105 protein-coding genes, 2 tRNA genes, 3 rRNA genes and 5 pseudogenes (2 of these 115 running past the window's edge) are annotated in these 112,510 nt (G+C 59.5%); 59 read left to right on the top strand and 56 right to left on the bottom strand.

The window, feature by feature from the left end; genetic code table 11:
• Nucleotides 1-417, bottom strand: the 5' end (the start) of a protein-coding gene (locus tag ACEN8E_RS08085; protein WP_495592139.1) for a glycosyltransferase. The gene continues 1,164 nt to the left of window position 1, outside the view; the window shows 417 of its 1,581 coding nt (coding positions 1-417); its start codon is at nucleotides 415-417; its stop codon lies beyond the left edge, outside the window.
• A gap of 423 nt (nucleotides 418-840) precedes the next feature.
• Between ACEN8E_RS08085 and ACEN8E_RS08080 the strand changes: the two genes are divergently transcribed.
• The 9 genes from ACEN8E_RS08080 to ACEN8E_RS08040 all read left to right on the top strand — a co-directional run bounded on the left by ACEN8E_RS08080 (nucleotide 841) and on the right by ACEN8E_RS08040 (nucleotide 10,858).
• On the top strand, nucleotides 841-1,755 hold the full coding sequence (locus ACEN8E_RS08080; protein WP_495593290.1) for a GDP-mannose 4,6-dehydratase: 915 nt from the start codon (nucleotides 841-843) through the stop codon (nucleotides 1,753-1,755).
• Nucleotides 1,752-2,723, top strand: coding sequence for a GDP-mannose 4,6-dehydratase (gene gmd, locus ACEN8E_RS08075; RefSeq protein WP_495592138.1), 972 nt, complete (start codon nucleotides 1,752-1,754; stop codon nucleotides 2,721-2,723). The genes ACEN8E_RS08080 and gmd overlap by 4 nt, the downstream gene beginning before the upstream one ends.
• 3 nt (nucleotides 2,724-2,726) lie before the next feature.
• A complete protein-coding gene (locus ACEN8E_RS08070; protein WP_495592137.1) occupies nucleotides 2,727-4,169 on the top strand; it encodes a mannose-1-phosphate guanylyltransferase/mannose-6-phosphate isomerase in 1,443 nt (480 codons plus the stop codon).
• Complete coding sequence (locus ACEN8E_RS08065) at nucleotides 4,170-4,967, top strand: ABC transporter permease (RefSeq protein ID WP_495592136.1); 798 nt, start codon at nucleotides 4,170-4,172, stop codon at nucleotides 4,965-4,967. It begins immediately after the preceding gene.
• Nucleotides 4,967-6,226: an ABC transporter ATP-binding protein gene (locus ACEN8E_RS08060; protein ID WP_495592135.1), complete on the top strand. Its 1,260-nt coding sequence runs from the start codon at nucleotides 4,967-4,969 to the stop codon at nucleotides 6,224-6,226. The genes ACEN8E_RS08065 and ACEN8E_RS08060 overlap by 1 nt, the downstream gene beginning before the upstream one ends.
• Nucleotides 6,223-7,599, top strand: a complete 1,377-nt coding sequence (locus tag ACEN8E_RS08055) for a glycosyltransferase family 4 protein (protein ID WP_495592134.1) — start codon at nucleotides 6,223-6,225, stop codon at nucleotides 7,597-7,599. Before ACEN8E_RS08060 ends, ACEN8E_RS08055 begins: the two co-directional genes overlap by 4 nt.
• Entirely contained in the window at nucleotides 7,583-8,713 is a 1,131-nt protein-coding gene (locus ACEN8E_RS08050; RefSeq protein WP_495592133.1) for a glycosyltransferase family 4 protein, read from the top strand. Before ACEN8E_RS08055 ends, ACEN8E_RS08050 begins: the two co-directional genes overlap by 17 nt.
• Before the next feature lies 1 nt (nucleotide 8,714).
• On the top strand, nucleotides 8,715-9,845 hold the full coding sequence (locus ACEN8E_RS08045) for a glycosyltransferase family 4 protein (protein WP_495592132.1): 1,131 nt from the start codon (nucleotides 8,715-8,717) through the stop codon (nucleotides 9,843-9,845).
• Between the two features lie 95 nt (nucleotides 9,846-9,940).
• Entirely contained in the window at nucleotides 9,941-10,858 is a 918-nt protein-coding gene (locus ACEN8E_RS08040; RefSeq protein WP_057397602.1) for a LysR family transcriptional regulator, read from the top strand.
• On the opposite strand, the gene ACEN8E_RS08035 is transcribed toward ACEN8E_RS08040, so the two are convergent.
• From ACEN8E_RS08035 to ACEN8E_RS08010, 6 genes are all read right to left on the bottom strand, one after another.
• Complete coding sequence (locus ACEN8E_RS08035; protein WP_495592131.1) at nucleotides 10,855-11,466, bottom strand: RraA family protein; 612 nt, start codon at nucleotides 11,464-11,466, stop codon at nucleotides 10,855-10,857. The two genes, ACEN8E_RS08040 and ACEN8E_RS08035, sit on opposite strands and share 4 nt — an antisense overlap.
• The gene (locus tag ACEN8E_RS08030; RefSeq protein WP_495592130.1) at nucleotides 11,459-11,851 is read right to left on the bottom strand and encodes a RidA family protein; all 393 of its coding nucleotides are present in this window, start codon (nucleotides 11,849-11,851) and stop codon (nucleotides 11,459-11,461) included. Before ACEN8E_RS08030 ends, ACEN8E_RS08035 begins: the two co-directional genes overlap by 8 nt.
• A gap of 18 nt (nucleotides 11,852-11,869) precedes the next feature.
• On the bottom strand, nucleotides 11,870-13,249 hold the full coding sequence (locus tag ACEN8E_RS08025) for an MFS transporter (protein ID WP_495592129.1): 1,380 nt from the start codon (nucleotides 13,247-13,249) through the stop codon (nucleotides 11,870-11,872).
• Between the two features lie 205 nt (nucleotides 13,250-13,454).
• Nucleotides 13,455-14,396 carry a 2-hydroxyacid dehydrogenase gene (locus ACEN8E_RS08020; protein WP_495592128.1) on the bottom strand — a complete coding sequence of 314 codons (942 nt, stop codon included), beginning with the start codon at nucleotides 14,394-14,396 and terminating at the stop codon, nucleotides 13,455-13,457.
• Entirely contained in the window at nucleotides 14,393-15,148 is a 756-nt protein-coding gene (locus ACEN8E_RS08015; protein ID WP_495592127.1) for a class II aldolase/adducin family protein, read from the bottom strand. The genes ACEN8E_RS08020 and ACEN8E_RS08015 overlap by 4 nt, the downstream gene beginning before the upstream one ends.
• A complete protein-coding gene (locus ACEN8E_RS08010; RefSeq protein WP_495592126.1) occupies nucleotides 15,145-16,446 on the bottom strand; it encodes an MFS transporter in 1,302 nt (433 codons plus the stop codon). The genes ACEN8E_RS08015 and ACEN8E_RS08010 overlap by 4 nt, the downstream gene beginning before the upstream one ends.
• A gap of 154 nt (nucleotides 16,447-16,600) precedes the next feature.
• On the opposite strand from ACEN8E_RS08010, the gene ACEN8E_RS08005 reads away from it, so the two are divergent.
• Nucleotides 16,601-17,560, top strand: a complete 960-nt coding sequence (locus ACEN8E_RS08005; protein ID WP_495592125.1) for a LysR family transcriptional regulator — start codon at nucleotides 16,601-16,603, stop codon at nucleotides 17,558-17,560.
• 12 nt (nucleotides 17,561-17,572) lie between these two features.
• On the opposite strand, the gene mrdA is transcribed toward ACEN8E_RS08005, so the two are convergent.
• The 6 genes from mrdA to ACEN8E_RS07975 form a co-directional block, all read right to left on the bottom strand.
• The gene (gene mrdA / locus ACEN8E_RS08000; RefSeq protein WP_495592124.1) at nucleotides 17,573-19,465 is read right to left on the bottom strand and encodes a penicillin-binding protein 2; all 1,893 of its coding nucleotides are present in this window, start codon (nucleotides 19,463-19,465) and stop codon (nucleotides 17,573-17,575) included.
• Between the two features lie 279 nt (nucleotides 19,466-19,744).
• Nucleotides 19,745-19,860, bottom strand: a 5S ribosomal RNA gene (gene rrf / locus ACEN8E_RS07995).
• A gap of 158 nt (nucleotides 19,861-20,018) precedes the next feature.
• A 23S ribosomal RNA gene (locus ACEN8E_RS07990) occupies nucleotides 20,019-22,910 on the bottom strand.
• Between the two features lie 245 nt (nucleotides 22,911-23,155).
• Nucleotides 23,156-23,231 (bottom strand) — tRNA-Ala (locus ACEN8E_RS07985).
• A 30-nt stretch (nucleotides 23,232-23,261) separates the two neighbouring features.
• Nucleotides 23,262-23,338: transfer RNA gene (locus tag ACEN8E_RS07980), tRNA-Ile, on the bottom strand.
• 81 nt (nucleotides 23,339-23,419) lie between these two features.
• Nucleotides 23,420-24,956: ribosomal RNA gene (locus tag ACEN8E_RS07975) — 16S ribosomal RNA — on the bottom strand.
• Together the 16S, 23S and 5S rRNA genes with 2 tRNA genes alongside form the textbook arrangement of a ribosomal RNA operon.
• Before the next feature lie 613 nt (nucleotides 24,957-25,569).
• Here ACEN8E_RS07975 and rhtA point away from each other — a divergent pair.
• Together rhtA and ACEN8E_RS07965 are read left to right on the top strand one after the other, a co-directional pair.
• Complete coding sequence (gene rhtA, locus ACEN8E_RS07970) at nucleotides 25,570-26,457, top strand: threonine/homoserine exporter RhtA (RefSeq protein WP_495592123.1); 888 nt, start codon at nucleotides 25,570-25,572, stop codon at nucleotides 26,455-26,457.
• 169 nt (nucleotides 26,458-26,626) lie between these two features.
• On the top strand, nucleotides 26,627-26,908 hold the full coding sequence (locus ACEN8E_RS07965; protein ID WP_007990112.1) for a hypothetical protein: 282 nt from the start codon (nucleotides 26,627-26,629) through the stop codon (nucleotides 26,906-26,908).
• 14 nt (nucleotides 26,909-26,922) lie between these two features.
• On the opposite strand, the gene ACEN8E_RS07960 is transcribed toward ACEN8E_RS07965, so the two are convergent.
• A complete protein-coding gene (locus tag ACEN8E_RS07960) occupies nucleotides 26,923-27,483 on the bottom strand; it encodes a TetR/AcrR family transcriptional regulator (protein ID WP_495592122.1) in 561 nt (186 codons plus the stop codon).
• A 93-nt stretch (nucleotides 27,484-27,576) separates the two neighbouring features.
• On the opposite strand from ACEN8E_RS07960, the gene ACEN8E_RS07955 reads away from it, so the two are divergent.
• The gene (locus ACEN8E_RS07955; RefSeq protein WP_462004639.1) at nucleotides 27,577-28,305 is read left to right on the top strand and encodes an SDR family oxidoreductase; all 729 of its coding nucleotides are present in this window, start codon (nucleotides 27,577-27,579) and stop codon (nucleotides 28,303-28,305) included.
• Nucleotides 28,306-28,341: 36 nt separating this feature from the next.
• Nucleotides 28,342-28,932, top strand: coding sequence for a 2-hydroxychromene-2-carboxylate isomerase (locus ACEN8E_RS07950; protein ID WP_495592121.1), 591 nt, complete (start codon nucleotides 28,342-28,344; stop codon nucleotides 28,930-28,932).
• Here the strand turns inward: ACEN8E_RS07950 and ACEN8E_RS07945 are convergent.
• Entirely contained in the window at nucleotides 28,929-29,927 is a 999-nt protein-coding gene (locus ACEN8E_RS07945) for a zinc-dependent alcohol dehydrogenase family protein (RefSeq protein WP_495592120.1), read from the bottom strand. The two genes, ACEN8E_RS07950 and ACEN8E_RS07945, sit on opposite strands and share 4 nt — an antisense overlap.
• A 104-nt stretch (nucleotides 29,928-30,031) precedes the next feature.
• Between ACEN8E_RS07945 and ACEN8E_RS07940 the strand changes: the two genes are divergently transcribed.
• Nucleotides 30,032-30,949 carry a LysR family transcriptional regulator gene (locus ACEN8E_RS07940; RefSeq protein ID WP_495592119.1) on the top strand — a complete coding sequence of 306 codons (918 nt, stop codon included), beginning with the start codon at nucleotides 30,032-30,034 and terminating at the stop codon, nucleotides 30,947-30,949.
• Here the strand turns inward: ACEN8E_RS07940 and ACEN8E_RS07935 are convergent.
• The 4 genes from ACEN8E_RS07935 to ACEN8E_RS07920 form a co-directional block, all read right to left on the bottom strand.
• The gene (locus tag ACEN8E_RS07935; RefSeq protein WP_495592118.1) at nucleotides 30,942-32,750 is read right to left on the bottom strand and encodes an aminopeptidase P family protein; all 1,809 of its coding nucleotides are present in this window, start codon (nucleotides 32,748-32,750) and stop codon (nucleotides 30,942-30,944) included. The genes ACEN8E_RS07940 and ACEN8E_RS07935 overlap by 8 nt on opposite strands.
• Nucleotides 32,751-32,815: 65 nt before the next feature.
• On the bottom strand, nucleotides 32,816-33,973 hold the full coding sequence (locus ACEN8E_RS07930; RefSeq protein WP_495592117.1) for a cysteine desulfurase family protein: 1,158 nt from the start codon (nucleotides 33,971-33,973) through the stop codon (nucleotides 32,816-32,818).
• A gap of 206 nt (nucleotides 33,974-34,179) precedes the next feature.
• On the bottom strand, nucleotides 34,180-34,794 hold the full coding sequence (locus ACEN8E_RS07925; protein ID WP_495592116.1) for a LysE family translocator: 615 nt from the start codon (nucleotides 34,792-34,794) through the stop codon (nucleotides 34,180-34,182).
• Nucleotides 34,795-34,896: 102 nt separating this feature from the next.
• Entirely contained in the window at nucleotides 34,897-35,166 is a 270-nt protein-coding gene (locus tag ACEN8E_RS07920) for a hypothetical protein (RefSeq protein ID WP_495592115.1), read from the bottom strand.
• Nucleotides 35,167-35,491: 325 nt separating this feature from the next.
• Between ACEN8E_RS07920 and ACEN8E_RS07915 the strand changes: the two genes are divergently transcribed.
• The 3 genes and pseudogenes from ACEN8E_RS07915 to ACEN8E_RS07905 form a co-directional block, all read left to right on the top strand.
• Nucleotides 35,492-35,950: a VOC family protein gene (locus ACEN8E_RS07915; protein ID WP_495592114.1), complete on the top strand. Its 459-nt coding sequence runs from the start codon at nucleotides 35,492-35,494 to the stop codon at nucleotides 35,948-35,950.
• A gap of 391 nt (nucleotides 35,951-36,341) precedes the next feature.
• A pseudogene (locus tag ACEN8E_RS07910) lies at nucleotides 36,342-37,178 on the top strand (PepSY-associated TM helix domain-containing protein); the annotation flags it as partial.
• Nucleotides 37,179-37,351: 173 nt separating this feature from the next.
• Nucleotides 37,352-37,474, top strand: a pseudogene (locus ACEN8E_RS07905) (ATP-binding cassette domain-containing protein); the annotation flags it as partial.
• Here the strand turns inward: ACEN8E_RS07905 and ACEN8E_RS07900 are convergent.
• From ACEN8E_RS07900 to ACEN8E_RS07890, 3 genes and pseudogenes are all read right to left on the bottom strand, one after another.
• A pseudogene (locus ACEN8E_RS07900) lies at nucleotides 37,438-37,579 on the bottom strand (hypothetical protein); the annotation flags it as partial. The pseudogenes ACEN8E_RS07905 and ACEN8E_RS07900 overlap by 37 nt on opposite strands.
• Before the next feature lie 166 nt (nucleotides 37,580-37,745).
• Nucleotides 37,746-39,071, bottom strand: coding sequence for an ATP-binding protein (locus tag ACEN8E_RS07895; RefSeq protein WP_495592113.1), 1,326 nt, complete (start codon nucleotides 39,069-39,071; stop codon nucleotides 37,746-37,748).
• Nucleotides 39,068-39,748 (bottom strand): response regulator, encoded by a 681-nt coding sequence (locus tag ACEN8E_RS07890; protein ID WP_495592112.1) that lies wholly within the window; start codon nucleotides 39,746-39,748, stop codon nucleotides 39,068-39,070. The genes ACEN8E_RS07895 and ACEN8E_RS07890 overlap by 4 nt, the downstream gene beginning before the upstream one ends.
• Before the next feature lie 154 nt (nucleotides 39,749-39,902).
• Between ACEN8E_RS07890 and dsbD the strand changes: the two genes are divergently transcribed.
• From dsbD to dsbG, 3 genes are read left to right on the top strand one after another with little or no spacing between them, the layout of a single operon-like run.
• Complete coding sequence (gene dsbD / locus ACEN8E_RS07885; protein WP_495592111.1) at nucleotides 39,903-41,639, top strand: protein-disulfide reductase DsbD; 1,737 nt, start codon at nucleotides 39,903-39,905, stop codon at nucleotides 41,637-41,639.
• Complete coding sequence (locus tag ACEN8E_RS07880) at nucleotides 41,639-42,493, top strand: TlpA family protein disulfide reductase (RefSeq protein WP_495592110.1); 855 nt, start codon at nucleotides 41,639-41,641, stop codon at nucleotides 42,491-42,493. The genes dsbD and ACEN8E_RS07880 overlap by 1 nt, the downstream gene beginning before the upstream one ends.
• Nucleotides 42,469-43,236 (top strand): thiol:disulfide interchange protein DsbG, encoded by a 768-nt coding sequence (gene dsbG / locus ACEN8E_RS07875; protein ID WP_495592109.1) that lies wholly within the window; start codon nucleotides 42,469-42,471, stop codon nucleotides 43,234-43,236. The genes ACEN8E_RS07880 and dsbG overlap by 25 nt, the downstream gene beginning before the upstream one ends.
• Nucleotides 43,237-43,359: 123 nt before the next feature.
• On the opposite strand, the pseudogene ACEN8E_RS07870 reads toward dsbG, so the two are convergent.
• The 3 genes and pseudogenes from ACEN8E_RS07870 to ACEN8E_RS07860 all read right to left on the bottom strand — a co-directional run.
• A pseudogene (locus ACEN8E_RS07870) lies at nucleotides 43,360-43,521 on the bottom strand (GNAT family N-acetyltransferase); the annotation flags it as partial.
• Nucleotides 43,515-44,333: a substrate-binding periplasmic protein gene (locus ACEN8E_RS07865; protein WP_495592108.1), complete on the bottom strand. Its 819-nt coding sequence runs from the start codon at nucleotides 44,331-44,333 to the stop codon at nucleotides 43,515-43,517. The gene ACEN8E_RS07865 and the pseudogene ACEN8E_RS07870, both read right to left, overlap by 7 nt.
• A 96-nt stretch (nucleotides 44,334-44,429) precedes the next feature.
• A complete protein-coding gene (locus tag ACEN8E_RS07860; protein ID WP_495592107.1) occupies nucleotides 44,430-45,053 on the bottom strand; it encodes a TetR/AcrR family transcriptional regulator in 624 nt (207 codons plus the stop codon).
• A 176-nt stretch (nucleotides 45,054-45,229) separates the two neighbouring features.
• Between ACEN8E_RS07860 and ACEN8E_RS07855 the strand changes: the two genes are divergently transcribed.
• The 8 genes from ACEN8E_RS07855 (at nucleotide 45,230) to ppnP (ending at nucleotide 54,557) form a co-directional block, all read left to right on the top strand.
• On the top strand, nucleotides 45,230-47,032 hold the full coding sequence (locus tag ACEN8E_RS07855; protein ID WP_495592106.1) for an acyclic terpene utilization AtuA family protein: 1,803 nt from the start codon (nucleotides 45,230-45,232) through the stop codon (nucleotides 47,030-47,032).
• A gap of 12 nt (nucleotides 47,033-47,044) precedes the next feature.
• Nucleotides 47,045-47,914 carry an SDR family oxidoreductase gene (locus tag ACEN8E_RS07850; RefSeq protein WP_495592105.1) on the top strand — a complete coding sequence of 290 codons (870 nt, stop codon included), beginning with the start codon at nucleotides 47,045-47,047 and terminating at the stop codon, nucleotides 47,912-47,914.
• A gap of 3 nt (nucleotides 47,915-47,917) precedes the next feature.
• Nucleotides 47,918-49,534: a geranyl-CoA carboxylase subunit beta gene (atuC, locus tag ACEN8E_RS07845; protein WP_495592104.1), complete on the top strand. Its 1,617-nt coding sequence runs from the start codon at nucleotides 47,918-47,920 to the stop codon at nucleotides 49,532-49,534.
• Between the two features lie 26 nt (nucleotides 49,535-49,560).
• Nucleotides 49,561-50,718, top strand: coding sequence for a citronellyl-CoA dehydrogenase (gene atuD / locus ACEN8E_RS07840; protein WP_495592103.1), 1,158 nt, complete (start codon nucleotides 49,561-49,563; stop codon nucleotides 50,716-50,718).
• Nucleotides 50,715-51,512 (top strand): enoyl-CoA hydratase/isomerase family protein, encoded by a 798-nt coding sequence (locus ACEN8E_RS07835; protein WP_495592102.1) that lies wholly within the window; start codon nucleotides 50,715-50,717, stop codon nucleotides 51,510-51,512. The genes atuD and ACEN8E_RS07835 overlap by 4 nt, the downstream gene beginning before the upstream one ends.
• A 117-nt stretch (nucleotides 51,513-51,629) precedes the next feature.
• Nucleotides 51,630-53,591 carry an acetyl/propionyl/methylcrotonyl-CoA carboxylase subunit alpha gene (locus ACEN8E_RS07830; RefSeq protein ID WP_495592101.1) on the top strand — a complete coding sequence of 654 codons (1,962 nt, stop codon included), beginning with the start codon at nucleotides 51,630-51,632 and terminating at the stop codon, nucleotides 53,589-53,591.
• Between the two features lie 71 nt (nucleotides 53,592-53,662).
• Nucleotides 53,663-54,211, top strand: a complete 549-nt coding sequence (locus ACEN8E_RS07825) for a 3'-5' exonuclease (RefSeq protein ID WP_495592100.1) — start codon at nucleotides 53,663-53,665, stop codon at nucleotides 54,209-54,211.
• A 61-nt stretch (nucleotides 54,212-54,272) separates the two neighbouring features.
• Complete coding sequence (gene ppnP / locus ACEN8E_RS07820) at nucleotides 54,273-54,557, top strand: pyrimidine/purine nucleoside phosphorylase (protein WP_007940055.1); 285 nt, start codon at nucleotides 54,273-54,275, stop codon at nucleotides 54,555-54,557.
• Nucleotides 54,558-54,627: 70 nt separating this feature from the next.
• On the opposite strand, the gene ACEN8E_RS07815 is transcribed toward ppnP, so the two are convergent.
• Together ACEN8E_RS07815 and ACEN8E_RS07810 are read right to left on the bottom strand one after the other, a co-directional pair.
• Nucleotides 54,628-55,434, bottom strand: a complete 807-nt coding sequence (locus ACEN8E_RS07815; protein WP_495592099.1) for an MOSC domain-containing protein — start codon at nucleotides 55,432-55,434, stop codon at nucleotides 54,628-54,630.
• A 187-nt stretch (nucleotides 55,435-55,621) separates the two neighbouring features.
• Entirely contained in the window at nucleotides 55,622-56,557 is a 936-nt protein-coding gene (locus tag ACEN8E_RS07810; protein ID WP_495592098.1) for a chemotaxis protein CheV, read from the bottom strand.
• A gap of 463 nt (nucleotides 56,558-57,020) precedes the next feature.
• Between ACEN8E_RS07810 and ACEN8E_RS07805 the strand changes: the two genes are divergently transcribed.
• The 3 genes from ACEN8E_RS07805 to ACEN8E_RS07795 all read left to right on the top strand — a co-directional run bounded on the left by ACEN8E_RS07805 (nucleotide 57,021) and on the right by ACEN8E_RS07795 (nucleotide 59,545).
• A complete protein-coding gene (locus tag ACEN8E_RS07805) occupies nucleotides 57,021-57,491 on the top strand; it encodes a hypothetical protein (protein WP_495592097.1) in 471 nt (156 codons plus the stop codon).
• Nucleotides 57,492-57,995: 504 nt separating this feature from the next.
• The gene (locus ACEN8E_RS07800) at nucleotides 57,996-58,889 is read left to right on the top strand and encodes a sensor histidine kinase (RefSeq protein ID WP_495593288.1); all 894 of its coding nucleotides are present in this window, start codon (nucleotides 57,996-57,998) and stop codon (nucleotides 58,887-58,889) included.
• Nucleotides 58,886-59,545, top strand: a complete 660-nt coding sequence (locus ACEN8E_RS07795; protein ID WP_495592096.1) for a response regulator transcription factor — start codon at nucleotides 58,886-58,888, stop codon at nucleotides 59,543-59,545. The genes ACEN8E_RS07800 and ACEN8E_RS07795 overlap by 4 nt, the downstream gene beginning before the upstream one ends.
• On the opposite strand, the pseudogene ACEN8E_RS07790 reads toward ACEN8E_RS07795, so the two are convergent.
• A pseudogene (locus tag ACEN8E_RS07790) lies at nucleotides 59,529-59,681 on the bottom strand (lipid kinase YegS); the annotation flags it as partial. The gene ACEN8E_RS07795 and the pseudogene ACEN8E_RS07790 sit on opposite strands and share 17 nt — an antisense overlap.
• A 296-nt stretch (nucleotides 59,682-59,977) precedes the next feature.
• Between ACEN8E_RS07790 and ACEN8E_RS07785 the strand changes: the two are divergent.
• Nucleotides 59,978-60,268, top strand: coding sequence for a hypothetical protein (locus tag ACEN8E_RS07785; protein WP_495592095.1), 291 nt, complete (start codon nucleotides 59,978-59,980; stop codon nucleotides 60,266-60,268).
• Nucleotides 60,269-60,332: 64 nt separating this feature from the next.
• On the opposite strand, the gene ACEN8E_RS07780 is transcribed toward ACEN8E_RS07785, so the two are convergent.
• Nucleotides 60,333-61,559, bottom strand: a complete 1,227-nt coding sequence (locus tag ACEN8E_RS07780) for a molybdopterin molybdotransferase MoeA (protein WP_495592094.1) — start codon at nucleotides 61,557-61,559, stop codon at nucleotides 60,333-60,335.
• The gene (gene moaB / locus ACEN8E_RS07775; RefSeq protein WP_008020368.1) at nucleotides 61,543-62,082 is read right to left on the bottom strand and encodes a molybdenum cofactor biosynthesis protein B; all 540 of its coding nucleotides are present in this window, start codon (nucleotides 62,080-62,082) and stop codon (nucleotides 61,543-61,545) included. The genes ACEN8E_RS07780 and moaB overlap by 17 nt, the downstream gene beginning before the upstream one ends.
• Before the next feature lie 81 nt (nucleotides 62,083-62,163).
• On the opposite strand from moaB, the gene mobA reads away from it, so the two are divergent.
• Together mobA and ACEN8E_RS07765 are read left to right on the top strand one after the other, a co-directional pair.
• Nucleotides 62,164-62,766 (top strand): molybdenum cofactor guanylyltransferase MobA, encoded by a 603-nt coding sequence (gene mobA, locus ACEN8E_RS07770; RefSeq protein WP_495592093.1) that lies wholly within the window; start codon nucleotides 62,164-62,166, stop codon nucleotides 62,764-62,766.
• A 76-nt stretch (nucleotides 62,767-62,842) separates the two neighbouring features.
• A complete protein-coding gene (locus tag ACEN8E_RS07765) occupies nucleotides 62,843-63,064 on the top strand; it encodes a YgdI/YgdR family lipoprotein (RefSeq protein WP_495592092.1) in 222 nt (73 codons plus the stop codon).
• A gap of 84 nt (nucleotides 63,065-63,148) precedes the next feature.
• Here ACEN8E_RS07765 and ACEN8E_RS07760 read toward each other — a convergent pair whose 3' ends face one another.
• The 4 genes from ACEN8E_RS07760 to ACEN8E_RS07745 form a co-directional block, all read right to left on the bottom strand.
• Nucleotides 63,149-64,039: a pseudouridine synthase gene (locus ACEN8E_RS07760; protein ID WP_495592091.1), complete on the bottom strand. Its 891-nt coding sequence runs from the start codon at nucleotides 64,037-64,039 to the stop codon at nucleotides 63,149-63,151.
• A 71-nt stretch (nucleotides 64,040-64,110) separates the two neighbouring features.
• On the bottom strand, nucleotides 64,111-64,428 hold the full coding sequence (locus tag ACEN8E_RS07755; protein ID WP_008020364.1) for a hypothetical protein: 318 nt from the start codon (nucleotides 64,426-64,428) through the stop codon (nucleotides 64,111-64,113).
• 171 nt (nucleotides 64,429-64,599) lie between these two features.
• On the bottom strand, nucleotides 64,600-64,836 hold the full coding sequence (locus ACEN8E_RS07750; RefSeq protein ID WP_085715299.1) for a glutaredoxin family protein: 237 nt from the start codon (nucleotides 64,834-64,836) through the stop codon (nucleotides 64,600-64,602).
• 105 nt (nucleotides 64,837-64,941) lie between these two features.
• Nucleotides 64,942-66,150 carry an ammonium transporter gene (locus tag ACEN8E_RS07745; RefSeq protein WP_495592090.1) on the bottom strand — a complete coding sequence of 403 codons (1,209 nt, stop codon included), beginning with the start codon at nucleotides 66,148-66,150 and terminating at the stop codon, nucleotides 64,942-64,944.
• Between the two features lie 329 nt (nucleotides 66,151-66,479).
• Here ACEN8E_RS07745 and ACEN8E_RS07740 point away from each other — a divergent pair, with 329 nt between their 5' ends.
• From ACEN8E_RS07740 to ACEN8E_RS07705, 8 genes are all read left to right on the top strand, one after another.
• On the top strand, nucleotides 66,480-66,794 hold the full coding sequence (locus ACEN8E_RS07740) for an ElaB/YgaM/YqjD family protein (protein WP_046040614.1): 315 nt from the start codon (nucleotides 66,480-66,482) through the stop codon (nucleotides 66,792-66,794).
• Nucleotide 66,795: 1 nt separating this feature from the next.
• Entirely contained in the window at nucleotides 66,796-67,185 is a 390-nt protein-coding gene (locus tag ACEN8E_RS07735; protein ID WP_495592089.1) for a phage holin family protein, read from the top strand.
• A complete protein-coding gene (locus tag ACEN8E_RS07730) occupies nucleotides 67,182-67,526 on the top strand; it encodes a hypothetical protein (RefSeq protein WP_495592088.1) in 345 nt (114 codons plus the stop codon). Before ACEN8E_RS07735 ends, ACEN8E_RS07730 begins: the two co-directional genes overlap by 4 nt.
• A gap of 178 nt (nucleotides 67,527-67,704) precedes the next feature.
• Complete coding sequence (locus ACEN8E_RS07725) at nucleotides 67,705-69,033, top strand: deoxyguanosinetriphosphate triphosphohydrolase (RefSeq protein WP_495592087.1); 1,329 nt, start codon at nucleotides 67,705-67,707, stop codon at nucleotides 69,031-69,033.
• Nucleotides 69,034-69,209: 176 nt separating this feature from the next.
• On the top strand, nucleotides 69,210-69,602 hold the full coding sequence (locus ACEN8E_RS07720; protein WP_495592086.1) for a response regulator: 393 nt from the start codon (nucleotides 69,210-69,212) through the stop codon (nucleotides 69,600-69,602).
• Between the two features lie 246 nt (nucleotides 69,603-69,848).
• Complete coding sequence (locus tag ACEN8E_RS07715) at nucleotides 69,849-70,475, top strand: response regulator (protein WP_495592085.1); 627 nt, start codon at nucleotides 69,849-69,851, stop codon at nucleotides 70,473-70,475.
• An 8-nt stretch (nucleotides 70,476-70,483) separates the two neighbouring features.
• The gene (locus tag ACEN8E_RS07710; protein ID WP_495592084.1) at nucleotides 70,484-74,125 is read left to right on the top strand and encodes a transporter substrate-binding domain-containing protein; all 3,642 of its coding nucleotides are present in this window, start codon (nucleotides 70,484-70,486) and stop codon (nucleotides 74,123-74,125) included.
• A 49-nt stretch (nucleotides 74,126-74,174) separates the two neighbouring features.
• Complete coding sequence (locus ACEN8E_RS07705; protein WP_495592083.1) at nucleotides 74,175-77,120, top strand: HD domain-containing phosphohydrolase; 2,946 nt, start codon at nucleotides 74,175-74,177, stop codon at nucleotides 77,118-77,120.
• Here the strand turns inward: ACEN8E_RS07705 and ACEN8E_RS07700 are convergent, their stop codons facing one another.
• Nucleotides 77,121-77,603, bottom strand: coding sequence for a GAF domain-containing protein (locus tag ACEN8E_RS07700; protein ID WP_008002666.1), 483 nt, complete (start codon nucleotides 77,601-77,603; stop codon nucleotides 77,121-77,123).
• Nucleotides 77,600-78,490 carry an ATP-binding protein gene (locus ACEN8E_RS07695; protein WP_429370880.1) on the bottom strand — a complete coding sequence of 297 codons (891 nt, stop codon included), beginning with the start codon at nucleotides 78,488-78,490 and terminating at the stop codon, nucleotides 77,600-77,602. Before ACEN8E_RS07695 ends, ACEN8E_RS07700 begins: the two co-directional genes overlap by 4 nt.
• A 122-nt stretch (nucleotides 78,491-78,612) precedes the next feature.
• Here ACEN8E_RS07695 and ACEN8E_RS07690 point away from each other — a divergent pair, with 122 nt between their 5' ends.
• Complete coding sequence (locus tag ACEN8E_RS07690; protein ID WP_495592082.1) at nucleotides 78,613-80,976, top strand: hybrid sensor histidine kinase/response regulator; 2,364 nt, start codon at nucleotides 78,613-78,615, stop codon at nucleotides 80,974-80,976.
• Here ACEN8E_RS07690 and ACEN8E_RS07685 read toward each other — a convergent pair.
• From ACEN8E_RS07685 to msrB, 3 genes are all read right to left on the bottom strand, one after another.
• Complete coding sequence (locus tag ACEN8E_RS07685) at nucleotides 80,960-81,421, bottom strand: MarR family winged helix-turn-helix transcriptional regulator (protein WP_495592081.1); 462 nt, start codon at nucleotides 81,419-81,421, stop codon at nucleotides 80,960-80,962. The genes ACEN8E_RS07690 and ACEN8E_RS07685 overlap by 17 nt on opposite strands.
• A complete protein-coding gene (locus ACEN8E_RS07680) occupies nucleotides 81,418-81,903 on the bottom strand; it encodes a glutathione peroxidase (RefSeq protein ID WP_103397834.1) in 486 nt (161 codons plus the stop codon). Before ACEN8E_RS07680 ends, ACEN8E_RS07685 begins: the two co-directional genes overlap by 4 nt.
• A 194-nt stretch (nucleotides 81,904-82,097) precedes the next feature.
• Complete coding sequence (gene msrB, locus ACEN8E_RS07675) at nucleotides 82,098-82,493, bottom strand: peptide-methionine (R)-S-oxide reductase MsrB (protein ID WP_495592080.1); 396 nt, start codon at nucleotides 82,491-82,493, stop codon at nucleotides 82,098-82,100.
• A gap of 226 nt (nucleotides 82,494-82,719) precedes the next feature.
• Here msrB and ACEN8E_RS07670 point away from each other — a divergent pair, with 226 nt between their 5' ends.
• Together ACEN8E_RS07670 and htpX are read left to right on the top strand one after the other, a co-directional pair.
• Entirely contained in the window at nucleotides 82,720-83,931 is a 1,212-nt protein-coding gene (locus tag ACEN8E_RS07670) for a pyridoxal phosphate-dependent aminotransferase (RefSeq protein WP_495592079.1), read from the top strand.
• Between the two features lie 315 nt (nucleotides 83,932-84,246).
• Nucleotides 84,247-85,137, top strand: coding sequence for a protease HtpX (htpX, locus tag ACEN8E_RS07665; protein WP_007973520.1), 891 nt, complete (start codon nucleotides 84,247-84,249; stop codon nucleotides 85,135-85,137).
• A 181-nt stretch (nucleotides 85,138-85,318) separates the two neighbouring features.
• Here the strand turns inward: htpX and ACEN8E_RS07660 are convergent, their stop codons facing one another.
• A complete protein-coding gene (locus tag ACEN8E_RS07660; protein WP_495593287.1) occupies nucleotides 85,319-85,975 on the bottom strand; it encodes a thiopurine S-methyltransferase in 657 nt (218 codons plus the stop codon).
• Nucleotides 85,976-86,077: 102 nt separating this feature from the next.
• On the opposite strand from ACEN8E_RS07660, the gene ACEN8E_RS07655 reads away from it, so the two are divergent.
• Nucleotides 86,078-86,845: a DODA-type extradiol aromatic ring-opening family dioxygenase gene (locus ACEN8E_RS07655; protein ID WP_495592078.1), complete on the top strand. Its 768-nt coding sequence runs from the start codon at nucleotides 86,078-86,080 to the stop codon at nucleotides 86,843-86,845.
• Nucleotides 86,846-87,014: 169 nt separating this feature from the next.
• On the opposite strand, the gene ACEN8E_RS07650 is transcribed toward ACEN8E_RS07655, so the two are convergent.
• Nucleotides 87,015-88,688 (bottom strand): DEAD/DEAH box helicase, encoded by a 1,674-nt coding sequence (locus ACEN8E_RS07650; protein ID WP_495592077.1) that lies wholly within the window; start codon nucleotides 88,686-88,688, stop codon nucleotides 87,015-87,017.
• 424 nt (nucleotides 88,689-89,112) lie between these two features.
• Here ACEN8E_RS07650 and ACEN8E_RS07645 point away from each other — a divergent pair, with 424 nt between their 5' ends.
• Complete coding sequence (locus ACEN8E_RS07645; RefSeq protein ID WP_495592076.1) at nucleotides 89,113-89,904, top strand: crotonase/enoyl-CoA hydratase family protein; 792 nt, start codon at nucleotides 89,113-89,115, stop codon at nucleotides 89,902-89,904.
• A gap of 67 nt (nucleotides 89,905-89,971) precedes the next feature.
• Here the strand turns inward: ACEN8E_RS07645 and ACEN8E_RS07640 are convergent, their stop codons facing one another.
• Entirely contained in the window at nucleotides 89,972-90,727 is a 756-nt protein-coding gene (locus tag ACEN8E_RS07640) for a spermidine synthase (protein ID WP_495592075.1), read from the bottom strand.
• 150 nt (nucleotides 90,728-90,877) lie between these two features.
• Here ACEN8E_RS07640 and ACEN8E_RS07635 point away from each other — a divergent pair, with 150 nt between their 5' ends.
• Entirely contained in the window at nucleotides 90,878-92,224 is a 1,347-nt protein-coding gene (locus ACEN8E_RS07635; protein ID WP_495592074.1) for a class II 3-deoxy-7-phosphoheptulonate synthase, read from the top strand.
• Between the two features lie 89 nt (nucleotides 92,225-92,313).
• Here the strand turns inward: ACEN8E_RS07635 and ACEN8E_RS07630 are convergent, their stop codons facing one another.
• Both ACEN8E_RS07630 and ACEN8E_RS07625 read right to left on the bottom strand, forming a co-directional pair.
• On the bottom strand, nucleotides 92,314-93,543 hold the full coding sequence (locus ACEN8E_RS07630; RefSeq protein WP_495592073.1) for a winged helix-turn-helix domain-containing protein: 1,230 nt from the start codon (nucleotides 93,541-93,543) through the stop codon (nucleotides 92,314-92,316).
• Between the two features lie 80 nt (nucleotides 93,544-93,623).
• The gene (locus ACEN8E_RS07625) at nucleotides 93,624-93,839 is read right to left on the bottom strand and encodes a DUF1127 domain-containing protein (protein WP_429370902.1); all 216 of its coding nucleotides are present in this window, start codon (nucleotides 93,837-93,839) and stop codon (nucleotides 93,624-93,626) included.
• Nucleotides 93,840-93,934: 95 nt separating this feature from the next.
• On the opposite strand from ACEN8E_RS07625, the gene ACEN8E_RS07620 reads away from it, so the two are divergent.
• On the top strand, nucleotides 93,935-94,789 hold the full coding sequence (locus tag ACEN8E_RS07620; protein WP_008017199.1) for a LysR substrate-binding domain-containing protein: 855 nt from the start codon (nucleotides 93,935-93,937) through the stop codon (nucleotides 94,787-94,789).
• Here ACEN8E_RS07620 and ACEN8E_RS07615 read toward each other — a convergent pair.
• A complete protein-coding gene (locus ACEN8E_RS07615) occupies nucleotides 94,779-95,528 on the bottom strand; it encodes a sulfite exporter TauE/SafE family protein (RefSeq protein WP_495592072.1) in 750 nt (249 codons plus the stop codon). The genes ACEN8E_RS07620 and ACEN8E_RS07615 overlap by 11 nt on opposite strands.
• Nucleotides 95,529-95,638: 110 nt before the next feature.
• Between ACEN8E_RS07615 and ACEN8E_RS07610 the strand changes: the two genes are divergently transcribed.
• From ACEN8E_RS07610 to ACEN8E_RS07595, 4 genes are all read left to right on the top strand, one after another.
• Nucleotides 95,639-96,595 (top strand): LysR family transcriptional regulator, encoded by a 957-nt coding sequence (locus tag ACEN8E_RS07610; protein WP_495592071.1) that lies wholly within the window; start codon nucleotides 95,639-95,641, stop codon nucleotides 96,593-96,595.
• Between the two features lie 67 nt (nucleotides 96,596-96,662).
• Nucleotides 96,663-97,124, top strand: a complete 462-nt coding sequence (locus ACEN8E_RS07605; protein ID WP_495592070.1) for a MarR family winged helix-turn-helix transcriptional regulator — start codon at nucleotides 96,663-96,665, stop codon at nucleotides 97,122-97,124.
• A gap of 356 nt (nucleotides 97,125-97,480) precedes the next feature.
• Entirely contained in the window at nucleotides 97,481-97,900 is a 420-nt protein-coding gene (locus ACEN8E_RS07600; protein WP_056727109.1) for an organic hydroperoxide resistance protein, read from the top strand.
• 34 nt (nucleotides 97,901-97,934) lie between these two features.
• The gene (locus ACEN8E_RS07595; RefSeq protein WP_495592069.1) at nucleotides 97,935-98,951 is read left to right on the top strand and encodes an alpha/beta hydrolase; all 1,017 of its coding nucleotides are present in this window, start codon (nucleotides 97,935-97,937) and stop codon (nucleotides 98,949-98,951) included.
• Between the two features lie 190 nt (nucleotides 98,952-99,141).
• Here ACEN8E_RS07595 and ACEN8E_RS07590 read toward each other — a convergent pair whose 3' ends face one another.
• Nucleotides 99,142-99,711 carry an elongation factor P gene (locus ACEN8E_RS07590; protein WP_007983530.1) on the bottom strand — a complete coding sequence of 190 codons (570 nt, stop codon included), beginning with the start codon at nucleotides 99,709-99,711 and terminating at the stop codon, nucleotides 99,142-99,144.
• 48 nt (nucleotides 99,712-99,759) lie between these two features.
• On the bottom strand, nucleotides 99,760-100,902 hold the full coding sequence (gene earP, locus ACEN8E_RS07585; RefSeq protein WP_495592068.1) for an elongation factor P maturation arginine rhamnosyltransferase EarP: 1,143 nt from the start codon (nucleotides 100,900-100,902) through the stop codon (nucleotides 99,760-99,762).
• Nucleotides 100,903-101,026: 124 nt separating this feature from the next.
• On the opposite strand from earP, the gene ACEN8E_RS07580 reads away from it, so the two are divergent.
• Both ACEN8E_RS07580 and ACEN8E_RS07575 read left to right on the top strand, forming a co-directional pair.
• Nucleotides 101,027-101,437 (top strand): hypothetical protein, encoded by a 411-nt coding sequence (locus ACEN8E_RS07580; RefSeq protein WP_495592067.1) that lies wholly within the window; start codon nucleotides 101,027-101,029, stop codon nucleotides 101,435-101,437.
• Nucleotides 101,438-101,439: 2 nt separating this feature from the next.
• Complete coding sequence (locus tag ACEN8E_RS07575) at nucleotides 101,440-101,922, top strand: GreA/GreB family elongation factor (protein ID WP_085715325.1); 483 nt, start codon at nucleotides 101,440-101,442, stop codon at nucleotides 101,920-101,922.
• A gap of 9 nt (nucleotides 101,923-101,931) precedes the next feature.
• On the opposite strand, the gene cysB is transcribed toward ACEN8E_RS07575, so the two are convergent.
• The 5 genes from cysB to ACEN8E_RS07550 all read right to left on the bottom strand — a co-directional run bounded on the left by cysB (nucleotide 101,932) and on the right by ACEN8E_RS07550 (nucleotide 105,886).
• Nucleotides 101,932-102,906 carry an HTH-type transcriptional regulator CysB gene (gene cysB / locus ACEN8E_RS07570; RefSeq protein ID WP_008023282.1) on the bottom strand — a complete coding sequence of 325 codons (975 nt, stop codon included), beginning with the start codon at nucleotides 102,904-102,906 and terminating at the stop codon, nucleotides 101,932-101,934.
• 113 nt (nucleotides 102,907-103,019) lie between these two features.
• The gene (locus ACEN8E_RS07565; protein ID WP_008023285.1) at nucleotides 103,020-103,523 is read right to left on the bottom strand and encodes a universal stress protein; all 504 of its coding nucleotides are present in this window, start codon (nucleotides 103,521-103,523) and stop codon (nucleotides 103,020-103,022) included.
• 95 nt (nucleotides 103,524-103,618) lie between these two features.
• Entirely contained in the window at nucleotides 103,619-104,524 is a 906-nt protein-coding gene (locus ACEN8E_RS07560; protein WP_495592066.1) for a 5'-nucleotidase, read from the bottom strand.
• Between the two features lie 25 nt (nucleotides 104,525-104,549).
• The gene (locus ACEN8E_RS07555; protein WP_495592065.1) at nucleotides 104,550-105,503 is read right to left on the bottom strand and encodes a putative 2-dehydropantoate 2-reductase; all 954 of its coding nucleotides are present in this window, start codon (nucleotides 105,501-105,503) and stop codon (nucleotides 104,550-104,552) included.
• On the bottom strand, nucleotides 105,500-105,886 hold the full coding sequence (locus tag ACEN8E_RS07550) for a thioredoxin family protein (RefSeq protein ID WP_495592064.1): 387 nt from the start codon (nucleotides 105,884-105,886) through the stop codon (nucleotides 105,500-105,502). Before ACEN8E_RS07550 ends, ACEN8E_RS07555 begins: the two co-directional genes overlap by 4 nt.
• Here ACEN8E_RS07550 and ACEN8E_RS07545 point away from each other — a divergent pair.
• Nucleotides 105,885-106,328 carry a PilZ domain-containing protein gene (locus tag ACEN8E_RS07545; RefSeq protein ID WP_495592063.1) on the top strand — a complete coding sequence of 148 codons (444 nt, stop codon included), beginning with the start codon at nucleotides 105,885-105,887 and terminating at the stop codon, nucleotides 106,326-106,328. The two genes, ACEN8E_RS07550 and ACEN8E_RS07545, sit on opposite strands and share 2 nt — an antisense overlap.
• A 188-nt stretch (nucleotides 106,329-106,516) precedes the next feature.
• Entirely contained in the window at nucleotides 106,517-107,593 is a 1,077-nt protein-coding gene (locus ACEN8E_RS07540; protein ID WP_495592062.1) for a 3-deoxy-7-phosphoheptulonate synthase, read from the top strand.
• Nucleotides 107,594-107,678: 85 nt separating this feature from the next.
• Here ACEN8E_RS07540 and ACEN8E_RS07535 read toward each other — a convergent pair whose 3' ends face one another.
• Nucleotides 107,679-107,966, bottom strand: coding sequence for a GNAT family N-acetyltransferase (locus ACEN8E_RS07535; RefSeq protein WP_057397257.1), 288 nt, complete (start codon nucleotides 107,964-107,966; stop codon nucleotides 107,679-107,681).
• A 639-nt stretch (nucleotides 107,967-108,605) separates the two neighbouring features.
• Here ACEN8E_RS07535 and oprI point away from each other — a divergent pair.
• Nucleotides 108,606-108,857, top strand: coding sequence for an outer membrane lipoprotei OprI (gene oprI / locus ACEN8E_RS07530; RefSeq protein WP_003199355.1), 252 nt, complete (start codon nucleotides 108,606-108,608; stop codon nucleotides 108,855-108,857).
• A 123-nt stretch (nucleotides 108,858-108,980) separates the two neighbouring features.
• Here the strand turns inward: oprI and ACEN8E_RS07525 are convergent, their stop codons facing one another.
• The 3 genes from ACEN8E_RS07525 to ccmI all read right to left on the bottom strand — a co-directional run.
• Nucleotides 108,981-109,955, bottom strand: a complete 975-nt coding sequence (locus ACEN8E_RS07525) for a L,D-transpeptidase family protein (protein WP_008023297.1) — start codon at nucleotides 109,953-109,955, stop codon at nucleotides 108,981-108,983.
• 1,028 nt (nucleotides 109,956-110,983) lie between these two features.
• On the bottom strand, nucleotides 110,984-111,391 hold the full coding sequence (locus tag ACEN8E_RS07520) for a hypothetical protein (protein WP_495592061.1): 408 nt from the start codon (nucleotides 111,389-111,391) through the stop codon (nucleotides 110,984-110,986).
• A gap of 15 nt (nucleotides 111,392-111,406) precedes the next feature.
• Nucleotides 111,407-112,510, bottom strand: the 3' portion of a protein-coding gene (gene ccmI / locus ACEN8E_RS07515; RefSeq protein ID WP_495592060.1) for a c-type cytochrome biogenesis protein CcmI. Its footprint extends 99 nt past the window's final position; 1,104 of the gene's 1,203 nt are visible here — the last part of the coding sequence; its start codon lies off the right edge, out of view; it ends in the stop codon at nucleotides 111,407-111,409.

The raw sequence follows: 112,510 nt of genomic DNA, 5'->3' as shown, positions 1-112,510 counted from the left end.
CACCGGGAAGTCATCACCCAGGGTCCGGCGGATCGCTTCAGCGGTGTGGGTGGACAAGGTGATCACTCGCCCCAGACGTGCCAGTGTCTGGCTCCAGTCCTGACGCGGATCGTTGTCCCAGTGCTCGGCGGGAATGGTGTCGAACTCCCAGGCAACCACGCACACCATCGGGCATTGCAAGTCGGTGGGCGTCTTGTGCGGTGGCGCGAACGAAATGAACAGGCAGTCCTGACCGGCCTGCAGCAACTGCCGATACAGCGGATCGACCTCGGCGGCCGATGACACCACATGCACCTGCCCGAGGCTTTCAAAGAGTGGTCGATACGCCTTGAGTACGAAGTAGTAACTGTACTCGGGACGGCCGAGACTCTGGCTGATGGAGCTGTCGTTGACGTCGGAGTAAAGAATAAAATTCATGGCATCCCACGGTGACGCCACCATCCCGGCAGCCTCACGCTATGACGGAGAGGACAGGGTTCGAGTCAGTGTTCGCTGGCGCTCGTCCATTGTCTTGCGGCCCGTCTTCGTTCTTGTTTTAGTGGTCAGTTTCTCGCAGTTTCGAAGTGACGCTGCCGAACTCTGGATCATCATGACGAGGGGCATTCTAAACACATCCATCGAGGGTTCGTGAACCGCCTGGCGAGAATAAATCGGGCCACGCTGACGAGAACTTGTCAGTCACGATTGGACTTGTTGAAATTGCCGAACAAATGGCACAAATTGGCTGGCAAACAACTACAACAAACATTTCATCTGTCTTTGCGAGCGACCCTGTTGGTTCGTGAGACCCTTCCATCAAAGCTGTAGGAATGGATGAAATGCATGACCTGGGGGTCGCTGTTGAAAAAACGTCTGTTTGTCACGGGTCTGACTGGATTCGTCGGACAACACATCCAAACGCGCTTGCAGGCCGATGCCTCGGAATGGGAACTTCTGCCTGTTCCTTGCCGCTACGATCTCGCTGCACCGGACAGTCTCGAAGGACTGTGGCCGCAAATGCCCGATGCGGTGATTCACCTGGCCGGCCAGACTTTCGTCCCGCAAGCCTTTCGTGATCCGGCAGGCACCCTGAATGTCAACCTGCTGGGCACCCTGAACCTGCTGCAAGCCCTCAAGGCGCGCGGATTCAGCGGCACGTTTCTGTACGTCAGCTCCGGTGATGTCTATGGCCAGGTCGCTGAAGCCGATCTGCCCATCACTGAATTGCAGCCACCCTGCCCACGCAACCCCTATGCCGTCAGCAAACTGTCGGCAGAGTTCCTGAGTTTGCAATGGGGCCTGAGCGAAGGCTGGCCCGTACTGGTCGCCCGCCCGTTCAACCACATCGGCAGCGGGCAGAAAGACAGCTTCGTCATCGCCAGCGCCGCCCGTCAGATCTGCCGGATCAGACAAGGCCTGCAAGCGCCACAACTGGAAGTCGGGGACATCGACGTAACGCGTGATTTCCTCGATGTCGGTGACGTGGTTTCGGCCTACCTGGCCTTGCTGGAAAAAGGTACGCCTGGGCAGGTCTACAACATTTGCTCGGGGCGCGAGCAGAGCATTCGCAGTTTGATCGAGCAACTGGCAGAACTTGCCGGGATCGACCTGCAACTCGTCCAGGATCCTGCACGACTTCGCCGCGCAGATCAGCGTCGGGTGTGTGGCAGCCCTGCCAGGCTGAGCCAGATCACCGGATGGAAGCCTGAAATCACAACACAACAATCCCTGCGGACGATCCTGTCCGACTGGGAGAAGCGAGTACGACAAGAATGACTAAAAGTGCATTGATCACAGGTATCACCGGCCAGGATGGCGCGTATCTGGCCAAACTGCTGCTCGACAAGGGTTACAAAGTCCACGGTCTGGTCGCGCGTCGCAGCAGCGACTCGCGCTGGCGTCTGCGCGAGATGGGGGTCGAAGCGGACATCGTCTACCTGGACGGCGACATGGCCGATGCCTGTTCAGTGCAGCGCGCGGTGATCAAGTCGGCGCCGGACGAGGTCTACAACCTCGCCGCGCAAAGTTTTGTCGCGGCCTCCTGGGACCAGCCGGTGACCACCGGCATCGTCGACGGCCTGGGCGTTACCCACTTGCTCGAAGCGATCCGCCAGTTCAGTCCGCACACGCGTTTCTACCAGGCGTCCACCAGCGAAATGTTCGGTCTGATCCAGGCCGAGCAGCAGGACGAGAACACACCGTTCTATCCGCGCAGCCCTTATGGCGTGGCCAAGTTGTATGGCCACTGGATCACCGTGAACTACCGCGAAAGCTTCAACCTGCACGCCAGCAGCGGGATTCTGTTCAACCATGAATCACCGCTGCGCGGCATCGAGTTCGTGACGCGCAAAGTCACCGACGCCGCCGCCCGGATCAAGCAGGGCAAACAGCAGGAGCTGCGCCTGGGCAACATCGACGCCAAGCGCGATTGGGGCTTTGCCGGGGACTACGTCGAAGCCATGTGGCTGATGCTGCAACAGGACAAACCCGATGACTTCGTGGTGGCCACCGGCGTGACCACCACCGTGCGCGAGATGTGCCGGATCGCCTTCGATCATGTGGGCCTGAACTACCGTGATTACGTGAAGATCGACCCGGCGTTCTTGCGCCCGGCCGAAGTGGAAGTGTTGCTCGGCAATCCGGCCAAGGCCCTGCGTGTGCTGGGCTGGAAGCCAAAAACCGACCTGGATGCCTTGATCCGCATGATGATGGATGCGGACATGAAGCGCGTTGCCAAGGAGTAGGCCATGCTGATTCCCGTGATTCTCTCCGGCGGTGCCGGGACAAGGTTGTGGCCGGTGTCGCGTGAAGGCCATCCCAAACCGTTCATGGCATTGCCTGACGGCCAGTCGCTGCTGGGCAAGACCTATCGGCGCGCCGCGGACCTGCTCGACGGCTGGGGCGATATCGTCACGGTGACCAACCGCGAGTACTACTTCCAGAGCAAGGATCACTTTCGGGACGCGCACCTTGGCCGCCATCGCGGGCACTTCCTGCTGGAGCCGACGGGGCGCAATACGGCGCCGGCCATTGCCGCCGCCGCCCTCTCGCTCCAGGCCCTGCATGGCGACGATGCGATCATGCTGGTCATGCCTGCCGACCATCTGATCGTCAATGTCGACGCACTGAAAGACGCGGTCGAGCATGCCGTGACATTGGCCAGGCGCGGTCACCTGGTGACCTTCGGTGTGGTGCCGACCGCTCCGCAAACCGGGTTTGGCTACATTGAAGCCGGCATACCACTGGACGACAAGGGCGCTGCCAGCGTGCGGCGTTTCGTCGAAAAACCCGACCTGCAAACCGCGACTCATTATGTGGAAAGCGGCAACTTCCTGTGGAACTCCGGGATGTTCTGCTTCTCGGTCGCCACCCTGCTGGCCGAACTGCAAATCCATGCGCCCGCTTTGCTGGAGCAGACGCAAACCTGCATGGCCGCCAGCACCCCCGTGGAGAACGCCGGGAGCGTGCAACAGGAACTGTCACCGGTCCTGTTTGGCGAAATCATGGACATTTCCATCGACTACGCGTTGATGGAGCGCTCCGACAAGGTGGTGGTCGTGCCCGCGCGTTTCGACTGGAGCGACATCGGCTCCTGGGGTGCGGTGGCCGCGCTGGTGCCGGCGGATGCACAGAACAATCGCGCCGTCGGCGAGTCGGTTTTCATCGACAGCCACAACAATTTCGTCCAGAGCGATAACCGCCTGGTCGCGACCGTGGGTGTGGATAACCTGATCATCGTCGACACCGCCGACGCGGTGCTGGTGGCCCACGCCGACCGCGCCCAGGATGTGCGCCGGGTGGCCAGGCAGCTCAAGGACAAAGAGCACGAAGCCTATCGCCTGCACCGCACGGTCAGCCGGCCATGGGGCACCTATACCGTGCTTGAGGAAGGTCCACGCTTCAAGATCAAGCGCATCGTGGTCAAGCCCGGTGCCAAGTTGTCGCTGCAGATGCACCACCATCGCAATGAACACTGGGTGGTGGTCGAAGGCATGGCCAAGGTCACCAACAATGGCACCGGCACGCACCTGGTGGCCAAGAACGAATCGACCTTCATTGCCGCCGGTCACAAGCATCGCCTGGAGAATCCCGGCGTGATCGACCTGGTGATCATCGAAGTGCAAAGTGGCGAATACCTGGGAGAGGACGACATCGTCCGCTTCGAAGATCAATACGGCAGGACGGTTTGAATGCTGCGTAATCTTTACCAATCGCTGTGGAGTTACCGGGGCTTCATCCTCGGCAGTGTCAAACGGGAGTTTCAGGCGCGTTATCGCAACTCGCTGTTCGGTGCCTTGTGGACCGTGCTCAATCCGCTGTCGATGATCCTGGTCTACACGGTGATCTTCTCCACTATCATGCGCGCCCGCTTGCCGGGCGTGGACGACGGGTTGGCCTATAGCGTCTACCTGTGCGCCGGCCTGCTGACCTGGGGACTGTTCGCCGAGATCACGACGCGCAGCCAGAGCATGTTCCTGGAAAACGCCAACCTGCTGAAGAAAATCAGCTTCCCGCGCATCTGCCTGCCGGTCATCGTGCTGCTCAATGCCGGGATCAATTTCGCGATCATCCTGGGGTTGTTCCTCGGTTTCCTGCTGATCAGCGGGCGACTGCCCGGCATGGCGTTGCTGGCGCTGTTGCCGTTGCTGGCCCTGCAAGTGATCTTCGCCGCAGGGCTGGGGATGATTCTGGGCGTGCTCAACGTGTTCTTTCGCGACGTCGGGCAGTTTTTCGGCATCTGCCTGCAATTCTGGTTCTGGCTGACGCCCATCGTTTATCCGCTGTCGATCCTGCCGCCGGGCATCCAGCGCTTTATCGGGCTGAACCCGATGACGGCGCTGATGAACAGCTACCAGAACCTGTTTCTCTACAACCAATGGCCAGACTGGAGCTCGCTGGTCCCGTTGCTGGTGATCGGCCTTTTGTTCTGTGGGATGGCGCTGCGGCTGTTCCGCCAGCGTGTCGGTGAAATGGTGGACGAGCTCTGATGGGACATATACGTGTCAATGGCCTGGGCAAGGCCTACAAGCAGTACCCGAATCGCTGGAGCCGGCTGTTCGAATGGCTGGTGCCGTTTTCCCGCACCCGGCATCAACTGCACTGGGTCCTGCAAGGGGTCGATTTCGAGATTCAGCCGGGCGAAGCCGTGGGCATCGTCGGGGTCAACGGTGCGGGCAAAAGCACGCTGTTGAAGATGATCACCGGCACCACCCAGCCCACCTGCGGCGACATCCACTTGCAAGGTCGCGTGGCGGCGCTGCTGGAGCTGGGCATGGGTTTCCATCCGGACTTCACCGGTCGGCAGAACACCTTCATGGCGGGCCAGTTGCTCGGCATGCAGGTCGAAGAAATCGAAGCGCTTATGCCGGAAATCGAGAGCTTCGCCGAAATCGGCGAGGCCATTGACCATCCGGTTCGTACCTATTCCAGTGGCATGCAGATGCGCCTGGCGTTCAGCGTGGCCACTGCGCGGCGCCCGGACATCCTGATCGTCGATGAAGCGCTGTCCGTGGGTGATGCCTACTTCCAGCACAAAAGCTTTGATCGCATCCGCAACTTCCGCAAGGCCGGCACCACGTTGCTGATCGTGTCCCACGACCGCTCGGCGATCCAGTCGATCTGCGACACCGCGATCCTCCTGGAAAACGGGCGCATGGCCATGCGCGGCAAGCCCGAAGAAGTGATGGACTACTACAACGCCATGCTCGCCCAACGCGAGGGCCAGACGGTGCGCCAGGAAATGCTCGCCAACGGGCAGGTACAAACCATCTCCGGAACAGGCGAAGCGGGCATTCTCAGCGTTCGCCTGCTTGACCCGAAGGGCCGCTCGGTGGAAGTAGCGGAAGTCGGTCAGGCAATGGTCCTGGAAGTGCAGGTCGAGGTGCGCCAGGACATCGAGCGGCTGATTCTCGGTTTCATGATCAAGGATCGCCTCGGCCAGCCCATGTACGGCATCAATACCCACCGGGTCGACAAAGCCCTCACCGACCTGAGTGCCGGCGAACGCGTCACCTACCGTTTTGCCTTCGACATGCGCCTGGGCAAAGGCAATTATTCGGTGGCCCTGAGCCTGTCGCGGCTGGATTCGCACCTGGATCGCAATTTCGAATGGCGTGACTACGGGCTGGTCTTCCACGTGATCAACAATCGCCAGGAGGACTTCGTAGGATGCTCCTGGCTCGAAGCGCAGACCAGCGTGACCCGTTCCAGTGAGAGTCGGGTGCAATCCATTGGGGAAACACGATGACCAGACTGTTGGTGGAATGTACCTATGTCTTCGAACACCCGGATGCCAACTCGGGCATTCAACGGGTCGTTCGCAATGTAATTCAGCAACTGCCGGCCGCAGACACCCAGCGTGAATGCATACCGGTGGTGATGCTCAATGGCGCGTTGTTCGAGGTTAAAAGCCTGGCGCCCCTGCCCACCGTCAAAGTGGACCTGAAGAGCCTGCGGGTGAAGCTCGAACAGTTCGCCAATCAGTTCTGGCTGCGCCACCGCACGCTGGAACGACGCCGCCCGTTCAGTACATCGAAGTTCGCCCGCCTGGTGCTTTACGTCGGTTGCCGTCTGACCGCGTTCGCCTGCCTGAGCCTGCCGATACGCCTGCTCGACCGGGCGCTCAAGGGTAAACCGGTGCCCCAGCGCTGCGTGCCGTTGCAGCATCGCGCCGGCGATCAACTGGTGCTGCTGGATTCGTCCTGGCACGCCAACTTCTTCCCCCTGGCCGAGCAACTCAAGCGTGACGGGGTCGGCATCATTTCGGTGATCTACGACCTGATTCCCCTGACCCATCCGCAGTTCTGCGATGCCGGACTGGTGAAGGTGTTCAACGAATGGTTCGACTGGATCGCCCGCACCGCCGATGGCTACGTGGCGATCTCGACCACCATCCGTGACCAGGTTCGCCAGGAGATGACCCGCAGGATCGGTGCCGCGCAGGTTCAGCGGCGCTGGTTCGACTACTTTCACCTCGGCTCCGAACTCGACCTGAGCGATGCCCGTTCAGCCGTCGACCCGGGGCTGCTGCAGATGTTCAAGTCAAAAGACCCGGTATTCCTGATGGTCAGCACCATCGAACCGCGCAAGAACCATGCGTATCTGCTGGACGCATTCGAGCGCGCCTGGGCCGCCGGGTCCAAGGCCCGGTTGTGCATCGTCGGCAAGATTGGCTGGAAGTGCGAGGCGCTGATCGAGCGTATCCGCCAACATCCGCAGTTGAACCAGCGCCTGTTCATGTTCAACACGCTCTCGGACAAGAGCCTGGAGCACGCCTATACCCACGCGACCTCGCTGGTGTTCCCGTCCTACGTCGAAGGCTTCGGTTTGCCGCTGGTGGAAGCCATGCAGCGAGGCCTGCCGGCGATGGCCAGCGATATCCCGGTGTTCCGCGAAATCGGTGGCGAGTACATGGCGTATTTCGACCTCGGCGACCCGCAGAACCTCGCCGACATGGTCATCGACATGGAGCGTGGCGGCGCATTTCCCGCGCCCCTCGACCTGGATAACTGGCGTTGGCTGAACTGGCGCGAGGCTAGCGCGCAACTGGTCGAACGCATCCAGCACAACCTGCACAGCGATGCGCAGGTGCCTGAGAGTCAGCATGCGAATTGCCCTTAACGCCCGCATCCTCCAGGCCCCGCGCACAGGCATCGGCCACTACGTCGCCGAACTGGCGACGGCCCTGGCCCGGGAACCGGACGTCGAGTTGTCGTTGTTCCATGGCTGGGGCTGGAGTTCGACCCTGCCTGAGGCGGCAATGCCCGGTTACTCGCGTCTGACGCCGTTGCTGCGACAGATCCCGGGGGCCTATCAGGCGCGGCGCTGGCTGGAGCAGAAGCGTTTCGACCAGCGCCCCTCCCAGGCCATCGATCTGTATCACGAGCCGAGTCTGTGGCCTCTGTCGTTCAATGGCCCGACCATCATCACGCTGCATGACCTTACGCACCTGCACTATCCCGAAACCCAACCACCGGCACGCCTGCGCGAAATCGAGCGGCGCCTGGCCGACGGCGTACAACGGGCGCGGCTGATTTTGACCGACTCGCAGCACATCGCCGATGAAGCGCAGGCCTGGTTCGCTCTGCCGGCCGAACGCTTCGTGGTGGCACCGCTGGGTGTGGCCGCACGGTTCCACCCGCGTGAACCCGAGGCCATCGACCGGGTCCTCAAGGCCCATGGCGTCGAGGCGCGGGAGTATTTTCTCTGCGTCGGCACCCTGGAGCCGCGCAAGAACCTGACCCAAGCCCTGCGCGCCCATGCGCTACTGCCGGAAACCGTGCGCCAGCGTTTCCCCTTGCTGATCGCCGGCATGGCCGGCTGGCAGCGCCAGCAGTTCAACGACGAATTGGGTTCGGCCCTCGCCTCAGGTCATGTGTGCCTGCTGGGGTACCTGCCCGATGAGGATCTGGCGCAGTTGCTGGCCGGTGCCCGGGCGCTGGTCTTCCCTTCGTTGTACGAGGGCTTCGGTCTGCCGGTGCTGGAAGCCATGGCCAGTGGCACCCCGGTGATTCTGACGGGTATATCGGCGATGCCGGAGGTGGCTGGCGATGCCGGCAACTACATCGAGGGGCACGACCCAGGCACCTTGCGCGATGCCATGCAGCGGTTGATCGACGACCCGGTGCACTGGCAGGCCTGTCGCGAAGCTGGTTTGCAGCGGGCGAAGCTTTTTTCCTGGGAGCGTTGTGCGACGGTGACCGCCCGCGCCTACCGCCAGGCTATGGAGTACTGATATGCGCGTTCTGCACTTTTACAAAACCTACTTGCCCGACTCCATGGGTGGCGTCGCGCAAGTCATTTTCCAGATGAGCGAAATTGGCGTGCGCCATGGTGTCGACAGCACGGTACTGACCCTGAGCAATAACCCGGCGCCGGGCGCATTGCAGATCCGCGAGCACCAGGTGCATCAGGCCAGGATGGATTTTCAACTCGCCTCCACCGGTTTTTCCTACAGCGTGTTCAAGCAATTTCGTGAGCTCGCGGCTGAGGCCGACGTGGTCAACTACCACTTCCCCTGGCCCTTCATGGACCTGGTGCATTTTGCAAGCTCCACCAAAAAGCCCAGCGTGGTCAGTTATCACTCCGACATCATCCGCCAGCGTCTTCTGCTCAAGCTGTACCGTCCGCTGATGCGCCGGTTCCTGGACAGCGCCGATCGAATCACCGTGGCGTCCCCCAACTACTTTCACACCAGCGATGTGCTCAAGGACTACCGGGACAAGACCCGGGTCATCACCTATGGCCTGGACAAGTCGGGTTATCCGAAGCACGACGCGGCCCGCACCGAGCGCTGGCGCCAGAAGCTGGGGGACAAGTTCTTCCTGTTCGTCGGTGTGATGCGCTACTACAAAGGGCTGCACATCCTGCTTGAAGCGATGCAGGGGCTGAACTATCCCGTGGTGATCGTCGGCGCCGGCCCGCTGGAAGCGGAACTGCATGCCCAGGCCAGGGCGCTGGGCCTGCAGAACCTGTACTTCCTCGGCTTCCTCGACGATGAGGACAAGGTCGCCTTGCTCGAGTTAAGTTATGCGGTGGTGTTCCCGTCGCACCTGCGCTCCGAAGCCTTTGGCATTTCGCTGCTGGAAGGCGCGATGTTTGGCAAACCGATGATCTCCAGTGAAATCGGCACGGGCACCAGTTACATCAACATCCATAACGAAACCGGGTTGGTAGTGCCACCGAACAATCCATTGGCGTTTCGTGAGGCGATGCGTACGCTGTGGGAAAACCCGCTGCTGGCCGCACAAATGGGCGAGAAGGCGCAGGCCCGTTATCAAAACCTGTTCACGGCGGACGAAATGGGTCGCAAATGGGCGGCCTTGTATGAGGAACTGCTGGAAGAAAAATCCCTCGCCTACGCATGACGCCGATCCCGCGATGTAGAATTTCCATGGCCTGCACACGACGTGTGCAGGCCGTCGACTTTCTCTATCAACCTTTTCCTGACTGTTGAACGCCTATGCAACGCCTGCTCAATGACCGCCTGGACTGGAACCTGCTGCGCACCTTTCGGGTGATTGGCCAGGAGCTGAGCATCAGCCGCGCGGCCGCCCGCCTGCACCTGACACAACCGGCAGTGAGCCAGGCCCTCAAGCGCCTGGAAGAACAACTGGGCCGCCAACTGATTGCCCGTCGCGGGCCACGCTTTGCCCTGACCGAAGTCGGCGAGCAGATCTTCGCCCTGGCCGGGGAAATCTACGGGCAAATGTCCCAGGTCAGCAGCGTGCTGGAACAACCGGCCGACGAAGTGATCGGCAAAGTGCGGTTGCTGATCATCAGCCGGATCTTCTCCGAGCGCTTTGATGACTTCCTCGCCGACTTCCATCGCCAATACCCGCGTGTGGATCTGGAAGTCGATGTGATGCGCAGTTCCGACATCGTCAGCGCACTCCAGGAAAAAACCGCGACCCTGGGCCTGAGCCTCAATCGGCGCCCGCAGCCACGCCTGGAGCAGCGCCTGTTCCTGCGTCAGCGCTATGCGTTTTTCTGCGGCAAGCATCACGCCATGTTCGGCCAACAGGACGTCGCCGAAGGGGATTTGCAGCGGGAGAATTTCGTCAGTTTCACCAGTGACCAGATCGGCGGCATGCTCTCGCCACTGACGATTTTTCGCGACCAGCAGGGTTTCAGCGGCCGCATCGTTGCGTCCTCACCAAGCCTGGAAGAAGTGCGGCGACTGGTGATCGCCGGCTTCGGTATCGGCTGTTTGCCCGAACATGTGGTGGCGGCCGACGTCGACGCCGGATTGCTCTGGCGCCTGCCGCCCCACGAGGGAATTGCCGATGTGGACATTCATTTGCTGTGGAACCGCGAACAGCGCATGAGCCGGGCCGAGACGATCTTTCTCGAAAGCCTGCAGCAACGGCTGACGGACTAAACGCGCAGGACTTGCGCCACCGGCTCACCAGCGCGCAAGCGTTCGAGCAAGCGCGGTTCGGCACGATCCGAGGCCAGCGCCTGTTCAATCACGGCCGCCACAGTTTCCGTGTCGAGAAACAACACGCCGTTGTCGTCCGCCAGTACCCAATCCCCCGGTTGCACCAACACGCCGGCGCAGTGGATGGGCTGGTTGATGGCGCTGTCGCCGCGACCGTGCAACTTGGTGGTCAACAGGCTGGTGCCGCGGGCGAACACCGGCAAGCCGGCTTCGCGCAACTCCAGCAGATCGGTCACTGCACCGTCCACCACAATACCCACGGCCCCGGCACAGCGTGCCGCGCAACTGGTCACCGCACCGACCGGAGCGTGCCGATGGTCGCCACCGGTATCGATCACCAGCACGTCACCCGGTCTGATTTGCGCCAGGGCCCGGTTGACGGCAATGGCATCGGCGCCCACCAGTTTCAGGGTCAGCGCACGGCCAACGACTTTCACATTGGGCACCATGGCCCGCAGTTGCGGGTCGGCAAAACCCTCTTCGAGAAAATGCCCAAGGGTCGGAAAGCTCACGGCCTTGAGCTGTTCGATCAGTAGCGACTCATCCATGTTGCGGCTCTCCGGCAATCAGTTCGGCGACACAGTCGATTTCCAGCGACACACCCCACAGCGTCACGCACACCGTGGTGCGCGCCGGTGGCGCATGGCCGAGGAACTCGCGGTACACGGCATTGAACGGCTCCAGCTGTGCGGGATCGGTCAGGTAGGCATTGACCTTGATCACGTGGCTGAAACCGGACCCGGCTGCAATCAGGATCGCTTCCAGGTTGCGCAAGGTTTGCCGCACCTGCTCCGGGAAATCAGCGGGCTGTTCGTCGAGGCTGTTGCGGGCCGGAATCTGCCCGGCGGTAAACACCAGGTGGCCGCTGACCACGGCCTGGGAGTAAGGGCCGACCGGGCCGATGTAGCCCGGGGCCGATTGAATTCTGCGCATGGGGTTGAACTCCAGGATTCAGGCCGTAGCCGATTTGAAAGGTTTGTCTGGGACCGGGCCGTCTGTCGGGACCAGGTGCGGGATTTCGCTGATGTCTTTCTTGAAGGTCTCGGTCAGGAGCAACAGCGCCACCAGCGAAATCAACGCTGCGCCGATCATGTACCAGGCCACCGAAGAGCCTTTGCCCGTCGCGGCCAGCAAGGCCGTGGTGACAATCGGTGTTGCCGCGCTACCGAGCAGGCCGGACAACATGTAGCTGATGGACAACCCGGAATAACGCACCCGGGTGCCGAACAGTTCGGCGAGGAAGGTCGCAATCGGCCCGTAGTTGGCGGCGAACGCCGTCATCAGCAACAGATAACCGAAGACCACCATCGACAGCTCTTTGGTGTCCATCAGCCAGAACATCGGGAACGCCACCAGCGCTTCGGCAATGATGCCGCCGACAATGATCGGCTTGCGTCCGACACGGTCCGAGAGCGCACCGAATACCGGCAGCATGACGATGCACCAGGCGCAGGACAGCAGCACCACACCGAGCATCACGCTGCGGCTGAAACCGAGATTCTGTGTGCCGTAGGTCAAACCGAACGCCACGATAATGTTGAACGAAGCGCCCGTGGACATGGTGGCAATGCCACCCAGCACCACTTGCTTCCAGTACTTGCGGAACACCTCCGCCAGCGGCATCTTCACTTGCACCTCGGCCTCCTTGACCTTGTTGAAGGCCGGGGTTTCCGAGATGTTCAGACGGATGTACAAGCCGACGGCGATCAGCAATACGCTGGCCAGGAACGGAATTCGCCAGCCCCAGGCCAACAGGTCCTCAGGGGACAGCCACGCCGCGATCAACAGGAATGCCAGGTTGGCAATCATGGTCCCGGCCGGCACGCCGATCTGCACCCAGGAACCGTACAAGCCACGCTTGTTGGCCGGTGCATGCTCCACCGCCATCAACACCGCCCCGCCCCATTCACCACCCAAGGCCAGGCCTTGCACGACCCTGAGCAGCAACAACAGGATCGGCGCCCAGATACCGATGGTTGCAAAGTCAGGCAACAGGCCGATGGCGAAGGTCGCCGCGCCCATGGTCAACAGCGAAATCAACAGCATCGACTTGCGCCCCAGGCGATCACCGAAGTGCCCGAACAATGCCGCGCCGACAATCCGCGCCAGATATGCCGAAGCGAACGTGCCGAAAGCCAGCAGCGTTCCGATCAGCGGCACGAAATCCGGAAAGAACACTTTGTTGAACACCAGCGCCGAGGCGGTGGCAAACACGAACAAGTCGTACCATTCCACGGTGGTGCCAATCACACTGGCCACTGCGACTTTTTTCATGCTGATTGCAACTTCCGGTGGTGCGCCGGATTTTTCTGCGGACGATAGATCGCTCATCACTGACTCCAGGAATTTATTTAATTGTTTTGACTGGCAGTAAAACGGTTGAGGCGAAGGTTGTTGTTATGGCTTACGGGAAGCGGGTTCCTGTAGGAGCGAGCCTGCTCGCGATGAACTCAAGAACACCGCGTTTAACCGGCAAACACGCGAAATCGTTAACGACCATCGCGAGCGGGCTCGCTCCTGCAGGAGGTGTGTCAGTTCAATATCCCAATACTCGGTCGGCACAGTTGAGTAACGGCTCGCCAGCATTCAGGCGACGGAGGTTTTCCGCGACCTGTTCGGCGATGCAGTCATGGGAAGCCGCCGAGGCCATGTGCGGGGTGATGGTGACACCGGGCATGGCCCAGAGCCGGTGATCGACCGGCAGCGGTTCCTGTTCGAAGACATCCAGCAAGGCACCGCGCAAGCGCCCTTTCGCCAAGGCCTGTTCGAGGTCGTCGATGTTCAAATGACCGCCCCGGCCACAGTTGACCAGTGCCGCGCCGCTGGCGAGACGCTCGAAAGTGGCTCGTCCGAGAATCCCGCGGGTTTCGCTGGTGAGTGGCAACAGGTTGATCAGCAATTCGACGCCATCGAGAAACGAGGTCAACGCATCGGCTCCGGCGAATGTGCGCACACCCGGCAAGTCCTTGCTGCGCCGCGCCCAGCCGCGCACGTCATAACCTGCGGCGGCCAGATCCAGAGCAATCGCGCTGCCCAGCGAGCCGAGCCCCATCACACCGACCTTGAACTGTCCTGCTGCCCGTTGCAGCGGCCGTTCCCAGCGTTGCTCCCGTTGTTGCGACAACACCTGATCGAAACCGCGGTGATAGTGGATCACCGCCCAGCGCACGTACTCGGTCATGCCCTGGCGGTGACCCGGGTCGACCACGCGGCAGATCGGCAGATCCGGGCATGACGGATCGTGATCGAGGTGATCGATACCGGCGGCCACCGAATGAATCACCTGCAGGTTCGGCAAGGCGCCAAGACTGCCCGGCAAGGGAAACCAGCACGCCGCCATCTGTGCATTGGCTGCCCGCGAATCATCGGCCAGCACGGCGGTAAGCTGCGGCGCACTGCGGGCAAACGCCGCCTGCAATTGCTTGAGCAGCAAGGTGTCGCGGGACAGCAGAACCACGGTGTTGATGTCAGCGTTCATGACAAATAGGACTCGCGCTGGGATTCGATCAGGGTCAGGGCGGCCTCCCAGGCCAGGTCGATGATGTTGTCCTGCTCATCACGGTCAAACTGCTCGGCGGTGTGCGCGCAGACTTCCGGCGATGGGTAATGCAGTGCCGACCCACCGGCCAGCGCCTGTACCTGGGCCTGACAGGCACGCTCCAGAAAATGGATCTCCTGGAACGCCTGGGCCACGCCCGAGCCACCCACCAGCAAACCGTGGTTGCGCAGAATCATCGCCCGGTGCGGGCCGAGGTCGGCAATCAACCGCTCGCGCTCATCCAGCGACAGCGCGATGCCTTCATAGGTGTGATAGGCCAGCTTGCCGTAGAACTTCAACGCGTGCTGACTGATCGGCAGCAAGCCTTGCTTCTGTGCCGCGACGGCCATGCCCGCCGCCGTGTGGGTGTGGATCACACAGTTCAGGTCGGGCCGCGCCATGTGGATCGCCGAGTGAATCACGAAGCCGGCGGCGTTGACCCGATGGCCTGCGTACTGCGGATCGACCACCCGCCCTTCCTGATCGATGCGCACCAGGTCCGAGGCGCGCATGCGGTCGAAGATCACCCCGTAGCGGTTGATCAGGAAATGGTGCTCCGGCCCCGGAATCCGCAGGGTGATGTGGGTGTCGATCAGGTCGGTCATGCGAAAGTGCGCGACCAGTCGATACAGCGCAGCCAGTTCGCAACGGGCTTGCCATTCAACCGGGTCGATGTGTGCAGGTTTACTCACGAATACACCTCTTTGGCAGTGTGGGAGACGACCGGGTTGGCGCGCAGGCGGGCCAGGCCGCAAACACCGATCAGGGACAGGGCCGAGAGCAAGGTGAAGAACACCGCCAGCGGCAACCATTGTCCGGAAAACTTGCTGGCCAGCAGGGTGCCGATCAGCGGCGTGGTGCCGCCGGCCACGGCGCAAGCCAATTGGTAGGCGATGGAAATGCCCGAGTAGCGCAGGTGCACCGGGAAGGCCTGGGTCATGTAGCCGGCGATCACCGCGTACAGCGCCGAAAGAATCACCACGGCCAACGCGATACCGAGCGTCATCAACAGAATGTTCTGCGTGCCCACCAGCAGGAACATCGGGTACGGCGTGACCATGCACAGCAGCGCGACCCATTTGAGAAATCGCCCTTCGCCGATACGTTCGGCCAGCAACGCCGAGACCGGTTGCGAGAGCAACTGGATGATGGTCACCAGAAACAGGCAATCGAGAATCGTCGAACGGGCAATGCCCTGGTATTGGGTGACGTAGGTGATCATGAAGGTGTTGGTGAAGAAGAACCCGGCCGAGCCGATGGTCACTGCCGCAGCAGCGAACAGGATCTGCCGCCAGCAGGTGCGGATTACGTCCATCACCGGGTATCTGGCGGTCTCGTTGTTGTCCTGGACCTTGGCGAACTCCGGCGACTCGTGAACCCCGGAACGGATCAACAGGCCGACCATCATCAACACGCCGCTGGCAAGAAATGGCAGGCGCCAACCCCAGGCGAGGAACTCCTCCGGCTCAAGGGACGTCACCAGGCGAAAAGCGATCAGTGCCAGCAACAAGCCAGCCGGGCTGCCGAGTTGGGCGAACGACGCGTAGAACGTCTTGCGCCTGGCCGGTGCGTGTTCGCTTGCCATCAACACCGCCCCACCCCACTCGCCACCGACTGAAATGCCCTGGATCAAACGCAGGACGATGAGACCGATTGGCGCCCAGATGCCGACACTGGCATAGCTCGGCAACAGGCCAATGCCCGCGGTGGCGATGCCCATCAAGGCCATGGTCACCAACAGTATTTTCTTGCGCCCGAGACGATCGCCCAAATGCCCGAACACCATCCCGGCCATGGGCCGCGCAATGAAGCCGACAGCGAAACTGCCGAATGCCGCGAGGGTACTCATGACCGGGTCGCTGCTGGGGAAGAACACCTGCCCGAGGACCAGCGCCGCCGCAGTGGCGTAGATGTAAAAGTCGTAGAACTCGATGGTCGTGCCAATGAAGGCAGCGGCCGCGGCTCGGCGCGGTTGGGGAGTAGTGTGCATGCAAGGACCCTGTGTACTTATAGTTTTGGGCAGGTGTTAAGGCTGGTGACGGTTGCGCTCTATGGCGCTTGTGGGCTTTATCGCTTCCATGCCAGGATTAGTCAATTTTCATATTCTTATCTTTACTATTAGCACCGCTACTGAATGAGGTTTTATGCCCTCCACTACCAACCCATGGGTCGGCCGACGCTTTCTCAATGACCGCCTCGACTGGAACCTGCTGCGTACCTATCTGGTCATTGGCCAGGAGGGCAGCATGAGCCGCGCTGCCGCGCGCTTGCACATCACCCAGTCGGCGGTCAGCCAGGCCTTGAAACGGCTGGAGGAACAACTGGAATGCGTGCTGATTGCCCGCAGCGGACGGCGCTTTGACTTGACGGAAACCGGGGAAGAAGTCCTGCGCATAGCGGCGGATATCTACGGCGATATTTCACGCCTGGGAACCGTGGTGGAGAGCCGTCACGACGATGTGGTGGGCAAGATCCGCATCCTTACCGTCAGCGGTGTGCAGGCGCGGCATTACGATGATTTCCTCGCTGACTTCCATGAAACTCACCCGAAAATCGAGTTGGAAGTCGAGGTGATGGGCAGTTCGAACATCATCAGTTCGCTGCTGCAGAAGACCGCGACCATCGGCGTCGGCCTGTGCCGTTTGCCACAGCCGCGGCTGGAACAGCGGGTGCTGTTTCGCGAGACCTACGCTTACTTTTGTGGCCCGCGTCACCGATTGTTCGGTCAAGAGAACCTGACCCTGGAACAACTGGCGGCGGAAAATTTCGTCAGCTTCACCAGCGATCAATTGGGTGGCAATCTTTCACCCCTGACGCTGTTCCGCGATCAGCAAGGCTTCACCGGCAAGATCGTCGCCTCATCCACCAGTTTCGAAGAAATTCATCGCCTGATCTGCGCAGGCTACGGCATCGGCGCCTTGCCCACGCATCTGGTGCGCCGGGATGTCGAGCAAGGTCTGCTCTGGCGCTTGCCGCCGGAAGACGGCGTGGTGGATTTCGATATCCAGTTGTTGTGGAATCGCGAACAGAAGATGAGCCAGGCCGAAACGGTGTTCCTCGAGAGTTTCCAGCACATGCTCAGCATCCGTGAGCCTGTGCTGTGACGCCAGGATGACTCAGACGTGAGGATCGCCCGGCGCCTTGCTCGGCGCCGCGTACTGCGGCTTCAGGTGCCCGTCCTGATCAAGTAGCCAGGCATCCATGATCTCCCGTACGACCGGTCCGGCGACTCGACCACCGGCCTCGCCGTTTTCGATCATCACCGAGATCACGATCTTCGGGTGCTCGGCCGGTGCAAAACCGACGAACAGGGCATTGTCGCGGTTGCGCTCACGGGTCTTCTCCCGGTTGTAACGCTCGCCCTGCTTGATCGCCACCACTTGCGCGGTACCACTCTTGCCGGCTATACGGTACTGCGCGCCCGCGGCTGCGGCCCGGGCAATCCCGCGGGCGTCGTGCATCACCATCTGCATGCCATGGTTGACCTGCTCCCAGTCGCGTGGATCCTTGAGCAGAATGTTCGGCATCGGATGCTCGTCCACCGGCGCGATGCCGTCCACGGTCTTGGCCAGGTGCGGGCGATTCCATACGCCTTTGTTGGCAATCAGCGCCGTGGCCTGGGCCAATTGCAGCGGCGTGACCTGCATGTAGCCTTGGCCGATACCGAGAATCACTGTCTCGCCAGGAAACCAGGCCTGACGACGCGTTGCGCGCTTCCAGGCTTGGGATGGCATCAGGCCGGGGGATTCTTCATTCATGTCCAGGGAGACTTTCTCACCCAGTCCGAACATCGCCATGTAGTCGTGCAGGCGATCGATGCCAAGCTTGTGTGCGAGGTCATAGAAATAGGTGTCGTTGGAACGCATGATCGCCGCGTCCATATCCACCCAGCCATCGCCGCTGTGGTTCCAGTTGCGGTACTTGTGATCGAAATCCGGCAGTTGATAATAACCGGGGTCGAATACACGGGTCTGTGGCGTGACGACACCCGCATCAAGGCCGGCGATGGCCACTTCCGGCTTGATGGTCGAACCCGGTGCGTAGAGTCCGCGCAGCACACGGTTGAACAGCGGTCGGTCGACGGAGTCACGTAGCGTGGAGTATTCCCTGGAGCTGATACCGGTGACGAACAGGTTGGGATCGAAACTCGGGTTGCTGACCATGGCCAACACTTCACCGGTCGACGGATCGAGCGCGACCACAGAGCCACGACGATCGCCCAAGGCTTGCTCGGCGGCTTCCTGAAGCTTGACGTCGAGGCTCAGGACAATGTTTTCGCCGGGCACCGGGTCAGTGTGCTTGAGCACTCGCAGCACACGGCCCTGGGCATTGGTTTCGACTTCCTCGTAACCGACATGGCCGTGCAGTTGCGCCTCGTAGAATTTTTCGATCCCGGTCTTGCCGATGGATTGGGTGCCTCGGTACTCGACCGTATCCAGCGCCTTTGACTCTTTCTCGTTGATACGTCCGACGTAGCCGACAGAATGAGCGAAGTGTTCTCCCAACGGATAGTGTCGAACGAATTGCGGCTCGACATCGAGGCCCGGCAAGCGGAATTCGTTAACGGCGAGCACGGCGATCTGTTCTTCGCTCAGTTCGTAGAACAGCGTCACGGGCACGAAGGGGTGACGTGCCTGCTTCATCGCCTTGTCGAACTGCGAGCGGTCTTCAGCGGGCAGGTGCAGGAGATTGACCACTTCGTCCAGTTCGGCGTTCACATCGGTGGCGCGCTCGCGGGTGATGGTCAGGTTGAAGCTGGGACGGTTGTCAGCAAGGAGAACGCCGTTGCGGTCATAGATCAATCCACGGGTAGGCGTAATCGGCAGGACATGTACACGATTGTTTTCGGAGATGGTCGAGTGATAGTCGAACTCGACCACCTGCAGGACATACAGACGTACCACCAGAGCACAGGTAATGGCGGCAACGAACAAGGCGCAGGCCATGAGTCGCTTGTTGACCAGGCGTGTTTCTTTTTCGTGGTCCTTGATGGGAATCGGTTCAGGCATTTCTACAGCAACTCTTTGAAAAGAATGCCGATCCGTGGGCGCAAACTCAGTCCATTAAAAATGAGCTGCACCTTAGCAAAACCGTGGAGTCAGGTTTGTGTGATTTTTTTTACATTTGACTTTGTAGGAGCGAGCTGGCTCGCGATGGACGTTAACGATGGCGCGGGAAACCTGATGCCCCGCGGCGCGCTCGGGTTTTTCGCGAGCTAGCTCGCTCCTACAGGGGCGCCAAAAACAAAACCCCTACCTGCATACGCAGATAGGGGTTTCGGAATTTAATCTTGACGATGACCTACTCTCACATGGGGAAACCCCACACTACCATCGGCGATGCATCGTTTCACTGCTGAGTTCGGGATGGGATCAGGTGGTTCCAACGCTCTATGGTCGTCAAGAAATTCGGGTACCGAGTCGTGGCCGGCTGGCCGCGCTTCAGCAAATTGGGTATGTGATGGAAATCGGTGTTTTGTGAGCGTCGAACTTTCGGTTCTTGCGTCTTCACACACCGCAATCTGATGCTTCTTTCGAAGTAGTCAAATTGCTTGGGTGTTATATGGTCAAGCCTCACGGGCAATTAGTATTGGTTAGCTCAACGCCTCACAGCGCTTACACACCCAACCTATCAACGTCGTAGTCTTCGACGGCCCTTCAGGGGACTCAAGGTCCCAGTGAGATCTCATCTTGAGGCAAGTTTCCCGCTTAGATGCTTTCAGCGGTTATCTTTTCCGAACATAGCTACCCGGCAATGCCACTGGCGTGACAACCGGAACACCAGAGGTTCGTCCACTCCGGTCCTCTCGTACTAGGAGCAGCCCCTCTCAAATCTCAAACGTCCACGGCAGATAGGGACCGAACTGTCTCACGACGTTCTAAACCCAGCTCGCGTACCACTTTAAATGGCGAACAGCCATACCCTTGGGACCGGCTTCAGCCCCAGGATGTGATGAGCCGACATCGAGGTGCCAAACACCGCCGTCGATATGAACTCTTGGGCGGTATCAGCCTGTTATCCCCGGAGTACCTTTTATCCGTTGAGCGATGGCCCTTCCATACAGAACCACCGGATCACTAAGACCTACTTTCGTACCTGCTCGACGTGTCTGTCTCGCAGTCAAGCGCGCTTTTGCCTTTATACTCTACGACCGATTTCCGACCGGTCTGAGCGCACCTTCGTACTCCTCCGTTACTCTTTAGGAGGAGACCGCCCCAGTCAAACTACCCACCATACACTGTCCTCGATCCGGATAACGGACCTGAGTTAGAACCTCAAAGTTGCCAGGGTGGTATTTCAAGGATGGCTCCACGCGAACTGGCGTCCACGCTTCAAAGCCTCCCACCTATCCTACACAAGCAAATTCAAAGTCCAGTGCAAAGCTATAGTAAAGGTTCACGGGGTCTTTCCGTCTAGCCGCGGATACACTGCATCTTCACAGCGATTTCAATTTCACTGAGTCTCGGGTGGAGACAGCGCCGCCATCGTTACGCCATTCGTGCAGGTCGGAACTTACCCGACAAGGAATTTCGCTACCTTAGGACCGTTATAGTTACGGCCGCCGTTTACCGGGGCTTCGATCAAGAGCTTCGCGTTAGCTAACCCCATCAATTAACCTTCCGGCACCGGGCAGGCGTCACACCCTATACGTCCACTTTCGTGTTTGCAGAGTGCTGTGTTTTTAATAAACAGTCGCAGCGGCCTGGTATCTTCGACCGGCGTGGGCTTACGCAGTAAATGCTTCACCCTCACCGGCGCACCTTCTCCCGAAGTTACGGTGCCATTTTGCCTAGTTCCTTCACCCGAGTTCTCTCAAGCGCCTTGGTATTCTCTACCCAACCACCTGTGTCGGTTTGGGGTACGGTTCCTGGTTACCTGAAGCTTAGAAGCTTTTCTTGGAAGCATGGCATCAACCACTTCGTCACCCAAAGGGTAACTCGTCATCAGCTCTCGGCCTTAAGATCCCGGATTTACCTAAGATCTCAGCCTACCACCTTAAACTTGGACAACCAACGCCAAGCTGGCCTAGCCTTCTCCGTCCCTCCATCGCAATAACCAGAAGTACAGGAATATTAACCTGTTTTCCATCGACTACGCTTTTCAGCCTCGCCTTAGGGACCGACTAACCCTGCGTCGATTAACGTTGCGCAGGAAACCTTGGTCTTTCGGCGTGGGTGTTTTTCACACCCATTGTCGTTACTCATGTCAGCATTCGCACTTCTGATACCTCCAGCAAGCTTCTCAACTCACCTTCACAGGCTTACAGAACGCTCCTCTACCGCATCACTTACGTGATACCCGTAGCTTCGGTGTATGGTTTGAGCCCCGTTACATCTTCCGCGCAGGCCGACTCGACTAGTGAGCTATTACGCTTTCTTTAAAGGGTGGCTGCTTCTAAGCCAACCTCCTAGCTGTCTAAGCCTTCCCACATCGTTTCCCACTTAACCATAACTTTGGGACCTTAGCTGACGGTCTGGGTTGTTTCCCTTTTCACGACGGACGTTAGCACCCGCCGTGTGTCTCCCATGCTCGGCACTTGTAGGTATTCGGAGTTTGCATCGGTTTGGTAAGTCGGGATGACCCCCTAGCCGAAACAGTGCTCTACCCCCTACAGTGATACATGAGGCGCTACCTAAATAGCTTTCGAGGAGAACCAGCTATCTCCGAGCTTGATTAGCCTTTCACTCCGATCCACAGGTCATCCGCTAACTTTTCAACGGTAGTCGGTTCGGTCCTCCAGTCAGTGTTACCTAACCTTCAACCTGCCCATGGATAGATCGCCCGGTTTCGGGTCTATTCCCAGCGACTAGACGCCCTATTAAGACTCGCTTTCGCTACGCCTCCCCTATTCGGTTAAGCTCGCCACTGAAAATAAGTCGCTGACCCATTATACAAAAGGTACGCAGTCACCCAACAAAGTGGGCTCCCACTGCTTGTACGCATACGGTTTCAGGATCTATTTCACTCCCCTCTCCGGGGTTCTTTTCGCCTTTCCCTCACGGTACTAGTTCACTATCGGTCAGTCAGTAGTATTTAGCCTTGGAGGATGGTCCCCCCATATTCAGACAAAGTTTCTCGTGCTCCGTCCTACTCGATTTCATGACTAAGAGATTTTCGCGTACAGGGCTATCACCCACTATGGCCGCACTTTCCAGAGCGTTCCGCTAATCTCAAAGCCACTTAAGGGCTAGTCCCCGTTCGCTCGCCACTACTAAGGGAATCTCGGTTGATTTCTTTTCCTCAGGGTACTTAGATGTTTCAGTTCCCCTGGTTCGCCTCTTGCACCTATGTATTCAGTACAAGATAACCATCTTATGATGGCTGGGTTCCCCCATTCAGACATCTCCGGATCAAAGTCTGTTTGCCGACTCCCCGAAGCTTTTCGCAGGCTACCACGTCTTTCATCGCCTCTGACTGCCAAGGCATCCACCGTATGCGCTTCTTCACTTGACCATATAACCCCAAGCAATCTGGTTATACTATGAAGACGACATTCGCCGAAAATTCGAATTTCTCAATTAAGAGAACTCACAAATTTTACCTTAGCCTGATCCGTTACCAGTGAAAGTAACGTTCAGTCTATCTTTCTATCACATACCCAAATTTTTAAAGAACGAACTAGTCAAAGACTAGAAATCAACATTCACCATCATCGATGGAATGCTCATTTCTAAGCTTTACACAATCAGAAGCAGTAGTGGTGGAGCCAAACGGGATCGAACCGTTGACCTCCTGCGTGCAAGGCAGGCGCTCTCCCAGCTGAGCTATGGCCCCGTATTTCTACAGGCGTTTCCCACACAAAATTGGTGGGTCTGGGCAGATTCGAACTGCCGACCTCACCCTTATCAGGGGTGCGCTCTAACCAACTGAGCTACAGACCCAATTTCGGGCTGCTTCTTATCGTCTTCTTCAATGAATCAAGCAATTCGTGTGGGAACTTATGGAGCCGCTGAGTCGTCGATTAAGGAGGTGATCCAGCCGCAGGTTCCCCTACGGCTACCTTGTTACGACTTCACCCCAGTCATGAATCACACCGTGGTAACCGTCCCCCCGAAGGTTAGACTAGCTACTTCTGGTGCAACCCACTCCCATGGTGTGACGGGCGGTGTGTACAAGGCCCGGGAACGTATTCACCGCGACATTCTGATTCGCGATTACTAGCGATTCCGACTTCACGCAGTCGAGTTGCAGACTGCGATCCGGACTACGATCGGTTTTGTGGGATTAGCTCCACCTCGCGGCTTGGCAACCCTCTGTACCGACCATTGTAGCACGTGTGTAGCCCAGGCCGTAAGGGCCATGATGACTTGACGTCATCCCCACCTTCCTCCGGTTTGTCACCGGCAGTCTCCTTAGAGTGCCCACCATGACGTGCTGGTAACTAAGGACAAGGGTTGCGCTCGTTACGGGACTTAACCCAACATCTCACGACACGAGCTGACGACAGCCATGCAGCACCTGTCTCAATGTTCCCGAAGGCACCGATCCATCTCTGGAAAGTTCATTGGATGTCAAGGCCTGGTAAGGTTCTTCGCGTTGCTTCGAATTAAACCACATGCTCCACCGCTTGTGCGGGCCCCCGTCAATTCATTTGAGTTTTAACCTTGCGGCCGTACTCCCCAGGCGGTCAACTTAATGCGTTAGCTGCGCCACTAAGAGCTCAAGGCTCCCAACGGCTAGTTGACATCGTTTACGGCGTGGACTACCAGGGTATCTAATCCTGTTTGCTCCCCACGCTTTCGCACCTCAGTGTCAGTATCAGTCCAGGTGGTCGCCTTCGCCACTGGTGTTCCTTCCTATATCTACGCATTTCACCGCTACACAGGAAATTCCACCACCCTCTACCATACTCTAGCTTGTCAGTTTTGAATGCAGTTCCCAGGTTGAGCCCGGGGCTTTCACATCCAACTTAACAAACCACCTACGCGCGCTTTACGCCCAGTAATTCCGATTAACGCTTGCACCCTCTGTATTACCGCGGCTGCTGGCACAGAGTTAGCCGGTGCTTATTCTGTCGGTAACGTCAAAACACTAACGTATTAGGTTAATGCCCTTCCTCCCAACTTAAAGTGCTTTACAATCCGAAGACCTTCTTCACACACGCGGCATGGCTGGATCAGGCTTTCGCCCATTGTCCAATATTCCCCACTGCTGCCTCCCGTAGGAGTCTGGACCGTGTCTCAGTTCCAGTGTGACTGATCATCCTCTCAGACCAGTTACGGATCGTCGCCTTGGTGAGCCATTACCTCACCAACTAGCTAATCCGACCTAGGCTCATCTGATAGCGCAAGGCCCGAAGGTCCCCTGCTTTCTCCCGTAGGACGTATGCGGTATTAGCGTCCCTTTCGAGACGTTGTCCCCCACTACCAGGCAGATTCCTAGGCATTACTCACCCGTCCGCCGCTGAATCAAGGAGCAAGCTCCCGCCATCCGCTCGACTTGCATGTGTTAGGCCTGCCGCCAGCGTTCAATCTGAGCCATGATCAAACTCTTCAGTTCAAACATCTTTGGGTTTTGAGAAAACCCTAAACTTGGCTCAGCAATCGTTGGTTACATCTTTGATTTCTCGCGGAGTAACTTGTGATGCTGATAATCTGTTGACTAGCAGTCTGACTCCACAAGCACCCACACGAATTGCTTGATTCAGTTGTTAAAGAGCGGTTGGTTAAGAGCTTTCATCTCAACCGAGGCGCGCATTCTACAGCAGCCTCATTTGCTGTCAAGTGATTTTTTTCAGAAGTTTTCAAGGAATCCTTAACAACTTCAACCACTTGCGCTTCAGATCTCTCGTCAGCGGGAGGCGAATTCTACAGCGTTACACGCTGCTGTCAACACCTCTTTTTCAACTTCCTTTGTGCTCCGATGACCTGAAGCAACTTGCTGCCGAAAACTGCATAACTCATTGTTTTACAAGGAGTTTTCCGTTTCGACTGCGCCGGAAGTGGGGCGAATTATAGGCTTCCAGAATCTGCCGTCAAGCACTGATTATGGTTTTCTACCGACAGGCGCAAAAACACTGCTTATATATAGACGCGCCAGCCTGGAATGCGCAGTATATTGCCCAATAGCTGGAGAAATGCCCTTATTTCCTCTTTTCGGACGATGCCCCGCAATGAATGATCAGCCCCGCAGCCTGGCCTCAACTCTGTTCTCGGTTGGGCTACTGCTCATAGCCATGGCGTCGATCCAGTCCGGAGCTTCCCTGGCCAAAAGCATGTTCTCTGTTATCGGCCCTCAAGGGACGACAACATTGCGCCTGATTTTTGCAAGCGTGATCATGATGCTGATACTGCGTCCATGGCGGGCAAGACTCACCGCAAGATCCCTGCGCACCGTCATCATCTATGGAATGGCGCTGGGCGGCATGAACTTCCTCTTCTATATGTCATTGCAAACCGTTCCGCTGGGCATCGCGGTGGCGCTTGAGTTCACCGGCCCATTGGCCGTGGCGATCTACGCCTCGCGTCGCGCGATCGACTTTTTGTGGATCGCACTGGCTGCCGTCGGCTTGCTGCTACTGATACCGACAGGAGAGGCGACCGCCGGCATCGATCTGGTAGGTGCCGGTTATGCCTTGGGTGCCGGGGTGTGCTGGGCGCTGTACATTTTGTTCGGCCAAAAAGCGGGGGCCGATAATGGTGTGCAGACCGCCGCGCTGGGGGTAATGATCGCTGCGCTCTTCGTAGCGCCTATCGGTATTGTCCATGCCGGTTCCGCTTTGCTGACCCCTTCATTGATCCCTGTGGCTCTCGGCGTCGCCGTTTTGTCCACGGCCCTCCCCTACACCCTGGAGATGGTCGCTCTGACCCGCATGCCTGCCAGAACCTTCGGCACGCTGATGAGCATTGAGCCCGCCTTCGGCGCGTTATCGGGCCTGTTGTTCCTTCACGAATACCTCTCGCTGTCGCAATGGATGGCAATCCTGTGCATCATTCTTGCGTCCGTCGGCGCAACCATGACAATGAGCTCTGCCGCCAGACCCGCGGTCGCGGCAGATTGAAAGCAGATATGACACGGCTCTGGTATTTGCCGCTCAATTAGGCCATGTTTAGCCCCGCAACCCAGAGCCATACCATGGACAATTTCAGATAGGTATATCGAAAGGCGTCAATCGAAAGCGAATGCAGTCAGACCCGGGCACAAGATCCGGGGACGCTATAAGGACAGTAATGAAACGAATTTTGATACTGATCGCCGTACTTGCAATTGCGGGCTGCGCAGCGACATCAAAAACACAGATCAAGCACGGCAAGAAAGGGTTGCACATAAACTGTTCCGGGCTGTCTTCATCCTGGGACAAGTGCTACGCCAGCGCCGCCAACTCCTGCGCGCCCAAGGGGTACAAGGTTATTGCCAAGTCGGGAGATGCCGTGGAAGAGCCCGGCGATTATCCGTTTGGCCTCAATCCTGCGGGTTATACCAGCCGCAGCATGATTGTCATCTGCAAATAGGCAGGGCCGTCGCGTCAGGTTCTCGGACTTGCGATCTGACGGCCAATTTCCTCGTAGCTGGACTTCAGCACTGTGCGTTGGATATCCGGGCTAGCCAGCATGCGCGCTAAAACCAGTGCGCCAATACACTGCGACAGAATCGCCCACGCCAGGCTGTCGCTTTGCAGAACACCCGCCCAACTTTCCTGAAGCCGACAAATCCAGTGCTCTGCCTGCTGGCGGACAGTCACGTCGGAACGGGCAATTTCCGCCCCCAATGCCGGTAATGCACAACCGGTTTCCGGATTCTCGACGTGAGACATGCTCAGGTACAGTTTCAAGCAGCGCTCAAGCTTGTCACGGTCCTGCCCTTCCCCCAGGCGCGCCAGGCTTTGGCCCAGCTCACGTTCGACAATGGTTGCGAACAACTCGTCTTTCGACGAGAAGTGGCTGTAGAAGGCACCGCCACTCAAGCCAATCGCTTTCATCAGGCCGTCCACGCCCACCGTTGAAAATCCGGACTTCTTGGCCGATACAGCGCTGCTTTCCAGCAGCCGTTGCCTGGTTTCCAGCTTGTGACTGGCCGAATAACGCATTGCCCTTCTCCTGAAATTGCTCACCTTGACGCCTGTCGAATCGTAGCATAACGTTCGTTTAGTTAACGATCGTTTACCAAAAGGGATCTACCCATGAATAACAAGAAGGTCGTACTGGTCGTCGGTGCTGGTGATGCCACGGGCGGCGCCATTGCCAAGCGTTTTGCCCAAGAGGGTTTTGTCGCCTGCGTCACCCGCCGCAGTGCGGACAAACTCCAGCCACTGGTCGATGCCATCAAGGCTGATGGTGGCGAGGCCCACGGGTTTGCCTGCGATGCACGCAAAGAGGAAGACGTGATCGCGCTGGTCGAGCAGATCGAGAGCCAGATCGGCCCCATCGAAGCATTTGTCTTCAACATCGGCGCCAACGTGCCGTGCAGCATTCTCGAAGAGACCGCCCGCAAGTATTTCAAGATCTGGGAAATGGCCTGTTTTTCCGGTTTTCTCAACGCGCGGGAAGTTGCCAAGCGCATGGCCAAGCGTCAGCGGGGCACGATCCTGTTCACCGGCGCCACCGCAGGCATGCGCGGCGCTGCCGGGTTCGCTGCATTTGCAGGAGCCAAGCACGGCATTCGTGCACTGGCGCAAAGCATGGCCCGAGAGCTCGGGCCGATGAATATTCACGTTGCCCATGTCGTCGTCGACGGCGCCATCGATACCGACTTCATTCGCGAAAGCTTCCCCGAAAAATACGCCACCAAGGATCAGGACGGCATCCTCAATCCCGAGCATATCGCCGAAAACTACTGGTACCTGCACAGCCAGCCCCGGGATGCCTGGACTTTCGAGCTGGACCTTCGCCCCTGGAGCGAACGCTGGTAACTTCTGCGACACAACAATAAGACGAGTGCCTTGAACATGAGCAAAATCGTAGAGTTCTACTTCGACCTCGGCAGCCCCGCCACTTATCTGGCCTACACCCAGCTACCGAAAATCTGCGCACAGACCGACACCCGGTTGGTCTACATTCCGTTCTTGCTGGGTGGAGTGTTCAAAGCCACTGGCAACGCCTCTCCGGCGACGGTACCGGCCAAGGGCCGCTATATGTTTCAGGATCTGGACCGCTACGCCAAACGCTATGGCGTGCCTCTGAAGTTCAATCCCCACTTCCCGATCAACACCTTGATGCTGATGCGTGCCGTAACAGGCATGCAGCTGCGCCACCCTGAACGTTTTGCCGCCTTCATCGATTGCCTGTTCAAGGCAATCTGGGTCGACGGTCGCAGCCTGGATGAACCGGCAACCGTTGCGGCAGTGCTCAGCGAAAACGGGTTCGATCCACAGGAAGTACTGGCCCTGACCGCCGATGAGGAAGTCAAAGCCCTGCTCAAGGACAACACCGAAAAAGCCGTAGCGCGAGGCGTATTCGGAGCCCCAAGCATGTTTGTCGACAACCAGTTGTACTTCGGCCAGGATCGACTCGACTTCGTACTTGAAGCCTTGAGTTAAATCTCGACCACCAACCGCCCCTTTGCCGCTCCCGACAAGAGCAGCACATGGGCGGCTTCTGCGTTTTGCAAAGTGAACGGGTGCGGGTCAAGCAAAGGTACGAGCTTACCCGCCTCTATCAACCGTGCCGCCTCGTGCAGAATCTCGCCGTGATGCTCGCGCCCCCGGCCCGTCAGGAGCGGCAGCAATGTGAAGACACCGGAATAAGTCGCCCCGCGAAAGGAAAGTGGTGCCAGGCTGTGCTGCCCCCAGCCCAGGCAGCTGAGCACATGACCGTGGTACATCCGGGCAGCCTTGAATGACGCATCCAGGGTTTCGCCTCCCACTGTGTCATAGACAATGTCGAAGCCCTCACCGGCCGTATGTTGCGCCACATAGTCTTCGACCGAAGACTTGCGATAGTCGATAAATGTTGCACCGAACCCTTCGATGATCGATTGCTGCCCGGCCGAGCCTGTGGCAAAAACCTCAGCGCCGAAAGCGCGGGCGATTTGCACGGCGACATGTCCGACGCCACCGGCACCGCCATGAATCAAGACCTTCTGCCCGGGTCGAACGCGAGCCCGGTCCACCAGACCTTCCCAAGCGGTGATCAGCACCAGCGGCAATCCGGCAGCCTCACGCATGCTCAGGTTGTGCGGCTTACGTGCCAACAGTCGCGCATCGACCGCCGCGTATTCGGCCAATGAACCTTGAATTCCACCGATACCGGTGGCCATGGCGTACACCTCATCTCCCGCTAGCCAGCCACTGACGCCCTCTCCCAGCGCCTCTACGGTCCCGGCCAGATCCATCCCGACTATCGCCGGCAATGGCTGACCTGCATGGGCTGCTTGCCCGGAGCGGATTTTGCCATCCAGCGGATTGACACCGCTGGCCTTGATTCTGACCAATACCTGCCCCGCCTGCGGCACCGGACGGGCAATGGAAACCAAACGTAACGGCGCATTGGCCAAGTCGACCATCATCGCGCTCATTTTCAGTGTGTCAGTCATTTCGCCACGTCCCATCAGAAGTGAATACAGGATCAATCTTGCCCCGCCCAATTCATGCCGATAAGACGCCATATCGCTATAGTGACCATGCCGATACGGCATCAATGAGGAATCCCGTGGACAAGCTCAACGCTATGGCGATTTTCGTGCGAGTGGTCGAACGGGGCAGTTTTTCTGCCGTTGCCCGGGAGATGCAAACCAGCCAGCCGACCATCAGCAAAGTGCTGCAGGCGCTGGAAACCCGATTGGGGGGAAAGCTGATTGCGCGCAGTACCCGCAAGTTATCCCTGACGGATGAAGGTCTGCGCTATTACAACGAATGCCGGATCATCCTTGCCGTAGTGGACGCGGCAGAACATAGCTTCCAGTCCGGTCGCGAAAAGGTCGCCGGGCCATTGAAAATCGGCTCGTCGGTGAGTTTCGGCCGCTTGCAGATCGCCCCTCGGTTACCGGACTTTCTCAAACGCTACCCTGAGGTTCAGATAGACCTGCAGCTGAGCGATCAAAACCAGGACCTGGTCAGCGAAGGGCTGGACGTCACATTCCGGATCGGTGCCCTGAACGACAGTGGTCTGATCGCTCGCCTTGTTGGCACGACCCATCGGGTGACCGTCGCATCACCTGACTACCTCAGGCAATACGGCCAACCGCAAACACCGCAGGAACTGAGCAGGCACAATTGCCTGATGTTCAACCTGCTGAGCAGCCAGAACCTGTGGGAGTACACAAAAGACGCCGAACACCACGAAGTGCGGATCAAGGGCAATGCACAGAGCAACAACTCCGAGGCGATCCGTGAACTGGTGCTGGGGGGATTGGGAATTGCGCTGTCACCGGTGTGGCTATTCAGCGAAGACCTGAGCGCTGGTCGGGTGATCGCGATTTTGCAGGATTACAGCACGCTGTCGCTGCCGATACATGCCGTATCCCCGGCGAATCGTCGCCAATCCGCCAGGGTCAAAGCCTTTGTCGACTATATGGCTCAGGCGCTGGAAAAAGCGCCTGAGCTTCACATCAGATAGCCGCAGTGCGGGTATTCAGCCACTCCAGCGCGGCACCCTCGACCAACGGGCTCAAGCGTTCGCGCACTTCGGCGTGGTAAGCGTTGAACCACTGTTTTTCCTCTTCGGACAACAGCGAAGTTTCCAGGCAACGCGTGTCGATCGGGCACAGGGTCAGCGTTTCGAACTTCAGGAACTCGCCGAATTCGTTTTTGCCCGCCTCACGGTTCATCGCCAGGTTTTCAATGCGCACCCCCCAACGACCCGGACGATAGGTGCCCGGCTCAATGGACGTGATCATGCCGGGTTGCATCGCGGTTTGCGGTGCAGGTGCAGCCTGATAGGCGATGACTTGCGGACCTTCGTGGACGTTCAGGAAATAACCGACGCCATGACCGGTGCCGTGACCATAGTCGACACTTTCCGCCCAGATGGGCGCGCGGGCGATGGCATCGAGCAGCGGCGACAGAATGCCTTTGGGGAACTGCGCACGGGACAAGGCAATCACGCCCTTGAGCACGCGAGTGCAATCGCGTTTTTGCTCGTCGGTCGGCGTGCCCACCGCAACCATCCGCGTGATGTCGGTGGTGCCGCCCAGGTACTGACCACCGGAGTCGATCAACAGCAGACCATCCCCTTCGATTACCGCATGTTCTTCTTCGGTAGCGTGGTAGTGCGGCATCGCGCCATTGGCGTTGAACGCGGCGATGGTGTTGAAACTCAGCGACACATAATCCGGGCGGCGCTCACGGGCGGCGGTGAGTTTTTCGTCGATGGTCAGTTCGGTGATGCGCTCGCGGCCCAGCGCCGAGTCCAGCCAGGCGAAGAATTCGCACAGTGCTGCACCGTCCTGTTCCATCGCCTGACGGATGTGCTCGGCATCGGCCAGGCTTTTTTGCGATTTGGCCAGGGTCGTCGGGTTGAGGCCTTCGATCAGTTTCACCCCGCTGTCGAGGTTGTCCAGCAAGCCCGCCGTGACCCGCGCCGGGTCGACTTGCAGGCTCGCACCGCTCGGCACGGCGCGCAGTGCGGCAGCGACTTCGCTGTAATCACGCAGGGTCACCCCATCCTGTTCGAGGATTGCGCGCAACTCGGCGCTGACTTTGCTCAAGGCGACAAACAGCGTGGCCTGTTGCTGATTGATCAGGGCGAAGGAAACAAACACCGGGTTGAACGACACATCGCCGCCACGCAGGTTGAACAACCAGGCGATGTCATCGAGGGTGGCGATGAAATGCCAGTCGGCACCCTTTGCCTTGAGGGTTTCACGCAGCTTGGCGAGTTTTTCGCCACGGCTGACGGTCGCCTGTGGTGGCAAGTGCTGATAGATCGGTTCGTCCGGCAGGCTTGGGCGGTCGCCCCAGACTCCGTTCAACAGGTCGATGTCGGTGCGCAGACGGGCACCACGCTCTTCAAGTTTACCGCCCAGGGTCCGTGCCGAAGCCACGGCCATGACCGCGCCATCGACCGCGACCACGCCACCTTCGGGAGTTTGCTCGGCCAGCCATTCCAGTGGCCCGGGTTGACCCGGTTGCAGCTTGACCAGATCAATGCCGCTGCCCTTGAGCTCCTTGGTCGCCTGCTCCCAATAACGGCTGTCGGCCCAGACACCGGCAAAATCCGGGGTCACGATCAAGGTGCCGACCGAGCCGTGGAAACCCGACAACCACTGGCGTCCCTGCCAGTAACCCGGCAGGTATTCGGACAGGTGCGGGTCGGCCGACGGCACCAGCAGGGCGTGAATACCCTCCCGGCTCATCAGTTCGCGGGTTTGCGCCAGGCGCTGGGGCACCGATCCATTGATCGAAAGCTGCGTATTCATCGTGTCTCCTGCTAACCACTTCATCATTATTGTTGAGTGCCGATCAATGTCGGCGCTTCGTCGCCTTATTGCCAGAATGCCGGAGCACTGGCGCAGGCTGCCTTGATCAGTTGAACCGCCTGGTCGATGTCCTGCTCGGTGGTGAAACGCCCGAGGCTCAAGCGGATGGTGCGACTGGCCGAACGGGCGTCATGTCCCAGGGCCAGCAGTACATGGGATGGGGTATTGCTCGCGGAATTGCAGGCCGAGGTCGCGGAAAACGCGATCGAAGCCAGCAACGCTGCCGGATTGAACTCGCCTTCACTGAAGGTCAGGCTCAGGGTATGGGGAATGCGCCGGGTCGGGCTGCCGTTGAGACGCACGCCGGGAACGCTGTGCAATTGCTCGAGCAAACGTTCACGCAAATGCTCGATGACGGCTTTCTCTTCATCGAAAGACGCTGCCGCCAGGGCGAATGCCGCCCCCATGGCCGCGATCTGATGGGTCGCCAGGGTGCCGGAACGCAAACCGCCCTCATGCCCGCCGCCATGGATCTGTGCCTGCAATCGTTGTTGCGCGCGCGGACCGACATACAGCGCACCGATGCCTTTGGGGCCATAGAGCTTGTGCGCGGAAAACGACATCAGGTCCACCGGCCACTGCGCGAGGTCGATCGCAACTTTGCCCGCGCCCTGTGCGGCGTCGACATGGAACAACGCCCCGCGGTCACGCACCACCTGGCCGATGGCGGGAATATCGTTGAGCGTACCCAGTTCGTTGTTGACCAGCATCAGCGACACCAGGAAGGTGTCCTCGCGCATGGCTTCGCTGACGGCTTGCGCGGTGATCAGCCCTTCGGCGTCCGGCGCCAGATAGGTCACGGCTACGCCGGCATCCTGCAGTTGCCTGGCGGTATCGAGAATGGCCTTGTGTTCGATCTGACTGGTGATGATATGGCCGCCGCCAGCACCGCGGGCCTGGGTCACACCCTTGAGCGCGAGGTTGTTGGATTCGGTGGCGCCCGAGGTCCAGACGATCTGTTCGGGCGTCGCGCCGACCAGTTCGGCGACCTGGCGTCGCGCCTGCTCCACCGATTGCCGGGCCTGCTGGCCAAAGACGTGGGAGCTTGAGGCCGGATTGCCGAAGTTGCCGGTAAAGCCCAGACACTCGACCATCACCTTGATGACCCGCTCATCCACCGGTGTGGTGGCGGCGTAATCGAAATACAATGGACGTTTATTCATAAAAGACTCGCAGAGCGTGTTCCGGGATCAGGAAGCTCGTGACTGTAAACGGCAAAGCGCAGCCTTGTGAGCTGCGCGCTGTTTTCAGAACGTTACCAATACCTGATCGGATGCCGTTAAAGAAGGACTGCTTCATTTAATAGTGCGTAGGAACGCTCCTGAAAAGTCAGCTTAACAGGCATCGGGCAACCGGTTGAAGCAATGCGTCAGCTAAAGCTTTCGAGCATCAGCGGATACAGCGAACCCACAAGCAGCGCGGCCATGCCCCAATTGAACAGGCGCAGCCAGCGGCGATCCTTCAGAACATTGCGCAACAGCGTGCCGCAAGCGGCCCACACGCCGACGCTCGGCAGGTTGATGATGGCAAAAACGGCCGCAATCACGATCACATTGGTGAAGTAGCCCTGCATCGGCGTATAGGTGCTGATGGCGCCAATGGCCATGATCCAGGCCTTGGGATTGACCCACTGGAACGCGGCGGCGCCCAAATAGCTGATTGGTTTCGCCTCGCTCTGCTGACTTTCCGACATTGGCCCGGAATGGGCGATTTTCCACGCCAAGTAGAGCAAATACGCCGCCCCCACATAGCGCAGCACGGTGTAGAGCAAAGGGTAAGTCTGGAACACCGCGCCCAGGCCGAAACCGACTGCCACCACCAGGACAAAGAAGCCACAAGTGATGCCGAGCATGTGCGGAATCGTGCGGCTGAAGCCGAAGTTCACCCCGGATGCCAGCAACATGGTGTTGTTCGGGCCGGGTGTGATCGAGGTGACGAGGGCGAACAGGGCGAAGCCCAGCAGCAGGTCGAGTGAGAGCGTCATGGGTGGTAGTCCGTCAAGGGCGGTTCAGGTATTGACCCTATCGCACGCCTTGGACGAAACCCATGGACAGTTGCGCGAAACTTGGACCGGTACAGTTTCGCCTCAGCTTGGACGACCGTGAAGCTGTACAGATCGCCCGGCGTTCATTTCACCCTGATTGTCGAATCCGAACGACTTTTTCGGCTGGCCGAGCAGTTCGGCTTTTTTCGCGTGGTACTCGTCGAAGGACAATCCGCGGCGGTTCAGCTCTTCCAGCGCCAGTTCCTTGCTTTCTTCAGCCGTGTAAGGGCGAAGCTCCGGGGAAACATGGCTGGCACATCCGGCGAGTACGGAGACGGCGGCCATCAGCAAAGTGGCGATCATCGGTTTCATTTTTGGCGTCCTGGCGACTGGGTTCGAGGCAATGAACACAGGCTACCCGCGCCTCCCGGGCAGCAGAAATCAACGCTTTCAATAGTGGCTATCAGCAAATGGCGAACATTGTCCTGATCAGCACTGGCCCACCAGACTGCAATGCAGGCGATGTGCCGGGAGAACGCGGGCCGGGAGCGCATTGGCTGGAGCCTGTCTGATGGCACTTATATGGCATTGCTGCTCGTCGGGCACTCGGTGAGGTGAAAGTGGCTGGCCTATATTTATTCGGCCATGTATCGGCACAGGTACTTACATTCACACGACAAGAACAGGGAGATCCATCATGAGCGTCAAACCCATTCCAGAGGGGTATCACAGCATCACCCCCTATCTGGGCATCAGCAAGGCCGCCGACGCCATCGCCTTCTACAAGAAAGCCTTCGGCGCCATTGAAGTCATGCGCCTGAACATGCCCGATGGCGGTGTCGGTCATGCCGAACTGCGCATCGGCGATTGCCCGATCATGCTCGGCACGCCGTGCGATCAAGGGCCACTGAGCAATCCGGACAAATCAGCGTCCGTGGGTCTGCATTTGTACGTGACAGATGTCGACAAATCCTACAAACAGGCCATCGCTGCCGGCGCAACCGTGGTTTCCGAGGTCAAGGATCAATTCTACGGTGACCGCTCAGGCACCTTGAAGGATCCCTACGGGCATTTGTGGTTCCTGGCCACGCGCAAGGAAGACTTGACCCAGCAACAGATCGAGCAGCGGGCGAAGGAGATGTTCAGTCAGGGTTGAGGCCTTCGTTAACCTCTCGGCCCTCATCGCGAGCAGGCTCGCTCCTACTCCTACGCTGGACCTATGGCCACTCAAGGCCCCTGTGGGAGCGGGCTTGCCCGCGATGAGGCCGGCAGATCCAATAGATCTGTTGACTGACACTGTGTCTTCGCGAGCAAGCCCGCTCCCACCGTTTGATCTCCAGTGAATGTAAATCCTGCGCAGGTTGCCCCGTTTCACTGCCTCTCGAGAAACATTTTCTTTCATTTCCCCTTTTGGGATTTCCTCTGCTCATCCGTCCTACCTGGATGCAGTCCTTTCGCGTCGGCAAAAGCCACGATCGGACCTTCAGGGCGCTCGTCCCTGCGAAGCCCGCAGCCAAGCTGCCTCTCATCCAGGCAAGACCTCCAACATGTCAAAGAAGTCCCGTTCAAAAATCTGGTTCCTGGTCCATGGCTGGCTGGCGCTGCCGATCTGGTTTTTCGTGCTGATCGTCTGTGGGACCGGCACCCTGGCGGTGATCAGTCAGGAAATCGTCTGGCTGGCCAACCCGCAAATGCGCGCCAGTCAGCCCTCGGACGATGCACCACTGCTCAGCTATCAGCAGGTCATCGAAGCCATCAGCAAGGCTGAACCACAGACCGTGGTGCAAAGCATCAGCCGCCCTGACGAGTCGCACTTCGCCCTGGATGTCGAAGCCGGCTACCCCAATGGGCCTTCGGTGGTGATTTATGTCAATCCGTACAGCGGCGTGATCCAGGGCGTCGCGCCGCAATTCGACTTCCGCGCCTTTACTCGCGCCCTGCACGCCTGGTGGCTGGTGCCGTTCACCAATGGCTATAGCTGGGGCTGGTACCTGGTGTCGTTTCTCGGCTTGCCATTACTGGCGTCGCTGATCACCGGGCTGGTGGTCTACAAACACTTCTGGAACCGTTTTTTCCGCCCGACCCTGGGCATTCGTCTCGGCGCGCGGATTTTCCGGGGCGACTTTCATCGTTTGAGCGGCATCTGGTCGATCTGGTTCATCGCGGTGATTTCCATCACCGGCACCTGGTTCCTGATCCAGGCGTTGCTGTCCGATAACCAGATTTCCATTTCCACGGAAAAGATCATCCCGGCGATGTCCCGCGAATCGGTGCCGCTGTCGCCCGATGGCTCACCCCCGCCGCGCATCGACCTTGATCGTGGGATTGAAATTGCCACGCAGAACATCTCCGGGCTGAAGGCCAGTTTCGTCAGCCTGCCGGGCAAGCTTGGCGCCGACTCGACCCTGACCTTCAAGAAGCCCGGCGCCGAGTTCTATGTGCTGTTCGATGCCGGCCCCGGACATGTCGTGGAAATTGATCAAGCGGACATCGACGCGCCATGAGCACTCTGCTGTGCCTGGGCAACACCGACGATGCCCGCGCCTACGTCAAGCGCAAGCGCAAGCGCCGCATGGGCGCACGGTCCGGCGGCGAACGGCAAAGGGTGTTGCTGGCCCAAGGGCTGATTCCGCCTCCACAATTTCTGGTGTTCGACGAACCGGTCCTTGACCGGAGTGGTCAGGTCCAGGGTGTGCAACGGCAGTTCATCGCTCAGCACTTGTTGAATGGCTTCGATCACTACCCGATGGTTGTGCCCCTGGGCCAGGTTTCTGGCACCGGCCAGACGACAGCTTCAGCGCTTGAGGGATTCAGGCGGTAACACGCCAACCTTTGCAGGAGCGAGCTGTGCTCGCGATGGACTCAAGAACACCGCGTGCATTCAGAAAGCACGCGTTATCGTTATCGATCATCGCGAGCGAGCTCGCTCCTACAGGGGGGCATGGTGTTTTTCAGACCGGTTGCAGCGGCATCGTCAGTTCAACCCGCAAGCCGTCCGGCCGGCTATCGAAATGCAGCGTGCAGCCGCAACGCTGAACGATGGCCTGGACAATCGCCAGGCCCAGACCACAACCAGTGCTCTGGCCGTTGCGCCAGAAGCGCTGGGTCAGGTGTTGCAAATCCTCTTCGGCAATCCCCGGCCCATGGTCGCGCACCACGAACTGCACACGATTGCCGGTGGTTTCCAGGGTTAATTCCACCGCTTTGTCGGCGGTGGTATGACGCAGCGCGTTGTCTAGCAGGTTGCGCAGCGCGGCAATCGACAGCACGGCGGGCATTTGTACAGGCGCAGCGGAGACCTTGCCCGGCGTCTGAAACCTGATGCGTTGACGATCGCCGCTCGCCGCGTCCTGGATCGCCAGTTTCGCCACTTGTTCGGCGTTGCATTGCACACCGTCGTCAAACGACAGACTGCCCTCGACTCGCGCCAGCAACAGCAATTGTTCCAGGGTCCGGTGCATGCGGTCCGCACCCTCTTCGGCCCGGGCCAGGGACTGATCCCGAGCGTTGCCGTCGGTCATCCGCGCCACTTGCAGGTGGGTCTTGATTGCAGTCAGCGGGCTGCGCAGTTCGTGGGCCGCATCCCCGGTCAGGCGACGTTCGCGCTCAATGGTCTTGCCGATGCGCTGGAGCAGCTGGTTCTGGGTTTCCAGCAAGGGTTGCAGCTCGCTGGGCAATGGCTGGATCTGCAAGGGTTCGAGGGAGTCGGCGCTGCGGCGCATCAAGGCGTCGCGCATGCGGTTGAGCGGCGCCAACCCCTGGCCGATGCCCAGCCACAGCAGGCACAGGCACCCGAGCAAGGCCACGCCGACCGGTACCGAAGCAGCCAGCAGGATCGACATGTTCAAGGCTTCGCGCTCGATCTGCCGGTCGGCGGTGGTGATGCGCAGATCGCCCCGGGCCAATGTGAAACTGCGCCACGGCGCACCGTCGATCATCTGGTCGTGAAAGCCCAGTTTTTCGGCCTCCAGGGCCTGTTGCGGATCGGTGTGGCTGCGGGCCAGGATTTCACCGCGCAGCGAGCTGACCTGGCACGCCATGCCACCCGGAATGTTCAGTTGCTCGGCACTGAAGTGGGTGCCCTCGCCCTTGCTCGGCACGGGCGGCAGTTGCTCCATCAGGCCGGCGACCATGCGGGCCGACGCCACCAGGCGCTGGTCGAGGGAAAACATCATCTGATTGCGCAAATCGCTGAGCATCCAGGCTGCGGCCAGGGCCCAGATCAACGCAAATGCGGCGCCGAGCGTCAGGCTCAGGCGCAAACGCAGGCTCATCACTTCGATTCTTCTCCGCCATCAGCCGGCCCCAGACGATAGCCCAGGCCGCGCACGGTCTCGACAATGCCATTGCCGAGCTTGCGCCGCAGGTGATGGATATGGACGTTGAGGGCGTTGCTTTCCAGCTCGTCATTGAAACCGTAGACGCTGTCCTTGAGCTGCTCGGTGGACAGCACCCGCCCCCGGTTGTGCAACAAGGCTTGCAGCAGCGATTGCTCGCGGCGCGACAGGTCCACCGGCCGCCCCGCGAGCGTGGTTTCGCGGCTGCTCGGGTCGTAAGTCAAAGCGCCATGTTCGATCAGGTTGACGCTGCGCCCCGCCACCCGCCGCAACAGCGTGTGCAAGCGCGCAGCCAGCTCACGCAAGTCGAACGGCTTGAGCAGGTAATCGTCGGCACCTGCTTGCAGGCCATCGACACGGTCGGTGACCGAATCACGTGCAGTGAGGATCAAGACCGGTAACTCCAGGCCCTGATGGCGCAACTGCTGCAGCAGCTTGAGGCCGTCTTCGTCCGGCAGGCCAAGGTCGAGCACCATGACATCGAACTCCGCGACCTTGAGCATCGCCCGGGCGGAGGATGCCGTGGCCACGTGTTCCACGGTAAGGCCCTGGGCGGTCAGGCCGGCGACAATGCCGCTGGCGATCAGCTCATCGTCTTCGCAAACCAGTACGTGCATGGGGAGCCTCGTAGAAATAAAGCCGATTAAGCCGGTGACCGATTAAGCTGACATTATGCCGCAAGTGCCACAGCCACAAGGCCGCGGCGGTTAATCATCGGTTAATCGCCACCCGCCACTGTGCATCTCAATTGCACAGGGCAAAGGCTTATCCATGCGTCGTCTGTTTTTACTTTTCACCCTCATGATCGCTGGCCTGGCCCAGGCGGGAACCAATCCATTCGATACCAAACCCGAGTTTCTCCCGGTCGATAAAGCGTTCACGTTTACCTCTGAACGTCTGGAGTCTGGTGAAACCCAACTCTATTGGCAGATCACCGACGGCTATTACCTGTACCAGAAACGATTGAAATTCGACGGTTTACCTGTCGCACAGCATCCCGCGCTGCCGGAAGGCGAAGCCCACAGCGACGAATTTTTCGGTGAACAGCAGGTTTATCGCCAGGGTCTTGAACTGAAGATCCCGGCGGGTGCCAACGGCACGGTCAAGGTCAGTTACCAGGGGTGTGCCGATGCCGGCTTGTGCTATCCGCCACAAACCAAAATCGTCAATCTCGGCAATGCTCCTGTAGCGAATACGGCCACTGAAGCACCGGACCAGGCATTGGCCAGCAGCCTGCACCAACGGGCGCTGGGCTGGAGTCTTCTGGTGTTCTTCGGCCTCGGTCTGCTGCTGGCCTTCACCCCATGTTCGTTACCGATGCTGCCGATTCTGGCCGGGTTGATCGTCGGCAGCGGCGCCACGCCCAAACGCGGATTCGCCCTGGCCGGCAGTTACGTGGTCAGCATGGCGCTGGTGTATGCAGCGATGGGCGTCCTGGCCGCCTCCCTCGGGGCGAACCTGCAAGCCTGGCTGCAGAACCCCTGGCTGCTGGGCAGTTTCGCGGCGATTTTCGTGCTGCTCGCGCTGCCGATGTTCGGCTACTTCGAACTGCAACTGCCGGTGGTCGTGCGCGATCGACTGGAAAACGTCTCGCGCAATCAACGCGGTGGCAGTCTGATCGGCGCCGGGGTGCTGGGCGCTCTGTCCGGCCTGCTGGTCGGCCCGTGCATGACCGCACCGCTGGCCGGCGCCCTGCTCTACATCGCGCAAAGCGGTAATGCGTTGCATGGCGGATTGATTCTGTTCGCCATGGGCATCGGTATCGGTGTGCCGCTGCTGTTGCTGGTGACCGTCGGCAATCGCTTCATGCCCAAACCCGGTGCCTGGATGAACCTGGTCAAAGGCATTTTCGGCTTCCTGTTCCTCGCCACCGCGTTGCTGATGCTGCGCCCGGTGCTGGACGAATCACTGTGGGTCGGCTTGTGCGGAGCGCTGCTGTTGATCGCAGCCTACAGCGCCTGGAAACAGTCGGAAGGTTTCGGCCGTATCGCGCACCTGTTTGGCGCCAGTTCGTTGCTGCTCGGATTGTGGGGCAGCCTGCTGGTGATCGGGGCGGCCGGCGGCAGTGACGATCCGTTCAAGCCGTTGCAGGTCTTTCGCGCCTCGAACCAGGCGGTGGCTGCCGTGCCTGTCGGCCACGATGCCTTCATCACCATCAAGGATCCGCAGGCACTGCAACAGGAACTCGACGCCGCGCGGGCTCGGGGCCAGTGGGTGCTGCTGGACTACTACGCCGACTGGTGCGTGTCGTGCAAGGTCATGGAAAAACAGGTGTTCGGCAAAGCCAATGTCCTGCAAGCGCTGAGTGACGTGCGCTTGCTCCGACTGGATGTGACCGCCGACAATGCCGCCAGCCGCGAACTGCTCGGCCGTTACAAAGTGCCAGGGCCACCGAGCCTGCTGTGGATTGGCGCTGACGGTGAAGAGCGGCGCAGCCAGCGCATCACCGGCGAGGTCGATGCCGATACCTTCCTGCAACGCTGGACCAATACCCGAGACGCCCATTAATGCTGACCTTCACCCTCGGCACCTTTGCCATTGCGCTTAATCATCTGCTGCTGATCAGTGCGCTGGCGCTGGCCACGCTTATCGGCTGGCAGGTGGCCAAGCGTGGCGGTGATAACCCCGAGTCGGCGCTGTTCAGCCTGTTTCTACTGGGGATGCTGGCGGCACGAATCGGTTTCGTGGCGGCCTATTGGGCGCACTATCACAACGATCCGTGGCAGATCATTGACCTGCGCGATGGCGGTTTTCTCGCCTGGCCGGGGGTAGTTGCCGTTTTGCTCGCCACGCTGTATCGCGGTTGGCGTCGCCCGGGGTTGCGCCGTCCACTGGGCTTTGGCGTGGCCAGTGGCCTGGCGTTCTGGTTGCTGGCGACGTTTTCCCTGTCGATTTATGAACAAGGCACACGCCTGCCGGAAATCGCCCTGCGCAACGCCGCCGGTGAAACCGTGCAACTGGCCGACTACAAGGGCGGCCCGTTGGTGATCAATCTCTGGGCCACCTGGTGCCCACCGTGCCGCCGGGAAATGCCGGTGCTGGAAAACGCCCAGCGACACCGGCCGGACCTGACGTTCCTGTTCGTCAATCAGGCGGAAAGCATGCAAAGCGTCGCGACTTTCCTGGAAACCCAAGGCCTGAGCCTGTCCAACGTGCTGTTCGACGGCGGCGGGCGACTGAGCCATGCCGTCGGTTCCATGGCATTGCCGACTACGCTGTTCTACAGCCCCGAAGGTCGCCTGCTGGGCAGCCATCTGGGCGAGTTGTCGGACGCCAGCCTGGCCCGCGCACTGGAAAACTTCGACACTGTACCCGCCACTTCTTCAAGGAAATTGCCATGCCCCGCCTCCGCCACCTGCTGACCCTGAGCCTCGGTGCCGCCCTGCTGCACCTGCCATCGGTACAGGCCGAAGAATTGCCCGATGCGATCAAGAAAATCGAGGCAAAGGGCGCGAAAATCGTCGGCCAGTTCGACGCCCCCGACGGCTTGCGCGGTTATGCCGCGCAATACCAGAGCCGCGGCATGGCGCTGTACCTGACCCCGGATGGCAAACACGTGCTGCTGGGCAACCTGTATGACGCCGAGGGCAATGACCTGAGCAGTGCGCCATTGCAGAAACTGGTGTACGCGCCGATGGCCAAGGAAGTCTGGGCCAAGTTCGAAACAAGCAACTGGATCGGCGACGGCAAAAAAGATGCGCCGCGCGTGGTGTACCTGTTCAGTGACCCGAACTGCCCGTACTGCAACATGTTCTGGGAACAGGCCCGGCCGTGGGTCAAGGCCGGCAAGGTGCAGTTGCGCCACATCATGGTGGGCATCATCCGCGAGGACAGCCCGGGGAAATCCGCCGCACTGCTCGCCGCCAAAGACCCGGAAAAAGCCCTGCAGGATCACGAAGCCGCTGGCAAGGACAGCTCGCTCAAGGCCTTGAAGGAAGTGCCGCCAGCGATTCAGGCAAAATTCGCGGCCAACATGCAATTGATGGAAGAGCTTGAGTTGCAGGCCACCCCGGCGATTTTCTACATGGACGACAAGGGTAATCTGCAACAGCAGCAAGGCGCGCCTTCGCCGGACAAACTGGTGAAAATTCTCGGGCCGAAGTAACCGCATCCCCCCCTTCGCGAGCGGGCTCGCTCCCACAAGATACTGCCAACACAGTGCAAAGGTGGGAGCGAGCCCGCTCGCGAAGACAGACTCAAGACCACAACAGATCCTGAGTCTTGCCCCTCAAACCAATTTACAGCGACCAAAGAACCGCTCCCGCCTCAACACCATCAAGGCCGCGCGTTTGTACGGGAAGTCGAACTCTGTCTCGCAGTGAAAGCACTGGTTCTGCATGTACCCGATCATCTTCGCGCTATCGGCACGAGGCTCGATGACCGTCAATTGGCGACTTGTGGTGCCGCCTCGTTGTGCGGGACCGGCACAAGCGCAATCTTGTACGGATCGAAAATCTTCAACATCCGGCCGTTGTCCCGCAAGCCTTGCAGCACCCTGGCGAATGCATCGCCGCTGATGGGAGCGGTCGGGCGCAGGATGGCGTAATGGTGATAGATCTGGTCGACGCGCTGGGACACCAGCAACTCGTCAGCGACTTTTTCATTGCGCAAGAAGTAGTCGCTCAGGTAAGAGCGCGTGACCAGCGCGATGTCGGCGCGACCGCGCAACACCATCAGCAGATTGCTGTCATGGGAATAGGTCAGCGTGGCGTTGTAGTTTTTCGCCAGGTACTGGGGCTCGGCATTGAAGTTGGCGAACTCGTAGTGATAGCCGCTGAACAGTGCCAGACGCTTGCCGCTCAGGTCGGCAAAATAGCTTTGCTGCCGATCGGGCAGGCGTTGCGCGACAAAAATCTCGGCGTCCTCCAACCCCATGTCGACGGCCGTGTGGGGGAACTTTTCCCAACCCCAGGCGGGATTTTCGAAGATGGCCATGTCGATCCGGCCCTGCTCGAAGTCACCGAAGCGCCGGGGAATGGAGGTGGGTACCAGGACAAACTGATAGTCACTTTGCGATGCATTCATCGCCTCGACCAGTTGCGGCAGCAGCCCGGTATCGGCCCCGGATTCCGGGCGCACGGTGTAGGGAGGAAAGTGCGCGGCACCGATGCGCACCAGTTGTGCGGCCTGGGACGGCACCATCGCTGACGCAGCAAGCATTGCCAGCAAAAGCCGCGAGACTGTCCGAATTGGCGAACCCATCAAAACAACCCCACTCCCCAATGAATCGGCATCAATGCTATCAAGCTAGGCGGTTTCATCCAGTTAGCCAGTTTAATGTTGGCCAACACAACTTTATTACCGGTCTTCCAGCACCAGAATCAACGCCTCATCGGCCAACTGATCGAGGCTCATGCTGCCCCCGGCGCGAAACCAGGTGGTGGTCCATGACAATGCGCCGGTCAGGAACCGCCGAGTGATGAACACATCGCCGCGGATAAACCCGGCGGCCTTGGCTTCGCCCAGTACTTGCAGCCAGATGTCTTCATAGATGTCGCGCAGCGCCAGGACCTTGGCCTGGCCCTCTTCGGACAGCGAGCGCCATTCGTAGACCAGCACCGCCATCGCCTCGCCGCTGCCGCCCATGATCGACTGCAACTCACAGCGGATCAGCGCCAGCACCCGCTCGCGCACATTGCCGGCCTCAGCGATGGCCGCACGCATCAACGCGGTGTTGTAGCGAATGGTTTCCTCCATCACGGCGCGCAGGATTTCGTCCTTGCTTTTGAAGTGGTGGAAAATGCTCCCGGACTGAATGCCCACGGCGCCGGCCAGATCGCGCACGGTCGTGCGTTCGTAGCCTTTGTTGCGGAACAGGTGGGCCGCCACTTGCAGCAGCTTGCCACGGGCGCTGTCCGGGTCGGTCAATTGGCCGTCGCTCACCAATTCGCGCATGACCCTCAGGGCTTTTTGCTCGTCCACCCGTTCTCTCCTACAGTCGATCAATCAATAACGCCGATCCCCCGAAAACACCGGAGTTGCGCGGGCAATTTAAGCTGACGGATGGCACCAAGCAAGCGCTTGGCAGAAGAAAATCAAGTCATTTACAAACCAAGCGCTTGCTTGGTAATGTCGATGCACTACGGTTGGAGGTGGCTATGGAATGGACTGCACCCAAATCAATTCGCATCGGTTGCGCCAGCGCCTTCTGGGGCGATACCTCGACCGCGGCCGCACAACTCGTGGAACACGGGCATCTGGACTATCTGGTCTTCGATTATCTGGCCGAAATCACCCTGTCGATCATGGCCGGCGCGCGGATGAAAGATCCCCAGGCCGGCTATGCGGGTGACTTCATCGAGGTCCTCGCCCCCTTGCTGCCGCAGCTCGCGCAGCACAACATCCGGGTCATCAGCAACGCCGGTGGCGTCAATCCCCGCGCCTGCGCCGCCGCCCTGCAAGCGGCCTGCGACAAGGCCGGGGTGGCCTTGAAGATTGCCGTGCTGCTGGGTGATGACCTGCAACCACAATTCAAACAACTGGGCAGCCTGGGCATTCATGAAATGTTCAGCGGCGCGCCACTGCCACCGATGTGCGTCTCGACCAATGCCTACCTCGGCGCCCCCGGCATCGTTGAAGCCCTGCGTCTGGGCGCGGACATCGTGATCACCGGGCGCGTGGTCGACAGTGCGGTGGTCAGCGCTGCGCTGGTGCATGAGTTCGGCTGGTCGTGGCACGACTACGACAAGCTCGCCCAGGCGGCACTGGCCGGGCATATCATCGAATGCGGCGCCCAGTGCACGGGCGGCAACTTCACCGACTGGCGCGACGTCCCGGACTACGAACACATCGGTTTTCCCATCGTCGAAGTCAGCGCCGACAGCCAGTTCATCGTCAGCAAACCCGAAGGTACCGGCGGGCTGGTCACGCCGCTGACGGTGGGCGAGCAGATGCTGTACGAAATCGGTGACCCGCGCGCCTATCTGCTGCCCGACGTGGTGTGCGATTTCACTCAGGTCAAACTGCAGCAACAAGGCCGGAACGCGGTGCAGGTACACGGCGCCAAAGGCCTGCCGCCGACGGCTCAATACAAGGTCAGCGCCACGTACCCCGATGGTTTTCGCTGCACCGCCAGTTGCCTGATTGCCGGCATCGATGCCGTCGACAAGGCACGACGAGTCAGCACGGCGATCATCAACAAGACCTCGGAAATGTTCCGCCAGCGCGGCTGGGCGCCATACAGCGAGGTGAATATCGAGTTGCTGGGCAGCGAGGCCACCTACGGCCCCCACGGCCAGCGTCAGGACAGCCGCGAAGTGGTGATCAAACTCGCGGTGCGCCATCCGCACAAGCAGGCACTGGTCGTGTTCTCCCGGGAAATCGCCCAGGCCGCCACTGGTATGGCGCCAGGGCTGACAGGCATTGTCGGTGGCCGGCCGACGGTGTATCCGCTGATCCGGCTGTTCTCGTTCCTGATCGACAAAACCGCCTGCACGCTGGACATTGATTTCATGGGTCAGCGCCACCCGTGCGCCCTGCCCGCCCTCGATGTGCTCGACCCGCTGGACCTGCCAGCCCCGCTCGCGCCACCGAAACCGACAGGCCTGGCCGACGCCAGCGTGGCCCTGGTCAAACTGGCGGTCGCCCGCTCTGGCGACAAGGGCAACCACAGCAACATCGGCGTCATGGCCCGCGAGCCCGAATTCCTGCCATGGATCGCCGAAGCCCTGACCCCGGAAGTGATCGTCGACTGGATGGGCCACGTCCTCGATCCAATCCACGGACGGGTTGAGCGCTGGTACTTGCCCGCCAGCCACAGCCTGAATTTCCTGCTGGAAAACGCCCTCGGCGGCGGCGGTGTCGCCAGCCTGCGAATCGATCCGCAAGGCAAAGCCTTCGCCCAGCAACTGCTGGAAATCCAGATCCCGGTGCCGCAACGCATCGCCGACCAGTTCAACTAGAGGATCGCCGCCATGACCTACGATTCGATTTTCAGAGCCGATCTGTTTGCCGGCCAAAACATCATCGTCACCGGTGGTGGCAGTGGCATCGGCCGCTGCACCGCCCACGAACTGGCGGCTCTCGGCGCCCATGTGCTGCTGGTCGGGCGCAAGGCCGACAAGCTCAAGACCGTTGCCGCAGAAATTGCCGAAGACGGCGGCACGGCCGATTGGGCAGTGTGCGACATCCGCGAGGAAGAGTCGGTGCAGCACCTGGTCAGCGAATTGATCCGCAAGCATGGCCCCATCCATGGCCTGGTCAACAATGCGGGCGGACAGTATCCGTCGCCCTTGGCCTCGATCAATCAGAAGGGTTTCGAAACCGTGATGCGCACCAATCTGGTGGGCGGTTTCCTGATGGCCCGAGAAGTGTTCAACCAGTCCATGAGCAAGCACGGCGGCGCCATCGTCAACATGCTCGCCGACATGTGGGGGGGCATGCCCGGTATGGGTCACTCCGGCGCGGCACGTTCGGGCATGGACAACCTGACCAAGACCGCCGCGTACGAATGGGGTCATGCCGGAGTGCGGGTCAACGCCGTGGCACCGGGCTGGATTGCCTCCAGCGGCATGGACACCTACGAAGGCGCCTTCAAGGCGGTGATTCCGACCTTGCGCGAGCACGTGCCGCTCAAGCGCATCGGCACCGAATCGGAGGTCAGCGCGGCGATTGTTTTCCTGCTCAGCCCGGCAGCGGCCTTCGTCAGCGGCAGCACCTTGCGCATCGACGGCGCCGCCAGCCTTGGCGGGCGCGCCTGGCCTATCCACAAGGCGACCAACAGCGAGTCGTATAACGGCTTCCACCGCGCCTACATTCCAGACGTGTTGAAGGACAAGGAATAACCCATGCCGGTGATTCAGTCGCAACTCGATCCCCACAGCGAGCAGTTCGCCCAGAACCGTGCGGCAATGCTGGGCGCCATCGAGCAAGTACGCCTGCTCGAACAGAACTTGCTGAACAAGGCTGCCGAAGCCAAATCCAGGTTCGAAAAACGCGGTCAGCTGTTGCCCCGCGAGCGCCTCAATCTGCTGCTGGACCCCGGCGCGCCGTTTCTCGAACTGGCGAGCCTGGCCGGCTACAAGCTGCACGACGACAAGGACGGCAGCTCCGCCGGTGGCGGTTTGATCGCAGGCATCGGCTATGTCTGTGGCGTGCGCGTGCTGGTGGTGGCGAACAACAGCGCGATCAAGGGCGGGACCATTTCCCCCAGCGGCTTGAAAAAATCCCTGCGCCTGCAACAGATCGCCATGGAAAACAGACTGCCGGTGATCACGCTTGCCGAAAGCGGCGGCGCCAACCTCAATTACGCGGCGGAAATTTTCGTCGAAGGCGCGCGCAGCTTTGCCAATCAGGCGCGGATGTCGGCCATGGGCTTGCCGCAGGTCACTGTGGTCCACGGTTCGGCCACGGCGGGTGGTGCCTATCAGCCGGGTTTGTCGGATTACGTGGTGGTGGTGCGGGGTAAGGCCAAGCTGTTTCTCGCCGGCCCGCCACTGCTCAAGGCCGCCACCGGCGAAGTCGCGACCGATGAAGAGCTGGGCGGCGCCGAGATGCACGCACAAACCGCCGGCACCGCCGAATACCTGGCTGAAAACGACGCCGACGGTGTGCGCCAGGTACGGGAAATTGTCAGCCTGCTGCCGTGGAACGAGCAGTTGCCCCGACTCCCCGAACGTCGCTGGGAGGAACCGCTCTACCCCATCGACGAACTGCTGGGCCTGATCCCGGATGACCCGAAAAAACCCTACGACGTACGCGAGATCATCGCCCGTCTTGCCGACGCTTCGAACTTTCTTGAATTCAAAGGCGAGTTCGATCAGCAGACCGTCTGCGGTCATCTGAAAATCCAGGGGCGCGCCTGTGGCTTCATCGGCAACAACGGCCCCATCACGCCAAAAGGTGCGAGCAAGGCCGCCCAGTTCATCCAGCTGTGCGACCAAAGCCAGACGCCGTTGCTGTTTTTCCACAACACCACCGGGTTCATGGTCGGCACCGAATCGGAACAACAAGGCGTGATCAAACATGGCGCGAAGATGATTCAAGCGGTTGCCAACGCCCGCGTGCCAAAGCTGACCATCGTCGTCGGTGGCTCCTATGGTGCCGGCAACTATGCGATGTGCGGGCGCGGCCTCGACCCACGATTCATCTTCGCCTGGCCCAACAGCCGCACGGCGGTGATGGGCGGCGCGCAAGCGGGCAAAGTGCTGCGCATCGTCACCGAGGCCAAACAGGCCAAGGACGGCCTGGTGCCCGATCCGAAAATGCTCGACATGCTGGAGCAGGTCACCGCGCAGAAACTCGACAGCCAATCCACGGCGCTCTATGGCAGCGCCAATTTGTGGGACGACGGCTTGATCGATCCGCGCGATACCCGGACCTTGCTGGGTTACTTGCTGGATATTTGTCACGAGGCCCAGGTGCGGCCATTGCAAGCCAACAGCTTTGGTGTAGCCCGTTTCTAGGGCGGCCAACAAGGAGAACAATAAAAATGATCTTCACCCAGGAACACGAAGCACTGCGCCGCACCGTGCGCCAGTTCGTCGAGCACGAGATCAACCCGCACGTCGAGGAATGGGAAAAGGCCGGGCGTTTTCCCATTCACGAAATCTTCCGCAAAGCCGGTGACCTCGGCTTGCTGGGCATTTCGAAACCGGAGAAATTCGGCGGCATGGGCCTGGACTACAGCTATTCGATCGTCGCGGCCGAAGAGTTCGGCACCATTCATTGCGGCGGCATACCGATGTCCATTGGCGTGCAGACCGACATGTGCACGCCTGCGCTGGCACGTTTCGGTTCCGATGAATTGCGCGAAGAGTTCCTGCGCCCGGCCATCAGTGGCGAGCAGGTCGGCTGCATCGGTGTCTCCGAGGTCGGTGCCGGCTCCGACGTCGCCGGTTTGAAAACCACCGCGCGCAAGGACGGCGACGATTACGTGATCAACGGCAGCAAGATGTGGATCACCAACTCGCCAAGCGCCGACTTCATCTGCCTGCTGGCCAACACCTCGGACGACAAACCGCACATCAACAAATCGCTGATCATGGTGCCGATGAACACACCGGGTATCAGCTTGAGTTCGCACCTGGACAAGCTCGGCATGCGCAGCTCGGAAACCGCCCAGGTATTTTTCGACAATGTGCGTGTACCCCAGCGCAACCGCATCGGCCATGAAGGCGCGGGGTTCATGATGCAGATGATGCAGTTCCAGGAGGAGCGCCTGTTCGGTGCGGCCAACATGATCAAGGGCCTGGAGTACTGTGTCGACAGCACCATCGAATACTGCAAGGAGCGCAGAACCTTCGGCAATGCGCTGATCGACAATCAGGTGATCCACTTCCGCCTGGCTGAACTGCAAACCGAGATCGAATGCCTGCGGGCGCTGGTCTATCAGGCCACCGAGCAATACGTCAAAGGCCAGGACGTGACACGCCTGGCGTCCATGGCCAAGCTCAAGGCCGGACGGCTGGGCCGCGAAGTCAGCGACAGCTGCCTGCAATATTGGGGCGGCATGGGCTTCATGTGGGACAACCCGGTGGCCCGGGCTTACCGCGATGTCCGGCTGGTATCGATCGGCGGCGGCGCCGACGAAATCATGCTGGGGATCATCTGCAAACTGATGGGTATTCTGCCGGGGAAAAACAAATGAGCAACCTGCCTGCATGCCAGACCTTGCTGCTGGAACTGCACAGCGGCGTGTTGCACATCACCCTCAATCGCCCCGAATGTCGCAATGCGATGAACCTGCAGATGGTCGCCGAATTGCGCTCGGTGCTGGCTGCGGTACGGGATAAACCGGGGGTTCGCGCGCTGGTAATCGGCGGTGTCGGCGGGCACTTCTGTGCCGGTGGCGACATCAAGGACATGGCCAATGCCCGCGCTCAAGGCTCGACCGCGCACCGGGATCGGAACCGGGTGTTCGGCGCGCTATTGCAAGAGGTGCAGCACGCCCCGCAAGTGGTGATTACCGTGCTGCAAGGCGCGGTGCTCGGCGGCGGTTTTGGCCTGGCCTGTGTCAGCGATATCGCCCTGACCGATCACCAGGCGCAATTCGGCCTGCCGGAAACCAGTCTCGGCCTGTTGCCGGCACAGATCGTACCGTTCGTGGTGCAACGCATCGGTTTGACCCAGACCCGGCGTCTGGCCCTGACGGCGGCGCGTTTTGATGGTACTCAGGCACGCCGCATGGGCCTGGTGCATTTTGTCGAGCGTGATCCGCAAGCATTGGCCGAGCGTCTCGATGAGGTGTTGGCCCATGTATTGTGTTGTGCGCCGGGGGCGAATGCGGCGACCAAGAAACTCCTGCTGGCGAGTGCCGGACAACCGTCGGATGCCTTGCTGGATCAGGCAGCCGAATGGTTCAGCGAAGCGGTGACCGGAGCAGAAGGCGTCGAGGGAACGATGGCATTCGTGCAAAAACGCAAACCGGGGTGGGCCATTTAAAAGCTTCGCTGGCAAGCCAGCTCCCACAGGGCTCTATGTCGCACACAAAACCCTGTGGGAGCGAGCTTGCTCGCGATGAGGCCCGAACAGACACCGCACAACTTGAGAGACAACCCCATGCCCGGACTCAAGAAAATCCTCATCGCCAACCGCGGTGAAATCGCCTGCCGTATCCAGCGCACGGCCCAGGCGCTGGGCTACCGCACGGTCGCCGTGTTCAGCGACGCCGACGCCGACGCACTGCACGTGCAGATGGCCGACGAGGCCGTCAACATCGGTCCGGCCGCGGTGCAACAATCTTATTTGAACATCCCGGCCATCCTTGACGCAGCCCGGCGCACAGGCGCGGATGCGATCCATCCGGGCTACGGTTTCCTCTCGGAAAACGCCGGGTTTGCCCGCGCCTGCCAGGACGCCGGCATCACCTTCATCGGCCCCAGCCCCGAGGCCATCGAACTGATGGGCAGCAAGCGCCTTTCGAAGATCGCCATGATCGAAGCCGGCGTGCCCTGCATCGACGGTTATCAAGGTGACTTGCAGGATGACGCGACCCTGAGCCGAGAAGCCGGGCGCATCGGCTATCCGTTGATGATCAAGGCCAGCGCTGGCGGTGGTGGACGTGGCATGCGCCTGGTGCACGACGCCGCCAATCTGCTGGAACAGATCCGTACCGCACGCTCCGAAGCCCTGAACGGTTTCGGCAGCGGCGAACTGATTCTCGAACAGGCACTGGTCGAACCACGTCATGTCGAGGTTCAGTTGTTCGGTGACCGCCACGGCAACCTGATTTACCTCGGCGAGCGCGATTGCTCGGTGCAGCGCCGCCATCAGAAAGTCATCGAAGAAGCACCCTGCCCGGTGATGACGCCTGAACTGCGCCAGGCCATGGGCGAAGCGGCGCTCAAGGCCGGGCAGGCAGTGCAGTACGTCGGCGCGGGCACCGTGGAGTTTTTGCTGGATGCGCGCGGGCAGTTCTACTTCCTGGAAATGAACACCCGGCTGCAAGTGGAACACCCGGTCACCGAACTGATCACCGGGCTGGACCTGGTGGCCTGGCAGCTGAACATCGCCGAAGGGCAACCGTTACCATTGCGCCAGGAGCAGGTGCAACTCCACGGGCATGCCATGGAAGTGCGCCTGTATGCCGAAGATCCGGCTCAGGGTTTCCTGCCACAAACCGGGCGTGTCGTGGCCTGGGAACCGGGATTGCAGGACGGTGTGCGGATCGACCATGGGCTGATCGAAGGCCAGGTCATCAGCCCCTTCTACGACCCGATGCTCGGCAAGCTCATCGCCCACGGCGCCACCCGCGAGGAAGCCCGGCGCAAACTGCTGCGGGCGGTACAGGACAGCGTGCTACTGGGTGTGCAAAGCAATCAGCGCTTGCTCGTCAGCCTGCTCGATCACCCGCAATTCGCCTGCGCAGATTTCAGCACTGGCTTCATTCCACAGCACTTTTCCGAGCATGCCTGCCTGCAGCCCCATGCCCCGGCCGCTCAACACCTGGCCATCGCAACCGCCCTCTTCCATCAGGCTCAAGCGCAAGCTCATCCGGCCCCGCTATGGGGTTGGCGCAACAATGCCAGCGTGCCGCTGCACTATCGCATCGGCCTTGAGGACCGTGATTGGCCGGTAGCGTTGCAGGCCATGCCGGGCGAGCCGCTGCGCATTCAGGTTGTCGGGCACAACCTCGAACTGAAGATCATCCACTGCGACGGACGTTGGGCCACCCTCGAAATCGAGGGCATCCGCCAGCGCCACGCTTACCGCCTGGAGAACGGGCGTCTCTGGCTGTTTACCCGGCCGGGCAGCCTGCAGTTCGTGGATCGCACCCAGGTACAGGTCCGAAGCCAGGCCAACGTCAGCTCCGGAACCCTCAAGGCCCCGATGGACGGGGCAATCGTCGACGTTCTGGTCAACGAAGGCAGCCCGGTCACCAAGGGCCAGCTGCTGGTGGTACTGGAGGCGATGAAAATGGAGCACCCGTTGAAATCGGGCATCGACGGTGTGCTCAAACGCCTGCAAGTCAAAGTCGGGGATCAGGTGAAAAACCGGCAGATTCTGTTGGAGGTCGAATAAGCCGCTAGGCGGAACCTCCGGGTTTGGCTACGCTCAAACCCTATCAGGACGCGGATACCAGGAACCCTGCAATGCCTCATTGGCTGGTCATTGATCTGGAGGCCACCACCGATGAAGGTGGTTGGCCCGTAACAGATATGGAAATCATTGAAATCGGCGCCACCCTGGTGGACCGCAAAGGGCGTGAAGTGGATCACTTCCAGTGCTTTGTGCGGCCACTGCAACGGCCGCTGCTTACACCGTTTTGTCGGGAGCTGACGCACATCACCCAGGCTGATGTCGATTCGGCCCAAACGCTGAGCGAAATCTGGCCCTCATTCGAACAATGGCTGGGACAATATTCATCGCTGGAAAGCTGGGTCAGTTGGGGCGATTACGATCGCCAGCAGTTCCTTCAGGAATGGCAGCGCCTGCAACTCGACAGCGTCCTGAGCCGTACACCGCATATCAACCTCAAACAGCGCTTTGCCAAGGCCCGCCGCCTGGAGCGCCCCTTGGGGCTCAACGGCGCGCTGCAACTTGCCGGCCTGCAATTTACCGGGCAGCAACACCGGGCCCTGGAAGATGCGCGTAATACGGCGCGCCTGCTACCGCAGATTCTCCCCCCTCTGGAGAGGTGACGGCACCGGCCCCCTTGTGCATACTGGCCGGCCTTTTTTAGCCCTTTTCGAGGAATCGCCCATGTTTAAAGTCAACGAGTACTTCGACGGCACCGTCAAGTCGATCGCCTTTGGCACCGCAGAAGGTCCGGCGACCATCGGCGTCATGGCTCCGGGCGAGTACGAATTCGGCACCAGCCAGCGTGAAATCATGCACGTGGTCAGCGGCGCATTGACCGTCAAACTGCCTGACAGCAGCGACTGGGAAACCTTCGCCGCCGGCAGCCAGTTCAACGTGCCAGCCAACAGCAAGTTCCAGCTGAAAGTGGCCGTCGACACAGCGTATCTGTGCGAATACCGCGGCTAAAACCCCGCGTTTTTTTTCAGCGAAAAAAATGCCCGTGTTCCTGGACACGGGCATTTTTATTCACGGGTTTTTACTCGAGAACGGTCACCGGCATGCCAACTTCGAGTCGACCGTTGCCGTCGTTGACCAGGTTCTGCCCGAACATGGCGCCGTCCGCCTGCAAACGGTATTTCTGCAAGGTTGCCAGGGGTTCGCGGTCGTCGCTGCGCTCCCCGGTTTGCGGGTCGATGGTAGTCAGGATGCAACGCGAACAGGACTTGACCACGCGGAACTCGACCTCGCCGATACGGATACGCTTCCAGCCGTCCTCGGCGAACGCTTCACTGCCTTCGATCACCAGGTTTGGCCGGAAACGCAGCATCTCCAACGGACGCCCGACCCGTTGCGACAGGTCATCCAGCGATGCCTGGCCGATCAGCAACAGCGGGAAGCCGTCGGCGAACGCCACCTGATCGTCGTCCTTGCCGTAACCGGCCTCGGTCGTACGCGCACGCTCCAGTGGCACTTGCACCAGACGCGTCGGTTTACCGATGAACTCACTGACCCAGGCTCCCGCCGCGTTGCCAGCATCCGGCACACGCAAGGTGTCGCGCCAGATGGTCACGCCACGCAGTTCTGCATCGCTGCCGGGTAACGCGATATCGATCGGTGAGTGTCCGGGAGCATTCAGGGTCAGGCCACCCTCGGCATTCCACAGCGCCGACAGTTGGCTCATCTGCGCCACCGCCCGCTGGGTCAGGAAACGCCCGCTGGCCTCATCCACCAGCATCCAGCGGCGATCGCCGTCCAGCCCCAGCTTGTCGAGGCCGACTTGCTGCAAGTCCTCGCCCTTGCCGGATTTCAACGGATAACGATACAGCGCGCTCAGACGCAACATGGCCAGCTCCCTGTGGGCAAAAATGCCACCCTATACGAGCTTGGTCACTGAATCAAAGTGCAAAAAAACCTGTAGGAGCGAGCTCGCTCGCGAAAAACCCAAGGACGCCGCCGGGCAGCTGGTTTTACGCGTTATCGTTCAAGACCATCGCGAGCAAGCTCGCTCCTACAGGTTGACCGTGGCCTGATCAGGCGGGGACAGCGTCAAGCATCAAACGCTGACGCACGACGTCGACGAGTTTGTCCGGCTGGAATTTGGAGAGGAAATTGTCGCAGCCGACTTTTTTCACCATCGAGTCGTTGAAGCTGCCGGACAGCGAGGTGTGCAGTACCACGTACAAGCCGCGCAGGCGCGGATCGTTGCGAATTTCGGTGGTCAGGCGATAGCCATCCATTTCCGGCATTTCCGCATCGGTGAACACCATCAGCAGTTTTTCGGTCATGTCCACGCCGGTATCGGCCCAGGTCTTGAGCATGTTCAAGGCCTTCAATCCGTCGCTGGCGATATGCATTTTCACGCCCAACTGCCCCAGGGTATCGCGCAATTGCGCCAGGGCCACGTTCGAGTCATCCACCAGCAGCACCTCACGGCCACGGGCGCGTTCCAGTACCGGATCCTCGAGTTTGTCGCGGGAAACTTTGGCGTTGTACGGGACGATTTCGGCCAGAACCTTTTCGACATCGATGATTTCCACCAGTTGATCGTCGACTTTGCTGATGGCCGTCAGGTAGTGCTGGCGGCCGGCGCTGCTCGGAGGTGGCAGGATGGCTTCCCAGTTCATGTTGACGATCCGGTCCACGCCACCGACCAGGAAGGCCTGAACCGAACGGTTGTATTCGGTGACGATAATCGTGCTGCCAGGCCCCGGCACCAATGGGCGCATGCCAATGGCCTGGGACAGGTCGATCACAGGCAGGGTCTGGCCACGCAAGTTGACCACGCCACACACAAAAGGATGGCGCTGCGGCATCAGCGTCAACTTTGGCAGTTGCAAGACTTCCTGTACTTTGAAGACATTGATCGCGAACAATTGCCGTCCGGCGAGCCGGAACATGAGAATTTCCAGGCGATTCTCACCCACCAGTTGCGTGCGTTGGTCTACCGTGTCGAGAATGCCGGCCATCAATGACTCCTGGTCTTGTTCGGATGAATTCACTTATAGAAGGTTATCGGCTGTTTTTGCCGAAGCTTGACCCTCTCTAAAATGCCACGCCCAACCATTGATGTCACATTAGCATCATGCTTTACTGACGCCGTGATCATATCTTCCGCACTTCTGCGCCACGCGACCCTGGTTTTAGCGAAAGGTTCCGCTGCGTAAGGGATTCCCCTATCAACAATCAGGTGCAACCTGATATTCGCAATATCCAATAGCCATTAATGTGACGCCATTCTCATTGCATGAACGGAGCCAGGCTTTTGTGTGCGATCGCAAGTAAGTGGCCAACCACCCTCTCGTGTTCCCCAGTCTGTCTTCGGGCCAGCCGAAGTTCGTTCACTCGACGACTCGGCAAAGCCGGGGTCCCGAGCGCCCTCGTCGACACGCACGATATCCCCTCATTTGACATGACGTTGTGGAGATAAGTATGCCGAACGACCGTAAAGTGTGGGCCCAGCGGCTCCCGGAGTTTCTCGTCGAGGCTGAAACGCTCCTGGCCAAAACCGAGGAATGCCTGAGTCATCTACAGCTGATCAGCAATGACAAGGACGCCATCGACTGCATGCTCAGTACACTGCTAAAGCTGGCCAACAAGGCCGATGCCCTGGCGTTGGCGGCCGTTTCTGAGTTTTCCCTGCATATTCATGGCCTGCTCAACCACGCACAACACACGATGAGCCTGCACGACGAGGCGCTGAGCGCCCTGAAAGACTGCCTGACCCTGATAGCCTGGCAACTCGAACTCATCGACCAGAACACCGGACAGCTCAGTCTCGACGACAGCGAGCAAGTCACCCTTATCGAAGCTTTTGCCTTCCAGGTCGGGCAAAGCCGATATCAACCACCGGTCAACTCCAGACCGTTCAGCCTCGTATCCTATTCGGAACGACAGGCCTGAATATTCCAAACCATGCCGTATGGCGTGTTCTGGTTATCAATACCGCGCTGTAACTTGAGTGCGCACATGTCGCAATTGAATATCTCATAGCTACAAGCGACAGACTTTAACAACTACTAATAATTGCCCATCGACAATTGCGCGCCTGTCTTGTCCTGGGTATTGCCTGGTCTCAACAAAAAAACCCGGGGACAATCGGTATTTTGCGACCGCAACAGCCAACTTGTTCCATTATTGGACCATCGTACAAACGACTGGATTCCTGACTTTACGGACATATATACAGACGCGACCAACGGTATCTTAGGTGCTACTATGCCGCCTGTTAGTTGACGTCAATTAATGGCAGTGTGGTTGCAGCCGGACACAGCTCGCTCCAGTCCGCAGCTCAACTCTCCAAAAAAGCACATCCCGTTGAAGTCGACGCTCCACATTAAAAAACAGGGGCCTGTCAGCCAGCATGACCGGTCAGCCCGCAGCGAACATCCATTGGCTCCATCCGCTATGCACGCCAGCCTCAAGTCAATCGCCATGTGGCCACCCTCCCGAGAAAATGCGCGCACATTCACGCTGTTGCTATGCGCCTGCTCGACGCTCGGCAGTTTGCTGGTCTATGGCTTGTCCATCCCTTTGCCTCTGTCATTGCTGGTACTCCACATAGCTGCACTGACCAGTGTTGCGGTGCAGTACCGTCTCTCGCGCAAATCCATCAAATTCCAGCCTCAGGAACTGGCCGACCGGCTGTTGCAGGTTCAGGAAAACGAGCGTCACCGACTGAGCCGGGAACTGCATGATGACATCGGTCAATTGCTGACCGCCGCAAAACTGCAAAGTGACTGGCTCAAGCGCCGGATGCCCGAAGAACTTCAGGGGCAATGCTCGGTCCTCTGCGACACGCTGGAAGAAACCCTGACCAAGGTTCGTGACTTGTCTGCCATTCTCAATCCCCGGCAGTTGACCAGCCTTGGGCTGGAGGCCAGTCTGCGGGCACACTTGCTCAAAACCCTGGCCAACACGCCGGTGCACTGGAGCCTGGAATGCCAGCAACGCCTGACCGGCATACCGGAGGAAATGGCCGTGGCAGCTTTCCGCATCACTCAGGAAGCGGTCACCAACATCCTGCGGCATGCCCAGGCCAAGAACCTGCTGGTGTGCCTGCAGCGCCTGCCCCAAGGCCTGAAGTTGCAGATCAGCGATGATGGCCAGGGTTTCGCGCCCGCAACAGACCCAGGTCGTGAAGGGCAACGCGGTATGGCCGGGATGTCGGAACGGATCGATCAACTGGGCGGCACACTGACCGTTGCCAGCGAGCCGGGCAAAGGCACTCAAATCGAAGCTCTTTTTCCCTGGGCGCCCCGTGCGCTCGAACGGGCCAGTTCGAATAAGGTTCTGCATTGACTTGTAATTTACTACTGGTGGATGACCACTCGCTGATCAGGGCTGGCGTGCGCGCCCTGGTAATGGATCTGCCTGGCTATTCGGTCATCGGTGAAGCCAATGACGGCTCGCAGTTGCTCGAAATGGTCGAGCAACTGTCCCCGGATATTGTCCTGCTGGATATTTCAATGCGCCAGACCGGCGGCCTCGAAGCCTTGCAGCAGCTCAAGCGAGTGCGCCCGCAGAGCAAGGTCCTGATCCTCTCGATGCACACCGACCCGGACCTCATCATGCAGGCGCTGGAGTCCGGAGCCCATGGCTACCTGCTCAAGGACACTACGGCGACCGAACTGGAGCACGCGCTGGAGGCCTTGCGCAACAATGATCGCTACCTGAGCCCGGCCATTGCCCACACGGTGATCAATCAGGCGTTGACCCGAAACCAGAAACACCAACCCGAACCTGCCGAATCGCATAACCTGACGGCACGTCAGCTGGAAATCCTGCGGTTGATCGTTCGCGGAAAATCCACTCGAGAGATCGCCAATGGCCTGGGGCTGAGCGTCAAGACCGTCGAAACCCACCGTTCGCAGGTCATGAAGCGTTTGCAGATCTACGATGTGGCCGGCCTGGTGCTGTTTGCCGTGCGTGAACAAATCATCAGCCTTGATGACTAGGCACTTCACGGGCACGTAACAGCGGCGAATCCTCAGGCAGATGCACGAGTAACGTCGCTGAGCGAACCGAGAAACGCAGGTTCTCCCCTTCCAGCGGCTCACCTTCAAGGTTGGTGTAAAGCCCTTCCGAGACCTTGCTCACACAGGCTTTCGATAGCGGTGCGAACCGCCTCGTTGAGCGCCTGTTTACCCTGCAGAATCACCAGCGCCTTGCGATCACCCATCCATTCACTCCTGGCTTGAATGGCATCCGGGAGATGCTGACCGCGCCCCCCTTAAAGGTCGCAAGAACGCTGATTATTTCCAGTCGGAGAGTCTTGATCTCCCACACAACAGGAAATTTCTTACAAAACGTGAAGAATCGGCTCAATTGACCGGGAATCTGAATTGGTGGACTTTTGGAGTTACCGCAGGACACCACAAGGACGTGCCATGCAAAGCCAAAACCTCGGTTCACCAACCCTCGTAAAAAGTGCAGGTGATCGAGCTGAATGCAGCAGCACAAAAGCCACGGGAGAAATTGATATGGAACCTCGCGTCACCGAGCTGGAAGCACACCTCAAGTACATACGCAGGGACATGGACGAAGTCCGGGGTGACCTCAAATCCATCAAGCACAGGCTTGCCTACTCCGCCTGCGGCACAGCCGTGATCCTTGGCCTCCTTGGCTGGATCGCCAATAGCCGGTTCGAACAGGTCATTTCATTGTTTCTGGCGCATTGAGTTGCCATCAACACAAAACCCGGTTCAATCAACCGGGTTTTGTGTGGCCATCCCGCTGAAGCTGTCAGCTCAGGACTTCGCTCAACGGAATGAAAAAAACGCTATCGCCCTGAACCAGCGTGCGCCCCTCAAGGACCTCTACCAGCCCATCGGCCCAGGCAGCGCTACGCAGTACACCGGAGCTCTGGTTCTTGTAGATCGTCGCCCTGCCGTTTTCCAGCCGTCCGCGCAAATACTCACGCCGATTGCCAGGCTGGAGCCAGTCAAAACCTGCTGGTACCTGCACCTTCAGCGGCTCTACCTCTTTTACACCCTGACGGCGCAGGAGGTAGGGTCTGGTCAACAAGGCAAAGGTCACGAGGGTCGATGCCGGATTACCCGGCAAGCCAATCACCGGCACACCGCGAAAATGCCCGAACGTCAACGGCTTACCGGGCTTGATGGCGAGCTTCCACAGCGTCAGTTCGCCCTCTTCGCGCAAGGCGATGCCCAGAAAATCGGCTTCACCCACCGATACGCCACCGGTGGAGAGGATCAGGTCGACATCACACAACTCCCCCAATCGGGATCGTGTGGTTTCCAGATTGTCCGGAAGGATACCCGCGTCGACGACCTCGCACCCTAAACGCTGCAACCAGCTACACAACAACACCCTATTGCTGTTGTAGATCTGTCCCGGCCCCAGCGCCTGCCCCGGCTCAATCAACTCGTCGCCAGTGGACAGTACCGCCACCCGCACCTTGCGCACGACTTCCAGCTCAGCGCACCCCAAAGAGGCAGCCAATCCTTGCTCAATCGGCCCCAGCCGCGTACCTGCCGGCAGAATCAACTCGCCGACGGTCGTTTCCTGGCCTTGCGGGCGGATGTTCTGGCCTTGGGTCAAGGGCTCGGTGAAACGTACTCGCTCATCCGCCTGAACATCGGCGTTCTCCTGCATCTCGACACAATCGGCACCCGCGGGAACAGGCGCCCCGGTGAAAATGCGCGCACAGGTTCCTGGCTGCAACGGATCGGGAGCCTGGCCGGCAAACACCTTCTGGCTGACCACCAACGGCTCTCCCGTCCAGTCGGCCATGCGCAAGGCATAACCGTCCATGGCACTGTTGGGCCAAGGCGGCAAATCAAGCGTCGACACCAGATCTTCAGCCAGTACACGCCCCTGTACCTGCGCCAACGGCAAGCGTTCACGCTCGACAATCCTTGAGCTCTCGGCCATTTCCAGCAAGCGCGCCAGCGCCTGCTCGACAGGCATCAGGCTGCCAGTCTTGCCAGGCTTACCCACGGGATTCACAAGGCGCAGCCTGTTTGAGGTGAGGCACGAAATTGCACGGCCGATGCCGCGAATCCAGCTGCTCGGCCAATATGCCGTCCCAACCGGTGCGCACGGCATTGGTCGAGCCCGGCAAACAGCAAACCAGCGTGCCGTTGGCAAGGCCGGCCAACGTCCGTGACTGAACGGTCGAGGTGCCGATATCGGCAACCGAGATCTGGCGGAACAGCTCGCCAAATCCATCAACCTGTTTGTCCAGCAGGCAACTGACGGCTTCCGGCGTACTGTCACGCCCGGTAAAACCGGTTCCGCCGGTGATCAGCACAACCTGCACGACATCGTCGGCAATCCAGTTGGCGACTTGCGCGCGAATTTTATAGAGATCATCTTTGAGCAACACCCGGGCCGCCAGGTAATGACCGGCAGCGGTCAAACGGTCGACAAAGAGCTGACCCGAGGTGTCAGTTTCCAGTGTGCGGGTATCGCTTACAGTCAGCACTGCAATATTCAGCGGTGCGAAAGGTACATCAGCCTTGGCTTTCATAGGCTCGTCCAGTTGTAGGAGAAACAGCCCGGTGTTATATCACAGCGCTCCGTTTTTTCGCCGCTCCCATGGAGACCTGCCATGACCTCGAATTCACAATTGCCACCCTGCTCCATTCTGCTCCTGGCGGGCGGGCGCGGCCAACGCATGGGGGGTCAGGATAAAGGCTTGCTGGACTGGCAAGGCGCCCCCCTGATTGCACATCTGCACCGCAAGGCACGCCCGCTGACCGATGACCTGATCATCTCCTGCAACCGCAATCTTGAGAAGTATGCGCCCTACGCCGACCAGTTGGTCCACGATGATGAAGGTGACTTCCCCGGGCCTCTTGCGGGTATTCGGGCAGGCCTGAAAGCTGCTCGCCATAGCCATCTGCTGGTCCTGCCCTGTGACGTCCCGGGCATTGATGCTGCTTTGATCGGCAACATGCGCGAGACCGCCAACCTGCATCCGGACAAGCCGCTGATGGTGCGGCATGATGGCCACTGGGAACCATTGTTGTGTGTGATTCCTGTGCTACACAGGACCGCATTTGAAAATGCCTGGAACGAGGGTGAGCGCAGCCCTGGCCGGCTGATGCACAAGCTCGGTGCGACCGCGCTGCAATGCCCCGACAAAGACCCTCGGCTGGCCAACCTCAACACGCCGGAATTGTTGAACGGTCATGACACTGTGTCAGACTGAAAATCATCAGGAACTTGCGCGGACAGTGCACGTCTCACGTTCAGCAACCAAAGAACTCTAATTCGGAGACAAGCTCATGACTCAACGGACCCTCGCCACCTTCATGCTCGCACTGGGCCTTGCATCCCTCGCCGGTTGCGCATCGCCTACAGTGATCACCTTGAATGACGGTCGCGAAATCCAGGCCGTCGACACGCCACGGTTCGACAAGGACTCCGGTTTCTACGAATTCGAACAACTCGACGGCAAACAGACCCGCATCAACAAAGATCAGGTTCGTACCGTTAAAGAGCTGTAATCCTGGCGCCGCCGGATACGGAAAAGCCCGCTTGATGCGGGCTTTTTCATGCCTGAAGAACAGCGTTTCAGGGTCGCCTCCCGATCACCATTGCAGGGTGATTTCACTCTCGAACTCTCGCTCCTGGCCCGTAACCGGATCGACAAACTTCAGCCCCTGAGCCAGCAGTTTCAAGGGATTGGCATAGTCATCCGGCGCGTCCCTGAGCACCTCGGGGTAAAACGGGTCGTTGCAGATAGCGGCTCCCAACGCCGCCATATGTACCCGAAGCTGATGTTTCTTGCCCGTCACCGGGTAAAGACCATAACGCCAGAGATCACCCTGTTTTTCCCTGACCTCGACCGCAGTCTCGGTGTTGCTGGCCCCCGGCCCCTCCTGCATGCGGAAGAACGGTTCGCCATCGACCAGCCGGCTTTTATGAACCAACGGGAAGTCCAGGCCAGGCAATGCCCGGGCGATGGCCTCGTAGCGCTTTTCGATCTGCCGGGTTGGAAACAACGACTGATAAGCCGAACGACTCTGCGGATTGGCGGAAAACAGCACCAGCCCCGCGGTATGCCGGTCGATGCGATGCAATGGCACCAGATGCGGATTGTCCAGGCGACGGATCAAGCGCCTCAGCAGCGTCTGCTCAACGTATTCACCAGCCGGCGTCACGGGTAGAAAGTGTGGTTTGTCGGCCACCACCAGGTGCTCGTCCGCGTACAGGATCGACTCGATCACCGGGATCGGTTTTTCATCCGGCACTTCGCGAAAATAATGAATCCGCAAACCTTCCCTGTAGGCCAGATCGAGGGCAATCGGCATACCCTGCCCATCGAGGACCCGGCCACGGGCGATTCTGTCCAGCCATTGTTCACGACCGATGGCGCTGAAATGCTCACACAGGCATTCGACAACGGTCTGCCACGGGCCTGGTGGCAAGTAGAGCGTACTGGCCTGGCTGTGTGCCGCGCAAAAAGAAGAAGTGGACATACGAAAGCTCTAACCCTCAGTGCAGGGCGGCATTATCCAACAGCAAGGAGTACGAACCTAGAGAAGATTCCTCAAGCCGGGATCTGCGTGCGTGCCGCCGCTTCGGTGTACTCCTTGAGCCAGCGCAGTACATCGACCGCCTCCCAGCGAGCGGGGTCATACAGGGCGTACAACAATCCCTGATAACCCACGACATCGAGTTGCCGGTGATAACCCGCGCGTTGAAACAAGGCTTCGATTTCTGCGAAACAGGTATTGAAATGCGTTTTGTTGAAGGGCGTTTTCCCCTCGGTCACCAGACCGTCCAGACGCAACTCAAGGACGGCCTCGCGCACGACGTCTGCAGACATCCGGTTCACGCTGTTCTTCAACTGTTCGACATTGACCACGATTCATCCCTCTCACGCCCGGGCTTGCCTGGTCGCTCCCGAAAACCGGCAACGACCAGGCAGGCACCGCGAATAACTGTATGCGCATACAGTATCCGATCAACACCGAATAAGCCAAGGGGATCAATCGCAAAGTTCGACAGCCGGGACATGCCGCCAGTGCAAGAACGCTCAACGCAGGAACGTCACCACCTCATCTGCACTGAACGGCCAGCCCAGTTCAGCACCGGTATCGACGCGTCGCAGCACCGGAATACGCAGGCTATAAGCTGCAAACCACGCTTCATCGTCAGCGATATCCACCAGTTCCACCAGCAGACCGCGCTCGACAAATTCCATCAGCATGGCTTCGGCGACTTCACAGAGATGGCATCCAAGGGTGCCGAACAGCTGACATTCGGGAAGCATGAGCGCTCAACCAGATAATGAAGTGACCATTCTAGGCCTGCCCCGAATAACCGTCGAGCCATTGAGCCCCCTGCCCTGATGCCACCGACGATGAAGTGACCCGTGTCAGTCCTGGCTCACGGCGCCGATCTTGTGGATTGACAGGTCCGCGCCGTAATACTCCTCTTCCTGGCTCAAGCGCAATCCATGCAACGCCTTGATCGCGCCGTACACCGCAAACCCGCCGGCCAGTGCCACAATGACGCCCAGTGCAGTGCCGATCAACTGGCTGATGAGACTGACCCCACCCAGCCCGCCCAAGGCGCCCTGGCCGAAAATGCCGCACGCAATGCCACCCCACACGCCGCACAGGCCATGCAACGGCCACACCCCCAATACATCGTCGATGTGCCATTTGCCCTGCGCCGCGGTAAAGCACCAGACAAACAGCCCCCCCGCGATGGCACCGGTGATCAGCGCCCCCACCGGATGCATCAGGTCGGATCCGGCACAGATTGCCACGAGCCCCGCCAACGGGCCGTTGTGCAGAAAGCCAGGGTCGTTGCGCCCGACGACCAGCGCCGCCGCCGTACCGCCAACCATGGCCATCAACGAGTTCACCGCCACCAGTCCACTGACACCTTGCAGGGTTTGCGCGCTCATGACGTTGAAGCCGAACCAGCCAACAATCAGGATCCACGAGCCCAACGCCAGAAACGGAATGCTCGATGGCGCGAACGCAACCAGCCGACCGTCGCGATAACGGCCATTACGCGGCCCGAGCAACAGCACCGCCGCCAGTGCCAGCCAGCCGCCCATGGCATGCACCACCACTGAACCGGCAAAATCATGAAAGCCGGCGCCAAAGCGCTCCAGCAACCAGGCTTGCAAACCCAGGTTGCCGTTCCAGACCATGCCTTCGAAGAACGGATAAACGAACGCGACAATCAACGCGGTTGCACACAATTGCGGGGCAAACCGGGCGCGCTCGGCGATCCCTCCGGAAATGATCGCCGGAATCGCCGCCGCAAAGGTCAGCAGGAAGAAAAATTTCACCAGCCCATAACCGTGATCGGCATTGAGCACGGCCGCTGGATGCATGAACGTCACGCCATAGGAGATCCAATAGCCTATAAAGAAGTAGGCCAATGTCGAAACAGCGAAGTCGCTGAGGATTTTCGACAACGCATTGACCTGGTTTTTCTGTCGCACGGTTCCGACTTCGAGAAAGGCAAAACCGGCGTGCATGGCCAGGACCATGACTGCGCCGATCAGAATGAACAGCGTGTTGGAGCTATGGACCAGGGTGTCCACAGCGCTTTGCAGATTTTCCATGGGATGGGCAGACCTTATGGCAGAAAAAAGCACCAAAGCAGTTCGCGATGACCGCCCATGCACCAAGTTGCGGCTTCGAAGCATCAGCGCACTGATCGCGTTTGAACCACTTTGGCGCACGGGCACCATCCAGGAAAAACGCGCCCTGGACGTTTACGCGAGTTTTTGATTGTTGGTCCTACGGTTTTACTGAAATCATGCCCGGCTATAGCGCAATGGTGCGGACCGGCGCACCACGACACAGCAAGAGTTGTACCAGTCATTTGTACTGAACCTTCGCCGAAGGCTCATACTCGAACGCATCAGAAAGCCACTTATGGAGATCACCCATGGCCCGCACCCAGGCAAAGACTGCTCAAGAAATCCTGATGAACGACTTTCAGACACTGGTCAGTGACACCGAGCGGTTGCTGGAGCACACCGCAACCCTGGCCGGCGATCAGGCTGACGAGTTGCGCGAGCAGATTCACGACAGTCTCTTGCGTGCCCGTGAAACCCTCAAACTGACCGAAGACTCCCTGCGCGAACACGGCAAGGCTGCGGTCACCGCCACGGAGGACTATGTCCAGGCCAACCCTTGGCAATCGGTCGGGATCGCGGCCGGCGTGGGGTTCCTGATCGGTCTGCTGGCTAGCCGGCGCTGATATGTCGATAGGTGAATCCGGCCCGTCTGAAACGGGAACCAGCTCATCTTCACGGCGCCTGGGTGCTGCCTTCCTTGGGTTGCTGCACAGCCATGTCGAACTGTTCGGCATTGAACTGCAGGAACAAAAAGCCCGCACCGTCAGCCTGTTGCTGTTTGCCGGGCTGGCGCTGGTGTTTGCATTGCTGTTGCTGGTAGGGCTGTCGACGCTGGTGCTTATCGTGTTCTGGGACACGTACCGCCTGACCGCCATCATCAGTCTCTGCGTGTTCTACGCCCTCGCCGCCATATTTTGTGGAATGCGCTTGAGAGCGGCGATTTTCGATGAGTCCTCGCCCTTTCACGGTACGCTGGAAGAGCTGGCCAATGATCGGGAGCGCCTGCTGCCATGAGCCTGCCTGAATTGCCACACAACAGCTCCCGCGCGGAAATGCGCAAGGCCCTGATCCGCCTGCGCATGGAAATGCATCGTCAGGAAATCCGCCACGAATCCGCGCAGCTGCTGCAACCTTTAAAACGCATGCGCGGGATGACGCAGAGCCTGCAGGACGGTTTCGGCATCAAACACGCCCCCCTCTGGGGCGTGGCCGCCGTCACTTTGCTGGGCTTTCTGACCGGCAAGGGTGCAAAAAACGGCGGCGGCCTCAGCGGCCTGACCCGCCTGATCCGCCTCGGCACGACATTGGGGCCGCTGATCAAACTGATCATGCAGGGCTCTTCGCGCAAAGACTGATCAGTATCTTTCTGGATGCACTCCTGCAACGTCTACGGGATGCGTCCCTCTATCGAGGGACGCATCCCGCAGGCCTGCTGCTCATCGATATCGACACCTCCGGGGTGTAGTTCCGCTTGCAGGTCATGGCGCGAAACGGGAAGCTAGGTCATCAGTCACCTGACGGAGAGCCCCCGCCTTGGATTGGCACACCCTGCTTACTCGCGAACGTCTCGGAAAACCTCTGCACAGCCCTGAAGAGCTTGGCCGCAGCCCTTTTCACAAAGACCATGACCGCATCATTTTTTCGGGAGCTTTCCGCCGCCTCGGGCGCAAGACCCAGGTCCATCCGGTATCCAGCAATGATCACATTCATACGCGCCTGACCCACTCGCTGGAAGTCAGTTGTGTGGGTCGCTCGCTGGGCATGCGGGTCGGCGAAACCATCCGCAATGCCCTGCCCGACTGGTGCGAACCCAGCGACCTGGGGATGGTTGTGCAATCGGCTTGCCTGGCACACGACATCGGTAACCCGCCTTTCGGCCATTCCGGTGAAGACGCGATCCGTCACTGGTTCCAGCAAGCTGCCGGCCGTGGCTGGCTGGATGCAATGAGTGAAGCCGAGCGCGATGACTTCCTGAATTTCGAAGGCAATGCCCAGGGCTTTCGGGTACTCACTCAACTGGAGTATCACCAGTTCGACGGCGGCACCCGACTGACGTATGCAACGCTGGGCACGTACCTGAAGTATCCATGGACGGCCAGGCACGCCGACTCGCTGGGATACAAGAAACACAAGTTCGGCTGTTATCAGAGCGAGCTGCCGCTACTGGAGCAGATCGCCCATAAACTCGGCCTGCCGCAGCTGGAGGAGCAACGCTGGGCGCGGCATCCGCTGGTGTACCTGATGGAGGCCGCAGACGACATCTGCTATGCGCTGATCGACCTGGAGGACGGCCTGGAAATGGAGTTGCTGGAATACGCCGAAGTCGAGTCACTGCTGCTAGACCTGGTGGGTGATGACTTGCCGGAGACCTACCGCCAGCTCGGTCCCGGCGATTCGCGCCGACGCAAACTGGCGATCCTGCGTGGCAAAGCCATCGAGCATTTGACCAATGCCGCGGCCCGCGCCTTCGTCGAGCAACAGGATGCGCTGCTGGCCGGTACATTGCCCGGCGACCTGGTGGAGCACATGCACGGGCCCGCCAAGCGTTGTGTGCTGAACGCCAAGGACATGGCCCGCAAGAAAATCTTCCAGGACAAGCGCAAGACCCTGCACGAGATCGGCGCCTACACCACGCTGGAAATCCTGCTCAACGCCTTTTGCGGAGCAGCGCTGGAGCAGCACAACGGTCGGACCCCGTCGTTCAAAAGCCGGCGCATCCTTGACCTGCTGGGCAACAATGCACCCGACCCTCGCGGCCCATTACACACGTCGTTTTTGCGCATGATCGATTTCATCGCCGGCATGACCGACAGTTATGCCAGTGACATGGCCCTAGAAATGACCGGACGCGCCAGCCACTGAGGCGTATCGACTGATCAGCCATTACGGCATTCGTTATGGCTGATCCCCCTTCAAACTCCAACAGCACTCAAGTTTCGTCGAAACGCCCTACAACATATGGCGAGCAAACTGATCGCTTGCCCGGCACTCTCGCGAAACAATCGCCCTCCTTTCTGTTCGACAGATGAAGTGCACCCATGGCCGAACACGATCTACGCATCCTCGTGGTGGAAGACCACCCCTTCCAACTCATAGCCACTCGATACCTGCTGGAAAGTTATGGTTTCACCCGACTGACGACCACCGACAGTGCCAAAGACGCCATGCAGCAAATGCTCGGGGCTGACCAGCCGTTCGACATCCTTTTATGCGATCAATGCCTGCCCGATCTGACGGGCCTCGAACTGGTCCGCTTCGCCAGTCAGCGAAGACTGATCAGACAGGCGATCATTCTGAGTAGCCTGACGACGTCTGAACTGGATGAACTTGTAAAAACGGCTACTGAGCACGGCCTGCCATTACTGGGTTACTTGATAAAGCCATTGAAACAATCTGAATTCAGAGACTTGTTGACCTCAGCAAAAAAGTAGAAAAAGACACACTTGAAAACCGACAAATACACAGCGCAAAACTTACAAGCAACTTCCTGTTAAAGCACCCACCAGCGCTAAATTTTCTTACCCTTCCTAATAAGAAACCTAGTTAATACGTAGTCCAATTCTTTTTAATATGTAGGAGTTTTCCTATATTGCTGCTACAGCTCAGTCCATTCATGCGTCCCTCCAAGTATCTGAGCTAAGGTGCGCGCTTTATTTGAGCTCGCATGGGACTTGATTATGAAGTCCGTTTTTATTGTCGACGATCACCCGGTTATCCGCCTTGCCGTTCGAATGTTACTGGAACATGAAGGTTACAAAGTCGTCGGCGAAACTGATAATGGGGTCGACGCCATGCAGATGGTTCGAGAATGCATGCCGGACCTGGTCATTCTCGACATCAGCATTCCAAAACTGGATGGCCTGGAAGTACTATCCCGATTCAACGCAATGAGCACCCCTCTCAAAACACTGGTTTTGACAGCGCAATGTCCAACACTTTTCGGTATTCGCTGCATGCAATCCGGTGCATCGGGCTATGTCTGCAAACAAGAGGACATCAGTGAACTGGTCAGTGCCATAAAAGCGGTGTTTGCCGGTTACAACTATTTTCCGAGCGAAGCCTTGAACCCTGTCCGCGGAGATGAAACACGCTGCATCGAACTGGAACTGTTCAAATCCGTAAACGACCGGGAACTGATGGTCTTGCAACTTTTTGCCCAAGGTCGCACAAACAAGGAAATCGCCAAGGGCATGTTTTTGAGCAACAAGACCGTGAGTACCTACAAAAAGCGTCTCATGCAGAAACTCAAAGCCAAATCCCTGGTTGAACTTATCGAGATGGCAAAACGTAATGCACTAGTGTGAGAACCTGGATGCCCAACCGTTTGAAGGTCTTTCTGATTCAAGTGACCGCAGGTCTATGCGTGAGCACCTCATTGTTCGGGGCACCGGGCAATGAACACTACAGGCTGCTCAGCCGATCGAAGGCCGGGACGCTGGAGGTTCGACTGGATGAATCCCAGCGACAATGGATAAAACGCAAGAATCAACTGACGCTCGGGACGTCAGCCCCGGACTATCCCCCTTTCGACCTGACCACCAGCGGTCAGGACTATGAAGGGTTTACCGCCGATTACGCCGGTTTTCTGGAAAAAACAACCGGGTTGCCCGTCAAGGTTCAGCGCTTCGATTCCCGAGGGGCCGCGATCGCTGCACTGGAGAGCGGCGAAGTCGATCTGCTTGGCACTGCCAATGGATTCGAAGCTGGCAATGCCGACATTGCACTGTCCATACCCTATGCCGTCGACCAACCTGTGCTGGTGACCCGCGAAGGGGAAGCCCGATCCCTCACCGATGGCCTGGCCGGATTGCGCCTGAGCATGGTGTATCACTACTTGCCGCTGGCAGAAGTCGCCGCGTTGTACCCAAAGGCGATCATCACGTCCTATCCGTCCTACCAGAATGCGATCAACGCTGTCGCTTTCGATCAGGCGGACGTGTTTCTCGGCGACACCATTTCAACTCACTACATGATCAACAAGGGGTACTTGAACAACATCCGGATGGCCAACTTCGGCAAACAGGAAGCCTATGGTTTCAGCTTTGCCGTTAACCGGAACAACCCCGAGCTGCTTGGCATCATCAACGCAATGATCAGGGCCATCCCCGCCAGTGAACGAGAAAGCATCGCCAAACGCTGGAGCGCCGGCAGCGACATTCTGCTGACCGATCAAAAGCTGCAACTCACCGACCGGGAAGAACGCTGGCTGGCGCACCACCCGATAGTGCGCGTCGTCGTCAACGAAGCCTTCGCGCCACTGACGTTTTTCGATAGCAATGGCAACTTTCGCGGGGTCACCGCAGATCTGCTCGAGCTGATCAGGCTGCGCACCGGCTTGCGCTTTGACATCCGGCACAGCCGCAGCGATGACGAGATGATCAAACAGATCAAGGCCAACAAGGCCGATGTGATCGCCCCATTGCTCCCCAGCGCCCAACGTCAAACCCAGCTGAACTTTACCCGCCCCTTTCTGGAAAATTCCTACGTCCTGCTGACCCGCAAAGCCGCCGACAGCCCGACCAACCTCAAACAGTTGCAGGACAAGCGCCTGGCCATTGCCCGCGGCAATCCACTCATGGATTACCTGCGCAAAGAGTTTCCCCGGATCAGGTTGATCGAGACCCAGGACACCTTCAGTGCCGTAGAGTTACTCGCCGAAGGTCAGGCCGAGGGGGCGGTGAACTCACTGATCATTGCCAATTACTTCATTTCGTCGCGGCTTTTCGAGCACACACTGCAAATCAGCACCACCATCGGCACCGAGCAGGCCGCATTTTCCCTTGCCACCGCTCAGGGTGCAAAAGAGCTGAACGCGATCCTCGACAAGGCTTTACTGAGCATCTCACCGGAGGAGCTGGGCATCATCAACAGTCGCTGGCGCGGCTATTCGGCGTCCTCGCAAAGCACTTGGCGCAACTATCAAAGGCTGTTCTATCAAATCGTCTTCGGTGCAGGCGCGCTATTGCTGATTTCCATGGCGTGGAACGACTACATGCGACGCCAGATCAAGCAGCGCAAGGCCGCAGAACGTGCGTTGAACGATCAGTTCGAGTTCATGCGATCGCTGGTCAATGGCACGCCCCATCCGATCTACGTACGTGATCGCCAGGGGCTACTGCAAAGTTGCAACGACAGTTACCTGCAAGCGTTCTGCGCCAGGCGTGAAGACGTGATCGGCAAAAGCGTCATGCAGGGATCGATGAGCAATGTATTCGAAGCACGGGAGTACCAGGCTGACTACCAGCGTGTGGTGGCCGAGGGCAGACCGTTGATTGTCGATCGCGAGCTGCATATCGGTGGCCGGCGATTGACGATTTATCACTGGATTCTTCCCTATCGGGATTCCAGCGCAACAGTGCAAGGCATTATCGGTGGCTGGATCGACATCAGCGAACGGCGGCAACTGCTCGATGATCTGCGTTGCGCGAAAGAACACGCCGACAACGCCAACCGGGCCAAAAGCACGTTTCTGGCAACGATGAGCCATGAGATCCGCACGCCGATGAATGCAATCATTGGCATGCTTGAACTGACACTCAAGCGTCTTGATCATCAGCATCCTGAACGTCCGGCCATCGATGTCGCGTACAACTCGGCGAAAGGGTTGCTGGAGCTGATTGGCGACATTCTCGACATTGCCAGAATCGAATCGGGACGCTTGAGCCTGAGCCCGGAGCGTGTCAATCCGGGTGAACTCGTGGCCTCGGTCGTGCGGATTTTCGATGGCCTGGCGCGGCAGAAGGAACTCGAACTGGTGCTGGAGTTTTCATCGGCCCACCCGACCTTCGATGTGTTGCTGGATCCTTTGCGCTTCAAGCAAGTGCTATCCAACCTGATCAGCAATGCCATCAAGTTTACGGAGCAAGGCCAGGTCCGGGTCATAGTCGACCTGCCCCCGGCAACACAATCCGAGCGCGTGCAAATGCGGGTGCAAATTCACGACAGTGGTATCGGGATCAGCGAACAGGATCAACAGCGCCTGTTCGAACCCTTCGCTCAGGCCGACAACGCCATGCAATCGGCCAGGGGAGGCGCTGGGCTTGGACTGGTGATAAGCCGCAATCTCTGCGAGATGATGGGTGGCAGTCTGCAATTGCACAGCGAGCCGGGCGTCGGCACCAAAGTGGAATTGCTGCTGCAACTGGAAGCGTTACCACTGCTGCAATCAGCCCAGGTGGCCGAAACGCAAATCGTCGTCGCCACTACCCCATTGAATGTTCTGGTAGTCGACGATCACTCGGCCAATCGCTTGCTCACGTGCCAGCAACTGGAGTTTCTTGGGCATCGATTTACCGTCGCGGCCGACGGCCAGGAGGGACTCGAGGCATGGAAAGACCAACCGTTTGATCTGGTGATCGCCGATTGCAACATGCCGGTCATGAACGGTTACGAGCTGACCCGAGCCATTCGCCAGCATGAACGACAAAACCTTCGTCCTCCCTGCACCGTTCTCGGCTTTACCGCCAACGCCCAACCGGAAGAAGTACAGCGCTGCAAACAAGCCGGAATGGACGACTGCCTGTTCAAACCCCTTAGCCTCGGTGCCTTGAGTCAATGGGTGCAAGGCATTGAACCCACCCATGCAGCTGCGGCGTTCAGCCTGCAAGGGTTGAAGCTGCTGACCGGGGGAAACCCGATGTTGAACCGGCGATTGCTGAACGAGTTGGTGAGCAGCAACCGCCAGGATCTGCAATCGCTGCTGTCGCTACCCAGCTCCGGGGATACGCAGGCGCTGCAGGACATTGCCCACAAAATCAAAGGCGCAGCCAGGATAGTGCAGGCCTCCCGCCTGATCGACCGCTGCGAGGCGCTCGAAGCAGCCTGTCATGAGGACTTCGACCGCGAAACAGTGGCTGGATGCTGCAGATCCATGGAGCGCGCCATGCTGGAGCTGGAGGACGCGTTGTTACGTCAGATCAAGCATTACGACGAAAGCAAAGTGAAAGAGCCTTAACTATGCTTGGACCCTCGGCAGTGTGTTGACCATCATGGAGAAGCCCCCAATGCCTGACCCACTGCGCACCGATCCACGCCGGTTTCCACTGCATGTCCATATCAGCGTGATGTTCACCTTCCTGTTGTTGCTGACCGGAGTGGTACTGGGGCTTTTCAACTACCGGCAAACCACGCAAATCATACTGTCCAGCAGTGAGAAACTGTTCAACCGCATTGAGCAGGATGTCCGCCTGGACCTGCACGCAACCTATGAACCCATTCGTCATCTGTTGAGCCTGCTGGCACTCAATCCGGCAGGCCAGTCCCCTGACCTGGAACAACGCCTGGCACTGCTCGAACCGTTCAGCCAGTCACTCGAGGACACCCCCAATCTGGCTTCGCTGTACCTGGGCTACGACAATGGTGACTTTTTCATGGTCCGCCCGCTGCGCACCCCAGAGGTCAAAGCCCTGGTCGGAGCTCCAGACACGGCGGCTTACCAGGTCTGGAGCATCGAGCACACCAGCAGTGGTCAGGCCCACTCCCAGTCCTTGTTTTTCGACCGGAACCTGGCACTTGTCAGCCGTCAGGACAATCTGAATGACACGTACGACCCACGCAATCGCGCCTGGTTTATCAGCGCCCGCAGCGAAAGCGACCAGATCACGACCGAACCCTATATCTTTTTTTCCACCCACAACATTGGCACGACGCTGGCGCGACGCATTGGCGACAAGGCAATCCTGGCCGCTGACCTGACCCTGGCCGAACTCAGCGCGACCCTGGCCAAGCACGTCGTGACCGCCAATACCGAAATCGTGCTGTTCGATGCCCAAGGCAATGCCATTGCCTACCCCGACAGCCGCAGGCTGATCATCGATGATCAGACATCCCGCCTGATCAAGGCGGCGGACCTGAGCCCCAGCCTGGGTGCGTTGCTCGGCAGTCCCCCTCAAGGTAGTCGCCTGAGCGCCGATGGCCGGCAGTGGATCGTGGCCCGCAGCAGCATGCAGGAAGGTGGCCCCCAAGGCCTGCAATTGGCTCTGCTGGTACCGGAAGACGAGTTGCTCGTCGACGCTTACCGGATGCGCTGGCAAGGTGCGCTCATTACCCTGGCAACGCTGCTGTTATGCGTGCCGCTGGGTTGGCTGACATCAAGAGTCCTGGTCAAACCCTTGCGCGCCCTGGTGCAGGAGGCCGATGCGATTCGCAGTTTCGATTTCAATTTTCCGCTTTCCCGGCGCTCGCCGGTGCTCGAAGTCGACCAGTTGAGTGTGTCGATGGCACGGATGAAAGACACACTGGCGAGCTTCTTCCAGATCACTGACAGCCTCAGTGCCGAAACCCGTTTCGCCCCGCTGCTGGAGCGGGTGTTGTTTGAAACCGTGAAAATCGGTCAGGCCCAGGCCGGCCTGATCTATCTGCGCGAAGGTGATGGCCAGCACATGGAACCCCACGGGCTGGTCATCAATAACACCGCCGAAAACCCGCAATCCTTCGACATCCGCGGACACTCGCTCGATAGCGCGCAAAGCCCTCCATGGCTGCACCAGTTGGCAACCGTCGACAATATCGTCAACAATCTGGGTTTCGAGCAGGCGGGTGATCTGCAGAAAATCCTCCTCGCACTGAAAAGTCCTCGGGTCCATCTGATCGGAATCCGCCTGCACAATCGTCACAACGAAACCGTGGGCCTGCTGGTGTTGCTATTGGCCGACAGCGGCGAGCAGAGCGATCTGGACAAACTGCGGCCGGACCGCATTGCGTTTCTCCAGGCGGTGTCCGGCGCAGCTGCCGTGTGCATCGAAAGCCAGCGCCTGCAAGCCCGGCAAAAACAGCTGCTGGACGCCTTCATTCAACTGCTGGCCGGTGCCATCGACGCCAAAAGCCCCTATACCGGCGGCCATTGCCAGCGCGTGCCGGAACTGACCCTGATGCTCGCTCAAGCGGCGGCAGACAGCCAGGACCCGGCCTTCAGTACCTATCAGCCGACCGAAGATGAATGGGAGGCACTGCATATCGCCGCCTGGCTGCACGATTGCGGCAAGGTCACCACGCCGGAATACGTCGTAGACAAAGCCACGAAGCTGGAAACCCTGACCGATCGCATTCACGAAATCCGTACCCGCTTCGAGGTACTCAAGCGCGACGTCTGGATCAGCTATTGGCAGGCCGTTGCCCTGGGCGGTGACGAGCAGTTGCTGGCAGAACTGCGTAATGCCAGCCTGGCTGGGCTGGATGATGATTTCGCCTTCGTTGCCCGCTGCAATCTCGGTGGCGAAGCCATGGCCGACGCAGATCTGCAGCGCCTGCGCCGCCTGGCTGAACGCACCTGGACCCGGACCCTGGATGACCGGCTGGGCGTGTCCTGGGAGGAACACCGACGTCAGGCCCGAACACCCGCCCCCACCCTGCCCGTCAGCGAACCGTTACTGGCGGACAAACCCGAACACCTGTTCGAACGCAACGAAAACGAAGTGATACCGCCAGATAACCCCCTGGGCTTCAAACTCGACGTCCCGCTCCACAAATACAACCGGGGCGAGCTGTACAACCTGAGCACTGTCCGGGGCACCCTGACGACCGAGGAGCGTTATGTCATCAATAACCACATAGTTCAGACAATCCTGATGCTCAATCATCTGCCGTTCCCGGGGCACTTGCGCAGCGTCGCGGAAATAGCCGGCGGGCATCACGAAAAAATGGACGGCAGCGGTTATCCGAAACGCTTGAAGCGAGAAGAAATGAGCCTGCCGGCGCGGATGATGGCGATTGCCGATATTTTCGAAGCGTTGACTGCCGCCGACCGCCCCTACAAAAAAGCCAAGACCTTGAGCGAGGCGCTGGGCATCATGGCACTCATGTGCCGTGATGCCCACATCGACCCGGAGCTATTCGGGTTGTTCATCAATGCACAGATTCATTTGCAGTACGCCAGACGCTTCCTCGCCCCTGAGCAGATCGATGCGGTGGACGCGCCGGGCCTGCTGGCCAAGGCAGGCCTGGCGTCTTGATCAGCAGTCGGTCAGGCGCAGGAAAATCGCCGCCAGCTGTTCGATTCCAGCCTGGTCCTGTGCGGTGAAGCGCGCCAGTTTCGGACTGTCCAGATCAAGCACGCCGATCAACCGGCCATCCTTGACCAGCGGCACCACCAGTTCGCTGTTCGAGGCGCTGTCGCAGGCGATGTGACCAGGGAACGCGTGCACATCCTCAACCAGCTGAGTCTGCAAGGTGGCTGCCGCTGTCCCGCAAACACCGCGCCCGAACGGAATCCGCACGCAAGCGATCTGCCCCTGAAACGGGCCCAGCACCAATTCCTCATTGCGGTTGAGGTAGAAACCCGCCCAGTTCAGGTCATCGAGTTGATTGAACAGAAACGCCGAGAATTGTGCGGCATTGGCGATGAAATCCCGCTCGTCCGCCAGCAAGGACTCCAGTTGCGCGTGCAGCATGCCGTAGCCTTCGAGACCCTGGCCGCTCTTTTGTAAATCGATCATGCCTTGTGCTCCAACAGTTTCAGCCCGACCCAATAACGGGCAAATTGATAGGCGCAACGTCCATTGCGATTGCCCCGGCCGGTGGCCCAACGTACCGCCAGAATGTCCAGCTCTTCGGTGCGCTGCCACGCCAGTCCGGCCTTGCCGGCCAACTGACCGATCCAGTGCTCGACGACGTTCAGGAAGTGCTCCTGGGTAAACGGATAGAACGACAGCCACAAACCGAAGCGGTCCGACAGCGCGATCTTGTCTTCCACTGCCTCGCTGGGATGCAGTTCGCCGTCGACCCGTTTCCAGTTTTCGTTGTCGCTTTCCTTTTCCGGCACCAGGTGACGACGGTTGGACGTGGCGTACAGCAAAACGTTGTCCGGTGCCTGTTCCAGCGAGCCATCAAGGACGCTTTTGAGCACTCGGTAATCGCCCTCGCCCGACTCGAACGATAGGTCATCGCAAAACAGCACGAAACGCTGGGGCAGCTTGCCAATCTGTTCGACCACTCGCGGCAGGTCTGCCAGGTGATCACGTTCAATCTCGATCAAACGCAAGCCGGCTTGAGCGTGCTCGGCCAACAGGGCACGCACCAGCGACGACTTGCCGGTGCCGCGCGAACCCCAGAGCAAGGCATGGTTGGCGGGCATGCCATCGAGGAACTGTCGGGTGTTGCGTCCAAGCTGCTCGACCTGCCGGTCGACGCCGATCAGGTCCGACAGGCGCATGTCGAGGCTGACCTCCAGCGGCATCAGATAACCGCCGCGCGACTCTCGCTGCCAGCGCGCGGCCAGGCATTGGGTCCAGTCGATGGCTGGCCGGGGTGCCGGCAGCAACGGCTCGATACGGGCCAGGACGGCATCGGCTCGTTCAAGAAATGCATTCAATCGGGAATCCACGACTTCTCCTCGGGCACGTTCACAGTAATGATGGTGATACAGCGACGAAATACAGCGTCAGACAACGGGTGCCCCCACGGTACGGGCCTCGCGAGAACATCGGCAGGCAGGCATGATCGACTATGCTTGAGCAGCGAAAGGAAACGAAAGTGGTTCACCCCCCCATGGATATCAAATTCACCAACCGGCTGTCGTTCAAACAGGCCCGGCTTACCGTGCTGGTCGGTTTCATTCTGGGCACGCTGCTCAGCCTGCTGCAAATAAGCATCGATTATGCCAGTGAAGACGCCTCCATCAATCGTGAAATCCTTTCGCTGCTGGAAATCAGCCACAACCCGGCCTCGCGAATCGCCTACAACATCGACGCCGAACTCGCCAAGGAACTGACCCTGGGCCTGCTGCGCTCGCCGGCTATCATCAGCGCGAAACTGACCGACAACAACGGCACTGTGCTGGCCAGCGTCAAGCGACCCGGCATGCAAAACGGCTACCGGATGTTCAGCGACTTCCTGTTCGGCGCCAATCGACAGTTTGAAGACCGACTTTACCTGGATAATTTCCCCAACGATTCCCTGGGTACGCTGCGGCTGAACGTCGATACTTACGCCTTCGGCGACCGGTTCCTGCGCCGGGCCGAAGTGACCCTGCTCAACGGCTTCGCCCGCAGCCTGCTGCTGTCCGGCATCCTGCTGGCGCTGTTCTATGTGATGCTGACCAAACCCCTGGTGCGGGTCATCCGTGAGCTCAGCGGTCGCGACCCGAGCAGTACCGAAACGACTTCACTGGAATGCCCCTCAGGGCACGCCAACGATGAGATCGGTGTGTTGGTCAAGGTGGCCAGCCAGCAGTTCAAAAACATCGCCACCGAAATCCGGCAACGGCGCAACGCGGAAAATCGTCTGACCGAATATCTGGGCCAACTGGAAAACATCGTCTCGGCCCGTACCACCGAGCTCAAGGCAATCAATGACCGGCTGAGCCAGTCCAACCAGGAACTGGAGATCGCCCGCAGTACAGCCCTCGACATGGCCGAAGCCCGCTCGGTGTTCCTGGCCAACATGAGCCATGAAATTCGCACGCCCCTCAATGGCTTGCTCGGGATGATCGCGCTGTCCCTCGACGGGCCGCTGAATGCCGAACAACAGCAGCAGCTGTCGATCGCCCATGATTCGGGCAAAGTGCTGGTGGAATTGCTCAATGATATTCTCGATTTGTCGAAGTTCGATGCCGGTCAGCTCGAACTCGAACACATCCCCTTCGACCTCGGCTCACTGATCGAAGACACCGCCAACCTGTTGTCGCAGAACGCCGCCCCCAGTGTCGAACTGACCTGCCTGATCGATCCGCATTTCCCCCCACTCGTGCTCGGCGATCCGACCCGGGTCCGGCAGATTGTCAGTAACCTGCTGTCCAACGCCCTCAAGTTCACCCGCTTCGGGCGTGTCGACGTGCGCCTTTCGACGCTCGGGGACGGAGTCAGAGTCGAAGTGTGCGATACCGGCATCGGCATCCCTCAGGATGCCCAGGTCAAGATCTTTCAGCCTTTCACCCAGGCCGGTGCCGGTATTACCCGCCAATTTGGTGGCACCGGGCTGGGCCTGGCGCTGACCTACAACCTTTGCGAGGCCATGCAAGGGCGCCTGACGATCAGCTCCGAGTCGGGTTTTGGCAGCCAATTCTGCGCGGACTTGCCATTGCCCGCCCATACCCGTGCAATGCCTGCCGTTCTGCTCAAGGGCAAAGTCGTCGCTATCACGGCCGCCAGCAGCGGGCTGGGCGAATTGCTCAACAGTCTGCTGCCTGGCTGGGGGCTGGACTATGAACGGCGCTCCATGGATGACCCACTGTTTGGCCTGACAGCCGACGTGCTCATCACCGACTGCCCCGAATGTCTGTTCAATTTGCGCCCCACCCTTGGCGCCCCGATCCTGCTGGTCACCGCTTATGGCAACTTCATGCCCGGCGAAGAGGCCAACGCCCTCGCCCCCTTGCAACAACAGGCACGCCCCCTGGCACGCAATACGTTGTATCAGACGTTGCGGCGGATTCTGCAACCGGAAACCCACCCGATCAACGATGCCCGACTCGACACGCAATGCCCGCAACGCCGCGGGCGTGTGCTGCTGGTGGAAGATAATCCGGTCAACCAACTGGTGGCCAAGGGCATGCTAGGCAAACTTGGCTGCGAAGTCGCCACCGCGGCTCATGGTGCCGAGGCCCTGGATCAACTCGAGCAACGGGATTTCGACCTGGTGCTGATGGACTGCAACATGCCGGTGATGGATGGCTATGAAGCCAGCCGGCAAATCCGCCGCAGCGGACGCTGGCCCCAACTGCCCATCGTCGCCCTGACGGCCAACGCCATGTCGGAAGAGCGCGAACGCTGTCGCGCCGCGGGCATGAGCGACTACCTGGCCAAACCCTTCCGGCGAGAAGAACTGGCCGCCCTGCTGGACTTGTGGGTTCCTGCTACGACAGCGCCTTGATCTGCCCCAACAAGTGATCGAGACCATCACGCAAGTCGTTGAGACGATTCAGATCGACCCCGCTGTCGCACAATAGACGCGCCTTGAGTGGCCCGACCTGATCGCGCAAGGCCATGCCGGCCGGCGACAGGCTCAGATGCACTTCACGCTCATCGCGCGCCGAACGCTGGCGCTGCACCAGTTGCAGTTGTTCGAGGCGCTTGAGCAACGGTGTCAGCGTGCCGGAATCCAGGGCCAAACGCTCACCCAATGCCTTTACGGTCGGTTGCTCCGGGGCTGTTTCCTGCCATTCCCAAAGCACCAGCATCGCCAGGTACTGAGGGTAAGTCAGGCCCAACTGATCGAGCATTGGCTTGTAGGCGCGAATGACCGCACGGGAAGCAGCGTACAGCTTGAAACACAGCTGGCTGTCGAGCTTCAGGGAATCGACTGACAAGGTGTTCATTTGAGCAGGGCTTCGATCTCGCGGGTCAGGTCCTGCGGCTTGGTCGCCGGGGCGAAGCGCTTGACCAGTTGCCCATCCTTGCCGATCAGGAACTTGGTGAAGTTCCACTTGATGCCCTGGGACCCCAGCACACCGGGTGCGCGCTTTTTCAACTGCACGAACAGGGGATGGGCGCCGGTACCATTGACTTCGATCTTTTTGAACAGCGGGAAGCTGACACCGAAGTTCAGCTCGCAGAATTCGGAGATCGCCCCTTCATTGCCCGGCTCTTGCTTGCCGAACTGGTTGCAGGGAAAACCGAGCACCACCAGGCCCTGGTCCTTGTAGGTCTGCCAAAGCTCCTCGAGGCCTTTGTACTGCGGGGTGAAACCGCACTTGCTGGCTGTGTTGACCACCAGCACGGCTTTGCCAGCGAAATCTGCCAGGGTCTTTTGCTCGCCCTTGATCGTGGTGCACGGGATGCTCAGCAGGTTGTCGCTCATGATGAAGGCTCCGGATTCGGGAAGATGAGATAAACATAGCGAGCAATTCAATTGTGTGCAATTTAAATTATCGAACGCCAATCCACTACTGTAGGAGCGAGCATGCTCGCGATGGACCAGAGAACGACTCGGGGTACCAGGTTTCCCGCGTTATCGTTGACGACCATCGCGAGCTCGCTCCTACAGGGCTCGCTTTACTCGCGTGGAACGAGGTCCAGGCACACCGAATTGATACAGTAACGCAGGCCGGTTGGTGGCGGGCCGTCGGGGAAAACGTGGCCCAGGTGCGCGTCGCATTTGGCGCAGACCACTTCGGTGCGGATCATGCCGTGGCTGACGTCACGGATTTCGGTCATGGCGCTGTCGCCGATCGGCGCGTAGAAACTCGGCCAGCCGCAACCCGAGTCGAACTTGGTACTGGAGTCGAACAGCGGCTCCCTGCAGCAGATGCAGTGGTACACACCGTTGGTTTTGGTGGCGTTGTACTTGCCGGAAAACGGTCGCTCGGTGCCCTTGAGGCGGCACACGTTGTATTGCTCCGGATCGAGCATCGCCTTCCACTCTTCCAGGGTTTTTTCCAACTTTTCCATCATCACACCTCAGCGGCTGAAAAAGCCCGATCTGTACCTTTTCCACGGATCGGGCGGCACGTATGATTGCGCCTCGTCAAACGCCAGTCTGGCAGCCAGTCCACGCGCATTCAAACGGAAATATGGGTGCTGCATCTCAAGGCGTCAGGCCTGTGTGAATACGCAGGATTCCCAGCACGGTTGTCCAAACGCCGTCTGGATCGTTCATTTTCGGGAACACATCGCCATGCAGGTCAGCAAATCGAACAAGCTCGCCAACGTCTGCTATGACATTCGCGGCCCGGTGCTCAAGCACGCCAAGCGCCTGGAAGAGGAAGGCCATCGCATCCTCAAGCTGAACATCGGCAACCCGGCGCCTTTTGGGTTCGAAGCACCGGATGAAATCCTCCAGGACGTGATCCGCAACCTGCCGACCGCGCAGGGTTATAGCGACTCCAAGGGTCTGTTCAGTGCGCGCAAGGCCGTGATGCAGTATTACCAGCAAAAGCAGGTAGAAGGCGTCGGCATCGAAGACATCTACCTGGGCAACGGCGTTTCCGAGCTGATCGTGATGTCGATGCAGGCCCTGCTCAACAATGGCGACGAAGTGCTGGTGCCTGCGCCTGACTATCCGCTGTGGACCGCAGCTGTAAGCCTTTCGGGCGGCAATCCGGTGCATTACCTGTGCGACGAGCAGGCCAACTGGTGGCCGGACCTGGCCGACATCAAGGCCAAGATCACCCCGAACACCAAGGCACTGGTGATCATCAACCCGAACAACCCGACCGGCGCGGTGTATTCGAAAGAAGTGCTGCTGGGCATGCTGGAACTGGCCCGCCAGCACAATCTGGTGGTGTTCTCCGACGAGATCTACGACAAGATCCTCTACGACGATGCCGTGCACATCTGCACCGCTTCCCTGGCGCCCGACCTGCTCTGCCTGACCTTCAACGGTTTGTCCAAGTCCTATCGCGTGGCCGGTTTCCGCTCCGGCTGGATCGCCATTTCCGGGCCGAAACACCACGCCCAGAGCTACATCGAAGGCATCGACATGCTGGCGAACATGCGCCTGTGCGCCAACGTGCCCAGCCAGCATGCGATCCAGACTGCCCTGGGTGGCTATCAGAGCATCAATGACCTGGTGCTGCCAGCGGGCCGCTTGCTGGAGCAGCGCAACCGCACCTGGGAATTGCTCAACGACATTCCGGGCGTGAGCTGCGTCAAGCCGATGGGCGCGCTGTATGCATTCCCGCGAATCGACCCCAAGGTCTGCCCGATCCATAACGACGAGAAATTCGTCCTCGACCTGCTGCTCTCCGAAAAGCTGCTGGTGGTTCAAGGCACCGCATTCAACTGGCCATGGCCAGACCACTTCCGCGTCGTGACCCTGCCACGTGTCGATGACCTGGAGATGGCCATCGGACGCATCGGCGGCTTCCTCAAGTCCTACCGCCAGTAAGCGGCCTGTCACCGTGCGACGCTCCTGCAGTCGCACGGTGATTCATCCGGCAACACTTTTTTGCATTCCGCCGCTGGCTACCGCTTTGCCCGCCGCCGGGTAACGTCTTGCCCGCTCGCGCCTGACAAAGGCGGGGCTTTCGACATGAACTGACTGACAAACACTTCCTGCACTCGCATCAGAAATGCCCTGCAAGCAGCTAGACTGTTGCCGTAGGACACAGTTTGAAATAGTCACCCGGTTGAATACCCCGGTGCAGCACCTTATATACCCCGCAGTACGCTACATCTTAAGCATGAGGAGATTTCTACAACCATGATGCGCATCCTGCTGTTCTTGGCCACTAACCTGGCGGTCGTGCTGATTGCCAGCATCACCCTGAGCCTTTTCGGCTTCAACGGGTTCATGGCGGCCAATGGGGTTGATCTCAACCTCAATCAGCTGCTGATTTTCTGTGCGGTCTTTGGTTTCGCCGGTTCGCTGTTCTCGCTGTTCATCTCCAAGTGGATGGCGAAGATGAGCACCAGCACCCAGATCATCACCCAGCCACGCACCCGTCACGAGCAATGGCTACTGCAAACCGTCGAGCAACTGTCCCGCGAAGCCGGGATCAAGATGCCCGAAGTCGGTATCTTCCCGGCCTACGAGGCGAACGCCTTCGCCACCGGCTGGAACAAGAACGACGCACTGGTCGCGGTCAGCCAGGGTTTGCTCGAGCGCTTCTCGCCGGATGAAGTGAAGGCCGTCCTGGCCCACGAAATCGGCCACGTGGCCAATGGCGACATGGTTACCCTGGCGTTGATCCAGGGCGTGGTGAACACCTTCGTGATGTTCTTCGCACGGATCATCGGCAATTTCGTCGACAAAGTGATCTTCAAGAACGAAGAAGGCCAGGGCATTGCCTACTACGTCGCAACCATCTTCGCCGAACTGGTTCTGGGCATCCTGGCCAGCGCCATTGTCATGTGGTTCTCGCGCAAGCGCGAATTCCGTGCCGACGAAGCCGGTGCAAACCTGGCCGGTACCGCCGCAATGATTGGCGCCCTGCAGCGCCTGCGGGCGGAACAAGGCCTGCCGGTGCACATGCCCGACACCCTGAACGCCTTCGGCATCAACGGTGGCATCAAGCAAGGCTTCGCTCGCATGTTCATGAGCCACCCACCACTGGAAGAGCGTATCGACGCCCTGGCTCGTCGTCGCGGCTAAGAGGCTCCACCGCAAATGAAAGGCCCGCAGCGATGCGGGCCTTTTTTTTGTCTGCTCGGATAGTGAGCGTTCCTTCAGCCCTCTTCGCGAGCAGGCTCGCTCCCACAGGGATTATGTGTTGGACACAGGTCCAATGTGGGAGCGAGCCTGCTCGCGAAGGGGCCAGCGCTGCTAACCGCTATTACCGACTGGAAACCCGATACACCCGCTCCTCAAGCCGTGTCACACCCGCTTCAAGGAACTTCCCGCTCTCGCTCAAGACATCCTGATCTTCGAGGATCTTCAATCCCCACGAAGCCCCGAACAACCGCTGCACTTCATCATCGAGCACAGCAAATGGCGGCCCGGACATTTCAGCCTGGTCGTAGTCCAGCGTGATCAACACCCCCAGAGAGCCCTTGGGCAGAATCTGTTTCAAATGCGTCGCGTACTGCTCGCGCATCGATGGCGGTAACGCAATCAACGCGGCGCGATCGTAAAGCGCAGTGCAATCTGCGACATCACCAGGCGTCAACGCAAAAAAATCGCCGCACCAAAGCTCGATGGAGCCCGCCCGATAGACATTGAAAGGCCCTTGCTCACTGACGGTCGGATCCAGTTGATGCTCACTGAAGAAGTCCTCCACGGCCTTCTCCGACAATTCGACACCCAGCACCTCATGCCCGCAGTGCGCCAGCCACAACAGATCCAGGCTCTTGCCGCACAACGGCACCAGCACTCGCGTGCTTTCTTCCAGACCCAGCTGTGGCCAGAACCGCTGTAGATGTGGGTTCACCTGCGGAAGGTGAAAGCCGATCTGATTCGACGCCCACTTCTTGTGCCAAAACTCCGGCTGCATAATTAACCCCGAAAATTCGATCAAAACACCCTAAAACTTATATTAGATTTAGATTAATGATCTGACTGAAGATGTTGCATCTTAACTCTCAGGAGCTCATTCATGTTCCCCAGCCTGTACATTTCCCACGGCTCCCCCATGCTCGCTCTGGAGCCCGGCGCCAGCGGGCCGGCACTTGCGCGCCTGGCCGCTGCAATACCGAAGCCCAAGGCCATCGTGATGGTGTCTGCGCACTGGGAAAGCAATGAGCTGCAGGTCAGCGGCAATCCGCAACCGGAAACCTGGCATGATTTCGGTGGCTTTCCCAAAGCCCTGTTCGAAGTCCAATACCCGGCTCCCGGCGATCCACGACTCGCCGCAGAGGTTGCCGAACTATTGAAAACCGCAGGCCTTCCTGCACGCATCGACAGCAATCGGCCTTTCGACCATGGTGTCTGGGTGCCTCTGTCGCTGATGTACCCGCAAGCAGACATCCCGATCGTCCAGGTTTCGCTGCCCACCCGAGGCGGCCCCGCCCTGCAGACCCAAGTGGGTCACGCGCTGGCCAGCCTGCGCGAGCACGGCGTCCTGCTGATCGGCTCCGGTAGCATCACCCATAACCTGCGGGAACTGGACTGGCATGCCGGCCCCGAGAGCGTGGAACCCTGGGCCCTGGCGTTTCGCGACTGGATGATCGAGAAGCTTGCAGCGAACGACGAAGCCGCGTTGCATGACTATCGCGCGCAAGCACCGAATGCCGTGCGCAACCATCCCAGCGACGAACACTTGTTGCCGCTGTACTTCGCCCGCGCTGCCGGGGGTGAGTTCAATGTTGTGCACCAGGGGTTCACCATGGGGGCACTGGGGATGGATATTTATCGCTTCGGTTGACAGGCAGACCGCGTCGCCCCCATCGCGAGCAGGCTCGCTCCTACATTTGATCTGCGGCACCTGTGGGAGCGAGCCTGCTCGCGAAGGCCGCACCGTCGATTGAAAGGCAAAAAAAATCCCCGAACCAGTCGGGGATTTTTCATGTTCGATCAATCAGCCCGAGAGCGGATCAATCTTCGCGGTAGCGACGCAGCTTGAGCTGCTTGCCGGCAACGCGAGTGTCCTTCAGCTTGGTCAGCAACTTCTCAAGACCATCTTCCGGCAGCTCGACGAGGCTGAAGCTGTCACGCACCTGGATGCGACCGATCGCTTCACGCGCCAGGCCACCCTCATTGAGGATGGCGCCCAGCAGGTTCTTGGCCGCGATACCGTCACGCGCGCCCAGCGCGGTACGGCAACGGGCACGACCTTCGCCCAGTGGCATCGGAGCACGACGCTCGCGGTCACCACGCTCAGGACGATCACCGGAACGCTCTGGACGATCGCCACGCGGTGCGTTGTTCGGCACCAGTGGACGCTCTTTCTCGATAGCGGCCAGGTTCAGCGCTTGACCGTTGGTAGCCTTGCGCAGCAGGGCTGCGGCCAGGGCACGCGGGCTGCAACCGATGTCGGCGGTCAGGCGATCCAGCAGATCACCGTGGGTCGATTCGGCATCGGCCACCAGCGGCGACAGGCTGTTGGTCAGTTTCTTGATGCGCGCATCCAGAACAGCCTGAGCGTCCGGCAGGCGAACTTCAGCAACTTTCTGACCGGTTACACGCTCGATCACTTGCAGCATGCGGCGCTCGCGCGGAGTCACCAGCAGCAGTGCACGACCTTCGCGACCGGCACGGCCGGTACGGCCGATACGGTGAACGTAGGACTCAGGATCGTACGGCATGTCAACGTTGAACACGTGAGTGATGCGTGGAACGTCCAGGCCACGAGCAGCTACGTCGGTCGCCACAACGATGTCCAGACGGCCATCCTTGAGGGAGTCGATCACGCGCTCACGCTGGTTCTGGGCGATATCACCGTTCAGCGCAGCGGCTTTGTAGCCTTTGGCTTCCAGGGCACCGGCCAGATCCAGGGTCGCTTGCTTGGTGCGTACGAACATGATCAGGGCGTCGAAATCTTCCACTTCCAGCAAGCTGAGAACGGCCGAAGTCTTCTGGTCAGCGTGAACCAGCAGGTGAGCCTGCTCGATCGCGGTAACGGTCTGGGTCTTGCTCTGAATCTTGACGTGCTTCGGATCGCGCAGGTGGCGTTCGGCGATGGCACGGATCGATTGTGGCAAGGTCGCCGAGAACAGTACGGTCTGACGGGTTTCCGGCATGGCCTTGAAGATGACTTCCAGGTCGTCCATGAAGCCCAGCTTGAGCATTTCGTCGGCTTCGTCGAGAACCAGGTGGTTCACGGTCGCCAGTACTTTTTCGTCGCGACGCAGGTGGTCGCACAGACGGCCCGGAGTGGCGACAACGATCTGTGCGCCATTACGGATTGCTTTCAGTTGTGGGCCCATCGGCGCGCCGCCGTAGACAGCCACAACAGTCACGCCCGGCATTTGCTTGGCGTAGGTTTCGAAAGCGGTTGCAACTTGTAGCGCCAACTCACGAGTTGGGGCCAGGATCAGAGCTTGCGGCTCGCGCTTGGACGGATCAATGCGGTGCAGAATTGGCAGGGCAAAGGCAGCGGTTTTACCGGTACCGGTTTGCGCCTGACCAATCATATCGTGACCGGCGAGAATGATCGGGATCGACTGCTGCTGAATGGCCGAAGGCTCTTCATAGCCGGTAGCGACTACTGCAGCGACAATATTGGGATGAAGTTCAAGAGCGGCGAAGCCGCCGATTTCCTGGGTCATGGGTCTGCCTCTAAGTGCATCCGCAAAGACCCATGCTCCAAAGCTGCACATGCCGTGTTGAGACTCAAGAGTCGCCCTGGCAGCTTTGTCGGCGGGGATTTGCGAAAACGAATGAATGAAAAGAATCGTCAAGGAAGAGTCCGCTGGGCGGACGTGCAGCCGAAGCTGGCTTCGGGGAATTGCGCTACCTAAACGCGGCCCGGTTAAAGGCCGGCGCGCACTATACCGGAATTCGCCCGAAAAGGGAGCTTTTTTTATCGGAAATCCACCGGATACACCGTTGTGTCACAGCCTTTGCGAATAATCGGTCAGCCGTCTATTTTTCAAAGGCCCGGCCTTGCGGGTGATGGCGCTAAAACGGTTCACCCTTGCCGTGCAGACCGCAGGTCCCCGCACGCCTTTCCTACCCCCCGAGGATCGCTCCATGAATCAGCCCTGCTCCAGTCGAGTCAGCCGCGAACGGCGTGGTCACGTGTTCCTGATCGGTCTGGATCGGGTGGCCAAGCGCAACGCCTTTGACCTCGACCTGCTCAACGAATTGAGCCTGGCCTATGGCGAGTTCGAAGCCGACGGCGAGGCGCGCGTGGCGGTGGTGTTCGGGCATGGCGAGCACTTTACTGCCGGGCTCGACCTGGTCAATGCCAGCGTCACCCTTGCAGACGGCTGGCAAGTCCCCCCTGGCGGCTGTGATCCGTGGGGGGTGTTCGCAGGCCCCAGGGTCAGCAAGCCGGTCATCGTCGCCGCCCAGGGCTATTGCCTGACCGTTGGCATCGAATTGATGCTCGCCGCCGACATCAACCTGTGCGCCAGCAACACCCGGTTCGCCCAGATGGAGGTACAGCGGGGAATCTTCCCGTTCGGCGGTGCCACCCTGCGCCTGCATCAGGTCGCCGGCTGGGGCAACGCCATGCGCTGGTTGTTGACCGGGGATGAATTCGACGCCCGGGATGCGCTGCACCTGGGCCTGGTGCAGGAAGTCATGGCCAGTGAAGACTTGCTACCCCGCGCGGTTGAACTGGCCGAGCGGATCGCCCGTCAGGCACCGCTTGGGGTGCAGGCGACGCTGATGTCGGCGCGACAGGCCCGGTATGAAGGAGAAACCGCAGCGGCACAGGGATTGCCCGCGCTGGTCAAGAAGTTGATGGCCAGCGAGGATATCAAGGAAGGTGTGCGGTCGATGGTGGAGCGGCGGCCTGGCGTGTTCAAAGGGCTTTAGCTTTTGCAGTGGCCTTGAAGGCCCCATCGCGGGCAAGCCCGCGAAGGGGCCCGGAGAGTCAGCACAGTCATGTAGCCGGGCGAATGCACTTGATCAACGATTCCAGCGAATACCCCAACCGCGGCGCCAGCCCTTGGGCGCGGGCGATCAGGCCGTCCAGGTCCAGCTCCTGATCCAGCTCCGACGGCACGATCAGAATCACGTTGCCCTCCTTCACCGGCAGCTCCCAGTAATGTCGATGGTACAAACCGCGCAACAAGGCGGCGCCCAAGGGTTTGCCATCATCGGTGGCCCATTGATTGATGACCAGCCAGCCACCCGGATTCAATCGCTTCTGGCAGTTTTCCAGAAAACTCCAGGCCAGGTGCCCGACACCCGGACCGACATCGGTATAAAGGTCGACGAAAATCAGATCGGCCGACTCGGCAGTGTCGAGCAGCTCCAGCGCATCGCCAACGCGGATGTACAGGCGCGGATCGTCATCCAGCCCCAGGTATTCAATGGCCAGGCGCGGTACGTCCGGGCGCAGTTCAATGGCTTCGACATCTTCCAGCGGCAGGAACTTGAGACAGGCCTGAGTCAGCGTCCCGGCACCGAGGCCGAGAAACAGCGCACTTTCCGGGTGCTCGTGGCACAGCGCGCCGATCAGCATCGCCCGGGTATAGTCATATTCGAGCCAGCTTGGATCGGCAGTGAACACGCAGCTTTGCTCGATGGCATCACCGAACTCGAGAAAACGGTAATCGGCCACTTCCAGCACACGAATCACGCCGAACTCGTCCTGTACCTCGGCGAGCAGATGCTCGACGCGCTCCTCAGTCATTTCATCTCCTGATCGTCACCGGGGTCGGCGACGCGATAACACCGCGTGTAGAGAGCGGCAAAGGCGAGATTGTCGGCGAAGCGACGGGAACAGGTCACGCACTAATTTGCTGATAACATGGAGGTCCGAGCGAAAACACTAGAGACCGTGATGAGCCAACCCTGGAGCCCCGACAGCTGGCGCGCCCTGCCGATCCAGCAACAACCCCAATACCCCGACGCCGCGCATCTGCAGCAGGTCGAGCAGACCCTGGCCAGTTATCCGCCATTGGTGTTTGCCGGTGAAGCCCGGGAGTTGCGCCGTCAGTTTGCCGAGGTGACCCAGGGCCGCGCGTTTCTGTTGCAGGGTGGCGACTGCGCCGAAAGCTTCGCAGAATTCTCCGCTGCGAAAATTCGCGACACCTTCAAGGTGTTGTTGCAGATGGCGATCGTGATGACGTTTGCCGCCGGCTGCCCGGTGGTCAAGGTCGGGCGCATGGCCGGGCAGTTCGCCAAGCCGCGCTCGGCCAACGACGAAACCATCGATGGCGTGACCCTGCCCGCTTACCGCGGCGACATCGTCAACGGCATCGGTTTCGACGAAAAAAGCCGTGTGCCGGATCCTGAGCGCCTGTTGCAGTCCTATCACCAGTCCACCGCCACCCTGAACCTGTTGCGCGCGTTCGCCCAGGGCGGTTTTGCCGATCTGCATCAGGTGCACAAGTGGAACCTGGACTTCATTGCCAACTCGGCACTGGCGGAAAAGTACAGCCACCTGGCCGACCGCATCGATGAAACCCTGGCGTTCATGCGCGCCTGCGGCATGGACAGTTCGCCGCAGTTGCGCGAAACCAGTTTCTTCACCGCCCACGAAGCGCTGCTGCTGAACTACGAAGAAGCCTTCGTGCGTCGCGACAGCCTGACCAATGATTACTACGACTGCTCGGCCCACATGCTGTGGATCGGCGACCGCACCCGCCAGCTCGACGGTGCCCACGTCGAATTCCTGCGCGGGGTGAACAACCCGATCGGGGTCAAGGTCGGCCCGAGCATGAACCCGGACGACCTGATTCGCCTGATCGACGTGCTCAACCCGGACAACGACCCGGGCCGCCTGAACCTGATCGCACGGATGGGCGCGAACAAGGTCGGCGATCACCTGCCGCAGCTTATCCGCGCCGTCCAGCGCGAAGGCAGGCAGGTGCTGTGGAGTTCCGACCCGATGCACGGCAACACGATCAAGGCCAGCAGCGGCTACAAGACCCGCGACTTCGCGCAGATCCTTGGCGAGGTGAAGCAGTTCTTCCAGGTGCACGAAGCCGAGGGCAGCTATGCCGGTGGTATCCATATCGAAATGACCGGGCAGAACGTCACCGAGTGCATCGGTGGTGCGCGGCCGATTACCGAGGACGGTTTGTCGGATCGCTACCACACCCATTGCGACCCGCGAATGAACGCCGATCAGTCGCTGGAATTGGCGTTTTTGATTGCCGAGACACTGAAGCAGGTTCGGCGCTAAATCGCGTCGCGCCCTTCGCGAGCAAGCTCGCTCCCACACTGGACCGCGGCCCCCTGTGTAGGAGCGAGCCTGCTCGCGAAGAGGCCAGCTCAGTCACCATCAATCTGTGCCAATGCCACCCGCAACCTGTCCGCACTCGCCCGCGGGCAATTCAATTGCACCAGTGCCAACCCCAGCCAATCCGCCATCTGTCGCAGATTGACCGCTAATGCCAGCATCCCCTCGTCATCCAGCCCGGGCTCTTCTTCGTGCACCGCATGCACTGCCAAACGGCCAGCCGCCCGTTCGGCGCGCAGATCGACCCGTGCGGCAATCCGTTCATTGTGCAAAAACGGCAGGACGTAATAACCGTAAACGCGTTTTTCCTGCGGCGTGTAGATCTCCAGCCGGTAGCGGAAATCAAACAGCCGCTCGGTCCGGCTGCGCTCCCACACCAGCGAGTCGAACGGCGAGAGCAATGCACTGGCCGCAACTTTGCGCGGCACTTTTGGCTCGTGCAGGCAATAGGCCGGCTGTCGCCAACCCTCGATTTCGCAGGTCAGCAATTCACCGGCCTCGACCAACTCAGCCAGACGCAAGCGGCTGTCCGCAGGGTTCAAGCGGAAATAGTCACGCAAGTCCTTCTCCGTACCGACACCCAAGGCCGCTGCCGCATGCCGCAACAGGCTGCGCTGGGCGTCGTCTTCACTGAGGACAGGGTGCGCAAGAATCGCCGAAGGAATCACCCGCTCCGGCAGATCGTAGAGCCTTTCGAAGCCGCGCCGTCCGGCAACGGTGACTTCACCGGCAGCGAACAGCCATTCCAGCGCATGCTTTTCCGCGCTCCAGTCCCACCAGGGCCCGGCCCGTTCCTGACGGGTCGACAGGCTCCCGGCGCCAAGTGCGCCCTGCTCCTCGACCGAAGCCAGCACCCGGCGAATCGTGTCTTGCTGTTCACGGCCAAAACGCGCCAGCTGCTGATAAATGTCTTCGCCACGGCTCGCACGCTGCATGCGCCAGCGCATCAATGGGTACATGGAAAGAGGCAGCAACGAGGCTTCATGGCCCCAGTACTCGAATAGTGTTCGTCTTCGGCCCTGACTCCAGGCCGCCTGGTCGAGCAAATCGGAAGAGTAATTGCCGAGGCGGGAAAACAGCGGAAGGTAGTGCGAACGCACCAATGCGTTGACCGAATCGATCTGCAAAATGCCCAGCCGTTCGATCAGGCGATTGAGCGCAACAGCCTTGATCGCCGCTGGCGGCTGCCGCCCGTTGAACCCTTGGGCGGCCAGCGCCAGACGCCGAGCCTGATTGAGGGTAAAGGACAATGTTGCGGGCATGGGCATCTCCTTGTCTGCTCGCAACCTACCTCACCGGTAAGGAGTTTGTGTAGCGTGGCTTTCATCAATTAATTATCGGGTCATTTATGCATCGGATCATTCCAGAACGGTTTGATCGACTCGTTCTCCACATCCGCACGGCTCATGCCGATGTCCTTGAGTGCTTCGTCGCTCAAGCTCGCCAGCAGTTCGCGCTCGCGATGCAGTTCGTACCAGCGGCCGACCTTGTGCAGCAGATCGGAAATCAGGTGAATCGAGTGTTTTTCTGCACCATGGAACTCGTGATGACCTTTCATCTTGTTGCCCTCCGTTTGGATGGCTCCAGTCTCGCGCCGGGTCTAAGATCAATCCAACGAATGTTTCTGATGTCACATATCTCGGAGATTGATGGATGTCCGCCTACCCGAGTATCGATACCGAAGTGTTGCGCACCTTCGTCGCCATCGCCGACCAGGGCGGCTTTACCCGCGCCGGCGAAATGGTCAACCGCACCCAGTCAGCCGTCAGCATGCAGATGAAACGACTGGAAGAAGATGTGCTGCAGCGCCAGTTGTTCCAGCGCGACGGGCGGCAGGTGCGACTGACGGCCGAAGGCCAGGTGTTGTTGGGTTATGCCCGGCGGATCCTCAAGCTGCACAGTGAGGTCTTCAATACCCTGCGTGAACCCGACATGGTCGGCACAGTGCGCATCGGTACGCCGGACGATTATGTGATGCGATTCCTCCCGGGGATTTTGCGCCGATTTGCCCAGTCCTACCCGCTGATTCAGATAGAAGTGCACTGCGAATCATCGAAACAGCTGTTGATGCGACAGGATCTGGACCTGTCCATCGTCACCCGCGAACCGGGCAGCGAAATCGGCCAGCTGTTGCGCAAGGAGCGCTTTGTCTGGGCCGAGGCGCAATGCTACAGCGCTCACGAGCAGACGCCGCTGCCGCTGGCGATGTTCAACAGTGATTGCTTCTGCCGCCAGTGGGCCTGCAATGCCCTGGATGCCCAGGGGCGCGATTACCGGGTGGCGTACAACAGCGACAGCCTGTCGGCGATCATGGCGGTGGTCAGCGCCGGCCTGGCAGTCACCGCGCAGCTTGAAAGCCTGATCACCGCAGACATGCGCATCCTCGGTGAAGCCGAAGACCTGCCGCTGCTGCCCGAGGCCAGCATCATGCTCGTGCGCAACCTGCATAACCCGTCACCGATCACCGAATGCCTGGCCGAACACATCGTTGAAGGCTTCAAACTTTGAAGGCCAGGGTCACCGCACACGCCACCAGATAGCCGCAGAACAACCCGCGCAGCAGCCGCTCCGGTATGGCATGGGCAATCTTTACCCCCCAACTGATGCTGAGCAGTCCGCCAACCGCCAAGGGCACGCCGATCCACCAGTCCACCTGATGGTGCACGGCATAAGTCACCAACGTCACACCGGTACTCGGCAGCGCCAGGGCCAGGGACAGCCCTTGCGCCACCACCTGGCTGGCCCCGAACACGCTGGTCAGCACCGGAGTCGCCACCACGGCTCCGCCGACGCCAAACACGCCGCCCATGGTGCCGGACGCTGCACCGAGTACACCCAGCCATGGCCACCCGTGATTAATCTGCGAAGCCGCCGGGGCGCCAGCGCAGAACATGCGTGCCAGGTTAAGGGCCGATAGTGCAACAAGGAACCCGACAAACCCTGAACGCATGGTTTGCGCATCAATGCCCACGGCCCACATCGAACCGAGCCAGGCAAAGCTCAAGCCCATCGTTGCCAAGGGCAGCGCATGACGCAGTTCGATCCGGTTGCGCTGCTGATAACGCCACAGCGCCAGCATCACGTTCGGCACCACCATCACCAACGCCGTGCCCTGGGCTATCTGCTGATCGAGCCCGAACAGCACGCCCAGCAACGGAATGGCAATCAAGCCGCCGCCGATGCCAAACAAACCGCCAAGGGTGCCCAGGGCGGCGCCGAAGGCCAGATACATCAGAAACTCAATCACCGCCAATTCCTCCTCGCGTCACACTATCGATCCTACGCAGTTGCTTCTGGTGCGGAAACGCACAGCGACGCACAATGGCTGTGCCGAACTCGCACAAGCACAGACCTGCCATGAACCCCAATCAACTGACCGACCAACTGGCCTTGTTCCTTGATGTATTGGAAACCGGCAGTTTTTCCGCCGCCTCGCGCCGTCATCCGCTGACCCCTTCGGCCGTGGCAAGGCGTATCGACAGCCTGGAAAACGCGGTCGGCAGTCAGTTGTTCATCCGCAGCACCCATGCGGTACGCGCCACCCCGGCGGGATTGGCCTTTGCCGAGCGAGCACGGCGGATCGTCGCCGAGTTGCGCCTGGCGCGGGCCGAAGCCGTTTCCTTGAGCAGCGCGCCGGAAGGTCTGATCCGTATCGATGCGCCGGCAGCCTTCGGGCGCCGGCATCTGGCACCAGTGATTGCCGACTTCCTCATGCTCTATCCGGGGCTCGATGTGCAATTGCACTTGATCGACAGTTTCGTCGACATGCAGGGCCAGAACCTTGGCAAGGTCGATCTGGTGCTGCGCGCCGGGCAATTGGCCGATACCCGGCTGGTCGCCACGCCACTGGCGAGCATGGTGCGTATCGCTTGCGCCAGCCCTGATTATTTGCGGCGTCGCGGCGTGCCGACCGATCCGTCACAGCTGACCGAACACGACGGACTCGACTGGGATGGCCTGGCCCCGCTTTTCGCCTGGCGTTTCGAGCAGGACGGGCAAATGCAATTGCACCGGCCGGCGCGGGTCCGCATGAGCGCCAACAATGCCGAGGCGCTGGTATGCGGCGCATTGGCCGGACTGGGTATCGCGCACCTGCCAACCTGGCTGGCCAGCGAATACCTGCTGCGAGGTGAATTGCTGCCGCTGTTCTGCGACAGCGGCCTGCCGAAACCGGAAAGCGCCGGCATCTATGCCTTGCGCCTGGAACAACAACCCAACTCCCGCAGCCGCTTGTTGCTGGAGTACCTGAAAACCCGCTTCAGCCCGGTTCCGCCCTGGGATCTGGTGCTGCAAACCCATTTGCAACGGCACTGATCAGAATTATCTGGCGCATTAAAGATTCGCCCGCTAGATTCTCAGGATCACAGATCAAGGCTTCGACATGACCACCGAGCGCAACACCCCGGACAACTGCGACCACCTGCTGCTGGACAATCAGGCCTGCTTCGCACTGCATTCCACTTCGCTGATGATGACCAAGGTCTACAAACCCTTGCTGCAAGCGCTGGGCCTGACCTACCCGCAATACCTGGCGATGATGGTGTTGTGGGAACGGGACGGTTTGACCGTAGGCGAAATCAGCACGCGGTTACTGACCGACCCTGGCTCGTTGACGCCGCTGCTCAAGCGCCTGGAAGCCGAAGGCCTGCTCAGCCGAACCCGCAGCCGTGAAGACGAGCGCGTGGTGATCGTCGAGCTCACCGAACAGGGTCGGGCACTGCGCGACAAGGCCCGCGATATTCCCCAATGCATCCTCGGCGCCAGCGGGATGACGCTGGAGCGCCTGCAAAACCTGCAAGCGGAACTGCAAGCGCTGCGCAGCCACCTGCAAGACAGCCTGTAATTTCAGGCCCCTTCTGTAGGAGCGAGCCTGCTCGCGATTGCAATGTCACATTCAACATTGATGTTGCCTGACATACCGTAATCGCGAGCAGGCTCGCTCCCACAGTAGTTCTGCGGCCCATCGGAAAATCGGGTTCGCCCCCTCCTCCTGAAAAAAATCCAGCCTGAAAAATCCCCCGCCGAATGCTCTAACTCGACGCTTCCAGCCAAAACAGTTTCGCCGCCCTTTGGTTTTTTTCAAACTTTCTTGAAAATTTATATTGCGCACTAAACATTTGCGCGATACATTTATTTCGCACTTACTTAGCGCGCAAACATTTAGCGCAAACAACCAGAACCCTGAACGAGGCTTTCACCATGCAAACTCTCTACACCGCAATCGCAACTTCCACCGGTGGCCGTGACGGTCGTGCGGTTTCCAGCGACAACATCCTCGACGTCAAACTCGCCACTCCGAAAGAACTCGGCGGTGCGGGCGGCGCAGCCACCAACCCCGAGCAACTGTTCGCCGCCGGCTACTCCGCCTGCTTTATCGGCGCCCTGAAATTCGTGGCCAGCCAGACCAGGCGCAGCATCCCGAACGACGCGTCGATCACCGCCCACGTCGGCATCGGCCAGATCCCCGGTGGCTTCGGTCTGGACATCGACCTGCACATCAGCCTGCCGGGTCTGGAACAAGCCGATGCACAGGCACTGGTTGACGCAGCCCACCAGGTCTGCCCGTACTCCAACGCCACCCGTGGCAACGTCGATGTGCGCCTGCACGTGACCGTCTGACCGCCAACCACTCAGGCCCGAACAGGAAACGAACATGAACACTTTCAGCAAAGTCTTGACCGGTACCCTTCTCGCCCTGTCGATCAACGGCGCATTCGCGGGTGATGGCGTTGAACACAACACCCAGGCGTTCCTCGATGTGCTGAATGCCGGTACCGGCAAACCGCTTGAACAGCTCGGCCCGAAAGATGCCCGCGCCGTGCTGGTGGGCGCGCAGGCCGGGGTGAAGCTGACACTGCCAAAGGCCGATGTCAGCCAGAAGACCATTCAGGTCGACGGCCAACCGCTAAGCCTGACCATCGTCCGGCCGGCCGGGGTCAAGGGTGAGCTGCCCGTGTTCATGTTCTTCCATGGCGGCGGCTGGGTACTGGGGGATTTCCCGACCCACGAGCGGCTGGTGCGTGACCTGGTGACGGGTTCTGGAGCGGCGGCCGTATTCGTGAACTACACGCCATCACCGGAAGCGCATTACCCGGTGGCGATCAACCAGGCTTACGCGGCGACCCGATGGGTGGCCGAGCACGGTAAAGAGATCAACGTCGATGGCAAGCGTCTGGCGGTGGCCGGCAACAGTGTCGGCGGCAACATGGCGGCCGTGGTCGCGCTGATGGCCAAGGACAAGGGCACACCGGCGATCAGATTCCAGGTGCTGTTGTGGCCGGTGACTGATGCCAACTTCGAAACCGCGTCCTACAACCAGTTTGCCGAAGGGCACTTCCTCACCAAAAATGCGATGAAGTGGTTCTGGGACAACTACACCACCGACGCCAATCAGCGTAACGAGATCTACGCCTCCCCTCTGCGTGCGACCACCGCCCAGTTGAAGGGATTGCCACCAGCGCTGGTGCAGACCGCCGGTGCCGATGTGCTGCGCGATGAAGGCGAAGCCTACGCCCGCAAACTGGACGAGGCTGGTGTGCCGGTCACTGCGGTTCGCTACAACGGCATGATCCACGACTACGGCTTGCTCAACGTGGTGAGCCAGGTGCCAGCGGTGCGTTCGGCGATGTTGCAGGCGTCTGAAGAACTGAAACAACACCTGAAGAAATAACACCGCCCCACCCTGTACCCTGTAGGAGCGAGCTCGCTCGCGATGGACGCCCAGACAACGCGGGCATTCAGATTTCCCGCGTTATCGTTAACGTCCATCGCGAGCGAGCTCGCTCCTACAGGGTCATGTTTCGTTCAGGCAAAAAAAAGCCCGACTCAATGGTCGGGCTTTTTCATTACTCAAGCAGTGCTTATTTGGCACGGCCTTTGTAGGAACCGCCTTCGCGGGTATCAATCTCGATCATGTCGTCGATATTGATGAAGTCAGCAACCGACAGCTCGGTACCGTTCTTCAGTTTGGCAGGCTTCATCACCTTGCCGGAAGTGTCGCCGCGAGCGGAACCTTCGGTGTAGGCAACCTGACGCACGATGGTGGTCGGCAGTTCTACGGAAACCAGACGGCCTTCGAAGAACACGGCTTCGCAAACGTCGGTCATGCCTTCTTCAACGAACGGCAGAACGGCTTCGATGTCTTCGGCGTTCAGCTCGTACATGGTGTAGTCGGTGGTGTCCATGAACGTGTAGGAGTCACCGCTGATGAAGGACAGGGTCGCTTCTTTGCGATCCAGGATCACGTCGTCCAGCTTGTCGTCCGCACCGTATACGGTTTCGGTCTTGTAGCCGGTCAGCAGGTTCTTCAGCTTGGTCTTCATGATCGCGCTGTTACGACCGGACTTGGTGAATTCAGCTTTCTGAACCAGCCAAGGATCGTTGTCGATACGGATCACGGTACCGGGTTTGAGTTCTTTACCAGTTTTCATTGCGAATATCCGAATTTGGATGGGATTTACAAAAATCTAGGCCGCGTATCATATCCAATTTCCATAAAACTGTACCAGCGCCGTGGCAAGATCCGCCTGCAAGGCCTGTTCCAGACACCACACCTCGGCGTGTTTTTCCAGCTCTGGCCAGTGTTTACGGGTGAATTGCCAGTGGTCGGCCATTTTCTCACCGGCGTTCCACGCCCGCCACAGACCGCTGATCGCTTCCCGCGCAGGGTCCGAAAGCCCCTTTACATAGAGTTCGAGGAAGGCTTCGAGCTTGTCCAGATGGATATCTTCTTCCTGCCGGTAAATGTGCCACAAAAATGGCCGGCCCGCCCATTGGGCGCGCACAAAGGAGTCTTCGCCGCGCACGCCATTGAAGTCGCAGCACCACAGCAGTCGGTCGTATTGGTCCTGGCGGACGAATGGCAGCACTTGCACGGTCAAGGCCTCACGCACATGCACGGCACCCGCCGCCAACCCCTCCACACCGAGCCAACGCTCGACGTCACCGAGAATCCGCCCTTCCGGCACCAGCAGATGAGTGGGCGTCGAATCGCCTGCCATCGCCTCGAGCCAGCTGGCCAGCCCGGTGTTTTCGTAGGCAAACAATGAGATCAACTGCGCGCCGGGCGCACGATCAACTCCCAAACCTTGCAGGAACTCCTTTTGAGCCTGCGGGTCTTGCTGAAATTGCCGACGACGCTCAAGCAACCCACGCTCCCGTATCAACCCGCCCGTGCCCTTCTGGAACCCCGGAAAGAAAAAGAACTTCTGGACGCTTTTGTACTTCACCGAGGGCAGACCGTGACAGCCGATCACCCAGCCCTCGGCGCTCAGGTAGTCGAGGTTCATCCACAGCGGCGTCTTTTCCCTTTCGGCCATGGCGTCCATATAAGCGCTCGGCAATTGGCAGGCGAATGCGGCGATCACCACATCGGCGGCTTGCGTCGGCTGCCACTCGGCTGGCCATTGCCGAACTTCGACGCCTTGCTGCCACTGCTGCGCAGCGTGGATGTCGATTTCCGGGCAAAGGCGCTCGAATGCTCGCAGATCATCGACCCATAGACGTACCGCCAGCCCATGTTCGGCCACCAGTTGCCGGGCCAGTCGCCAGGTCACGCCGATGTCGCCGAAGTTATCGACCACGGTGCAAAAAATATCCCAGCGGGTTTTCAATTCAGGCATTCCAGGCTCCCGTTGGCAAAGGCGCCGATTGTCCGCATAAATTACCCCGTGCAGAAGAGCCGACGGCGATTATTCTTCATGCGACAATCAGCGCTCGCCAGTGACCTTTCGCCAGGAGGCAACCATGCCCCACCGTCCCAGTCCGCGCCGATCCTTCCCATTTCGCCTGAGCGCCCTGCAGTTGACCGGCAGCATCGCCCTCGGCATGTGGCTGGGATTCATTGCCATTGTGCTGACTTGCTGGCTCGCTTCGCGCCTGCTTTTCAGCGAACAACTGGCACCTGTAGCGGCGGCTGTGGAGCAACTGGCCAAACCACCGGTGGTGGTTCAACCGGTACCGGACATTCCGCCCCAAAGCCCGCTGTTCGAGCAATACGAAGAAAACCTGCGCAAGAACGAGCAGCAGCAACGGCTCGATCAGGCCCGCAGCAGCAGTCGCAACCTGTCCAACCCAAGCTGTCAGTTCTGGTTGCAACAGGACCGGACCGCACCCAGCGAAAAAAGCCGCACCAACGTCCTGCAATTTTGCGATTGATCATGAATAAACACAGCGTCCACCAACTAATTCTCGACCGGCTGCGGATCGATCTCGACATCGCCGAACGGGCCGCGCAAACCGCTTACGAAACGGCGACCCATGAAGAAAACATCGCCGAGAACAAGTACGACACCCTGGGACTGGAGGCGTCGTATCTCGCGGCGGGACAAGCCAGAAGGGTCGAGGAGATTCGCCAGTCACTGACCCTTTGCCAGAACCTGGCCCTGCGCCCGTATGACGATCAGCGGGGCATCGAAGTGGGTGCGCTGCTCGGGCTCGAGGACGAAAAGGGGCGCGAACAATGGCTGTTTCTCGCCCCCGATGCCGCCGGGCTGAAGGTCGATCTGGTGGGGCAACTGATAACCGTCATCACCCCGCGCTCGCCGCTGGGCAAAAGCCTGCTGGGCAAGTTCGCGGGCGATGAGGTGGAAATCATGGTGGCGGGTGCTCGGCAACAGTTCGCTGTCACCGAGGTGGTCTAGGACTCTCTATCAGTGAACGGGCAGTTCGACGCCGTCGAACAGCTCTTCCAGTTCCTGCTTGTTGTGGCATTGAATGGCCTTGGCCATGACTTCGCGAGTCAGGTGCGGCGCGAACTTCTCGATGAAGTCGCACATGAAACCCCGCAGGAAGGTGCCGCGACGGAAGCCGATCTTGGTGATGCTGGACTCGAACAACTCACTGGCATCGAGCACGACCAGGTCACTGTCGAGTTTGGGATCGACGGCCATTTTCGCCACGATGCCCACGCCCAGCCCCAGGCGAACATAGGTCTTGATCACGTCGGCGTCGGCAGCGGTGAACACGACTTTTGGCGTCAGGCCACGATGGCTGAACGCTTCGTCGAGTTTCGAACGGCCGGTAAAACCGAACACGTAGGTCACGATCGGGTATTCGGCCAGCGCTTCGAGGGTCAGTTTCGACAACTTGGTCAACGGATGGCCCTGAGGCACGACCACACAACGGTTCCAGCGATAGCACGGCATCATCACCAGATCGCCGAACAGTTCGAGCGCCTCGGTGGCAATGGCGAAATCCACGGTGCCATCAGCGGCCATTTCGGCGATTTGCATCGGCGATCCCTGGTGCATGTGCAGGGCAACGTCCGGGTATTGCTTGATAAAATTGCTGATCACCGGTGGCAACGCATAACGTGCCTGGGTGTGGGTGGTGGCAATCGACAGGGTGCCTTTCTTCTCATTGGAGAATTCCTGGGCGATCTGCTTGATGCTTTCAACCTTGCGCAGAATCTCGCCAGCGGTGGTGATGATGCGTTCACCGGCCGGGGTAACCCGGGTCAGGTGCTTGCCACTGCGGGCAAAAACCTCGACGCCCAGTTCATCTTCCAGCAGACGGATCTGTTTGCTGATGCCCGGTTGAGAGGTGTAAAGGCTTTGGGCTGTAGCGGAAACGTTGAGGTCGTGGTGCGCCACTTCCCAGATGTAGCGCAATTGTTGAAGCTTCATATGAATCCCTCAAAGCAGGTAGACGCCACGGGCATCAGCGACGGTATATAACTATATTAATGGCATGAAGAATAAATCTAGAACTTTTTTATCAGGCTGCCACTATTCGTGTTCTAGAGATCCCCTTGGCGGCGACGTTGCACCAGCGGCACCAGATAGACCGGCACCTTGGACAGTTGCAACACACGGGCGGCGGTTCGGCCCAAAGGCGTTTCCGCACCGGCACCATGGCTGTGACTTCCTACGATCAACAAATCCACGGAGAGTTTCTGCGCCTGGTCCAGAATCACCTGCGATGGGTCGCCCTGCAGTACCCGTACCGCCTGAATCCGCTCCAGGTCGTGCTCCCCTTCATCCCCCAGTTCCTCACGAAAACTGTCGAGCACCCGTTGTTCGATACTGGCAATCACGGTATTCAGGCCCTGGCTGTGAAACTCATTCAGCGCCTGCTCATCGAGATAGCTTTGCAGCACCGATTCGGCAAACAACCCCATGGGTTCAACCGCATGCACGACATACAGATTGGCATTGAAGGTCCGGGCCAGCTCCAGGGCATGCTGCATCACCACGGGCGCGTACAGGCCAAGGTCTGTGGCATACAGCATCGAACGAATCATATGACCTCCTCAACTGCCAACATGGCGGAGATTTGATTCAGCTTAGCAGTGCCTTGGCGACTGCGACGTCCGGCGCAACGTATTGAATGGCGGGCTTAAACCTTTTGCTCGTTGCTTATGCCATGGGGCACGTGACCGGTGGCGACGACTTCACGGGCCAATTCACAGTGGCCGGCCTGATCGTCGAAAAACACATCGGCCGCAAAGGCTTCGAGAAAGGCTGACTTGGTCAGGCCGCCAAGGAACAGCGACTCATCGAGACGGATGTCCCATTCGCGCAACGTGCGAATGACCCGCTCATGGGCCGGCGCCGATCGCGCCGTGACCAGCGCGGTGCGGATCGGACAGGCGTCCTCCGGGAACTCACGCTGCAACAGATTGAGGGCCGCAAGAAAGCCCTTGAACGGCCCTCCGCGCAACGGCTCGCGGGCGGCCTCACGCTCGCTGGCCTGGAACGCTTCCAGACCACCGGCCTGATAGATGCGCTCCGACTCATCGGAAAACAGCACCGCGTCTCCGTCGAAGGCAATGCGCAACTCGTCGCTGGCCGCACGGCTGGCACCACCCGACAGAATGGTCGCTGCGGCGAAACCGGCGTCCAGTGCACTGCGTACGTCTTCGGCATGGGTCGAGAGAAACAGGTCGCAGCCAAAGGCCTTGAGGTAGGGATACGGACTGCGCCCGCCGACAAACGCCGCACGGGAAATCGCCAGCCCGTAATGGTCAATCGAGTTGAACACCCGCAGCCCGGTGTCGGCGCTGTTGCGCGACACCAGAATCACCTCGACCCGGGCGCGACCGAGACGGTTGTTGAGGTTCAGGAGTTTCTGCACCAATGGAAAGGCATCGCCGGGCTGGAGGATTTCATCTTCGTGTTCGATCTGATACTGCCGGTAGGCTTCGACGCCGCTCGACAGATAGACCTTGTGGCTTTCGCTCAGGTCGAACAGCGCCCGCGAAGAAATCGCCAGCACCAGCTTGTCGTCAATTGTCTTCGGCATGCCCTTCCCCCTCAGGTCGGTCGACTCAGGTGTTGCGTCGATCAATGAAACTCAAGCTGTGATACAAGGCCTCCACGCGCGGCATTTCACACCCCGCGGCCTTGGCTGCCGCCAGTGGCCGGGCGTAGATTGCGGCCAGCTCCAGCGGCCGCTTGTGCAGGTAATCGTGGTACATGCTCGGCCAGTAGTCGGGCATTTTTTCGGTCACCATGAACAAATGCTCGGCATACCCCGCCGGTACATCGTGCCCGCACGCGACCGCGCCTTGCACCACTTCGGCCATCAGTGCCTTGATCAGTTCGCGACTGCCGGCATCCGCCATCAACGGTGTGGTGCTCGCTCCCAGCAAAACCGATAGCCCGTTGTAAGGGATATTCCAGACCAGTTTTTGCCAACGCGCCTGATGCAGATTCGCCATGGCCTGGGAATCGACGCCAGCACTGCGGAACAGACCGACACCCTCCTCGACAATTGCACTGCGCGTCGGCCCATCGGCGGGACCGCTGTGATAACCGACATGCACCGCGCCCAGCGCCTGATGAGTGATGACGCCCGGCGCCTCGCGATGGACGCAGATGTAGCAGAGTCCGCCAAGCACATGCAGCGAATCGGGGAGCAACTCGCGCAGGCTGTCTTCAACATCCAGGCCATTCTGTAACAGCAGTACCTTGGCGTTCGGTGCCGCCGCCTGCAGGATGGCGGGTGCCAGGCCTGCATTGCTGGTGGTTTTCGCGCCCACCAGCAGCCAGTCGCAGGGCGGCATGTCTTCAGCGTTCGAATAGGCCTGCACCGGGTTCAACGTCAGTGCGCCATGGGGCGCGCTGTCGACTCGCAACCCATGCCCGGCCACCGCGGAGAATTCGCTGCGCAGCAGAAAATGCACATCAAAACCGGCACGCGCCAGCATTACCCCGTAGAAACCGCCGATTGCGCCAGTCCCTATAATGCCGATCGTCGGCCTGGCAATTGTCCCCATCATGGCAACTCCTCTGCTGTTCGACCCAGCGCCTGGCGCACGGCCCGATTGAGCTCGGTGCCGGTCAGACGCGATTTCAGTGCTCCGAAGAATTCGCCGTCGCGCACAACAAACAGCGCCGGCAAGTGAAAGACCTGATAACGCTCGACCACCCCGCCGTTATTGCCGGCATCGATCCAGCACAGACGATCGACCACCAGATCGAGTGCCGGCAATTGCTCGCGGGCAAACCGGCAACCGGCGCAGCCGACACTGGTGAAAATAACCAGCGATACACCGCTCATCGCCAGCAGCCGTTGGTCGGCGTCGAAATCGGTCAGTTCCAATTCGACCACTATACTGGGGGAAACAATGTCAGATGGCCGACACATGGAGTCTGTGTTCATGGGACGTTTTATTCCTCACCCTGACGATGTGCCCGTCGAATTAACGTTGCTGAAACCTGAGTGTATTTCGCGACGACAGCTGCACACTATCAGTCTCGGGGGCATGGCTTGCAATTATCACCGCGCGTGGCGCTACGGCACGGCACTGGAAGTGCGCATGCCGACCGTGAACCCGGACATGCGCTATCTGGGCTATGTCGCCTGGTGCCTGCGACGCAAACGCGGTTATCTGGTGGGCATCGCCTTCGTGGATGAACAAACACTGTTCAGCGCCCGAATGGGCGAACAAGTGTGCCAGATCGAGCGCTACTGCCGCCTGCATGACGCCCACGACGATTTGCAGGATATCCAGGCCCTCGCCCTGGAATGGGTCCAGGAGCATGCCGACGAGTTCTCTCAGGAATCGGTGCGCAAGGCTTTTGCCGAGCCTGTGCCGGATTAGGGACATAACCGAAGGGTTTGCCGGTCACGGTGGGGGAAACTGACCGGGAATGGCCCCTAAACCGGTGTCTGCCCATTGTCGAGCCACGGTGTAACGCGCTAAGGTTCAGCTCCCCGACGCGCTTAATTTGCTGTGCTCCGCCGCGCGGGTTCGCTGGCGGCCGGCACCCGTGACCTGACGAGTAAACGATGGCTGATTTACCGATCAACGACCTAAACGTCGCCTCCAACGAGACACTGATCACTCCCGATCAGCTCAAGCGCGATATTCCCCTGAGCGACGCCGCACTGCGCACCGTCACCAAGGGCCGCGAAGTCATTCGCAACATTCTGGATGGCACCGACCACCGCCTGTTCGTCGTCATCGGGCCTTGCTCGATCCATGACATCAAGGCCGCCCACGAATATGCCGACCGCCTGAAGGCTCTCGCTGCCGAAGTGTCCGATACCCTGTATCTGGTCATGCGCGTGTATTTCGAGAAACCACGTACCACCGTCGGCTGGAAAGGCCTGATCAACGACCCGTACCTGGATGACTCGTTCAAGATCCAGGACGGCTTGCACATCGGTCGCCAGTTGCTGCTGGACCTGGCCGAAAAAGGCCTGCCAACCGCCACCGAAGCCCTCGACCCGATCTCCCCGCAATACTTGCAGGACCTGATCAGCTGGTCGGCCATCGGCGCGCGCACCACCGAATCCCAGACTCACCGTGAAATGGCGTCCGGCCTGTCCTCGGCCGTTGGCTTCAAGAACGGCACCGATGGCGGTCTGACCGTGGCGATCAACGCCTTGCAGTCGGTTTCCAGCCCGCATCGCTTCCTGGGTATCAACCAGGAAGGCGGCGTGTCGATCGTGACCACCAAGGGCAACGCCTACGGTCACGTGGTGCTGCGCGGCGGCAATGGCAAGCCGAACTACGATTCGGTCAGCGTTGCGCTCTGCGAGCAGGCGCTGAACAAGGCGAAGATCAAGCCGAACATCATGGTCGACTGCAGCCACGCCAACTCCAACAAGGACCCGGCCCTGCAACCGCTGGTGATGGAAAACGTCGCCAACCAGATCCTCGAAGGCAACAAATCGATCATCGGCCTGATGGTTGAAAGCCACTTGAACTGGGGTGCGCAGGCAATTCCGAAAGACCTCGCCGACCTGCAATACGGCGTGTCGATCACCGACGCCTGCATCGACTGGACCGCGACCGAAAACACCTTGCGCAGCATGCATGCCAAGCTCAAGGATGTGCTGCCCAATCGCGACCGCAGCTGATCGCCTGATCGGCCGCACAAAAAGCGCAGACAAAAAAACGCCGGGCAGAACCCGGCGTTTTTTCATGCATTCGTTTTATTGAAGGTCACTGGCTCAGCTTGGCCGCATGCCGCTGGTGACGCTCCATGTAGCGCTCGACGTAGGAGCACGACGGAATGACGGTGTAGCCCATTTCCTCAGCGTACTCCAGCGCCTTCTCGGTCAAGGCTGCTGCAATACCGCGACCACGCAATGCGTTGGGCACGAAGGTGCGATAGATATCCAGGGTCTGCTTCCCCAGATCCATATAGGTCAGATAGGCACGATGACCGTCCACAATGGTCTCGAACTGATGACCAGCCTGGTCATGGTGGATGGACAACGCCTCGCTCATCACTACTCCTCGCGGGTCTGGATTTCCGACCCCTACCTTACCGATGTTTTTCCGGCGAAGGAACATCTACGCCACCCCGTGCCTGAATCGACACCGAGAAGAGCTGCACCGATCTCGCGCTACCGGGCACGTACAAATAGTAGGCACCATTGACAGAAATGCTCAAGGTGCGCTCGTCATCATGCAGGTTGGCGGGTGCTGCTCCGGATCACGCAGGAAAGGCTCGACCGAAGGTCACTCCAGGTCGATAGCCTGAACATTGCCGGATGTTGAGACTTAAGACGAGCGTCCGCTGTTAAAGTCACCTGAACATCGAGAAAGATATTGCGAGGCGCTCCGCAAAAGCCGAACAAAAGTGTAGACGAATCCATATAGGCGGACTTTAGCCAGACGGGAAAAAGAGCGCTGTGCCGAAGGAACTTTTTCTCGCCAGTTCGCTCAGCCACGGGCCTTGCAGCTGGATATTTTTTAAACAGTTCAGTTAAAAGTTGCTCGAAAAAGAATCAACGCCTACAATTTTTTTTGCTTCTTGCGTCACGTCAGTTTTACTTACTACAAGTAATGGGTAGTATGTACGCCGGCTATTTCCTCAATCGGAGGAGATAGCTACTTAATAGAAAGTCCTTGAAGGGGAACACGATGAACAACGTTCTGAAATTCTCTGCTCTGGCCCTGGCCGCAGTTCTGGCTACCGGTTGCAGCAGCGCATCGAAAGAAACCGAAGCACGTCTGACCGCTACTGAAGACGCAGCTGCTCGCTCCCAGGCTCGTGCAGACGAAGCTTACCGTAAAGCTGATGAAGCTCTGGCTGCTGCTCAAAAAGCACAACAGACTGCTGACGAAGCTAACGAGCGTGCTCTGCGCATGCTGGACAAAGCTAGCCGCAAATAATAATCCTTCGGGGTTGTTATCAAGCCGATCCATTTTTTGGGTCGGCTTTTTTATTGCCCGGGGTTTCTCCAGGCAATAAAAAACCCGTCGACGCAGTCTGCGCCGACGGGTTCCTTGCAAGCGTTACTGCATCGGGTCGATCGGCGTGCTCGACACCATCGGTGCGACGCTGTTGCCCGGCACGGCGATCTCCACCGGCAGGCCGTCTTCCGCGGCAACTACATCACGCACCACATCCCAGTTCATGCGCAGGTTGTTGGTGATGTCTTCACGCTTGAGCATCGCATTGATGACCGCAGTGTGCTTGTCGACCACCGACGGGTTGCCCTTGTCGTCCAGTGGCGTATGCGCCTCCAGATAGACCTTGCCGCCACTCATGCCGAACTTGTACGGGTCATTGATGATTCGTACCGACGTACCGACCGGCACCATGCCCGCCATTTCCAGCACGTTGTTGTTGAACATGCGGAAGCAACCGTGGCTGGTGCGCATGCCGATACCGAATTTCTTGTTCGAGCCGTGGATCAGGTAGCCCGGAGTGCCCAGGGTGAACTTGAACGGCCCCAGCGGGTTGTCAGGACCGGCCGGCACGACATTGGGCAGCGGATCACCGTCTGCCGCGTGCTCGGCCTTGATCGAAGCCGGAGGCGTCCAGGTCGGGTTAGGTGTCTTGGCGGTGATGCTGGTGTGGGCAATTGGCGAGCCCCAGCCTTCACGACCAATACCCAGCGGGAACGTGTACACCACGTTCTTGCCTTTCGGGTAGTAGTAGAGGCGGTACTCGGCCAGGTTGATCACGATACCTTCACGCGGGCCTGGTGGCAGGATGAAGCGGGTCGGCAGAATGATTTCCGTGCCGGCGCCAGGCAACCATGCATCGACACCCGGGTTGGCCGCGACCATTTCCGTGTAGCCCAGATCGTAGGCAGTACCAAGGTCGGCGAAGGTATCTTCGTACTTGGCCTTGATCACCTGCACCTGGCCGATGATGTCCTCACCGGGCGGTGGCAGGGGAAACTCCAATGCTGCAACGGGACCGGCCACAAACAGGGCGGCAAGAGTCAGGCAGCGGGTGACGGCAGGAAAGCGCGACAACATCCGGAAAATCCTTCGCATGATCAACTGAGATATAAGAAAGCGATTGTACACCGCTGTCTGTTATTTCGGGGAGATCAGCCGATTGCAGGCGATGCAAGGTGATATTGCGGCTGTCCGCGGTCCTGTGTGGGAGCGAGCCTGCTCGCGAAGGCCATGTGGCAGGCGGCGTGGATTTTTGAGGGTGTACATATCCATTGCTGCGGTAACGGCCACTTAGGGTTCCGCTTTTACAGCGGGTTACTTGGAAAAGCGGAGCGCCGCCCGGCCCCAAGTAACCAAGGGCTCTTGCCCCTTTCGTTCGGTGCCTCGCCAAGGCTCGGCATGCCCTCGCTCCGGTCCTGCTCCGTGGGCCCGCCGCGATCGGCCATCCATGGCCGTACGCGGCTAACCCGGCATCCATGCCGGGTTGCCCACTGCGCAGAACCGGAACGAAGCCTCTCGAGGGGGCAAGCAGATCAAAAGCCAAAGCAAAAGCAAAAGCGAGGCGGCCTACCGGCCGGCCTGATCGCGATTGAACGCGTCTCCCTGTAGGAACGAGCCTGCTCGCGAAAAACGCCGGGACACCGCGGGCATTCAGACCGCCCGCGTCATCGTTGACGTCCATCGCGAGCAGGCTCGCTCCTACAGGGCCGAGCGTTAGCTCGCCTGCCGCTCTTGATCTTGATCCACCCGCCCCCTCGGCAGGCTGAGCGGAGGTGTTTATCCGGGGACTGGCGCGCAGCGCCGTTCGACGCAGTCGAACCCATTGCATGTAGGTCGCGCGAAGCCGACCGGAGGGCAATGCCCCCGGATGAATACCGGAGCGAAGGAACCCCGAGCCCTGGCGAGGGGCCGGACGTTCGGGGCGAGCGTTTTTTTGCTTACTTTTTTTAGGCGCTTGTAAAAAAAGTGAGTCGCCGTCAGGGCGAAACCATAAGTAGCCGTTACCAAAATAATGGATATGTACTCAGTCAGGCCGCCTTCGCGAGCAGGCTCGCTCCTACAGAACTCAGGCACAAAAAAGGCGACCCGAAAGCCGCCTTGATACGTTACTGCCCGAATTGCCGCCCCAGGCCACCCGGCACACCGTGGATGTCAGTCTCCTCCCAAGGCCCCTTCGGACTAATCGACCGGCTCCAGCCGTTGTCCCAGCGATAATAGGTACGCTGGCGATAGAAGGTATTGGGCTGGTCATCCAGCACATAGACCCCAAGCTTCGGATCCCAATGGCTGTTGCCCCCCGGTGGCGGCGCGAAGCTGGCCGAGGTACGTGGCAGCGGTTTTGCAGGCTTGGCCGGTGTGGCTGGCTTGCCCGGCACCGTCGACGGCACGGGCTTGGCACCCGGCTGCGACGGCGGGATCGGCGGTGGTGCCTCACGCTCCGCTGGTTGCTGGACCGCACAAGCGCTTAACCCCAAAACAACGCTGAGCAGGGTGATACGAGCGAATGCGGTCATGATTGCGTTTTCCTGTTATTTGTCCGGGCTGTCGATGGTCAGTGTTTGCGGCGCGGTGGTGCTGCTGGCCAGGGGCTGGCTGCGACCGATCCATTCGCCAGCGGTAGGTTTGCCGGCACGGGAAATACGCGCAACCAGTTGGACTTCAGGGAAGTTCGACAGTTTCAATTGCGGCATCATCGCGTCGGCATCACCCAGTTCGACGGTCACCGGCAGGTCGGCCACGGTCATGCGCTTGACCGCCAACGGGGCCGGAGGACCGGAGATCGCACGGGCAAAGATGAACACGCTGTCACCGGGCTGGACCTTGGCCTTGAGGTCCGCCGCCAGATCGACGCTAACCTTGAGCAATGCCGAGGCCTTGGCCGCCGGTGCCTGCGCAACCTTGCCACCACTGGCCACCAGCTTCTGCGTAGCCCGGACAATCCCGCCTTGCAGCGCCTCGCGGGATTTGTCGTCCGGCGGCAACTGCGTCAGCAGACGATTCCAGTAATCGATAGCGTCCTGATAACGCTCACCCTCAAACGCAGCGATACCGAGCAGACCAAGGCTGGTGACTTCCTTCGGATCAGCCTTGAGCGCTTCGTCGGTCAGGGCCTGGATCTTGTCCGACCACTTTTTGCCATCGGCGAAGTACTGGGCCTGGGCCCATTGGCCAAGCAGCTCGGGCTGACGACCGGCCAGGTTCACCGTGCGCTCGAACATCTTCGCCGCATCCGCCGGGCGATCCTGAGCCAGGTAGGTGCGACCGAGGAAGTACGTGCCTTCGGCGGAATCCGGTTGAGCGGCGACCGCACGCTCCAGGCGCTGGGTCATCTCTTCCATCGACTTGGGTGCCTGGGAGAATTCGCGGGTCAGTTCGACCTTGTCGCTGGCACCGAAATGCAGATACAGGCCCAAGCCCAACACCGGCACCAGAATGGCCGCCAGCAACGGCAAGGGTTTGCCCAGGCGCGAGACCTGCGGCGCTTCGACGCCTTCGGTGTCCGCCAGCAACTCACGGGCGGCTTCGGCACGACCGGCGTCCATTTGCGCGGCATCGAGCACGCCCTCTTCCTGCTGAGTCTGCAACTCAGCCACGCGCTCCTGATAAAGCGCCACGTTCAGGGCGGTACGATC

It is taken from the genome of Pseudomonas sp. Pseusp9 (assembly GCF_059491265.1).
This window is presented reverse-complemented; position numbering and strand designations above follow the sequence as displayed.

Bases quoted from the DNA above. Each gene is read 5' to 3' on its own strand.
- gmd (WP_495592138.1), top strand. From the start codon at position 1,752: ATGACTAAAAGTGCATTGATCACAGGTATCACCGGCCAGGATGGCGCG.
- ACEN8E_RS08070 (WP_495592137.1), top strand. From the start codon at position 2,727: ATGCTGATTCCCGTGATTCTCTCCGGCGGTGCCGGGACAAGGTTGTGG.
- ACEN8E_RS08065 (WP_495592136.1), top strand. From the start codon at position 4,170: ATGCTGCGTAATCTTTACCAATCGCTGTGGAGTTACCGGGGCTTCATC.
- ACEN8E_RS08060 (WP_495592135.1), top strand. From the start codon at position 4,967: ATGGGACATATACGTGTCAATGGCCTGGGCAAGGCCTACAAGCAGTAC.
- ACEN8E_RS08055 (WP_495592134.1), top strand. From the start codon at position 6,223: ATGACCAGACTGTTGGTGGAATGTACCTATGTCTTCGAACACCCGGAT.
- ACEN8E_RS08050 (WP_495592133.1), top strand. From the start codon at position 7,583: ATGCGAATTGCCCTTAACGCCCGCATCCTCCAGGCCCCGCGCACAGGC.
- ACEN8E_RS08045 (WP_495592132.1), top strand. From the start codon at position 8,715: ATGCGCGTTCTGCACTTTTACAAAACCTACTTGCCCGACTCCATGGGT.
- ACEN8E_RS08040 (WP_057397602.1), top strand. From the start codon at position 9,941: ATGCAACGCCTGCTCAATGACCGCCTGGACTGGAACCTGCTGCGCACC.
- ACEN8E_RS08035 (WP_495592131.1), bottom strand. From the start codon at position 11,466: ATGGATGAGTCGCTACTGATCGAACAGCTCAAGGCCGTGAGCTTTCCG.
- ACEN8E_RS08030 (WP_495592130.1), bottom strand. From the start codon at position 11,851: ATGCGCAGAATTCAATCGGCCCCGGGCTACATCGGCCCGGTCGGCCCT.
- ACEN8E_RS08025 (WP_495592129.1), bottom strand. From the start codon at position 13,249: ATGAGCGATCTATCGTCCGCAGAAAAATCCGGCGCACCACCGGAAGTT.
- ACEN8E_RS08020 (WP_495592128.1), bottom strand. From the start codon at position 14,396: ATGAACGCTGACATCAACACCGTGGTTCTGCTGTCCCGCGACACCTTG.
- ACEN8E_RS08010 (WP_495592126.1), bottom strand. From the start codon at position 16,446: ATGCACACTACTCCCCAACCGCGCCGAGCCGCGGCCGCTGCCTTCATT.
- ACEN8E_RS08005 (WP_495592125.1), top strand. From the start codon at position 16,601: ATGCCCTCCACTACCAACCCATGGGTCGGCCGACGCTTTCTCAATGAC.
- mrdA (WP_495592124.1), bottom strand. From the start codon at position 19,465: ATGCCTGAACCGATTCCCATCAAGGACCACGAAAAAGAAACACGCCTG.
- rhtA (WP_495592123.1), top strand. From the start codon at position 25,570: ATGAATGATCAGCCCCGCAGCCTGGCCTCAACTCTGTTCTCGGTTGGG.
- ACEN8E_RS07965 (WP_007990112.1), top strand. From the start codon at position 26,627: ATGAAACGAATTTTGATACTGATCGCCGTACTTGCAATTGCGGGCTGC.
- ACEN8E_RS07960 (WP_495592122.1), bottom strand. From the start codon at position 27,483: ATGCGTTATTCGGCCAGTCACAAGCTGGAAACCAGGCAACGGCTGCTG.
- ACEN8E_RS07955 (WP_462004639.1), top strand. From the start codon at position 27,577: ATGAATAACAAGAAGGTCGTACTGGTCGTCGGTGCTGGTGATGCCACG.
- ACEN8E_RS07950 (WP_495592121.1), top strand. From the start codon at position 28,342: ATGAGCAAAATCGTAGAGTTCTACTTCGACCTCGGCAGCCCCGCCACT.
- ACEN8E_RS07945 (WP_495592120.1), bottom strand. From the start codon at position 29,927: ATGACTGACACACTGAAAATGAGCGCGATGATGGTCGACTTGGCCAAT.
- ACEN8E_RS07940 (WP_495592119.1), top strand. From the start codon at position 30,032: ATGAGGAATCCCGTGGACAAGCTCAACGCTATGGCGATTTTCGTGCGA.
- ACEN8E_RS07935 (WP_495592118.1), bottom strand. From the start codon at position 32,750: ATGAATACGCAGCTTTCGATCAATGGATCGGTGCCCCAGCGCCTGGCG.
- ACEN8E_RS07930 (WP_495592117.1), bottom strand. From the start codon at position 33,973: ATGAATAAACGTCCATTGTATTTCGATTACGCCGCCACCACACCGGTG.
- ACEN8E_RS07925 (WP_495592116.1), bottom strand. From the start codon at position 34,794: ATGACGCTCTCACTCGACCTGCTGCTGGGCTTCGCCCTGTTCGCCCTC.
- ACEN8E_RS07920 (WP_495592115.1), bottom strand. From the start codon at position 35,166: ATGAAACCGATGATCGCCACTTTGCTGATGGCCGCCGTCTCCGTACTC.
- ACEN8E_RS07915 (WP_495592114.1), top strand. From the start codon at position 35,492: ATGAGCGTCAAACCCATTCCAGAGGGGTATCACAGCATCACCCCCTAT.
- ACEN8E_RS07890 (WP_495592112.1), bottom strand. From the start codon at position 39,748: ATGCACGTACTGGTTTGCGAAGACGATGAGCTGATCGCCAGCGGCATT.
- dsbD (WP_495592111.1), top strand. From the start codon at position 39,903: ATGCGTCGTCTGTTTTTACTTTTCACCCTCATGATCGCTGGCCTGGCC.
- ACEN8E_RS07880 (WP_495592110.1), top strand. From the start codon at position 41,639: ATGCTGACCTTCACCCTCGGCACCTTTGCCATTGCGCTTAATCATCTG.
- dsbG (WP_495592109.1), top strand. From the start codon at position 42,469: ATGCCCCGCCTCCGCCACCTGCTGACCCTGAGCCTCGGTGCCGCCCTG.
- ACEN8E_RS07865 (WP_495592108.1), bottom strand. From the start codon at position 44,333: ATGGGTTCGCCAATTCGGACAGTCTCGCGGCTTTTGCTGGCAATGCTT.
- ACEN8E_RS07855 (WP_495592106.1), top strand. From the start codon at position 45,230: ATGGAATGGACTGCACCCAAATCAATTCGCATCGGTTGCGCCAGCGCC.
- ACEN8E_RS07850 (WP_495592105.1), top strand. From the start codon at position 47,045: ATGACCTACGATTCGATTTTCAGAGCCGATCTGTTTGCCGGCCAAAAC.
- atuC (WP_495592104.1), top strand. From the start codon at position 47,918: ATGCCGGTGATTCAGTCGCAACTCGATCCCCACAGCGAGCAGTTCGCC.
- atuD (WP_495592103.1), top strand. From the start codon at position 49,561: ATGATCTTCACCCAGGAACACGAAGCACTGCGCCGCACCGTGCGCCAG.
- ACEN8E_RS07835 (WP_495592102.1), top strand. From the start codon at position 50,715: ATGAGCAACCTGCCTGCATGCCAGACCTTGCTGCTGGAACTGCACAGC.
- ACEN8E_RS07830 (WP_495592101.1), top strand. From the start codon at position 51,630: ATGCCCGGACTCAAGAAAATCCTCATCGCCAACCGCGGTGAAATCGCC.
- ACEN8E_RS07825 (WP_495592100.1), top strand. From the start codon at position 53,663: ATGCCTCATTGGCTGGTCATTGATCTGGAGGCCACCACCGATGAAGGT.
- ppnP (WP_007940055.1), top strand. From the start codon at position 54,273: ATGTTTAAAGTCAACGAGTACTTCGACGGCACCGTCAAGTCGATCGCC.
- ACEN8E_RS07815 (WP_495592099.1), bottom strand. From the start codon at position 55,434: ATGTTGCGTCTGAGCGCGCTGTATCGTTATCCGTTGAAATCCGGCAAG.
- ACEN8E_RS07810 (WP_495592098.1), bottom strand. From the start codon at position 56,557: ATGGCCGGCATTCTCGACACGGTAGACCAACGCACGCAACTGGTGGGT.
- ACEN8E_RS07805 (WP_495592097.1), top strand. From the start codon at position 57,021: ATGCCGAACGACCGTAAAGTGTGGGCCCAGCGGCTCCCGGAGTTTCTC.
- ACEN8E_RS07800 (WP_495593288.1), top strand. From the start codon at position 57,996: ATGCACGCCAGCCTCAAGTCAATCGCCATGTGGCCACCCTCCCGAGAA.
- ACEN8E_RS07785 (WP_495592095.1), top strand. From the start codon at position 59,978: ATGCAAAGCCAAAACCTCGGTTCACCAACCCTCGTAAAAAGTGCAGGT.
- moaB (WP_008020368.1), bottom strand. From the start codon at position 62,082: ATGAAAGCCAAGGCTGATGTACCTTTCGCACCGCTGAATATTGCAGTG.
- mobA (WP_495592093.1), top strand. From the start codon at position 62,164: ATGACCTCGAATTCACAATTGCCACCCTGCTCCATTCTGCTCCTGGCG.
- ACEN8E_RS07765 (WP_495592092.1), top strand. From the start codon at position 62,843: ATGACTCAACGGACCCTCGCCACCTTCATGCTCGCACTGGGCCTTGCA.
- ACEN8E_RS07760 (WP_495592091.1), bottom strand. From the start codon at position 64,039: ATGTCCACTTCTTCTTTTTGCGCGGCACACAGCCAGGCCAGTACGCTC.
- ACEN8E_RS07750 (WP_085715299.1), bottom strand. From the start codon at position 64,836: ATGCTTCCCGAATGTCAGCTGTTCGGCACCCTTGGATGCCATCTCTGT.
- ACEN8E_RS07745 (WP_495592090.1), bottom strand. From the start codon at position 66,150: ATGGAAAATCTGCAAAGCGCTGTGGACACCCTGGTCCATAGCTCCAAC.
- ACEN8E_RS07740 (WP_046040614.1), top strand. From the start codon at position 66,480: ATGGCCCGCACCCAGGCAAAGACTGCTCAAGAAATCCTGATGAACGAC.
- ACEN8E_RS07735 (WP_495592089.1), top strand. From the start codon at position 66,796: ATGTCGATAGGTGAATCCGGCCCGTCTGAAACGGGAACCAGCTCATCT.
- ACEN8E_RS07730 (WP_495592088.1), top strand. From the start codon at position 67,182: ATGAGCCTGCCTGAATTGCCACACAACAGCTCCCGCGCGGAAATGCGC.
- ACEN8E_RS07720 (WP_495592086.1), top strand. From the start codon at position 69,210: ATGGCCGAACACGATCTACGCATCCTCGTGGTGGAAGACCACCCCTTC.
- ACEN8E_RS07715 (WP_495592085.1), top strand. From the start codon at position 69,849: ATGAAGTCCGTTTTTATTGTCGACGATCACCCGGTTATCCGCCTTGCC.
- ACEN8E_RS07710 (WP_495592084.1), top strand. From the start codon at position 70,484: ATGCCCAACCGTTTGAAGGTCTTTCTGATTCAAGTGACCGCAGGTCTA.
- ACEN8E_RS07705 (WP_495592083.1), top strand. From the start codon at position 74,175: ATGCCTGACCCACTGCGCACCGATCCACGCCGGTTTCCACTGCATGTC.
- ACEN8E_RS07700 (WP_008002666.1), bottom strand. From the start codon at position 77,603: ATGATCGATTTACAAAAGAGCGGCCAGGGTCTCGAAGGCTACGGCATG.
- ACEN8E_RS07690 (WP_495592082.1), top strand. From the start codon at position 78,613: ATGCTTGAGCAGCGAAAGGAAACGAAAGTGGTTCACCCCCCCATGGAT.
- ACEN8E_RS07685 (WP_495592081.1), bottom strand. From the start codon at position 81,421: ATGAACACCTTGTCAGTCGATTCCCTGAAGCTCGACAGCCAGCTGTGT.
- ACEN8E_RS07680 (WP_103397834.1), bottom strand. From the start codon at position 81,903: ATGAGCGACAACCTGCTGAGCATCCCGTGCACCACGATCAAGGGCGAG.
- msrB (WP_495592080.1), bottom strand. From the start codon at position 82,493: ATGGAAAAGTTGGAAAAAACCCTGGAAGAGTGGAAGGCGATGCTCGAT.
- ACEN8E_RS07670 (WP_495592079.1), top strand. From the start codon at position 82,720: ATGCAGGTCAGCAAATCGAACAAGCTCGCCAACGTCTGCTATGACATT.
- htpX (WP_007973520.1), top strand. From the start codon at position 84,247: ATGATGCGCATCCTGCTGTTCTTGGCCACTAACCTGGCGGTCGTGCTG.
- ACEN8E_RS07660 (WP_495593287.1), bottom strand. From the start codon at position 85,975: ATGCAGCCGGAGTTTTGGCACAAGAAGTGGGCGTCGAATCAGATCGGC.
- ACEN8E_RS07655 (WP_495592078.1), top strand. From the start codon at position 86,078: ATGTTCCCCAGCCTGTACATTTCCCACGGCTCCCCCATGCTCGCTCTG.
- ACEN8E_RS07650 (WP_495592077.1), bottom strand. From the start codon at position 88,688: ATGACCCAGGAAATCGGCGGCTTCGCCGCTCTTGAACTTCATCCCAAT.
- ACEN8E_RS07645 (WP_495592076.1), top strand. From the start codon at position 89,113: ATGAATCAGCCCTGCTCCAGTCGAGTCAGCCGCGAACGGCGTGGTCAC.
- ACEN8E_RS07640 (WP_495592075.1), bottom strand. From the start codon at position 90,727: ATGACTGAGGAGCGCGTCGAGCATCTGCTCGCCGAGGTACAGGACGAG.
- ACEN8E_RS07635 (WP_495592074.1), top strand. From the start codon at position 90,878: ATGAGCCAACCCTGGAGCCCCGACAGCTGGCGCGCCCTGCCGATCCAG.
- ACEN8E_RS07630 (WP_495592073.1), bottom strand. From the start codon at position 93,543: ATGCCCGCAACATTGTCCTTTACCCTCAATCAGGCTCGGCGTCTGGCG.
- ACEN8E_RS07625 (WP_429370902.1), bottom strand. From the start codon at position 93,839: ATGAAAGGTCATCACGAGTTCCATGGTGCAGAAAAACACTCGATTCAC.
- ACEN8E_RS07620 (WP_008017199.1), top strand. From the start codon at position 93,935: ATGTCCGCCTACCCGAGTATCGATACCGAAGTGTTGCGCACCTTCGTC.
- ACEN8E_RS07610 (WP_495592071.1), top strand. From the start codon at position 95,639: ATGAACCCCAATCAACTGACCGACCAACTGGCCTTGTTCCTTGATGTA.
- ACEN8E_RS07605 (WP_495592070.1), top strand. From the start codon at position 96,663: ATGACCACCGAGCGCAACACCCCGGACAACTGCGACCACCTGCTGCTG.
- ACEN8E_RS07600 (WP_056727109.1), top strand. From the start codon at position 97,481: ATGCAAACTCTCTACACCGCAATCGCAACTTCCACCGGTGGCCGTGAC.
- ACEN8E_RS07595 (WP_495592069.1), top strand. From the start codon at position 97,935: ATGAACACTTTCAGCAAAGTCTTGACCGGTACCCTTCTCGCCCTGTCG.
- ACEN8E_RS07590 (WP_007983530.1), bottom strand. From the start codon at position 99,711: ATGAAAACTGGTAAAGAACTCAAACCCGGTACCGTGATCCGTATCGAC.
- earP (WP_495592068.1), bottom strand. From the start codon at position 100,902: ATGCCTGAATTGAAAACCCGCTGGGATATTTTTTGCACCGTGGTCGAT.
- ACEN8E_RS07580 (WP_495592067.1), top strand. From the start codon at position 101,027: ATGCCCCACCGTCCCAGTCCGCGCCGATCCTTCCCATTTCGCCTGAGC.
- ACEN8E_RS07575 (WP_085715325.1), top strand. From the start codon at position 101,440: ATGAATAAACACAGCGTCCACCAACTAATTCTCGACCGGCTGCGGATC.
- cysB (WP_008023282.1), bottom strand. From the start codon at position 102,906: ATGAAGCTTCAACAATTGCGCTACATCTGGGAAGTGGCGCACCACGAC.
- ACEN8E_RS07565 (WP_008023285.1), bottom strand. From the start codon at position 103,523: ATGATTCGTTCGATGCTGTATGCCACAGACCTTGGCCTGTACGCGCCC.
- ACEN8E_RS07560 (WP_495592066.1), bottom strand. From the start codon at position 104,524: ATGCCGAAGACAATTGACGACAAGCTGGTGCTGGCGATTTCTTCGCGG.
- ACEN8E_RS07555 (WP_495592065.1), bottom strand. From the start codon at position 105,503: ATGATGGGGACAATTGCCAGGCCGACGATCGGCATTATAGGGACTGGC.
- ACEN8E_RS07545 (WP_495592063.1), top strand. From the start codon at position 105,885: ATGGGACGTTTTATTCCTCACCCTGACGATGTGCCCGTCGAATTAACG.
- ACEN8E_RS07550 (WP_495592064.1), bottom strand. From the start codon at position 105,886: ATGAACACAGACTCCATGTGTCGGCCATCTGACATTGTTTCCCCCAGT.
- ACEN8E_RS07540 (WP_495592062.1), top strand. From the start codon at position 106,517: ATGGCTGATTTACCGATCAACGACCTAAACGTCGCCTCCAACGAGACA.
- ACEN8E_RS07535 (WP_057397257.1), bottom strand. From the start codon at position 107,966: ATGAGCGAGGCGTTGTCCATCCACCATGACCAGGCTGGTCATCAGTTC.
- oprI (WP_003199355.1), top strand. From the start codon at position 108,606: ATGAACAACGTTCTGAAATTCTCTGCTCTGGCCCTGGCCGCAGTTCTG.
- ACEN8E_RS07525 (WP_008023297.1), bottom strand. From the start codon at position 109,955: ATGTTGTCGCGCTTTCCTGCCGTCACCCGCTGCCTGACTCTTGCCGCC.
- ACEN8E_RS07520 (WP_495592061.1), bottom strand. From the start codon at position 111,391: ATGACCGCATTCGCTCGTATCACCCTGCTCAGCGTTGTTTTGGGGTTA.